Source organism: Tropheryma whipplei str. Twist (assembly GCF_000007485.1).
Classification (GTDB): domain Bacteria; phylum Actinomycetota; class Actinomycetes; order Actinomycetales; family Microbacteriaceae; genus Tropheryma; species Tropheryma whipplei.
Genome location: NC_004572.3, coordinates 692,060 through 807,402, shown reverse-complemented (window position 1 = coordinate 807,402; position 115,343 = coordinate 692,060). Strand labels below are relative to the sequence as shown.

The window sequence follows — 115,343 nt, the reverse complement described above, 5'->3', positions numbered from 1 at the left end:
ATTGGGATAATCCGGCCGGTAAAAATATTGAGATTGCGGTTGCCCGACAGCCGATTAGAGATACCACGATTGGTTACATTTTTTACAACCCAGGCGGCCCTGGCGCAGGTGTTATAGATATATTCTCGGGCGGTCATATTCCTGCCCGCCCGAAAGTTGCAGGGAAGTATTCGCTTGTAGCAGTCGACCCTAGGGGTGTTGGTGAATCATCAAAGGTTTTGTGTTACACCGGGCGAGATAAGGACAAATTCCTTTTCGGAGCCTCTAAGTTCCCCTATAAGAGTCGGGCACGAGCGCACGAGCGTGATGTGGACTTTGCGGCATTTATTGATGCGTGCAAGAGGGGCACCGGCGATCTGCTTGGTTTTGTTGATACCGTGCAGACGGCCAAGGATTTTGATGTGATCAGATCTGTTCTTGGCAGTCCAAAATTCAACTATCTTGGCGTATCGTATGGGACTTACCTGGGCGGGATATATGCCACGCTATTTCCAAAAAAGGTTGGGCGGATGGTTTTGGATTCGCCGTTTCCAAATGACCTTCCCTCAGATGTTATCACCGCAAAGCAACTTGAGGGATTTGAAAAATCTTTGCACGCCTTTATTGATGACTGCCTCACTTGGAAAGCGGTTTGTCCTTTTACTAAAACGAGAGCATTGGCAGAAAGAAAACTTATCGAGACGACCAATAGGTTAAATCTAAAGCCTATTCCTCTTGGTGATGGCCTAGTTTTTGACGGTGATGTCTTCCTTGAAGGGATTTTAGTACCCTTGTATTCCAGGAGTTCGTGGGGTATTTTGCGTACGGCTTTGAGAGAGTTTTTCAAAGGTAATGACCCAAAGCGCCTGTTCGGATTTGTGAAACAGTACTACGGTCGCAAGAAGGACGGTAGCTATGACAATAGCATGGAGGCACAGCTTGCAATTTCCTGTCTTGATAACAGGGGCGATATGAAAGTACACATACCGACTTCTGGGGAAGTAAAAAAAATAGCACCTGTTTTTTCCAATCTGTATGATCCCAGTTTTGATTCATGCCAAAAATGGCCAGTTAAGCGTACAGGCAAGGTTCTAGAATTGAATGCGCGTGCTGCTGATAACACAATTCTTGTGCTGGCTGCAAGTGGCGATAATGCAACACCCTATCAGTGGGCGAAGAGATTTGTTTCATACCTTGGAAAGGCACATATGCTCACAAGACACGGTCAGGGCCACGGATCATACAGGCGTGGAAACAAATGTATTGATTCTGCTGTTGACACATACTTCCTTGACGGAAAAATACCAACAGAGACAGACTGCCAGCCTAATAAGCAAGGGTAGGGTTTTGGTCGCTGTTAATACAAGGTATGTGCGCATAACCGGTCCTTGGCTTTCTTGGTGCCCGGCGCGCATTCCTAACTTTAAAGCGGCACCTTGTGCCCATTTGCAGGTATAAAAATCCTGTAAACTTCGTAATACACTGGGTTTGCGCCGCCCTAGCTCAGTTAGGCAGAGCGATTCACTCGTAATGAATAGGTCAGGGGTTCGACTCCCCTGGGCGGCTCGGTATTATGTCGGATCCGGTTGCGCCCTAGCTGTCTAACAGTGTATGTGAGGCATAAAATAGTCGAAAAATAATTACTTCCCGCATTAAAATGAGACTCACTTTTGTATCATGAATTTATAATGCCCTCCCGACATGCCACGGCAGTTAATAACCGGCCAACCTCAGCCCTTCTGGTTGTTGATATACAAAAGGATTTCTGTGAGGATGGAGCATTAGCGGTCCTTGGAGGTAATGCACTTGCCAAGCGGATATCGTGCTTTTTATCTGAGAGGCAATTAGACTATGCTTTAAAAATTGCCTCAAGGGACTGGCATGCACCAAACTCGAGTAATAACGGGCATTTTTCAGAAAACCCTGATTTCTCTAATAGCTGGCCGATTCACTGCGTTGCCAATACTCCGGGATCTGCCTATCATGATGACCTGCCTGTCGACTTGTTTGATAAGCATATTTACAAGGGCTTTGGTAGTGCTGCATACTCTGCTTTTGAGGGTTTTGACAAAAAGGGAGTGCCATTAGAAGAGATTCTGGCGGGTATTCAGCAAATTGATATAGCGGGCATCGCAACGGATTACTGTGTATATAAAACTGCAGTTGACTCCATAAAAAACGGATTTATAACCCGTGTTCTGCTTGATTTATGTGTTGAAATAAACAAAGAACGAAGCGAGGCATGTATAGTGCAGTTACAAGATCTCGGGGTGCACATTGTCAATAGTTATCACACATGACATATCACTACCCCGTGCCAGAAAACGCCCCGCAGCGACCGCAATAATGCAGATTGTTACACCGCGATGGCACTACCGAAACAACCTGACCATCCTAATGACAGCCCTTGCCGCATTGACCCCCGCATTGTAGTCACCACTTGACCTGTCAAGACCCTGCTGCTCGGTATCGATTGTCAAGACTCCGATCCCAATAGGCTTCTCCAGGGCGAGCATAACATCGGTTATACCGCTCAACACTAACCGCGCTATATGCGTATTATGATCAGTTTCTCCCCGCAAGATCACACCGAGCGCGACTGCGGCATCAAATGTTTTTAGTAGTTTTTTACACGCAAGGACAAGCTCAACACTGCCGGGCACTCTAAACAGTTCTGCATGAGATCCACTGGAAACAATTTCTCTCGTTGCACCATCTATAAGACCTCTAACTATTTTCTCATGCCACATTGCTGCAATAACAGCTATTTTAATATCCGTATCCCCAATCACACTCTGTATACTTTCTGGGGAATTTAGGCTGAGATTTCTGTCTTTACCCATTTCTACTCATTCTGCACAGAATGCTATAACTCGATTTTATGACCCATTTTGTCGCGTTTTACTTTAAGGTATTCATGATTGCATTTACCAAGCCCAACTTGCCAGGGCAGCACCCCCGTGACGCGTATCCCGGATTGTTCAAGTTGCAGCTGTTTATCTGGATTATTACTTAGAAGCCTTACTGAGCGCACACCCAGATCGTGCAGTATTTCTGCAGCAGGTCCATAATCCCTGGCATCAACAGGAAGGCCCAGCTTCACGTTTGAGTCGAATGTATCAAGGCCCTGCTCTTGCAATCTGTATGCTCGCAATTTATTCAAGATACCTATACCGCGACCTTCGTGCCCCCTCATATATATAACAAGTCCGCCTTCTGCACTGATCCGCTCAAGGGCTTTGTGCAATTGCCCATGACAATCACACTTCAGAGACATAAATACTTCTCCCGTTATACATTCTGAGTGAATTCTGAGCAAAACATCCTCACTCTTAATTTGCTTTGTAATCAGTGCGATATGCTCGTTATTTTTTATATCCCGATAGCCACGTACCCTGAGGGTTCCAAATTTTGTTGGAAGATTTGTTTCAACCTCAAATCTGCAGCTGCGAGCAGTTTCTTGTTTTTGCGAATCTAGACCCTTATCCATATTCCCCATCATACTTTTTAGCCCTCGCTCAGAGGCAGTCGCGATTTAGATTCATACTTATGTCTTTTAGATCAGACATTTTCATATATTCAATTATTTGACTTATTTCTACAAGAACTAGATTATTTTTACGAATAAACTCGTCGAGCGCGCGGCCTCTTAAAAGCTCACCCGTATCTGATACGAGTTCTGCAATTACAGCGACTGGCTCAAGTTGAGCTTGCCGCATCAATTCGATAGCCGCCTCGGTGTGTCCGCGCCGCTCAAGAAGGCCACCGTCTCTGGCTCTCAAAGGTAGTATATGCCCGGGCCTTACAAGATGTTTTGCAGAAGAGTCCCGAGCGGCAAGCGTCCTGATAGTAAGGCTTCGGTCTGCAGCAGAAATTCCGGTTGTTATTGCTGCGTCTGCGGCATCAACACTTATTGTGTATGCTGTTTTGAAACGGTCCTCATTTGCGGCTACCATACTAGGTAATTGGAGCTTATCCGCCCTCTGATTTGACAGAGGTACGCATAGGAACCCGCTTGTATGTCGGATAATCCACGCAACCCATTCTTGTGTTGCGAACTGAGCGGCCATAATAACATCCGCTTCGTTTTCTCGATTTTTATCGTCTAAGACGACAACCGGCCTGCCGGCCCTAAGGGCATTCAGGGCATCGGGGATATGTCGCACAAACTGCCTATTCTTACGAAAATACCTCAGGAAAATGAATTTACAAGCGACATGAACCTGCGCACATGTCTTGCCAGGACGTCGGTCTCAAGATTTACAAACTGGCCGACTTGCAAACCTCCGAGAGTCGTCCTCTCAAGAGTCTCTGGGATCAAGTTTATTTCAAACCACGAATTTGCGCAATTCTGCTTTCCGTGGTTGCCCGATACATTGGCTGTGCTCGGCAATTGTTCGGAGACATTTACAACGGTTAACGAAACGCCATCAACGGCTATCGAGCCACTCTTTACAACCAGCAAAGATAAACTGTCAGGTATTTTTATTCGTAAGCAATTGTCGATTATTTGCTCTATCATGCCAACCCCATCAACATGCCCTTGGACTATATGTCCCCCAATTGGGTCGGATGGAGTAAGCGGCATTTCAATATTGACAAATTGACCCACATCCCATACGTTTATTGTTGTAGCATCGGCTGTTACCTGACTGATATCGAACACAAAGACATCTTCGTGCCCCTCACGAACGGTAAGGCACACACCATTCACACTGACTGAATCTCCTACTTTGGGTTGTTGCACTAAATGCTGGCGAGGTATTGCAACCCCTATCTTTCTGACGCTGTCGGTTTCAGTAATTTGCCCTGCAATGTCATTCTTATGCGCACCCATGCTTTTTTGCCCGCGGATGCGCACAATGTCTTTTACTACGCCTCTGTTCTTTATAAGACCCGTGAACACAATTCAGTCCTGGAGATGTTTTTTAGTACGATATGTGCGAGTATCAGGGTTGCATTGAATAGGTTTAATCGCCCTTATTAAAAGGTTGTTATCACCAAAACGCGTAACGCTGTTCAATTGAAAGGCAAAGCTGTCTGAAATTGATTCAACCCCGATATTAATATCTCCGTAACCTCCTCCAAGAAGCTTAGGCGCGGTGTATATATAAAACTCATCGACAAGATCTTCCCTAACAAAGGAACTTAGAAGTGTCGGACCGCCTTCAAGCAATAGAGATCGTACTCCTAATTCATATAGCCTGCGCATATCTTTTTTCAAATCTTTTCCAGACAGGATGGTTGGGTCACGCGCAAAAACTTCATGCCCTCTAACGCATCTACCGAGTTCGCACGACCCACGGCCGGCCGTATTTGACCTACGAGGCCTGCCAGAAAAAATTACCACCTTGGGTTGTTTTGCATACAAATGGCCAGCCGGGTGGAATGCGCGTAGAGACGGATTATCACAACACAAGGTATTTGAACCGATTGCAATTGCATCAACTTGCGAGCGTATGACATGCGCGTGACCCCTCGCGTACGGGCCTGTTATCCACTTACTTGACCCATCTGGCGCGGACATCCTTCCATCAAGACCTTGTGCTCGTTTGGCAATTACCCATGGAGTTTTTCTTACTTTTGGCAGTATGTGTTTCGCACATAACCCCCATACCTCGCGCTCAAGCACCCCGTATGTAATTTTCACCCCCGCTTCGGATAGGACTTTTGCCCCACTTGATTCCGGGTCATGTACACCAAATACCACATGCTTAACACCTGCATCAAGCAATGCCCTAACGCATGGACCTGTCTGTCCTGCGCTGCTACATGGTTCAAGGGTAATAACGGCAGTATATGGCTCGCTCAAAATAGATTTCGCACCACGAAGGGCCATTATCTCAGCATGCTCGCTACCAGATCCCATATGCCATCCTTGGGAGATTAGTTGATAATCTCTATCCAAAATCACACAACCAACCTGTGGATTCCTATCAAATACGGGGCCATGCTGAGCAATAGTGATGGCTCTATGCATCGCCAACACAAAGAGGTCAGTACACGCCGAGCTTCTCATATACACGATCTATTGTTTTTTGCGCAACTCCTCTTGCCTGCTCGGAAGCCGTTACGAGAATCTTCCTTATGTAGTTTTTATCATCGAGAAGTTCATTTGTTCTGGTTGCGATAGTCGTGCACACCTCGACCAGAATATCCGATAGATCCTTTTTCAGGACGCTATATTTTTTCCCAGAGTATATGTTAACCGTTTGCTCAATTGTACAATCAGTCAAGCAAGAGTACATCACTACAAGATTGCTAACACCCGGCTTGGTTTCCCTGTCGTATCCGATAACATCCTCACTGTCAGTTACAGAGCGCATTATCTTTTTCACGATTTTATCCGGGCTATCTAAAAGAAAAATTGTTCCACTTTCGGTTGCTGAGGATTTTGACATTTTTACAGCAGGATCTTGCAGATCGTATATTCTAATCGAGCACTCAAATGGCTGTGGCACAAGGAAGGTCTGACCATATTGTGCATTGAACCGTCTTGCCAGGGTGCGTGTAAGCTCCAGATGCTGCTTCTGGTCAGCTCCAACAGGGACAAACGCTGAGTCATACAGCAGTATGTCAGATGCCATCAGGATTGGGTAGGTAAAAAGGCCGGTAGAGATATTGCCTTGCTTTCCGCTTTTATCTTTGAACTGTGTCATCCGAGCCGCCTCGCCGAATATGCACACATTGCCCAGAACCCATGCGAGTTGATTGTGCTGATACACATCGGATTGTAAGAACACAATGCTCTTGGCTGGGTCAATACCGGCTGCAATACACTGAGCCGCAATTCTAATTGTATTCTCCCGCAAGACCTCTGGGTTTTGTGGGAATGTCATTGAGTGTAGATTTGCAAGCATAAAGTAGGTTGTGTAATCATCTTGCATACGCCCGAAGCTCTTCAGCGCCCCGAGATAGTTTCCAAGGTGCAACATCCCAGAGGATGGCTGTATCCCACTCAGTACAACCGGTTTCTTGTTAATCCGTATTGCGCTAGAAGTCATATTTCACAACAACGGGTGCGTGATCAGTCCACCTTTGTGCATAACTTTTCTGCCTGTCAATAGCCACCCAAAGAGCTTTAAGTCTCTGCGTGGCGAACTGGTAGTCTATGCGCCATCCAGTGTCATTATCAAAAGCGTTGCCACGCATGGACCACCATGTATAGGGTCCATCGATCCCCCCTTTTATCTTTCTGACAACATCAATCCACCCTTGCCCTGCGCCAGCATTGTATTCTTTATCAGACTCGTTACCAACCAGAGCATCCAGATACGCTCTTTCTTCCGGTAAGAACCCAGACTTATCAAGATTTCCGCGCCAATTCTTTATATCCAGGGTTGTATGTCCAACATTGAAATCCCCGGTTACAAGAGCGAACTCCTCTTTTACAAGGGATTTCATCCGCTTTTCCACAGCTTGCAGAAAAGCCATTTTTTCCTCCTGTTTTATTGTTCTCGCCTCGCCAGCATAAACATAACAGCTCACCACGGTAACAAGTTTTCCGGCGATATCATAATCAGCTTCAATCCACCTACCACTCGTATTGAGCGGCTCTTCGCTGGCAGTTTCCGGGTTCAGGATCTTATTTGCCCGGAGCTTTGTCCTCACAGCTATTGGGGGAAATTTGCTCGCTATCGCAACGCCTGCCCTACCGGGGATTGAACATGGATCAAAGGATATATTCCAATTGGGCAGGATGCCACGTAGATCCGATTCCTGCGCCCTTACTTCCTGGATTGTTAGGATGTCGGGATTTCTCTCCTTGAGCCACAAGTCCATTCCCTTACGGTGCGCCGCCCTTATCCCATTTACATTTACTGAGGCGACTTCTAGCATGTCTCGATTTTACACAAAACACCATTTCTTTGAGATTCTTACCAATCTGCAGCTTTACTCAGAACTAAAGCAAGAAACCCACAAATTTATCCCCCGTGACGCGTATTAGGTGACATATCATTTCTCTTCGTCAAATACAAACAATCAGGTGACACCTACGTTAGGCCAGGGGCGAATGTAAGGACTAAAGAATCAAATCTATGGGTGCTGTTGGTGCCCGATCTGGCAGAGCTGGCAGTAGTTTATTGACCGCCACAGCAAGGAGCGCTGCGGCGACCGCCCCCGCGCCGCTTAAGATAAATCCCCATGCAGCACCATTGCTGTCTATTATGCCCCCAGCAAGGGCGGAGAATGCAGATCCCCCCAAGAGCTGTCCGCTCGCTATCCACCCAAAAGCCTCGGGTGACTCCGCAGAGTTCGTTACAGATGCCACGTATGAATATGACGCCGACACAACCGGTGCAAGCCCTAGGCCACAGACAAAAAGCCAAATTGCAATCCAAAAGACATTATTTGATAACGAAGCCACAACAACGCCCACAAAAAATGGCAGCATCCGGAGGGGGATAGACCACCTACCTATGGGTTTGTGACCAAAGGCAAGCCCACCGAGCATTGACCCCAAGGACCAGATGGCGATTACAACGCCTGTTAGGTGAGCAACGCTAGTATGACCCCCTTCACCACCGCGGAAGGTTGCAACAACCGCAAGTTCAATCGCAGTGCATGAACCCATAAACAGAATTGACACAACGGTTATTGCGCTGACAACAGGTTTTTTCAAAACCTTTCCAAAAACATTTCTAGCAGGTGGTATTTTTAGGTTTTTAATTTCCTTGCAAAAGGCAAGCCAAATAGATGAGAATAGCAGAACTACTCCAAGAAAAATCATGCTGACTTCGGGTGAAAGCGACACCGCAACTGACGTGACAAAAATAGGCCCTACAACCCAAATCAACTCTTGTAAAAGAGTGTCCACACTAAAGAGTGCACTTCTAAGCCTGAGCGGCACCAGGTGCCTGTACAACGTCCTCATAATGGACTGGGTCGGCGGCATAACGACACCGCACAATGCAAACATAATCGTCATGAGCCAAAACGGAACCTTTAGGACACTAACCGATATAGCAATCCCAGAAAAGATACATGCGCAAGTGATAAGAACATTACCGTGAGGCCAAATGGTGGTAAATCGTGCAATAACCGGTGAAAAAACCGCCTGCGCTAAACTGAATACCGCCAGAACAATTCCCGCACTAAAAATTGAATGGCCAACCTTTTGGACGAACAGCAACAGTGCTATCGGGAAAATAACTATCGGGAAGCGTGCGAAGAGTTGCACAACAACAACTTTTGTAACACTTTTCCAGCGAAATAGCTCTACATAACCTGCCACATCACCATGGTACATTACCGGTTTTTGCGCAGTAAAACACTATATATCGTGTTTTGTTTGCTATTTAAACACGATATATAGTAGTATCTATTCCGCTTAGCAAAGTGTTTCTCAGAGAGGGATAATAGATGTCACTTACAGTTGTAAAACGTGATGGTCGAAAACAGCAGTATGATTCTAGGAAGGTCTGCGCAGCCATAGAGGAGGCACTCTCAGGGTCGAGTGATGCAATAACCGAGCAGCTTTCATCAGAACTTGAGTTGACCCTGTTTGACGGAATAACAACAAGTCAGCTGGACGAATCACTGATCCAAGTTGCTCTGCAAAACGTAAAAGATGATCCAGTGTACGACAGAGTGGCAACACGCCTCTTGCTAAAGAGCATATACAGAAGTGTCCTCGGGGAGTACAAAAATTGCTGCCAGTTGCGCGATCTGCATGTGAAACACTTTCGTGGATTTATTGAAAAAGGGGTGGAGGAAGGAATCCTTGACAGGCGCCTTGATGGGCGTTTTGACTATGATCGACTTTCTCGTGCGCTTGATCCACAGAGGGATACCCTGTTCAAATACATTGGCCTCGTAACTCTGAATAATCGATATGGAATAAGAGCACGTTCGGGAAAGAATCTTGAAGTTCCACAGTATCTATGGATGAGAATTAGCATGGGCCTTTCTGTGCTCGAGAAAGACCCCACAGGGTCAGCCTTAAAGTTCTATGAAAAAATGAGCAAACTCGAGTATTTGGCTGCGGGTTCAACTCTTGTGAATGCCGGTACCTGCACACCTCAGTTGTCAAACTGTTTTGTCATGGAAATGCAAGATGACATAGAACATATTGCGAAGACCACTCGAGATGTTATGTTGCTTACAAAGGGCACGGGCGGAATAGGCCTTAGTGTAACTAAGCTAAGAGCGCAGGGATCCCCAATAAGAAGCAATAACACTCGCTCAACTGGACCTATACCGTTTATGCATACAATTGATTCTGTTCTCCGCGCAGTTTCTCGTGGTGGTAAAAAATTCGGCGCATTGTGCTTTTATATGGAGAACTGGCATATGGATTTTCCCGAATTCATTGACCTAAGGCAAAATTCGGGTGATCCATACAGAAGAACCCGTACAGCAAATACGGCCGTTTGGATAAGCGATGAGTTTATGAAGCGGGTTATAAACGATCGGGAATGGTATTTGTTTGACCCCCTTGAGACGCCAGATCTCAACGAGCTGTACGGGGCGGAGTTTAGTAAAAGATATGAATATTACGTGAATCAGGCAGAAGCTGGCAGGCTAAGTATGTTCAAGAAACTTGGTGCTAGAGAGCAGTTTCGCGCAATACTTATGAGTCTACAGACAACAAGTCATCCCTGGATTACATTCAAGGACACGATTAACTTGAGGGCACTCAATAACAACACCGGCACAATACACCTCTCCAACTTATGTACCGAAATATGTCTCCCGCAAGATAGGGAGAATGTGTCAGTTTGCAATCTCGCCTCGATAAATCTATCGCGCCATTTGATCGACGGGGAAATTGATTGGCAGTTGCTTGAAGAGAGTACAAGGCTTGCCGTGAGACAGCTTGACAATCTTATTGATATAACTTGCTCATCCGTAAAAGAGTCTGATAATTCCAACAACCTAAACAGAGCTATTGGTCTGGGAATTATGGGGTTCACCAATCTTATTGAGCGCTTGGGGTACAGCTATGAATCCGAACAGGCGTTTGACCTGATAGATAGACTAATGGAACAAATTTCCTTTGTGGCGATTGATGAGTCTTGTAATTTAGCTGAAGAGAGGGGGCCTTACAAAAATTTTCATGGCTCCCGATGGTCAAAAGGAATGCTTCCGATAGATTCTATAAAGATTGTGTCGCAGAATAGGGGCGTGCCGGTTTCAGTAAATACATCATATAGGCTCGACTGGGATTCCCTCCGTAAACGGGTTAGGAATGGTATAAGAAACGCAACCCTTTTGGCTATTGCACCAACGGCATCCATAGGCCTTGTTGCAGGTACAACTCCAGGATTAGACCCGCAGTTTTCGCAGATATTCAGTCGTAGCACTTCTTTTGGTAAATTTCTGGAAGTAAATGAGAATCTAGTTCTCGACTTGAAGCGTAGGGGTCTCTGGGAGAGGGTTAGAGAGGATATTCTGCGCAGCCAGGGGAATATCCAGCAGATAGATGCTATACCCGGCGAAATAAAGGCAAATTACAAAACGAGTTTTCAGCTTTCTCCGTACGCGTTTGTGCAAGTTGCTGCCCGGGCGCAAAAATGGGTAGATCAGGCAATTAGTAGAAATATGTACCTTGAAAGCAGAGATATAAGCGACATGGTGTCAGTCTATACAACAGCTTGGGAAATGGGCCTAAAAACAACCTATTATTTGCACATGAAGCCAAGACATCAGGCAGAACAGTCAACGGTTAAGGTGAACAAGAGAACTGAGGGTGGTAACAGAAGAGGGTTTGCTGGATTTTCAAAGAATAAAGATGTGTAGTAACACATTTGCATGGGTGATTTTACGCACATAAACTGCGTGGCTGAACAGAATAAAGATCTCTATACGTAAATTAAACAGATGGAAGGTTAGGAATGGGAATTTTAGGAACTGGTATACAAGATGGCTTACTTCTAAAGCCAGTGCGGTACCAATGGGCTATGGATTTGTACGAACAGGCTGTCGCCAACACATGGTTTCCAAACGAAATACAGCTTGGGGAAGATATAGCAGATTTTAAGAAAATGACACATGAGGAAAAGCACGCGGTCACCTTCCTGATGAGTTACTTTAATCCGAACGAGCTTCTGGTAAATAAAGCTCTAGCATTTGGTGTATATCCGTACATAAACGCCCCAGAATGTCATTTATACCTTGCAAAACAAATGTGGGAAGAGGCAAATCATTGCATGAGCTTTGAATATGTCCTTGAAACGTTTCCGATTGATCGGGAAGAGGCATATTCATCGCATATTGAAGTTCCATCAATGGCTCGCAAAGAAGAATTTGAAGTTGAATATATAAGAAGGATGACCGAAGAGACTTTGGATATAACAACAACTGAGGGTAAAAGAGATTTTATCCGTAACCTTGTTGCGTACAACGTAGTTCTGGAGGGCATATGGTTCTACTCCGGGTTTATGGCTGCTCTGTACTTTAGACAAAGAAATCTTCTTCGTAATTTTGGATCACTCATAGACTGGATTGTTCGCGACGAATCTCTTCATCTTAAATTCGGCATAAACTTGATTCTTACCGTACTGGAGGAGAACCCAGATTTACAGACCTCCGACTTTGCTGATGAAATAAGAGGAATGATTATTGCTGGTGTAGAGATGGAAGAGGAGTATAACCATGACCTTCTTCCAAACGGAATCCTTGGGCTGAATAGTGGTTACATCAATCAGTATGTCAAGTATCTAGCTGATAGACGCCTGGAGGAGCTTGGTTTTGATCCCGAATATAATGTCACAAACCCCGCAAAGTGGATGGCAACTGCAAATGACACGTTTGAGCTTGTAAATTTCTTTGAAGCGATCAATACTTCTTATGAATCCAACGCTCGCTCATTAAGCTAGAGATTAATTCGTGCGCCACGGTATCGTTCTTGAGGATTTTCGCGCGGCCGCGAAAGTAATGCACAGCAAGTTCGTTGTGCATACTCCGGTCATACAGTCTGTTATGCTGTCAGACCTTGTCGGGTCTCCCGTTTATTTTAAGTGTGAAAACCTGCAAATAACAGGATCCTACAAGATAAGAGGGGTGTTCAATTATCTTCACAACCTCAAAAAAAGATCGACTGCTGTCGTTGCCGCAAGCGCTGGGAATCATGCACAGAGCGTGGCCTATGCTGCAAAACAAATAGGTATCAAGGCAGTTATTTTTATGCCAAGCAGTGTTAGTCTGCCAAAGTACAACGCAACCAAAAAATACGGTGCGGAAATTATTCTAGATCAGGGTGATATTCAAACCCTCATACTCAAGGCAAGACGGTATGCAAAAAAACATAAGTTCGTTTTTATCCCGCCATTTGATCACCGCGATATTGTTGTCGGCCAGGGCACAATTGCCCTCGAACTGTTAGAGCAGGTTCCTGATCTAAGAACGGTAGTTGTGCCAACTGGCGGCGGAGGACTCGTGGCTGGTATTGCCTCTGCCGTTACCCTGGCGCAGAATCCCAGCGGAACGATCTTCACAAAAAGTGGCTTAGAACAGCCGGCCAAGTCTGGCATACGGGTGGTTGGCGTTCAAGCAAAAACATCGGCGTCTTTTATAGAATCGATGGTTGCAGGAAAGCCAGTGAAGGTAAATATAACCTCACATTTCGCAGATGGGATAGCGGTTCCAAAACCCGGAAAGATAACATTCGAACTCGCGAGATGTTTCGTTGACAGGTTTGTCGAAGTTGGTGATCACGAAATTGCAGGCGCCATACTCACCCTGCTTGAAGACTCAAAAATAATAGTTGAACCTGCCGCTGCCAGTGCTGCCGCAGCTGTTCTAAGTAAAAAAATCACAAATCTGAAAGGGTCAACAGTGATTGTTTTGAGTGGCGGTAATATCGACCCAATGACTTTGAGCCAGATAATTCTCCGGGGGCTATCACTCAGGTCTCGGAGGCTAACCTTACGGGCACAACTCAAAGATGTGCCCGGGCAGCTGGCTGAATTTTCAAGAGTTGTTGCAAAAGCCGAGGCTAATGTTGTTGCTGTCAATCATTCACGTGGTAACTACACGGATGACAATGGTCGCATCTCCTTCGGTGATGTCTTTATGGACATCGACCTTGAAACCCGTGGCCACGAGCATTCTCAGAGTATTGTCCGTGCCCTTCGAGATTCCGGGTTTGTAGTTGAAGTTCTGGGATTGTAACCCCTGAGTAATGTTTTAACAAACACCAGTACCGTATAACTTGACAATAGTTACAACTTGACAACAGTAGTGTGCAGCAAAATTACCGATTTTTACGGGATTCATATGTCATTGACCCTCATATGTCTCAACCTTCAAAATGGCTACCTTTATAAGAGCTCCTGTCGGTGACTTACATTCAATTTCAGAGCCTTCTTTTAGGCCCAATATTGCTTGCCCGATGGCACTGGATTCACTGTAGGTTGCAAGTGACGAAGTATGGGCTATTTCTCTGTTCCCCAGCAGGAACCGCCTTTCCGAGCCGCCGATTCTGGCTGTCACGACTACGCCGGGCTCAACTACCCCCCTTGCCTTCGGAGCTTGACCCACACGGGCGTGTCTCAGAAGGTCCTGTAGCTGTTGAATTCTTCCCTCAATACGAGCCTGCTCCTCTTTCGCAGCGCTATATCCCCCGTTTTCCCTTAGGTCACCTTCAGACCTTGCTTGCTCAATACGTTTTGCAATTTCCTTGCGCCCTGTTGTAACCAATTCCTCGAGTTCAACAACAAGCACACTATGCGCTTCCTTACTGAGCCATGTTTCAGAATCATTCGGCATATATCCTCCTACAGCTCTCAATTTCTGCATGATGAGCCACCTTAGTGGTTCTCAACCCCACCTCCATATGTGGCGACAGCACAGGAACAACCTTCCATCCAACGGTCGACATATCACGCCCGAGGACCCTTACGGCACAAACCGTTGGGATATGGCCGGTGAAACTAAACTCAACGATAACTTCATTATCACTTTTGACCTTAAAGGAAGTTGTGTGATAATCATTCCCAATTGGACGAGTCATCAGGCTGAAGATTGCAATCAGAAGAACGGATACACAAAGCGCCACTACGGATGCACCAATTTTTATGCCTCTTGATAGTGGCTTGCTATATCTGTTTGAAATTGTATTCACCTTTAGTGCGCACTTACACTCTGTGTTGATGTGTTACAAATTGACACGATGACGAGGATACTACGACCTCATATGTATTGTGTTTATAATCCCTGTTTCACGATTCATCCAGGGCAATTAAAAACCATGGTGAGTCTACGTTATTTATGATTCCCTGCTACAAATTACATGGTCGCAAATTGCACGGAGACATTTTGTTCTCGGTATATCAGGTAAGTTAGATAATTCTAAACTTGCTTTATTTCCCAAGGAGATACACATCTCTCATCAAGGAACGTATGTTGAGTTTAGCTCGCACTGGGTGTAAACCCGTATTTTGGTAGGATATTCTCGTTTTGATCTGTATGCATTGCGGTTTGCTGCTCGCACTGGACCCTGATATCGTCACACCGGGACCGGTCGGGTTTTTTGTAACTTTGCTGCTCGCACTGGCGCTCATTCTGTTGGGGGTTAATATGTCTCGACGCATTCGCAATCTCGTGCATAGGGCTTCATGTGCCAAATCGACCACCAGCTCGGCAGGTCCATCTGCAAAAACGGATAGCGCCTAGATCCCAGATTCACAGGGTGTCCTTGGCAAATCTGTATTTGACAAAAGTGCTCAAAGAGGCTACAATCAGCTTCGCTGAGCATTCCTTGTGTGTTTATCTAGTGTGTTTTCTGGAGGGGATTTTTGCCAACGATACAACAGTTGGTCCGGAAAGGTCGGAGGCCGAAGGTCAATAAGACAAAATCCCCTGCGTTGCGCGGTAACCCTCAGCAGAGGGGTGTTTGCTCTCGCGTTTATACGACAACTCCTAAGAAGCCGAATTCTGCACTCAGAAAGGTTGCGCGTGTAAAGCTGTCGAATGGGACCGAGGTTACGGTTTACATACCTGGTGAGGGTCATAACCTGCAAGAGCATTCGATTGTCCTGGTCCGTGGCGGTCGGGTGAAGGACTTGCCTGGCGTTAGGTACAAGGTTGTCCGCGGCGCCCTGGATGCGCAGGCCGTAAAGGACCGTAAGCAGGCACGTAGCCGTTATGGCGCGAAGATGGAAAAGAAGTAGTGCCTAGGAAGGGTCCTGTTGTAAGGCGGGAGATTCCGGAGGATCCCGTTTACTCCTCCCGTGTAGTAAGCCAGTTGATAGGTAGGGTTTTGCTTTCTGGCAAAAAATCTCTGGCGCAGAGAATTGTTTATTCGGCGCTGGACAAGGTTTCTATGAAAGCTAGTGAAGATCCTGTTTCTGTTTTGAGGAAAGCCCTCGATAATGTTCGCCCGAGCCTTGAGGTTCGGAGTCGTCGTGTTGGTGGGTCAACCTACCAAGTGCCGGTTCCCGTGCGCTCACATCGTGCCGATGCCTTAGCGATAAGGTGGCTCACGGTTTATTCTCGCGCGCGCAGAGAAAAGAGTATGGTCGACCGTTTAGCTTCTGAGATTCTCGACGCATCGAATGGTGTTGGTGCCACAGTCAAGTGTAAGGAAGATACTCACCGTATGGCCGAGTCTAACAGGGCATTTGCGCATTATCGTTGGTAGGCGCATTTGGTTTATAACGCCAGGATCGAGGTGAGATGTCACAGGAAGTTTTAGAGGATCTCGCCAAGGTCAGGAATATCGGCATTATGGCGCATATAGATGCCGGTAAAACGACGACCACAGAGCGCATTTTGTTTTACACCGGAATCACCCACAAGATTGGTGAGGTCCATGATGGTGCCGCAGCTATGGACTGGATGGCACAAGAGCAAGAGCGAGGGATAACAATTACTTCAGCTGCCACAACATGCTTTTGGGGTGGGAATCAGATAAACATTATTGATACCCCCGGGCATGTTGATTTCACCGTTGAGGTGGAGAGGTCGTTGCGTGTCCTTGATGGCGCGGTCGCCGTGTTTGACGGTAAGGAAGGTGTCGAGCCACAGTCGGAAACTGTTTGGCGGCAGGCCGATAAATACAAGGTGCCCCGGATTTGCTTTGTCAATAAGATGGACAAAATTGGCGCCGATTTTCATTTTACGGTTAAAACCGTGGTGGACCGCCTTGGCGCAACGCCACTTGTTATACAACTTCCGATTGGTAGCGAATCGACTTTTGAAGGCGTAATTGATCTTGTTGAAATGCGTGCTCTAACATGGCGCGGGGATGCAAAGGGTGATGTAAAGATGGGTGCGGAATACGCTGTCGAGCCCATCCCGGAGGATCTAAAACAACAAGCTGATGAGTTCCGGCAAAAGCTTATTGAAACAGTTGCGGAGAATGACGAGGCACTTCTCGAGAAATTCTTTTCCGGCGAAGAAATAACAGTTGCGGAGCTAAAATCGGCTATTAGAAGACTAACAGTCTCGGGTAGCCTTTATCCTATTTTATGTGGCTCTTCGTTTAAAAACCGTGGAGTTCAGCCGATGCTCGATGCGGTTGTTGATTACCTTCCGTCTCCTCTTGATGTTCCTCCGGTTACTGGTGTCGATGCCGATAACCCGCAAGAGCGCTTGGCAGACGTAAGTCAGCCATTTTCTGCACTGGCGTTCAAGGTTGCCGTGCATCCATTTTTTGGCCGTTTGACCTATATCCGTGTTTACTCAGGAACTTTGCCGGCGGGCTCGCAAATTGTTAATTCAACAAAGTCCAGAAAAGAACGCTTTGGCAAAGTTTTTCAAATGCATTCAAACAAAGAAAATCCAGTTCCGAAAATGTCTGCTGGGCATATTTATGCTGTAATAGGCCTGAAGTATACAACCACAGGAGATACGCTTTGCGATCAAGATAACCCGATAATCCTTGAGTCCATGACATTCCCGGACCCGGTTATTGAAGTTGCAATAGAGCCTAAAACGAAGGCTGATCAGGAGAAGCTTAGTCTGGCTATTCAAAGACTTGCTGAAGAAGATCCGACATTCAAAACCGAACAAAATCCCGAAACAGGTCAGACCGTAATAAAAGGTATGGGTGAGCTGCATCTAGATATTTTGGTAGATCGAATGCGCAGGGAGTTTAATGTTGAGGCGAATGTCGGAACCCCACAGGTTGCATATCGCGAGACAATTCGCCGGACGGTTGAGAAGCATGAATATACTCATAAGAAACAAACTGGTGGCGCTGGGCAGTTTGCGCGGGTTATCATAACCCTTGAACCCCTCGAGGTGACAGGTGAGAAAACATATGACTTTGTTGATACGGTAACAGGTGGCAGGATTCCAAAAGAATATATACCTTCCGTTGATGCTGGTATCAGAGATGCCATGCAGGTTGGAGTTCTGGCAGGATATCCAACTGTTGGGATTAAGGCAACTCTAGTTGATGGTGCTTATCACGATGTTGATTCTTCTGAAATGGCATTTCGTATCGCTGGATCCCAAGCCTTCAAAGAGGCTTCTAGACGTGCTGACCCCACTTTACTTGAACCGATTATGTCTGTTGAGGTCAGAACACCTGATGAGTATATGGGTGATGTTATAGGCGACCTGAATTCCCGTCGGGGGCATATACAGTCTATGCAAGACTCCTCTGGAATAAAGGTTATTCAGGCTAGGGTTCCCTTATCTGAAATGTTCGGCTATATAGGTGATTTGCGTTCGAAAACTTCTGGACGTGCTGTTTATTCTATGACATTCGATGGATACGCGGAAGCCCCGAAGTCTGTTACCGAAGAGGTTGTTCGCAAAGCCCGCGGAGAGTAACCCTGAAGAAGCGTGTGCACTAAGCGTCTGTATAGACTGTAAGATTTTTGGTCTGTATTCGGTCAGTGCGCATTTGTAGAATGACGACTCGAATAATATGTCGAGACGACTAGAGAGCTCGACGTTACAACATTATAAATGTATGACATACACCTTATGCAAGAAACATCTCTTTACACACAATACTTGTAACGCTGACTTAGCGAAAGCCTCTTGCGCAACAGGGGGCTTTCGCTAAGTCAGCGCAGTCACGCGTTTAAGACCGCGCCTAATGTGCCGTTTCGCGCCAGCGAAGCAGATTGACTAGCGAGGCCGCCTCATAACCAACAAGCGCTATGACCCAAATCACGGAAGTAAAGTATGACGTAAAAGGGTTGCCATAAAAATGCCATAACACGGGGTTCAGCCCAAGAAAAAGAACAACAGGAAGCCCCAAAAACATTAAGAACATACGACACTGCCGGTTAAGGGATGGCGGCAAATGACCCTTAACAGCAAAGAATTTAGAGAAACCAAGAAGTCTTAGAATAAGCGAGAAAATGAGCATACCGACAGAGCCCGCGACAATACTCGAGAAAATGAGATTGTAGGTTGCCCAATCAAAACCACGCAAAATCGGCAAAAGCGACATGAAAGGGAACGACAGCATGAAAAGTATGATAAGCCGCCTTTGTAATCTAGACGGCATCTTTATTTCAAAGGTCGACATAAGCCTATCCGAATAGCTTTCCTACAAAGTCACCAACGGCGTTAAATCCAGCATTAAACCCATTGACAAGATCATCAACAAGCCTGCCGCCCAAAACACAACCACTCACTGCGCCGCCGACAAAGCCTGTCAAACCTCCGGCAACAGATACAGCAGCAGGTCTTTTCATTTTTACTTACCCCTTCAGATATCAAGGCAATGCATAAACATATCTCATTATATCTCACTGTATCCGTGCCCGTAAAAGGAATATGCGTGAGTGGGGTTTATATTTTGCCGGAGTTTTGTGTAATACGATACGGATTTGTGTCGTATCTCTGGATTATCGTGATTATCCTGGGTGTATCACAGTTAAATGCTCAGGCGCAATCGGCCCTTGAACAGGCTTTGCGATATATTACCTGTCAAGTCGATAATCCATATCTACCCTTGTGGAGGCAGGTTAATGGGTGAAATGCTTATACATCTTTGTTAATGTCGCTGCCAGTAAACCGTTTACTGGGTGGCAATTAGCTCACATGAACAACGGGCCTGCATTCACTATTGCGTTCGGCCTCACGTAGCACTTCGCGCGTAATTGCGGCGATCTCACCACCTCCTGTTATTAGGTATCTAAGAGTGTTCATTACCGGATTGCGTTCGGTCCAATGGAAATACACATCCGGTGTAACACCGGTTATATCGCGTATTTCTAACAAAATCGCCGCAATAGCGCTTGGTATGTTACAGCTGCTTGTCCGCAAAACGCGGTGTCCTCCGACTATTTTCCCTTCGACAATCAGGTCTTCCTCAAAATCGCTTGAGTCTGACTGCAATACTTCAATGAAAATTACGGGCGAGCCGGGCAAAAGCCTATTGTGCAGTGTCTCATCCTGAACTCTGTTATGATATTCAGATTTTGTAATTGGCTTATCTGGTTTTTTTGCAAGAATATGTATTACCCCATAGTCATCTGCATCCTGACTGACAAATGCTTTTGCGGAATCGTTGAACGTAATAGATGTTGCCCTTATATTGAATGACCTAACCAGCCTGGACAGTATCGAAATCAATATTGTGCCAAGAATAAAGGTCATTGCAATCTGCATGCCGTTCGGGCGCTCAGTAATTATTAAAATCGTTGTGTAAATAAAGACAATACTAACCACCGCAAGACCGGTTGCAGCAAATTTTTGTTTTTTACGCAAAGCAGACAGGGTGACAGCAACAGACGCCGAGGTTATAAGAACCATAACCCCAGTGGCATACGCCGCACCCTGTTTGTGCACATTTGCGTCAAAAGCTATCAGAACTGAAAGTGAGATTGCGGTTATAACAATAATCAGGGGTTTTGCATGTTTTATCCACGCGGGGGCCATGCCATATCTTGTTAGATACCTGGGTATTATGTTGAGCATGCCTGCCATGGCACTTGCACCAGCGAACCATAGAATCGCTATTGTACTCATGTCATAGACTGTTGCAAAATCGCTCCCCAGATACTTCTCACTTAAATACGCAAGCGCGCGACCGCTGGCCATTCCACCATCCTCAAACTCCCGTGAGGGAATAAGCAGTGTGACTACCAAATTGGAGAATACGAGAAATGTACTCATTATTAATGCTGCCGCAGCCAATAGCCGCCGCGCGCCCTTGATTCTCTCAGAATAGTTAGGAACTTGACCGCATTTCACGCATCCATTGCAGGTATTTTTCTGTCTTGAGTTGCGGATATGCGGCATAACGGTTACACCTGTTTCAAACCCGCTGAGCCCTAATGCGAGGCTTGGAAACAAAATTAGAGCAGCAACAATAACCATAAATGGGTCCCCGCCAGCCCCGGCAAGCAACTTACTTCCCCAGTCAGAAAACGAAGATGGCTCCAAATGAGTCATGGCAACAGAGATTAAGATTGCATTAAGTCCAAGAAACACAAAAACACATACAACCGCAACATGCGTCACTTCGTTGAATCCAAGCAAAAACACACCGCCAAGAAGAGATATGAGAATAATCGGAATTACAAGCGGGTTAATGTCTCTAAAAAATGGGATATACGGACTGTGCACAGCATGCTCACCCGCATCAGACGCAGATAGGGTGATTGTAATAATAAAATCGGTTGCGATAAACCCAAGTAGAATCAGTACAAGCAGTTTGCCTCCCCACCAGGGAATCAGCCTCTCAAGCATTGCAACAGACCCAGACCCTAATGGGCTTTCTCTTGCAACTCTTCGATAAATAGGCAAGGCACAAAAAAGTGTTACAAGCACCAAAAAGAAAGTCGCAACCGGCGCAACTGCACCAGCCGCCGCAACAGCGATTGCCGGTTGATACGCAAGGGTAGAAAAATAGTCAACCCCCGAAAGGCACATAATCTGCCACCAAGGGTGCCTTCCACAGTCTACGTGCCCATAAGGACCTTTAAATCCACCACGTCTAACAGAAGGCTTGTTATAAAGCAGCCAATTCTTCAGCTTTTCGACAACTTTTCGCCGAGTCAACAACTGGTTACACTTTCTCACTGCTTGTGGTGCCACGCTACACAAGATAAGCGAAGCTCAATATATCACACCGTCAGGCGTAATTCGCGCAGCACTTTGTAAGCACACTTCAGGTGCGCCATTGCAAATGTACATTTTATAAATGTACATTTTGTATAGGTATATAACACCACGCAGATTTAGGTAAATAGGAAAGTGATTTTTACAATCTGGAAAAATAGTGCGGAAGCATTTACCGAACACAAGATGGGTAGGGTCTAAAATTGGCTTGTGCATACTGACGGCATCCTCACCCTAAACGGCTTTTTGGAAGGAAAAATTGCGTCACTCGGTGGCATAAATCCGCTTCTGCACTACCATGACTCTGGTCTTAGCGGAATAGAATTATCAAAAGCCCATCCCGGCGGTATACCCCAATTCGTAACAGGTAAAACGGTTTTACTTTCTCATCTCGTGAGAGACGAAATTGCCCTCAAAGAGGCTCGGCAGGCCGCATCAAATCTTGTTGCAAAGGGTAATAATTTACTCAGTTTTCGTGGTATTCACTCCATACATCTCGCAATTGGTTTGACGAAGTGGACATTCAAGTCAGTTGGCTACTGTGCACCTGTTCTTCTGCAGCCCGTGGCTATGCGAGTTTACAGAAATGATTTTCAGATGAAACTAATGGGATATCCTGTTTTCAATGCAGAACTGTCGGTGGCGCTGTTAGAACAGTATGGCATTTCGCTTGACCCTGAGAGCTTCGTAACGCTTGCAACAGAGTCAGGAAATTTTAAACCACAGCCTGTTATTGAGCATCTGCGTTTGATGACATCCAGCATTGATGATTTCAAGGTTTTCCCACGTCTTGTCGTATCCTGTTTCTTTCATCCGGCTAGATCTATGCTTATTGATTTTCAGAAGGTAACTGACAATCCATTCGTCTCTGCGCTAATCGGTCGGCGCGAAGAGTTAGACCTGATAAGGACAGACAAATCACTCAAACTACCAGATGCAAGTAACCAACTTCTGTTAGAGGCAGATGACGAGCAAAAACTAGTTGTTTCTGCAATCTTAGAAGGAAGATCTCTTGCTATTCGTACAACTCCTGGGGCACAGGTAACACAAGCGGTCGTAAACGTGATTGGTGGAATGCTGGCTAACAACAAAAGAGTGTTGGTTGTTTCTGCGCGGCAAGCCCACTTTAATGACATACGTAACCATCTGAGACGTCTTGGCCTTGCCGGTCTTGGGGTCTCTATCCCCAGGATAAGGCATGACCTTATTGATTCCATAAGGCGTAATGAAGGCGCAAGGCCTCTGCACATGCTTGAGGTAAACGATGCCCTGGTGAGGCTACGTAGAGTTCTGCTTGATTATCGCAGAGCTTTACATGGTAAAGACGATGCTATTGGTGTTTCTCCGCTTGACGCTATTGAAAAGCTTGCATATTTGTCTCTTCTAGAACACCCGCCATCAAGTGCCGTTCGCTTTGATAAAGGTAGCTTAGAGAAGCTATCCCGCCGCAAGGGGGAGGCTGCTGATCTTTTGAGAAAAACAGCCGAATTAGGCGAGTTTGAATGTGGGCCTGGTGATTCACTCTGGTATGGCATAAGCTTTGCAACCAACGAAGATGCACTTGCTGCTCATAACCTTGCAAAACACTTATTCGCAATCGGTCTGCCAATTTTGTTTGATAAATCGGATGCTTTGATTTCCCAAACAAACATGCGTAGCTTTAAGACACTGGATGAACTAAGGGCAATCCTAGAGTGCTTTCAAGACAGCAGAGATATATTGGAGATTTTCCGCCCGGAAATATTCGGCTTGTCACTCGAAGAGTTAATTGAAGCAACTTCCCCAAGGCGCAGGTCGCCTGGGTTATCCTCAGGTAAAAGGCGACAACTTAAGAAACTCGTTAGGGAATACCTCCTGCCCGGAGTGAGGGTACAAGGGTTGCACGACAATCTCGTAAAGATACGTCAATTACGGCTTCTGTGGGATCGCTACTCTCCGGCCGGTACAACACCCAAGATTCCCGTTGGCGTGGCAGATGTAAAGGTCATGTTCGAAAAAGTTAAGAGCGATATCGCGTCATTGAATAAACTGTTTGCAAACCTACACTTAATGAACGTGCCACGCATCGAACTGATGAAAATATTCGAAAGCCTGGCTGCCGACTCCGAATCTATAAAACATATAAAACAACGCACTGATATTAGGGATCAGCTGCGCGAAATAGGTATCGGGGATCTACTTGAAGATCTGTCAATCCGTCATGTGCCACCATCTCGTGTATCTGACGAACTTGATTTGGCGTGGTGGCAGTCAGTGCTTGAGTTTTTTCTCAAAAACCGGTCCGCCCTTCTCGGTGGTAATACGTCTGTTATAGAGCGACTTGAGCAAGATTTCAAATTAGTTTACAGGGCAAGTATGGCTGCCGCGGGCACTCTTCTGGCTTGGAATATGGCCGAAAGTTGGAAAGTTGCCCTGGTTGATTATCCCGATGAAGCCATTGAACTAAAGGATCTTTTGCTCAAAGGGCATTTGGTGCCGGAGAAATTATTTGGCAAGGCTCCTAACCTTGCAAAGGTTCTGTCACCGGTTTGGTTTGCTTCCCCGTACTCTGTACATCAGCTGAGTTGTGATTTTGATACGGTTATAGTCTTAGGTGCCGGCGAGCTGTCTATCGCTGAAAGTCTCGGCATCGTGTCAAGGGGCAAGCAAATTGTTGCCTTCGGAGACCCGATTACTGAATTTCCGGAGCATTTTGATATAGCTAGTTTTGGAGCTAATGAAGAGATCTACCCGAGAAAAACTTCGTACTTTACCTCGCGTGATACTCAGGAAGAATCTTTATTCTCTAAACTATCTGAGATTCTGCCAAGCTTGGAGATGAATAATAGTCATCGCCCTTATGGGCTAATTGGTATTGCTAACTCCGGATTCTATAAGAACAAGATAACCGGCCTTCCGTGGGCGGGTAATTTTCTTGGTCAGCAAAGTGTAACTTTCCACTATGTACCCGACGGAACAGGGTTGCCTGATCGTGTCACAAGTCTTGTAGAGGCGGTTGATGCCGAGGTTAATTTTGTCACAAGTCTTGTCGCTAAGCATATTGCAGATGAGTCTTGTATGGTAGTTACACCCAGCCTTAAAATGGCAACGCGTATCCGTCAAGAGCTAAAAAAATATGACGATCAGCTGCTTGCCAAAAAGTCTTCTGAACCGTTTATCGTTGTCGATCCCAGGCAGGCACTTTCGTACACTCGCGATCGTGTTATCTTTACCTTGGGGTATGGTCTAACTCCTATAGGTGGAGTCATGTCGGGTTTTGGCCCTCTTGACGGTGACGATGGTGAAAAGCTCATTGCTATTGCCCTTACCCGTGCCAGAAGATGTCTTGACATAGTTGGATGTTTTCAACCTGAGAAGATCGACACCAAGCGCCTAAAAAAGGGTCCAGCTTTGCTTATGAAGCTCTTATCAAGCTACAATCCCCTCAATACAGATTCATCATTTGAAACTGCCGGGTCTATGCTTGATGATTTGGCAAGGAGACTTGAGCTGGTTGGGATCAAGGTGAGAGTGAACTACTGCGCCGTGTTACCACTTGCCGCCGGTTACGCCAACCGTGCAGTTGCTGTTGATATTGATAACACATTTGATGATCTACATGATGCGTTGTCGTTACGCCCGAGAACTCTTGAGGAGCTGGGTTGGATTTATATGAAAGTACATAGTTTTGAGCTTTTCACCTCTCCCGACGAGGTTGCTGGGCGCATAAAACACGCCCTTGGCGTTTGATATCGCCGGTTACGCCAACCGAGGATGCAACACTTATTTTGCTTTATGTTTTGCTTTGCACAACGGTATGTATTGCAGAACTGACAATGTTCAACACAGGTGTATTGCACAATACTATTCGTGAGCGCTATGCGGTTTCGGCACAAACATCGCGGATCCAAAACATATTGTTATCCGCGATAAAGGGGCAGACTTTTTTTACTTTGAGCGTGTGCGAACCTGAGGTTTATGTGTCCTAGAAAAATACAATATCCTTTTTTCTGTAACAACACCTGTTAGTTTCTTGTCCCAATCGTTTATTGGTATTTCGTCGAATATCTCGTTGTCAAAAACAACGGCAAATACTGGAATGCTGCGTTTCACCCTAGCAAGATATCTGTCATAATATCCCTTCCCCCAGCCCAATCGATACCCTCTTTTATCAACCGCAGCGGCTGGAATCAGCATAACGTCCGTCTTGTCAAGGAAATGCTTACTCAGATTTTTACCAGCTGGATGGAATGTGCCAAATGGCCCTTGATGCTCCTTTGCATTACGCCATATTCTCCAATACAGCTGACGGTCAATAATGACGGGCAACAGCACTTTGAGGTGTTTATTGCTTGTCATAAAGTATCTCGTGTCCGGTTCGCCTTTTATCGGTAAATAACAGGTAATACATTTTGCCTTTTCTGTCACGATCTGTAAATTTCTTGCCAGGGTCAGACTTCGCCCTAAATGTTCCTTATTGCAGATATAACTGTTTTGTAAATTTACGCGAGAAATCCGCCGGGCACGAATAAGTTGTCTTATAGCGTGTTTTGTGAACATAGAGAAATGCTACCGGACACGCGCTCCTGAATTCCAGGAAAGGCTGCATTTTAGCCTAGGCTATGAGTATGCATATGGAAGCCTGGGGCGGGGGACTTATTGTTGTTTTTGCGGTATTGCTGTGGATTGCATATTTTGTCCCGTGGGCTCCCCGAAGGAATGATGTTTTTTCATCTCCCTCCTTTATAGAACGAGATGTTGCCCCGATTAATGTGAGAGCGGCGAAGAATGAATTAAAGCTTTTGCGCGCGAGGGAAAAAGAAGCTTATAGGAAGTTTGTTAATTGCAGAGCTGAGTTTTCCGGACATCAGTTTACCGGCCAACTTAATTCAAAAAAATTCTTTTTTCGGCGGGCTGTGTTTATAACCTTGTGTTTCTCATGCTTGCCCATTGTGCTTGGTATAGCAATGGGAAACTGGGTTTTATTCACTACATTTTTGTTTGTACTATTAGTATCAACTCTGCTGGCTTTGCGAATCGTATATATTGCCGCGAAAGCCAGAATGCGCTCTGCGCAACAGAAGCCGGAACGCCCCACCCGGGCGCTGCCGATTTCCTCTGAAGAACCATCTTTCCAAAAGGCCTGGCGGCCATCTAAGCTGCCAAAGCCAATTTATTTGCTTGGGAAAACAACGACTACCTATCGTGAGTATCAACAACACCGCATTGATGAGATAAAGAAACAAATGCAGGATGAGTTTTCTGAGCGTATACGGAATGCCGCAATTTCTAATGGGATGAGCAGTCTGCACATTGCAAGTTCTTCAGATCTTGAAGGCCTTGCAGGAAGGAAAAAGATTGATCCCCATGCTGTTTTCAGGGACCGCTGCGCAACACGCGTGTCTTGATCGGCGCTATCTGGATTCTTTACGCGGCCTACATACACGCCAGGGCAACGGCAGGATGGAGGGGAACTCGTTCCTCTGTGCTCTCCTTGATAGGATTTACAACGATTATATTCAACTTTACAATCGTGAATGTGTTCTTCTCTGGATTACACAGCTACTCTGGCCTATGAAGCAGCCTTGAGACTCTCCTTGAACTTACGTATCATATCTTCCAGAGACTCTGTTGCATAGGAGTTAACAGGAGCTGGATGGGTAACCCAGGTAGGTGTCCAGTCACCCGGTGACCATTTCTTGGTTGGACTACATGGAGCAGCAGCTTCCCTCTTAGGACGCTTATTCTTACCTGTAACATGCAGGTTATATACAGCACCAGCAACGGGGAACTGATACTGACCCTGGGCAACATAGGGATACACAGAACCAACCAGCGCACCATTGGTAGGATTCATGAATAAATAGGCAGGCACTCGATTAGTTCCAGGCTTTGTTGCATAAGACACATATGTTGGAAATGAATAGGTTCCGGTAGGAAGAGGACTAAGACTTACAGTTTGACCACGCGATACTGTCCTATTTATGGTATATGGGGTGTAAAACACACCAACCAGTTCACCTGTTGGTCCGTCATAAGTGGCATACAGATCAGCTGTTGTAAATGGCACATGCCAGGTTGGGTCATAGGCAGGAGCGGCCCATGCAGCTGCGATAGTTCCCTTACTGATTTCAGAGGAAGCAGTAAGGTATGCAGTCATGAGCGGAACAACTGTCGATAATCCTCCAGAGGAGAGATGCACAAATACATTCGTCTGAATACCATTGGTAAGAGGCACTGTAACAGTTATATCCCCAGAGTTAGAGGCATAGAAGGTTGTATCGGTCGTAAAGGATGCCGATAGAGATGAATATGCATTCAGAAGATCACGAAATGTTGCTGAGGACCCGTCAAATATGGCATACATACCACCTGTTGTAAATGGCACATGCCAGGTTGGGTCATAGGCAGGAAGGACCCAGGCAATCCGTATGGTTCCCTTGCTTGGGGTTGTTGTAAAGAATGCACCGATGGTGGGGAAGGTATAGGTGAATGTGCCAGATACAAGATATACAAATACATCCGTCTGAATACCATTGGTAAGAGGCACATTAAGGTCAATGGAAGACAAAGGTGCTGTTATCCAAACCGTAGTGGAGAACCCAACTGTCTTGGATGATGTTGGGAAGTATGCACCACCACGCAGGAGAGGTTTTGTGTCAAAGGTTTTTCCTGTTATAGCACTAAAGGATTTCTTTGTTGGACTCTCTAACTGTGACTTAAACTTACGTATCATATCTTCCAGAGACTCTGTTGCGTAGGAGTCAACAGGAGTTGGATGGGTAACCCAGGTAGGTGTCCAGTCACCCGGTGACCATTTCTTGGTTGGACCACATGGAGAGGGAGGAATGGGTGCTGTGGTGTCAGGAGGAACAGACCAGGTGTATGAGGATGATATATAAGAGGAAGCCTTCCAGCTTGGATTTGTCACACGAATGGCCATATCCTCTAGAGATTCTGTTGCATAGGTAGGGGAATAGGTCTGAGCAGCACAGACACCAGTATTAGTCACAGGTGTCACATCTCTCTTGCGGGGCTTCTTAGGAGGATCAAGATGAATTTGTCTATATTGTGTATCTATTGCATAGGTGATATGGGTGGTTGTGTCTCTGTTTATGGCTATGGCTGTTATGGGAGATGTTGGTAGGGATGAGAGATGTATCTGTCCGGTGTATCTATCTATGGTTATGTCTTTGTTTGGGTGTGTTAGAGAGAAGGTGTATCTGGAGTTTCTGAGTGATGGTATGTCTGAGAGATATGTGTTATCTATCTGTTTGTGTATGGGAACAGTTATCTTTGGTTTCTCTGTTACATGTATGTCAAAGAAGAAGATGTTACGGGTTGTTAGGAGAGCTATGAGATTGGTTGTTGTCTTTGTTATGGAGATTACTTTCTCATCTCCGTATGGGGTTGCTATGTCTGTATGAGGGAAGGTTAGGAAAGATGATGGATCTGCTTTCTTATCTGTGTAATAGAGAGATATATGTGTGTTGGTTATATATGGGACATATAGGTATGAGGATGTATCTGTGTATGGGACATATATATGTGTCTGTGGTTGGGGTAAGAGAGATGGGGTGCAGGACAGGGTTTGTTTTGTACTGCTTGTAACAGGATCTATTAGGAGAGATACATTTGTGTTAGTTGTTACACATACTTCTTGTGTATTTGTATTACTTACTCTTGTGTATTTGGTATTAGATGAAACAGATGTAGATGAAACAGATGATAGGAGGGATAGAGCAGGAGGTGTCTGTCTGGCAAAGGCTGTTTCATATTGTAGGGATGATAGGAGGAGAAGAAGGGCCACGCGGGCCAAAACGCGACAAGGTGTCACCGAGCCTAGTATCTTTCCATTCATCAATTTAACTAATCACCCCATTCCCTCTTAAATAACCGGTGACAAGCATAGCAAACCTCATTGCATGACGCAATCCATAAATACTAGAACACCAGTGTTACCCGTGTCTTGTCCTCAACAGAGTTCTATTGCTCACAATCATTGACATGATACTCGTTACAGTGTATGTGAGAACGAACACTGATCCCATAACCAAGACAATCACCGATCCCGGTGGTAAGTCAAATGTGTAGCTTATGTAAACACCAGCTACAGAAGTTGTAACAGCCATGACGGGAGATATGATAAACATTCTTGATATTTTTCTGCTAAGCAGACTTGCCGAGACGCCCGGTATGACCAACATAGCAACAACAAGAACCACACCGACTTGCTGTACCGAGACAACAATTGTGAACGCTAGGGTTATAAGAAATATATTGTGAAGTGATCTGGTGGATATACCAATGACATTCGCGTGTCCGGGGTCGAATGCGTACAGGGTAAAATCCCTTCGCCTATAAGTTAGGATCGATATCCCAAGCACACCAAGGATTATTACCTGATACAGATCCAGATATGTAACACTTAGCAAGTTGCCGAACAATATATGCATAAGATGACCTTTGCCTGGAATAAAGAAAACTAAGATTAGGCCAAGCGAGAACATGGTTATGAACACAACACCCATCGCAGCATCCTCTTTGATCCTAGGGTTACTTCTCAGGTGGCCGATTAGATACACTGCCACAAGGCCGGATACAAAAGCGCCAATGGCAAATGGCACGCCAAGGAGGAAGCTTAGGACAACTCCGGGAAATATCGCGTGTGAAATTGCCTCACCGAGCATCGACCAGCCAAGAAGAACCACCCAACACGATATGAGGCCGCACAGGGTTGCTGACACAATGACAACAATAAAGGCACGCAGCATGAACCCGTACTCGAAAGGAGCAAGTAGATAATCAATCACAGATACCCCGCCGAAAGGTCAGAGAGACACGGGACGGGCATATCGCACGCAACAGGGTCACAACAGCGCAACACATCCCGTCAGTTGCTACCATCCGCGACTCCATTTGCGCTCGTTGCGGATATAAACGTATTTAAATCGTTGTTATTCTTACTTGTTCCATAACCCGGATCTAGTCCAAACGCCATGGCGAGATTATTCGGACGCAAAACAACCTCACACGTGTTGTGCATCAAGATACGGTTTTTAACAAGAATCGCCTCATTGCACAGCCCGTGAAGAGTGTTTAGATCATGGGTTGAAACAAGAACACAGCACCCCTTCTCACAGAGCTGGCGAATAAGCTGCACAATCATTCCCTCGCTCTTTTTATCAACTCCGGCAAATGGCTCGTCAAGGAGAAGCAGCTTGGCGCCCTGTGCTATTGCCCTCGCGACAAATGCCCTTTTCTTCTGCCCTCCAGAGAGTTGCCCAATTTGCCTATCTGCAAGCTCCACAAGTTCAGTCATTTCGAGGGCCTGTGTGACCTTATCGCGATCAGTTTGACTCGCCCTTCGGGACAATGACATAAAACCATATCGCCCCATCATAACCACCTCACGCACACTTATCGGAAAGTTCCAGTCAATTGATTCGCGTTGTGGGGCATAAGCTACCATCCCCCGTTTCATTGCGGCAACGGGGGAAAGACCAAATATCGAGATGCTACCACGTGCTGGCCTTACGTTGCCAACAATCGAGTTGAATAGGCTCGACTTACCCGAGCCGTTCATCCCTATGATGCCACAAACAACCCCTGAAGCAACCTCAAATGTTGCATCCCTCATAGCAACAACGTCGCCATAAACCACTGACAAGTCACTGACAGACAGGACGGAGCCTCTCAGCACATCACAACCTTGCCGGTTCACCAGCGAAAACCGTTCACTACTCTATCTGCTTGACCCAAGGGTTTCAGAAATCACCTTTATATTCTGCTCTATGGCTTGCTCGTACGTAATGGCGTGACCATCTTTGTCAACCAACCCGTCTACGTAAAACAGGCCACCCAATTTTGCGATGCCGCCAGAATCATGAATTACCTGCTCGATAAATTTCGTATTTACTCCGTATTCGCAGAACACATACGGAAGCTTGCGCCCCTTCACAAAGTCAACAAGCTCGCCAACTTTTTTGGATGTCTCGGCATTTTCGCTATTGACGGGCCATAGATACCTTTCCTCCAGACCTCCCGCCTGCGCCACGTAACTAAAAGCCCCCTCGCAGGTGACTAGAGCCCTGTACGCGGCAGGAATCTTTGCAATGGATTTCTCAAATTCTTCTGACAGACTCTGCAACCTCTTTTCCAACGCCCCGCCATGTTCTTGGTAATAGGCCTTATTCTTCGGGTCAAGCTCACTCAGGAACTCTGTTATGTTTTTTGCGTATATCGCACCATCCTTTGGAGAGACCCATGCATGCGGATTGGGGGTACCGGAAGATCTGTCTTCGGCGATTAGAATTAGCGCAATACCCTTCGAGGCAGTGACCTTTACGCCCTTGAAGTCAACCAGGACCTTATCGAGCCACTCATCCTCCAGATGAAGGCCATTTACGATTAACATCTTTGCGTTTGCAAGATCTTTTACATCAATTGGCTTTGGCTCATATTCGTGCACAGACCCGCCCTGTGGCACTATGCTGCGCACCGTCAGTTTATCGCCGGCAATACTCTTGGTTATGCTTTCCAATACCCCGAACGAGGTGTACACGACTGGCTTAACTGTTTTATCCTCGCTTTTGGCAAGACAGGCAGTAGTAAACAGAGACACAGACACGAATGCAGCAGCCCAAAAGACCAGACGCCGTAAAACCGATCGCCGGACCAGACTTCCGGATGAAGAGGCGCCTTCGTTTGACAAAACCCCTCCGGTAATAGACTCACACAACCCAGCCGAACGATTGCTCAAGAACTGCACGATTAAACCCCCTACAGACACATAAACCTCCTACAGGCACACCCACCCAAGGGATGTATGCGCCCAGCAAAAACCCCCGGCCTTGCGGCATCTGGGCCACACCAAATCGCCGTGACGCTCCTAGGTATACCATACGCAAATCGCCCTGTCAAGAGCGTCTTATTTAGGGTACATTTCTTGGAATAACGCGCCTTGGAATAACGCGCTTAGAGTCCTCTTTCGGAATGGTCTTTACTCTTCTTATTATCCATTTCGCCCATCAGGAGTAACAGATCACGAATCTCCATCAACAGTTTTGTTACCGTATCACCCTCGAGGGAACCCGAGGGTCGCGTATCACTCAACTCTTCCGAGCCCGTGCCATCATTACCAACCTTAGTTTCTGCGGACGATTGACCATCAGCTAGTTCGTCTTTATCAGGATCCTCATCTTTTGTGTTTTTACCCCCAGATATAATCGCCGATAATGCCCCCAAAGGCCCTGGCAAACTGTTTCCGAGGGTCCGCCTGATGTCTTTGAGGTGGTTCAGAGGCAGGATTATCACAAAGTACACAACCGCTGAAACAAGAACAAATTTTATTAGCGCTAGAAGAACAGTGCCGAACTTCAGTTGTACATGTCCGTGGGATAGGGTTGGTATTGTCAGCACGAGACTGTTTTCGATTTTGCTAGAGCTTAGTGCTGCGCTTATAAGGGGACTGAAGATGTCATCCACAATTGCGTTTATAACAGCGGTTGAAGCTGCACCGATTACAACCGCAGCCGAGAGATCGACAACGTTCCTGCGTGCTATAAAATCACGGAATCCAGCAAACATACAAGCGCCCAAACATTACTGTCTGCACCGGTGCAACCCGGTGACAGGTACAGGTAAATACAAAAGGATACACACAACTGTACAATCCAGAACCAACAATCACCAGAACCAACAATCAAGGCACCGAACCGCGATAATCGCCTCACGGCCTAACGCACACTCGAAGCGGCTGTTTTACTTTGGCGCCCGGGGTTACGCGATCCGGCAGGGGAATTCTATCATTGCTGTATATTAGTCTTTGTCGCCCGTGTCCCGCGTGCGAGCCTTCTTTGAAAATCTCGGTTCTCCGTGGGGCCTGTAGCTCAGCTGGAAGAGCATCGGACTTTTAATCCGCTGGTCGTGGGTTCGAGCCCCACCGGGCCCACTCTGACCCTACAGGGTTACAACCCTGTATTCTCCCGGTGCGATATTTGTTTGCTCAACACCTAAGGCGCTGAGTGTTGATGCTATAAGCGGCGCATGGGTACAGATCAAGATACATTCCCCCGGATATTCCCTTATATTCTCCAAGATATTGTCACCGCTCTCACCGCCAAGTGCTGGATCGTTGAGTACATCTATTCCTGTTTTGGATAGCGGATGGACGGTCTGTATGCATCTCTGTTTTGGTGAGCAGTATATTTTTTCCGGCGCCCAGGGCGATAGTTCAACGGGAAGTGTTTGTGAACGCTGCATGCCTAACGGTGACAGAGCATCCTCTCCGTGTGTGTGTGCATGCCTCAGAAGAATAACAGTTTTTCCATGAAACAGCTCTGCTCTTCTTTTGTATAGATCAAGAAATTTATTTGCGATTTCCATATCGCTCTTGTGTAGCTGAGCCCTTTTAATATCCGAAGCTTTTATCCAGTGTATTTTCTGAACTTCGTCATTTGATAAAAATTTCTCTATAACCCTTGGCTTTGCGGCCCAGTAATGAACCTGTTTCTTGATTAGCTGTTTTCTGCCCTGCCTGGTATTTGCATTCCTCATGGCGTGACCACTTCTATTTGGATAGTCTGCAGAACCTAAAAATGAGTAGGAGCTTTCCCCAATAAACTGCCCCAACCTAACTGTTACATTCGTCTCTTCCAGAGTTTCCCGAAACGCTGTCAAATGGAGACTTTCGCCTGGCTCTCTCTTTCCTTTTGGAAAGGATACGCCGCCGTATCCGCGACGACTTATGGTCAGAATTTCCACTTCTGCATCATCTCGCTGTCGCCAACATATGGTGCCAGCAGCAATTTGTATCACCCACTTGTCGTTTGGGATTGATCCATTTTGCGCCTCGCTCATCTACACAACCCTAACTATTTGTGAGAATTCTTCACAGACCTTCTGCTTCATCTTCCTCCCCGTACATTGAACAAAATGTCTCTTTCAACTTCTGCGAAATTAAATTTTCTATAGAGGTTTATTGCTTTTTTGTTTGTCTCATCGACATATAAAAAAATGAGTTCAACACCCCTTCTGTACATTATGTCAAGCGCTCGCTCCAATAATTTGCTACCCAATCCACCACCGGTGCTTCCCAGAGAGTAAATTTCCCCTTTACGGCTGTGCTTATTGAGTTTTATCCAAACATAACCCGCAACCTTCCCATTCTTTATCGCAAGTATGAATCTTTTCCTGCTAAACCAAGGTTGCGAGTAGCAAAGCCTGAGGTCATTTATCGTCAGCTTCCCATACTCCGGATGATCTTTAAAAATTTCTGCATTGAGGGCTAGCCATTCAATCTCATCACGAGTTGCTTTCGTGCCCCTACCTGTCCTAAAACACCTATAGGTAACTGACTCTACCGCTCCTCTGCGTGATAAGAACGCCACTTTTTGCAAAACTCGCTTTGCATATTCAATCCACCGCATTCGACTAAGGGATTGCAACAAGGATTTTACTCGCGCTCTGGGGTTTTTGAGATGCATTATGCACACAACACGTTCCTCTGTAGCCCCATATCTTTTTGCAAGGGCCAGCGCGGCTGGATGGGCTCCGTGTGCCCAGAATTTTACATCGCCCGGGATACGCTTACGTATTTCATTGAGGAAGTATGTCCCGTAACCGTTTTTCCTGTGCCCTGGAATTATCACCATTTCTGCCTCATTGCCGTTTACGAGGGCTATACCTAATGTAATTTGCCACTCTATATCAAGGGGATTTGGACAGAAAAAATCACTTCCAGTCGAGTTATGCAGGGTTTTGTCAGACATAAGACATAATACGCTTGGCTTGCCCAAAAGCGTATAGTCAGAAAAAGGAGGGTGTGAGTCAAATTGCTGGCAGACAGCGGCAACTTTCCGCAATCGACTTTCGTCGAATGGCACCTCTCTGACAAGCAGTTTTTCAGACAATGACATTTAACATCAATGGTATTCGATATTGTTCCGTGTTTAGAGTCTCGTATTAGAATCATCTGGTAGGCGATCTTGGTTGGGGGTTGCACTGCAGAAGGGTGCCGTTAGGTTCATCGCGATTACAGCTTGTGGGATAGTAGGTGTCGCCCTTAGCTTACTCGTCACGCTTGAAAAGATAGCTGTTCTGGGCGATCCCCACCATGTGCCCGCCTGTTCTTTGAGCAAGCTCGTCAATTGTCTTTCCGTTTTGGATTCTCCCGAGGCTTCCTTATTCTTCGGTATTCCGAATTCACTAATTGGACTTATTGGCTTTTCTGTTGTTACCAGTTTTGGCGTTTTTGGGATCGCATTTGGCACCTTTCCCCAATGGCTCTGGACTTGCTTCACCGTTGGTATGCTTTCCGCGACGTTGTTCTGCATTTTCTTATCGTATGTTTCGTCATTTCTGATTGGAGCTGTGTGTTTGTATTGTGTTGGCGTGTGGGTTGTCAGCAGCCTGGGTTTTGCACTTGGCCTTTCGCCGACTTTACACAATACAAGGTTCGCGATTCTTTGCGGTTATGGACCATTGGCCTTTGGTAGTTGCATTATTTACTTTGCATCTGTTCTGATCTTCGGCGTCTTTCTATAACAATTGTTGTCGAATTATTCCGTACTGTTGTGGTGGACTGGCTTGACCAATCAATGCTTTGCATTTGGTGTACATTAGACCGTGTGAACGGCATGTCGCTTGTATCCCTTGAAATGCTGTGTGTGGGCATCCTGGTACTTATTACTCTTGCCATTGCATATGCTGCCATTTCTGTCTTGGTAAGACTCTTTAGGTAAAAGGTCGATGTTTAGCTGACTCTTGATGTTCTTGAATCTGGATACAGCAGTTCCGTTTCGGATTGCACGGAGAGTATTGGCTGTTACCCTTGTTGCAACGGTGGAGCAGTAGTATCGTGGGTAAATCGAAAATGGTTGAAAAAGATCACTACGGGTCCATTTTTCACGAGCAACGTGATTTGTATGCCGGTAAGTCTGTTGTTCCGCTTGACCCTGCGCGAGTGCTTCGCCTCTTTGGCGAGGACAGGTTTAAAATCCTCCACGCAATCAGCACTCAGGACTATACCCAACCCATGATTTCGACCGAAACACTTTTTTTGAACTCTCAGGGCAGGGTTATCAATAGAGCCTGCGTTGTAGCTGCCCAAGAATGCGCGTGGCTGTTTTGTGATTCTGGCAAGCTCGCGGGACAGCTTGCCGAATACCTTCTTAGCATGCGGTTTACACTGAAATTTGATATTGAACCGGTAAAGGAGCTTTTTTTCTATGCCGGGTTTTGCGATCCACCAGAGCGTCTTGCTGAATGGCAGGATCCATGGCCCAATATCTGCCCGGGCGGTTATTCGTACGCCCCCACAGATCTTGAGCAACCCCCGTGGGGGATTAAGTTTTTTCTGTGCAGAACACAACTTTCGGGGCCTTTTTCGGGCACTCACGCACTACTGGCAGGTTTGATTGCCGCAGGCCGCCCCAGCATGCGAGAAGTTGATGAGTTAAGCCTGCCTCACGAGCTCGGTTGGTTGCGCACTGCGGTTCATCTGACTAAAGGCTGTTACCGGGGTCAGGAACTTGTCGCTAAGCTGCACAATCTCGGTCGCCCGCCACGCCGTATGGTGCGGCTTATGCTGGATGGCCAGCTTCCCATGCCCGATGCGGTAATACTGTGTGATGGTAAACGGGTTGGCCGTGTTACATCTGTTGCTAATCATTGGGAGCTTGGCCCAATCGCTCTTGGGGTTGTAAAACGCTCTGTTCCTGAGGGCAAGGTATTGCTTGTTGACTCTGAACAGGGCCCAATCTCTGCTCTGGTTGAGACCTTGGTGTCTCCAGATTCCGGGTCTGTTGCATCTGTGCCGCGCATGAAAAGGCTAACATAACTTGTGTGACCCGAGTAAGCAAATTGTCACTAGACTTGGTGGGGTATGGATAATCTAGTTTTGCTACGTCACGGGAATAGCCTATGGAATCAAGAGAATCTTTTTACTGGCTGGGTTGATGTTCGCCTGAGTGAACTTGGCGAGAAAGAGGCGAAAACTGCCGGGCAACTCTTGCGTGAAGCCAACAGATACCCTGATGTCTTGTTCACCTCTCTGCTAACCCGTTCTATTCAAACGGCTCATATAGCACTCATGGAGATCGATCGTGTTTGGCTGCCAACTTTTCGTAGTTGGCGATTGAACGAGAGACATTACGGAAGCTTACAGGGTAAAAATAAAGCCCAGGTACTGGAGGAGTTTGGTGAAGAGCAGTTCAATTCCTGGCGCCGTGGTTACGATACACCCCCGCCACCGCTGCACAGCCAAGCTGATGACCCCCGCTATGAGGAGCCACCACCCCTTTCAGAGTCACTGAAGGACGTACAGAATAGACTTCTGCCTTATTGGCAGGGTGTGATTCTTCCGCATCTTGTTGCCGGAAAGGTTGTTCTTGTGGTTGCTCACGGAAATTCTTTGCGTGCCCTTGTGAAACACCTCGAGTGCATATCGGATACAGACGTGTGTCAGCTCAATATTCCGACTGGCATACCCCTTGTGTATTCTATTGACCCTTCGGGTTGTGCAACACATCCCGGTAGATATTTGCCCTAGCAGTCTCCGCCCCCTTGGGCAGGGTTTCTGATGTATATAATTTTTTGCTAGGCTTTTTGTCGCTGGTGCGCAAGTGGGTGTGCTGTTTGTATTTGCGCTTGGTCTGCGCGCCACGCGTGTGTTATTCGGGGGTTCTATGGTGTATCCGGTTGTAGAGGCCGAGAGCAGGGTTGGTTTTGGTAAAGGGTTTGCGCGCCGTGCACGCGCCGCCGGCAAGATACCTGCTGTTGCGTATGGCCTTAAAAGGGCACCTGAGCATGTTTTGCTGCCGGCAGCGCAGATGTCTCTCATTATGCGTAGAGCCAATGCCCTTCTGCAACTCAAGATTGATGCCCGCGAATCTTTGGTTCTTATAAAGCAGGTTCAGAGAGATCGCATCAGGAACATCATTGAGCATTTGGATATGCTGTTTGTAAATGAAGATGATGCAGTGACCATTCGTGTTCCGCTGCGCTTTGTTGGTCAAAGCTATGCGGGCACCGTGACTTCTGTCGAGAATTATTCGGTTGCTGTAACCCTGCAGGTGTCTCAAATCCCCGAAGCTCTTGTTGTTGATGTGTCAGGCTTGCAGGCCGGCAGGCGTATTTTTGCATCTGATATTGCGCTTCCTGATGGTGCTTTACTTGTCAGCCCGCCACGCTTGCTCATTGCAAAGGTCGACCCTGTCCGCCGTGCCACCCAGGAATCTCCCCCAGACTAACCCAAACACAATCATGTATATCACCTAATACACCACAGTGATATACACCCATCTAACCCCCATGTTATAATCAACCCATAACAGGTCAAAGGAGATAAAATGCCTAAGACAAACATGAAGTTCCTAATAACAACCCTCTCTGTAATCTTCTCTCTAATATTCATAGCAACACCCACATACGCAACAACATCTGTAACAACAGATAAAGCAGTAGCAACAACCACAGAACCAAAAGCCAACCAAATAATCAAAGAACTAGAACAAGCAGGATTCACCAAACAAGTAACAGGTAACAAGAGACAAGAAACAATAACCCTAACCAAGGATGGTGTAACTGTAACCCTTACACATGTAACACAACAGACCCGCAACAGCACAGACAGATGGGTCATAGGTGTTACTGATCTCTACTATGGAACTGATGCCTGGGGCTTCTACCTTAAGGCCGGCTGGTCGTTACAAGCTGCGTTGGTTGCGGTAACCTCGGTTGTGCCTAGTGGTGTTCCACTGAAGGCTGCCCTGAGGGTCATTCTTCCCGCCCTCCTCAAAGGGGCTGTGAAATTTGCAGGCTCACTTGACGGTGTGGTTAAGGATGTAAACGACATGCTGTCTTGGCCCTGCCCTCCCTTCCAACCCCGCTACATCCGCTTTGATCCCTTCAGAACCAAGTGTGGCTAATCTGTAACAGATAAGGAGATAAAGTGCCTAAGACAACAACATCTGTAACACAACCCAGACAATCATCCTTCTTTCCCCTCCTAACAGGTTTCTTCACCTATCTCTTTCTCCTTACAAGACCACATAAGAGAAGACTGTTCATGGCAGGATTAGTTAGGAAATACAATAATCCGCCGTGGGGTGTTCATTTCGTCTCGTATGTGCTTACCGCCATACCTGTGATTTTATTTATCATGTCTCTTACATACCTCTTCTCGTTACTTGGTGTGGATCGGGGCTATTACATGACAAGCGGTTCAAGCGGCGGCTCGTTCTTTTTCTTAATTTTCGTGCTCTTTTTCTATCAGTTAGTAGTCTTTCCATACCTGGATCGCACAAAACGATCCTTCTTCCTCCGCTACTCCTATTACTCACAAACCCCCTCTTTCCAAAACCCAACCAAACGCAGACAAATCCTCCTGCTTGACGTGCAACAAAAAGGCACTCGCTGGACCTCTGATGATGTTTTGAATTTTATTGCCTCGCTTGCTGTGTTTCTATTTATCTGGCTATTGCTCTTGCCGGACTCTCCTGGACTGCCGCTCTTTTATACCCAGAGCCTGCTCCTCTTAGCCTCTATCGCCGCTGTCTACTACCTTTGGCTATTTAGTTACAATTCTCCCCCTATCCGCAAACTCCTCTATAACCTACATATAAGAAGACATGGACCAATACCAAAGGAACTAACAGATATAGTTACCCAAGCCTATGAGATATACCCAGAACAGATAAAGGGTAATAAATAAAACAAGGACATATGCCGCTCTAGGGTATTGGCCGCCGCCGTGATTGTTGTTTTGCACTCTGTTTGCGCCTCGTAGACGCTGACAGTTTATGGACGGATCTCTTCCGTTAACTGTGCTTGGCAGGGCGTACCCCTTATAAGGTAGCAAGTTACCCTGTTCGCTACAGTACGTTGCCGATGCTCGGCAGTTACAGGCCGAGGTTTAGGTTTGTGGCGCTGCATATGTAATGCTTGTGTGTGTACATAGTGGCTGGCCTTGGTAACCCTGGCCCTTCGTATGACAAGACGCGGCACAATGTTGGCCAGATGGTTCTTGATATCTTGTCAGGAGGTGCGCGTTTCAGGCGTCACAAAACGAATAATTTTTATCTTTCACTCGGTGATATCTTGCTCGTCAAACCGGATGCGTATATGAATTTATCGGGTCCCGTTATTGCGAGCCTGATGAAATTTCATTCTGTATCAGACCTACTTGTTCTGCATGACGATATTGACCTTCCTCTCGGCACGCTTCGATTCAAGCAAGGCGGGGGTACTGCCGGCCATAGAGGTCTTAGAAGTATAAGTGATTGCCTTGGTTCTGATTACGCAAGATTAAGGGTTGGTATAGGCAGGCCAGAAAATAACCAAAGCATCGAAGACTTTGTCTTGTCAAACTTCTCTCCTGTTCAGACAGACATTATCAGCAGAACAATACAGCTGGCCGCAGAGGCCGTTTTGCATCTGAGAGACAATGGCTTTGTTGGCGTAAAACAATTCATAGCCCAAACCAAATTGCCCTCTCGGACTTAAATAACGTAACCACCGGTCTTTATTTGCGCACTGTACACTCGAGGGGTCTTGCCAAAAGGAGCCCACTGTACAGTATAACTGCACGGTCACACTGCACGGTCACACTGTCGGCGTGTTTACAAACGTGTTTATAATACTCCCACGCAGTATAAAATTTGTACCATAAAATTTGCGCTTTTGACTTTACCTGAAACGCATGACGGATGCCTCATGCATTAATTTATGGGATTGCTGCATTAATTCATGTCGTTGCACAGTTTTATTTTTCGATAGACTGTTCCTGCTGGATTTTCTGCGTGCGGCATACTTTCACAGCACTTCATGCCAGGTTTTTCGTAATGGTTCGATTTTACGTAGTTTCCCATGGAGGTTGTTTTGGGATTTGTAAGGACGATAAAGGGTGACGTTTCGCCCGATTTACTTGGGTGTGTTAATTGCCACGATCATTTGATTCGTACCGGCGCCGGTGAGGTGTATTTAGACAAGGATCATTTGCTGGACAGTGTCGACAAGGCAGTTGAAGAGGCGAGTTATTTCGTTCAGGCTAGTAAGCGTTGGTCTCAGACGGCAACAATTATTGATATGTGTCCCGCCGATTGTGGGCGTGATGTCCTAAAACTTGTCGAGGTAAACAATCGGATTCCGGGACTTCATATAGTTGTAGCAACAGGCTTCCACCGCGAACACGTTTATCTAGAAACAAAATGCCACTGGGTGAGTCGCTATTCTGTGAACCAGATAGCTGATCTTCTTATAGCTGATATTGAAGAGGGAGTGGATGCCCATGACTATTCTGGACCAATTGTAGAAAGAACCCCTTATAAGGCTGGGGTTATAAAGTTTGCTTCTGCTTATGGCCAGATTACTGAATGGGAGAAAAAGACCCAGGAAGCTGTGGCGATAGCTGCGAAGGTTACCGGTGCACCGATCAACACACATACAACTTTTGGCACAGCCGGTCTTGAACAGGCAAAGCGGTTTATTGAATTGGGTGTTGATCCAGATCAGGTTGCTATAGGCCATATACAGCGAAATGCTGATGTGTACTATCTAGCACAGATACTAAAACTTGGCGTTTATCTCGAGCTTGATGGGACGTATAGGATCAAATATCTCCCTGATAGTGCACGGGTAACGCTTGTGCGTGAACTTGGCAAGCAGGGTTTTGGCAAGCGACTCTTGCTCGGTACCGATTCTGGAAAGCGGAGTTATCAAAAGGCTTACGGTGCGGTGAGTGGCATTGATTACGATCCTTCAGTATTCGCCCCTCGACTGCTGGATGAAGGTTTTGATCCTGATTATGTTGATGATCTGCTTATGTACAATGCACAAACTTTCTTTCAGGTCAGGCGGTAATGACTCGCGCTGTTATAGAACATCCCTCGCGGCCGCTTCTTCAGGTTGCACTCGATACATTTGACCTTTCAAGCGCCCTGGGGCCTCTGCAAAAATCTATTGAGCATGTCGATGTGATAGAGGTTGGCACCATTCTGTGTTTATCAGAAGGGATGTCTGCCGTGCGCGCAATAAGTGCACTTTACCCGCGAAAGCCCGTTTTGGCTGATGTAAGAATTGTTGAGGCTGGGAAGATAATTGCGAGTTTGGCATTCGAATCGGGCGCAGGCTTGGTTTCTGTTGTTTCTGGTGCCAGTGATACGACTGTCAAACAGGTATGTACGGTGGCGCAAAGATTTGGTGGGCAGGTTCAGGTTGAGATAGGGCAGTATTATTCAGATGAGCGCGCGAAAGTTTGGCATGATCTTGGTGTTTCCCACGTTATAGTCAAGCGCTCAAGAGATGCGGAAGGAACATCGGGTGACTCTGCCTGGACGGAAGATAGCTTTGAGCAAATAAAGTATCTGGCTGATCTTGGTTTTATGGTCACAGTCACGGGGGGAATACGTGTTGATACCCTTGCTCAGTTTTCAGGCCTTCCGGTTTCGATATTTATTGCGGGGCGTGCCATCATTGGCGCAGACTGTCCGTCTTCTGCTGCAAGCAGTTTTCAAAAAGAGATAGGCGAATTGTGGCGCTGAACAGAGGGGTACTCCGGATTCTGCCGTGTCAATAGAGATTGGTATATACGAGAAGGCGATTAGACGGCGTGAGACCTGGAGTGAGTTTTTTGCAGCCGCTGCTGCTGCAGGATTTGCGTTTGTTGATCTGTCTGTCGACGAAAGTGATGAAAGAATAGAGCGCCTCACTTGGCCTGATACCAGAAGATGCGAACTTAGGGCCGCTGCTAACCGTGAAGGTATTGCCCTCGGCGGTATATGCCTTTCTGTTCACAGGAAGATTGCCCCGGCCAGCCAAGACGCTGCCGTGCGCGATAGGGCCCGCCTGTTTCTCCGTCAAGGTGTTGATTTGTGCTCTAGTCTTGGTATCCCGATTCTGCAGTTGGCTGGTTACTATGATTACTATGGGATGCCGCATCCCGATTCGCGAAAGCTGTTTATAGATTTTTTACACTATTCTGCTGCCTATGCGTCTTTGAACGGGGTCGTTCTTGGTGTTGAGAATGTGGATACAAATGGGATAACCTCGATTATTTCAGGCAGGGAGGCTGTTGAACAGGTGGGATCTCCTTGGCTTAAGCTGTATCCTGATATAGGTAATTTGACCGAGCGACAATTGAGTACTCGGCAGGAACTTGCAGCTGGTAGAGGATTTATGTTTGCTTTACATGCTAAGGATACTCGTCCCGGTGAACCTCGTCGTGTCCCGATGGGTTGTGGGCATGTTCCGTGGAAAGAGGCCTTTGATGAGCTGCATCGTCAAAACTGGTCCGGACGAATGATGATAGAGATGTGGAATGATGACAGTCCTGACTCTGAGCGCATTGCCTCGCGCGCTCGGGAGTTCATAACTGCACGGCTCGGTGAGTCTGGTATCGCTGTTGTCTCTAAGGCATGTTAGAGGATTTGAGGGCTCGCGTTTGCGAGGGTAACCTGCGCCTTCCCAGAGAGGGCTTGGTTACTTGGACCTCCGGTAACTTGTCTGCGAGAGATCCTGATACTGGGCTTGTTGTTATAAAACCTTCTGGGGTCCTGTATGAGAATATGACTCCGGAGGATATGGTTGTTGTTTCCCTCGACGGTGAAATTGTTGAAGGTTCTATGCCGCCTTCGTCCGATACCGCGTCCCATTTGGGCGTGTACCGCAAGCGGGATGATGTTGTCAGTATTGTGCACACTCATTCTAGGTATGCTACTGCATTTGCTGCGGTTGGAAAAGAGATTCCATGCTGTATAACTGCAGTCGCTGATGAATTTGGTGGTCCAATTCCTTGTGGGGATTATGCGGTCATTGGCGGCGAAGAGATTGGCGAAGAGATTGTCAGAAAGATTGGTCACTCTCCGGCTATACTCATGAAACAGCATGGAGTTTTTACCGTTGGCGCGACCATACACGATGCGCTCAAAGCTGCGGTTATGGTCGAGGATGTCGCAAGAACAATCTTTGCTGCGATGCAGATAGGCGATATTGAGCCTTTGCCTGAGGTCGAAATCAGGCGAAATTATGAGAGATATAAAAATAGATACGGGACTATGTCCGCGAGTGATGGGGTAAAAAGTGCCTAGATACGATGTTGTTTCTTTGGGCGAGGGTCAGATACGTCTCACCGTTCCACGTGGAGAGAATCTTCTTACGGCAAAGCAGCTTTACTTGACTGCAGCCGGTTCGGAGGCAAATGTAACAGGGCTTCTGTCTCAGCTGGGTCATTCTTGTGCGTGGGCATCTGTAATACCGAAAGGTGAGCTTGGTGATCGCATAGTCAGAGAGTACAGAGCCGTTGGTACGGATGTGTCTCATATCGTACGGACGGACACGGGACGCGTGGCTCTTTATTTCTTACAGCCAGGCGCGGACCCAATGCCCGCCGAGGTTGTGTATGACAGGCTACACACGCCGTTTAGGGAGATAGAACCCGAGATATTTGATTGGGGATCCTTACTTGATACGCGCATTCTTTTTATAACTGGCATAACCATGGCTTTAACAGAAAAAACAAGACGGGTGATTGAGTATGGTGTTGCCTGCGCGTCAGAACGGGGTGTCGATATTGTCCTCGATGTGAATCACAGGGCCCGTCTCTGGAGTGGCAAGGAGGCAAGAGGTGTCATCGTTCCGCTCCTGGATAAGGTGAAGATTCTCTTCTGCAGTCGTGGTGATGCAGATAGGGTGTTTGGTATAACAGGTGAGCCGGATGATGTTGCGCGTACCCTGCGCGCCCGTTATGGTGTACCTACGGTTGTGTCCACTGCTGGCACACAGGGTGTTTACCTGTCTAGTGCCACTGGAGAGGAAAGTTTTCCTGTAACCCCGGTGCGGGTTATTGACCGCCCCGGTGCGGGTGATGCTTTCGTCGGCGGTAGTCTTCATGGTCATCTATCGGGTGATTTGCGCATGGGTATAAAAACCGGGATGCTCGCTGCCCAACATGCCCTCAGTCACTATGGTGATTTGGTGTCAACCAGTGCCTTTGGTGAGTATACGAGCACGGATATCCTTCGTTAGTTCCTTGTTCGTGATCTTCTTGCCCTTGTCTCAATCGATGAGATAGGTTGCGCTTCTTGGGACTCTCACGCTGTACAGTCACACTGTAGCCCGTTTGAGATGTAGTTCTGAGGTTCATATGTCTTTGGCCTATGGTCCGTGGATTAGCCGTGGGGTTATCGTACATGCATAGATTATTTTTTGTGAATGCCGCAGGTTGTTGACGGTGGATTTATGTGATACCCTTTGAGGGTTCGGTCTTTCGACTGCGTTCTGGACTTGGTCAGTGTCGACTTTGTTCTTCTTTCTGTCTTGACTTGGGGGTTCTATGGCACGCCGGGCTACGTGTTATCGATACTGGGTTCTTATAGTTCTGTCATTGGTAACGTTTACAAACTATCTTGATAGAGCAACGGTGTCTGTTGCGGTTGATGAAATCAAAGCCGAATTTAATATGAACGATATTCAGATGGGCTTTCTTCTGTCTCAATTCGTTTGGGGGATCGTGATAGTCATTCCTCTCATTGCCTATTTGCTCCAGAGGTTTGGCGCGCGTTCCGTCGGCGGGTACGGCGTGTTGGGATTCTCGCTTATGACGCTTTTCACGCCATTTTCGACAGGGTTTTATAGCTTCGCGTTTTTCCGCCTTGGTCTCGGTGCTTTTGAAGCACCAACATTCCCCGTGAATTCATTTTTTGCAAGAAAATGGTTTCCGCGGCGCGATCGCGCAAAAGCTGTTAGTGCCTATATGGCAGCCTCTTTTGCCGGCCTTGCCTTTGCCGTTCCGGTTCTTACGTGGATACTCGGAGTGTTTGCTACATGGCGCGCTGTGTTTGTGTTTGGCGGTATTGTCGGTATTGTTGTGTCAATTATCTGGTTTCTGTCGATTCGCTCCGATGATCCATCCAAGTCTCGTTTTGTTTCTAAGGAAGAGCTTGAGTATATACAGAGTGATTCTCCTGACGCAAAGGACAATAAGGTAAAGGCGCGCGCCAGCTTTAGAGATTGGGTTGCCGTCCTGACACACCGCAGGCTTGTCGGACTTTATATAGGTGCGTTTTCTACATCGACAATTGTTTTCTTCTTTATAAGTTGGTTTCCAAATTACCTGAAGAGCAATCTTGGCTTTGATCTTAAGAGTGGAGCGTTATACCTTTCTTCAGCACCGTACATCGCCGGGATATTTGGTATGTTGTTCGCTGGATGGTTGTCCGATCGCCTAGTAAAGGCCGGTTTTACCCCGGGAAATGCCCGTAAGGTAACTGTAACTGTCGGCCTGACCGGATCAATTCCCCTTCTCTTTATTCCTATTATGGGTGGTGCCCCGCGGTGGGTCCTTTTCTCTCTGGTGATTGTTGTTTTCTTTTTCGCGGGTATGGCAAATACCGCCTGGCTTCTGGCTTCAGAGATTGCAACTCCGCGGCTTCTCGGCCTTACAACCGGTGTTTACGGGTTCTGGGTTAATCTGTTTGGTGCCTCATCTCCGCTGGTTGTTGGGTTTATACTGCAGTTCACCGGGCACAACTATGGTGCCGTCTTCACATATCTCGGTATTGCTGCACTTATTGGTGTTATAGCCTATGTGTTTGTGATAGACAAGGTTGAGTCAATTCCTGATCGCGTAAAGACAAAGACAAATCCTGCCTGACGGGTGTGTCTTTAGCGCAATTTGCTTACTGCCGTTAGGCTTCGGATTCCTTGAGCGAGGCGTCTTCTGGATTTGTGGTGTCACCGTAGTTAAGCCTTTTCATGGCGTCTTGCAGTACCTCTTCGCAATAACCCACAAGAAGTCTTCCCTCTTCCCAGAGCTTTAGAGACGCTTCAAGACTTTGAGACGGCTCTTGCAGTTTGCGTAGTATTTCCTGAAGTCTATCACGGGCCTCCTCGTAGGATGCACAGTTTCCACCCGTTACTGCGCTAACCTCTCCATTAGTATGCACAGGTTTATTATTGGTTTGTGTATTGTTGGAATGCACACTTTCCTCATTTACCCCATCACCTACATTGTCATTATTTTCCAGATACACAATTCCTCCCAGTGCAAACACTATACTGCCCTATAACAGCACCTAAACAACTTGTCGAAATATACAGTCTCACTGGGTAATTTCCGCCCTAACAAGACCGTCATGAAGCCTGAGGGTAACAGTATCTCCAGCACTCAGTTTATCTGCGCTACTTATTATCCGACCAGTTTCATCCTCGATCATTGCATATCCTCTCACAAGGGTATTTTGAGGGGATATGGCTAGAAGGTGCTTTTTTATGGCAGCGATCTCAGTTTCTGTCTTAGAAAAATTTGCCCATACAACCGTCAGCATCTGCTGATAGAACAAATCTATTTCTCGCCGTCTTGGCGCAATAAAAGTCTCGAATGGGTTACTGAAAGCCTGCGACCAACTTAACGTATCACACTTGATTTTGTCAATTACAGGCTCATAACTCTTTTTAAGGAAAGACATTGCGCTCTTAATGAGGCGTTTCTCGTCAGCAATATCTGGCACAACCCTTTTTGCCGCATCTGTTGGGGTTGATGCTCTAAGATCTGCAACCTCATCCAATATTGGTCTGTCAGCTTCATGTCCTATTGCAGATATTAGAGGTGTTTTTATTGCAAAAACCGCCCTGATCATTTGCTCGTCGCTAAACCCTATTAGGTCGTGAAAACTACCACCACCTCTGGCAACAATTATTACGTCGACATCATTATTAGCGTCCAGTTTCTGTATTGCAGAAATGGTTTCACTAACACATGATGCGCCTTGCATGCTTGCATATATTGTGCAGAATTTTGCTGCCGGCCACCGGAGAAGCACATTCGTTACAACATCTTTTTCTGCATCTGAATTCTGGCCGGTTACAAGTCCTATTAGTTTTGGAATAAAGGGAAGAGGTCTTTTATGCTCATAAAGCCCTTCAAGGGCAAGTTGCACACGAAGACGGGCTATACGTTCAATCAGTTCACCTATTCCAACCGACTGGATCTCAAAACCCTTTACCTTGATCTGCCCACTGGTTGCCCAGAACTCCAATTTTCCGTGTATTTTTACCCTGTTGCCAACCTCTACCTCGTCTTTAAATGCGTCAAACGGGAGAAAAAATTCGAGGTGCTTTGATTCGTTCATATCTTTTAGGGTTAGAAAAACACCTATTCTCCTCGGGCTTAACTGGGTTACCTCACCCTCTATCCACGTCGCCGGTAGCTCGCCGAGCAATGATGATAACCTGCCCGTGATATGGGAGACTTGCCTTGGATTACCGCACGAGCCTAGCGGATCTTGTCTATACATCTCGTCGGCTTGCATATCCATCTAACTCTTTCCAGTCAAATATAATAAACTGCCAGTGTACGTGTTTGCTATATGTTTGTGCTCTGGGTCCTATCTTAATCGGGTTGTATTGTTTAGCTGCTTGACTTGTTTCTGTGCATCATACAGGTTTGGGTTCCGGCGTGGCTAAGCGGGTTTTGCTTGCCTCCCCCAGGGGTTACTGCGCTGGCGTTGACAGGGCGGTTATAGCTGTTGAAAAAGCCCTTGAGCGGCATGGCCCTCCGGTTTACGTGCGCAAGCAGATTGTTCACAACGTGCACGTTGTGGGAAGTCTTGAAAAAAGAGGTGCGATTTTTGTTGATCAGGTGGATCAGATTCCCCCCGGTGCAGTGACAATCTTTAGTGCGCATGGCGTTAGTCCTGCTGTTGTTCATTCTGCAAATGAGCGGGGGCTACAAGTTATTGATGCGACGTGCCCGCTTGTAACAAAGGTTCATCGTGAAGTTATTCGTTTTTCAAAGGCCGGTTATTTCATCCTGCTCATAGGTCATTCTGGTCACGAGGAGGTTGAAGGCACAAGCGGACATGCCCCAGATAGAGTGTTGATTGTAAATTCCCCAGATGAGGCAGATACAATCGACGTTCCGCACACGGATAAGTTGGTTTGGCTGAGTCAAACAACCCTATCTGTTGACGAAACCTTAGAGACAGTTAAGCGCTTGCGCCTACGCTTCCCTCACATACAAGACCCACCGAGTGATGATATATGCTATGCAACACAGAATAGGCAAGCGGCTGTCAAAAAAATAGCACCGCTGTCTGACTTGGTGATTGTTGTTGGTTCTGCTAACTCGTCAAACTCAGTTAGACTTGTTGAGGTGGCGCTCGAAAATGGCGCCAAGGCTGCTGTCCGCCTTGATTATGCCGACGAGCTTGATCCGGCTTTGCTGGATAAGGTTGATGTTGTTGGTGTCACTAGTGGCGCGTCCGTGCCGGAGATTTTGGTTAGGGATTTGCTAGAAGTCCTGGCACGCGCAGGATATACGAAGGTAGAGTCTGTACAGACAGCGGTCGAGGATTTGGTCTTTTCCCTACCCAAGGGTCTTAGAGAAAGTAGAAAATGAGCAAAGCCGATCTTAAGAAAGCTCCGAAATATGGTGAATACGCGACTTTTGAGCAGCAGCAGGCGCTTATACAGACTTCAACGGAGTTACCGAAGAAAAGTCCTGAAGTAGCACCTCCTCCACCCAGAAGTGGTGGGGTTATAACAGTTGCTCTGATTGTTTATATTGTTGTGAGCAACCTTATTGCCTTTTCTGATCACCCGGCACAGCGCATTCTCGAAAGATTGTCCTACGCGCTGAAGAGCAGTGGGTACAAGCCACTTGATGTTAACACGGTTGACTATAGGGCGTTGGATTACTGGCTGAGCTTTGGGACACTTGTTATAGTTGTTGGCATCATAGTGTTATCGTATTTCCGCATAAAGCAACGTAAGAGCAGTTTTTGGGTGCCTCTTCTGGGGCTTTTGTCAATTTTTGCATATCAGCTTTTTGTTGTCCTGGTGTTCGTGAACAGGATATTTACGTAGCTGCTTTATATCCTGCGGTTTAACTCGATTTACCGGTCTTGTATTCCCGGTATCTTACTACCCCATTGTAGCTATATCAAGCTTGCGGGGCTTTCTTCTGCACCTAAGCTCATTCGTTGTGCTACGTATGGCTTTTGCTCAGTGTATTTATGGGCATCGTTTTTACGGGCATCGTTTTTACGGGCATCGTTTTTACGGGCATCGTTTTTAGCATCCAGTTTCGCAAATTGCCGCACAGCCTCAAATTTGCAATCTTGTAACTCAATCTCATTACCGAGCGTGTTTATCTTACCCAGTGTGCGGATTAAATTATTTTCAACAGCACCAACAGTTCTATTGAAATACATGATTGATTTATCTAGACTCTTTCCAAGTTCGGAAATATGCTGTGCAATACTTTTCACATTCGCTATTAGGCTTTCTCCGAGTCTCACTATCTCTTTTGCCGAGTGCGCGAGATTCTGCTGCGTACAGAGATATGTAATGGTCTGCACAACTGCCCAGAGATTGACCGGTGAAACAATCGCTATATTGCTTTTAAATGCGTATGAGAGAAGATCACTATCCTCTTCAACAGCGCTGCGCAAAAGCCCCTCTGTTGGTAAGAATAATAGTGTAAATTTTGGCCCGTCAATTTTGTTATGGTAGGCACGTTTGCCCAATTCTGCAATATGTTTCCTAACGGACTGCGCGTGCTTTTTTAAAAGCTTTTGGGTCTCAGATGTTGACTCGCAGTCAACAGAGGCCAAAAACGCATCAAGCGGCGCTTTTGCGTCGATTACTATCTCCAGTCCGCCCGGTGCATGTATTATGGCGTCGGGACGGTACCTGCTGTCGTCAAGAATTGGTTGTAGGTCATAATCCCTTCCGCGAATCATCCCAGAGTTTTGTAAAAGTTCTCTCAATCTTTGTTCACCCCATATTCCGGCATGTTTTGTGCCTCGCAGAGTTTCTGTTAGGGCCCGTGTGTCGACGCTGAGTTCCCGTGTTATCTTTCTATTGTCATCTAGTTCAGTGCGAGTTTCTTTTATCTGACTTTCCAGGCGAACCATGGTTTGTGTTTGTTCCTTTTTCAAAAGATCGAGGGTTTGAGTAAGTTGCTTCACACTTTCTTTTACAGGTGCCAGCTGGGTCTTTATTAGGCTTTCTTCTTCATTTTTTTGATTTTGAAGGTGCACAGTTTTGCTCAACTCTTTTAGGAGGTACTCTTTGTCTTTTTCAAGCTGGATCCCGTGCGCCCTCGCGGCAAGCAGCTCGGTTTTGAGCTGTATTACTTGATCTGATAACTCCTGATTCTTTTTACTCAAAAGACGGTTGCAGGACGACGTTTTACGTTCTGAAATTAAGACTGCGCCAATTAACGCGACGAGTAAGACGGTTAAGATAAACAGCCAAATATCCACAAAGGTATTTTTCCAGAAGGTTTCATGAAAGGTTGTATTACCGCTCTTTCGTTCTAGTATTTTACTGATGGGTCTTACTGTTGGAATTGTGGGTCTGCCTAATGTTGGCAAGTCCACCCTATTTAACGCACTAACGCGCGGAAAGGCTCTTGCAGCAAACTATCCTTTTGCAACGATAGAGCCAAATGTTGGAATTGCCCCCCTTGCAGATGCCCGGCTGGAAAAATTATCAACGATATTTGCTTCGGAAAAGATAATTTTTGCAACAGTTAGTTTCGTTGATATTGCAGGACTTGTTGAGGGCGCGAGTAGGGGTGAAGGTCTTGGAAGTAAGTTTTTGGCGAATATACGTGAAGTAGACGCTATAGCACATGTCGTGAGAGTGTTTTCTGATTCACAAGTTGTGCGTGCACAAGACACACTCGGTCCGGCTGCGGATGTTGACATAGTGAATACAGAACTTGCCTTGGCTGATATGCAGACCCTTGAGAAAGTACTTGCAAAAAAACATCCACAGCCAACTTCCTCGCAGCCTGACCGAGTGCAGCTACAAAAGGCTTATGATGCACTAGCGTCAAATCTTGTACCAGAGAAAATAAGCGGGTTAAATCTTTTGAGGGCAAAACCTGTTATTTATGTGATAAACGCTGATCAGGAAGTTCTGTCGGATACTGCAGCCCGTGCGCAGATTGAGTCTGCCTTTAGTCCATGCGTGTTTCTTGATGCTAAATTTGAATCTGACCTAGCGGAGCTTGATGACAAAACCGCACTTGAGTTGCGCGAACTTTCAGGTAACGAGTCATGTCTTGATACATTTGTTGCGGCGAGTTTTTCTGCCCTGCAACTTCAGACCTTTTTTACCGCTGGACCGAAGGAAGCAAGGGCATGGACCATAAAACAGCTAACAAAGGCCCCTCAGGCTGCGGGTGTTATACACAGTGATTTTGAAAAGAAGTTTATTAGGGCAGAAATTATTTCATGCACCGACCTGTTTGAATGCGGTTCAATGAATGCTGCGCGTGCCCTCGGCAAGGTCAGGCTTGAAGGAAGAGATTACGTCATGCATGATGGTGATGTTGTTGAGTTCCGTCACGCCGCGTGATTTGTGTGAAATTCTAAGTATTTGACTGCTTTTGCATTAACTGTCTGTCTGCCTAGCATTTTTGTTGCACAAAACACTGTCTAAAACACTATTTATACGCCAAGTAAACACGGTGACCCGTCCTCGCTTTGAACCTACTCTCAGTGTTTATTTTTCTCAGTGCTTAATTTTTCTTAATGGTTAATTCTTACTCTTCAATCTCACGATACTCTTCAGTCTCACACTTGCACCCCAGTCTATCCGTATCTTTCAGGAGTTCAACAGACATGTAGTACCCTAGTCAAGGATGGCCATGACTAGGGTATCTCCGCTTGATAACGAGCATAAAGCGCTTGGCGCGATTTTCACCTGTTTCGCGGGCTATAAGTTGCCAGTGCGGTACAAGTCTGATATTGCGGAACACACTGCTGTTCGCCAGGGTTGTGGAATATTTGATCTGTCACATATGGCAGAAATATTTGTTTCAGGTGTGAACGCAGGCCTGGAATTGGATATTGCTCTCACAGGGCACTTCTCTGATATGACTTGTGGGCGCGCAAAATACACGCTTATTTTGAATGAACAGGGCGGCATAGAGGATGATCTGATTGTCTACCGAATTGATGATAAAAATTACATGGTTGTTGCAAATGGGATAAATCGCAAGAAGGTGTTTTCTCTCTTGCGAGATAGAGTGCATACATCAGATATCAAGGATGAGACTGATTCGATATCTCTTGTAGCTGTGCAGGGCCCGGAATCTGAGAGTCTAATAAGAGATCTATTTCATGAATCCGGTAATTTACGCTATTTCTCCCACCGGTGTTATCCACACGGCGGAACGGATCGTTCCGAGAAATTAAGTTGTTCAATTGTTGCCCGAACGGGATACACAGGGGAAGATGGCTTTGAAATCTTTACCCCAAACGATAGCGTGGTATCTATTTGGCGAGCCCTCATAGAGCGAGGTGCGACTCCTTGCGGACTCGCTGCTCGCAATACCCTTCGAATAGAGGCGGGTATGCCTTTGTACGGCCACGAACTTCGGGCGGATTTAAATCCAGTGCAGGCAGGACTCGAGAGATTTATTTCGCCTCCGTGTATCGGTTGTGACAGAATAAATCATTCAGGTGATTTTCCCTTACTCGTTGGCTTATCTATCGACGGGCGCCGTGCTGCCCGTGAGGGATATACCATTTACAGCAGCTCTAATATCCCCGTTGGGACTGTTACAAGTGGATGTTTCTCTCCAACCTTGGGCTGCTCAATCGCTATGGCTTATGTTAAAGCTAAAGCGCGCAGTGCGCAACTTTATATTGATATTAGAGGCTCCATGACGCCATGTAAAGTTGTTCCCATGCCGTTTTATAGACGTTGAAGGTAAAGTACTAGTTCGAGTGTAATTTAGAGACGGCGGGATTTTTGGAGGCAGAGTGTTCGATGAAAGTGACCTGGTCTACAGCAAGGAACATGAGTGGGTTTTTATCGATGATGATATTGCCTGGGTTGGTATTACAAAATATGCCGTGAAAAAACTTGGCGATATTGTCTACATTGACCTTCCATCGCAAGATGCTCTTATAGTTCAGGGTGAGTGTGTTGGGGAAATTGAGTCAACTAAATCCGTCAGCGAAATATACTCGCCTGTTTCCGGAAGGGTTATAGCAGTTAATGAGGATGTTATTTCGTCCCCCGGATTATTGAACTCAGATTCCTCTGTGTGGCTTTTCAAAGCTGAGTGTGAAAATATTCCAGAATTGATGGACTGGGGCCAGTACAGCGAATACACGAAAGAATAGCCCCCTCCAGTCTCGGCTGGGCACTTGAAGATGTCAGATTTGCTGGATGCTTTTCACCTCTTTCTGATACATCGTTAGCCCAACCCCCTCAACCTGTAACACATGGAGTTATGGGGGGGTAACCCAAACCAGGCCATACAAACCCAACGCGGGGGCACTGTCACACTGTACTGTCACACTAACTATTACTGTCTATAAAAACTCATCATCATCTACCCAACGGACATGGACTGTAGTAACAGGGTAACCTGTAACGCATGGCGAGTTACAGGTTACCCGTCACCCACACAACCTGTAACCCCCGGTGTGCCACCTGTAACCCTTACATACAAGCCATACAGTACATCTTTTACTTATACTCTCACCCTTGCCATACGCATCCCATAACCTAACACAGATGCTGACGCTGTGTCATGGATAATACTGTGCCATGGATAACACTGTGCTGTGAATTACACTGTGACACAGATCAGTACCACAGCATCACTGATGTGTAGGTAACAATACCCAATGCACTAAGGATGACGTACACATTTACCGGGTTATACATAACATGTAACATCTGCACAACTTGGTTTACCTAACTACAGTTTCCAACTGGCCCAGCACGATACACTGAACTACCGTAATGAGAATTATTGCGGGGTTTGCAAAATCGATTAAGCTTGAGGCGCCAACCCGTGGAATACGCCCTACAACCGAGAGGGTGCGAGAGTCACTTATGTCAAGCCTTCAGGCAAGAATGCTGCTTGAAGACGCGGTTGTTATTGATTGCTTCGCTGGAACTGGTGCCCTTGGTTTAGAAGCCGTAAGCCGTGGCGCACGCGTTTTACACTTAATTGACAAATCCGCAAAAGCCTTCAAGGCTTGCAAGAAAAACGCCGATCGTGTCAAGGCATTTTGTGAGCATGCACAAATACATGTACACAAAGCAAATGTCACCACATTTCTCAAATCATCTCTGCAGCACACTACCCGCGCAAGTTTGGTGTTTTTGGACCCTCCGTATGACTATCCACCACACAAATTGGAAGAGGTGTTTATTCATCTCTTGCATTGGATTAACGAGGATACAGTTGTAATACTCGAGACTGATCGGGCAAATGGCACACCACCTGTCGGAGATGCTCTAAAGGTAACCGAACAAAAACAATACGGCCACAGCGTTGTCTGGTGGATGTCACAGCCCTGAGGCTTGATCACTTATTACAAAAGCTCACAAAACATGTGTGTAACTTCATAGCGGATGTAATAAACTTGCAAGGTGAATCACGGGGTGTATCAGAATCTTTTCATCGATTCTTTGGATTCTGTTGATCCACAAATCGCCGAAGTGCTTGATCTCGAACTCAGGCGACAGAGGGATTTTCTGGAGATGATCGCGAGTGAAAATTTTGTTCCACGCGCAATTCTGCAGGCACAGGGCTCTGTTCTAACTAATAAATACGCTGAAGGATATCCGCAAAACCGCTATTATGGGGGATGCGAATGCGTTGACCTTGCTGAGGATCTGGCAATCAGTCGCGTGCGCGACCTATTTGGTTCTGAGTTTGCAAATGTCCAGCCACACTCTGGATCTACGGCAAATGCTGCCGCACTGATGGCCCTTACAGAAGTTGGTAGCACGATTATGGGTCTTGAATTGGATCATGGGGGCCATTTAACCCATGGCATGCCTTTGAGCTTCTCCGGTAAACACTACAAGGCCGTGACTTATAGGCTTGACCCAAAAACATGTTTAATCGATATGGACTCAGTCCGCGACCTTGCCCTGAGGCATAGGCCCAGTGTTATTATCGCCGGATGGTCAGCCTATGTACGTCATCTTGATTTTGAAGCTTTCAGAAGCATAGCTGATGAAGTTGGTGCCAGGCTGTGGGTTGATATGGCACACTTTGCTGGCCTTGTAGCGGCAGGACTTTATCCTTCCCCCATACCGTGGGCGGATGTTGTTACCAGTACTACACACAAAACCCTTGCCGGCCCCCGAGGTGGCTTTATACTCGCCAAAAAAGAGTTTGGTAAAGCGATCAACACGGCTGTTTTTCCGGGGCAGCAAGGTGGGCCATTAATGCATGTTATCGCAGCAAAGGCAGTTGCCTTCAAGGTTGCCGCATCAGAAGGATTTCGTGAGAGACAAAGGATTACTATTGAAGCTGCTCGAACCGTAGCCAAGCGAATAGGGGAGGATTACAGGCTACGAGATAGAGGTATCGATATTTTGACAGGAGGAACTGATGTCCATATGGTCCTTGTTGACATGAGAAAGTCTGACATGGATGGCCTGACAGGACAAAACCTTCTTCACGAGGTTGGTGTAACGGTTAATCGGAATTCGATGCCTTATGACAAAAGGCCACCAAGAATAACCAGTGGTATTAGGATAGGAACACCCGCCCTTGTAACACGTGGGCTTTCCCTGGATGAATTCGATGAGGTTGCCGATATTATCTCTAATGCTTTGCTCACGATTGATCTTCCGAAGCAAAAACAGAGGGCGCTCAGGATAGCTCGGACACATCCCGTTTACGAAGGCCTAAGGCAATATTGACTTCTGATTTTCTTTACACACCTGCAGTGTTTTGCTTCTGCCTCGCATGTCTCATGCACTGATGATAAAAATGCGCACCCTAGACTTGCATTATCCCGTAGCATTATCTCTTTATCTGTAGGCCTTGCTGTTCAGCCAACTTGACAATCCCAACACGATACACTGAAATACAGTGGTAGCAAAAGTGCTTGATGGACTCGCAGTGTCGGCCGGTATATTTGAGCGGCTACACAGAGCGTGTTGCGAGCTGGAGAATAATGGGGTTTGTCCAAAACTTGCAACTGTCTTGGTTGGCAATAACCCGGCATCACGCTCATATGTGCTCAGTAAGCATAGGGATTGTAAAAATATAGGAATCCAATCAACACTCATTGAGCTTCCTGCAAATACGTCTGAAAAGGAACTTATATCAAAAGTAGAAATTTTAAACGCATCAAGCGATGTATCAGGGATAATAGTCCAACTGCCCCTGCCGGAGAGTATAGATCAAAATAAAGTCATAGAAGCAATTAATCCCGATAAGGATGCTGACGGGTTACATCCACTCAATTTGGGGTATCTTGTTACAGGCAAACAGGGTATTGTGCCCTGCACTCCTGCGGGTATTGTAAAACTACTCGAAGCTCACAGAATAACCCTTGAGGGAAAAACAATTGCTGTTATAGGACGGGGAACAACCGTCGGTAGGCCACTTGGCATTTTACTTTCAGGAAAAGGGGTAAATGCAACAGTTATAAATATCCATTCCCGCAGCAGGAATATTTCGGGTTTATCAAGGATTGCCGATGTGGTGGTCGCTTGTGCAGGGGTCAAGCATATTGTCGAACCATCATGGATAAAACCCGGTGCGGTGGTTGTGGATGTTGGAATAAATCAGTCAGGAGTGAGCAGCTCGGGGAAAATGATACTAACCGGCGACGTCCATCCGCTCACAAAGAATATTGCAAGCTATATCTCACCCGTAGTAGGTGGGGTTGGGCCAATGACCCGTGCAATGCTTATGTCAAATGTTATAAACCTCTCAGAGAGAGATTTCAGAAAAAGGTTGTATGCTTCATAGGTGAGTAAGATAAAGCTTGTAACCGCGATACCCGGCCCTGAATCAGAGAGGCTACACAGGATGAGGCAGGCCACTGTTGCAAGGGGTGTGTCGTCCACTTTCCCGATATATATCAAGGAGTCACACGGCTCAATCCTCATTGATGAAGACGGAAATCACCTGATAGATATGGGATGTGGGATTGGTGTAACCACGCTGGGTCACAGCCATCCCGCCGTTGTGGATGCCGCGCGTGCTCAAATAAATAGTGTCTGGCACACTCTGTTTTCTATCACGCCTTACGAGTCGTATGTAGAGGTTTGTAAATTACTTGCTAAAAACACCCCGGGTGATTTCCCAAAAAAGAGTTTGCTGTTGAATTCGGGAGCTGAGGCGGTGGAAAATGCTGTCAAAATTTCCAGGGCATACACAGGTCGTCCAACCGTTGCTGTCTTGGATAGATCATTTCATGGTCGGACTAATCTAACTTCGTCAATGACTTATAGAGGCTCTCTGTATTCATCTGACTTTGGCCCTACAGCGAGCAATATAGTAAGCGCCCCGAATTCGTACCCGTTGCATGACAGGCTTTCAGGAAAAGAGGCCGCCGCAAGGACCATTTCATATCTGGAAACACGGGTTGCCGCAAGGAATATTGCTTGCTTATTCTACGAGCCGATACAGGGTGAAGGTGGGGTTATCGTCCCGGCTGATGGATTCTTACCAGCGCTACAGGATTGGTGCCGCGAAAACGATATTGTATTTGTCGCTGACGAGATCCAGTCGGGTTTTGGCAGAACGGGTTGTTTTTTTGCATCAGAGACGGACGGACTTGAACCAGATATTGTGTGTTCGGCTAAGGGTATTGCAAACGGCCTGCCTCTTTCGGCTGTGACGGGACGCAGTGATATCGTTGATGCCGCGCGCCCCGGTACTCTTGGGGGTACTTTCACAGGAAATCATGTGTCATGCGCTGCTGCACTAGAGGTTTTTGAGCAATATAAGGACAATGCACCTCTGGATTCTGCTTCGCGTCTTGGTGACATCCTAAAGGAGCTTTTATTGAATCTTCAGTCAAAGCACCCTCAAATTGCCGAGGTAAGAGGTCGTGGCGCCATGTTTGGTGCCGAGTTTTCGGGAAACCACGCTGGGGAAATGGTCTCACGTGTTATAACTCGTGCTGCGGAGCTTGGCGTAATTTTTTTATCCTCCGGCGTCGAGGGGAATGTTGTGAGGTTTCTTCCTAATGTTTTTATGGATAAAGAAACGATTGAAGAGGCGATCGGTGTCCTTGATTCAGCAATCTCAAGTGTTGTTTAGTGCTCCGAAGTATAAGTACTCCAATTAGATATATCCCTGGCAAGACTTTCGTGTTTGCTATGAAAAAGAACGCTTCCGGTAACACGCGCCGAAGAATGCGCGGTACCCTCTGTGTCACGGTACCCTCTGTGTTATGAGATAGCTATCACCCAGCTACTCCAATGCCCTGTGTGGCATACTCATCTTATGTACATACTTTCCACCAAAGCGGCCTGTGTATGTACCAGTGGTGTGGCATGGCCCGAGCACGCCTGGCCCAAATGGCAATGAAACACTACCAATAGCACATGTGTTAGGTAACACATACACGGTCATAATATGCCTATGCTCGGTAATATGCTTATGCCCAGGGTATCGTCACATTCTTATATCCAATATGCGTACCAAGCGACATGACGGCAAGTGACACCACCAAGCTTTAATGCTGTGACTATAAATGCCAGCGCTCTTGACACACCCAACCGATGTACTAATGATGTATGATGCGCGCGGCGTGACTCAGGTTATACCCCACACGTAACATCTGCGCAACTTTGCTTACCCACGCAGTAAGGATCATATTCAACTGCCTCAACACGATACACTGAGGTGTATGCCACTTCCTGATAATTTGTCCAAGGAGTGCAAGCTAGGTAAGCTCGAGGCTGAGTGGATAGGTCTTATCCTGAACGAGGGTAATCTCCTTGCCGGCCTTGCAAATTCTGATGTGATCTTTTGGCTCTACAAACCTAATGGTCAATTTATTTCAGTCGAGCATATAAGACCTCAGGGTGTATTTACCTTATTTCACAGAGATTTCGTCGGAAAAACCTGTCCAGAGACATGGGCAGGTGCCCTGAAGAAAGCCTATAGTTCTTGCAAAATGATTGATCTTGTTGAAAGCACAGACTATGGCCCTGTAAAAATTGTTGTTACCCCTGTAAAAATGAATTACTTAGGCAGAGAAAAAAAGATAGTTCCCTTTGTGGTGACAAGCCATGGTGTTATAAGTGATTTTAATCAGAGTATTCAGTATGTTTACACGGAATGTGCACAGGAATTGTTTGGAATGCTTACCCGCGGCGATTTTCCCAGATCAGACTTTCCGATCGGTTCTCACTTTGGCCTTCCAAGGCCCAATGACGGGCTTATACGACTCAATCAGGATGGCGATGTTATACACGCCAGCCCTAAGGCTGTGTCGGTCTTCAAAACACTTGGCATTCTGAATGAGATTGAAGGTGAGAATCTATCAAAGTTGGTTCTGAGTCTTGTTGAGGATAATTTCAAAACAGATGAGGCGCTTCCACTTGTTGTTTCAGGAAGAGCAGATTGGATTTCTGAGATCCAGGTAAGTGGAGCAAATGTTGTTTTCCGGTCAGTGCCAATCCGTGATGGAAATCGAAGAAATGGCGCAATTGTCCTTTGTAGAGATGTAACCGCTCAGAGGTTTCAGCACACCCAATTGATGACCCGCGATGCCACAATCCGCGAAATTCATCACAGAATCAAAAACAGCCTCCAAACAGTTGCTTCAATCCTTCGCTTACAATCCAGGCGGAGTGATTCAGAAATTGTCCGTGCCGAATTTGCCGATGCGGTACGCAGGATCCTCGGCGTTTCTGAAGTACATGATGCTCTTTCAAGGGATCTTAGTGAGAATCTAAATTTTGACGATTTTTTCCCGAAGCTTGTCAAGCTAATAATAAGCCTGGCAGAACTAGACAAAAATGGTATAGACCTCAGAATAAAAGGGAGGTTCGGCTTTCTTGACAGCAAGTATGCTGTTCCACTTATGCTTGTCCTGACGGAATTGGTGGCAAACGCTGTAGAGCACGGCTTTTCTGGCACACATGATCAGCTCGTTATCTACGGGCAGCGGACAGATGATGCTATGCATGTGCTTGTGTCAGATAATGGGGTTGGAATAGATCTATCCCGTCTCGGTAAGGGCCTGGGGACTAGAATTGTAAATTCCATAGTTGATGCTGAATTTTCTGGGCGGATCTCATGGCATAGAAATCCGTACACTTCTGATATACCTGAGGTGTCTGATTTACTGCCAGCTCGAGGAACAACGGTCACCCTGAGCATCCCATTTGGGCAATTGACGAGAAGTACAATCTAATGCTGCCGAGTGCCCTGACCCCTTCAGTTGGTTTGCAGATTACCCTGAATACTGGCGTGGCACTAACTGTCTGTCAGTCAAGCATGCAACCAGTGCTGTAACGCAGTCTGGCCCAGATTGCAAAGGTCGACCCTGTCCGTCGTGCCACCCAGGAATCTCCCCCAGACTAACTCAAACACAATCATGTATATCACCTAATACACCACAGTGATATACACCCATCTAACCCCCGTGTTACAATCAACCCGTAACAGGTCAAAGGAGATAACAATGACTGAGGATGCAATCAAACAGTCAACCCCACCTGTCTTTACCCTTTTCACCTATCTCTTTCTCCTTACAAGACCACATAAGAGAAGACTGTTCATGGCAGGATTAGTTAGGAAGCACAATAATCCACCCAGAGCCGTCTATGCAGCTGTATTTTGCGTCGCTTCTGCGGCAGTATTTTTATTGTTTATACTCTTGTTTTCTATATTTTTCCTATTTGGCGTAGACCGGCGCTACTACACCATAGATGAATCGTCTGGCATCATGTTCCCCTTTTTCTTGTATTCGTCTATTTTGTCTTTCGCGATTCTATTTCCATATGCGAGTGGGTTTTATGGTGATAAACGATCCTTCCTCCTCCGCTACTCCTATTACTCACAAACCCCCTCTTTCCAAAACCCAACCAAACGCAGACAAATCCTCCTGCTTGACACTGTTACAAGATATGGAACACGGTGGACTAAAGGTGACCTACTTATGCTTGCTTTACTGCCTGTGATGTTTTTTTTACTCTGGCTTAACTCGACCTTTTTACCCGGATTCTCTACCGTCTTTTACACTCAGAGTACGGTTTTTCTATTATTAGTTATTCTTATCTACTGCCTTTGGCTATTTGGTTACAATTCTCCCCCTATCCGCAAACTCCTCTATAACCTACATATAAGAAGACATGGACCAATACCAAAGGAACTAACAGATATAGTTACCCAAGCCTATGAGATATATCCACAGGTAACTACATAAGCTTTAGTTATGTACTGCATAACTAACCGACAGGTGCACCCTTTAGGGTCTTATCAAGTAATTGATCGAACCTCTTAGCAAAATCCTCTGCATGCTCATTAGGCCATGAATGTATCGGGAGACAGGCACCCTGTGCCTGCTGAACGGTACTTCTCTCTGGTAAATACGGACTCAAAGCCAAAACACCGAACATATCTTTGAGCTCTCGGAGGCGGAATTGATGCTCAGACACCTTTGGGTAAACACGGTTGACAATAATGCCAAGAGGTTGCAACCTGGGCGAAATGCCGTATCGAAGATCGTTGATTGCCCGCAGTGCTCTGTCAACCGCTGAAATTGCAAACAACCCAGGTTCTGTTACTATGGCAATTTTGTCACTTGCGGCCCATGCAATGCGTGTCAGGGCTCCGAGTGATGGATTGCAATCAATCAGGACAAGATCATATTCCGTCTCGACAATACTCAAAGCTTCTTCAAGCACCCAGATTTGATCAACAGTTAACTGTGGCGTGTCGTAGTTTACAGACAACGGAGAGCCAACCAACACATCAAGCGTCTTTGCTCCGGCCCAGGATGTCGCGCAAATTGCATCTGTCACTTTGCGCGGCTTTTCGAGTACGTCCGTTATAGAACAGCTTCCCAGGCTAACCCCAAGACCCGTCGAAGCATCTGCCTGAGGATCGCAGTCAACAACGAGAGTTTTTATACCACGATGCAAAGCAGAGGAGGCAAGACCGAGACAAACAGTCGTCTTGCCTACCCCACCCTTCAGCGAGCTAATGCTTACAACATACACTTATACAATCCAACAACACAGATTTGGTAAAACTCCAGAATGCTTTGAGGATATCATCTAGAAGTGTTTAAAAAGATTCTCATAGCAAACCGCGGTGAAATAGCGATCCGTATCTCCAGAGCCGCATTTGAGCGGCAGATACAAACGGTTGCGATATATGCCCATGAGGATCGTAATAGTCTACACAGACTAAAAGCTGATGAAGCCTATCAAATAGGGCAAGTTGGCAGCCCTGTTGCGGCTTATCTTGATGTTCACGAGATTATTCGTGTGGCACTTATGTCAAACTCTGATGCAATTCATCCGGGATATGGATTCTTATCAGAAAGCTATCTCCTTGCCGATGAAGCCGAAAAGAACGGAATAACTTTTATAGGCCCACCAAAGGATGTCCTAAAAAGTGCAGGGGATAAGGTTCTGGCAAAACATATGGCGCAGGCAGCAGGCTTGCCAACCCTGAGATCCAGCACCGCAAGTAGCAATTATGACGAGTTACTCCGTGAGGCTGAATTATTTGAATATCCGATTTTTGTCAAGGCTGCGAGTGGCGGTGGTGGCCGTGGAATGCGCATTGTCGAGAACAGGACGGCCTTAAAGAACTCTCTTGAGAGTGCGATTCAAGAAGCGGCGGCATCATTTGGTGACCCGCGCGTTTTCCTGGAAACAGCTTTGGACAAACCCCGTCATATAGAAGTTCAGGTTTTGGCAGACAAATTCGGTAACATTGTGCACTTGTTTGAGAGGGATTGCTCGCTGCAAAGGCGACATCAAAAAGTTATTGAGATTGCTCCCGCTCCAAATATTCCAGAATTACTCAGAACCACTCTCTATCGTGATGCAATTGCATTTGCAAAAAGTGTGAAGTATGAAAATGCAGGCACAGTTGAATTTCTTGTTGACTCAAAGATGAATCATTACTTCATTGAAATGAACCCCAGGATTCAGGTTGAGCATACTGTTACCGAAGAAATAACCGATATTGATATAGTTCAGAGTCAAATTCTTATTGCCGCCGGTGCCAGCCTTGACGATATTGGACTTGTTCAAGACAAAATAGAACGAAGGGGTTTTGCACTGCAATGCAGAATTACAACAGAAGATCCCCATGCAAACTTTAGACCGGACACTGGGCGTATAACCTCTTATCAATCTCCCGGCGGCGCGGGGATTCGTCTTGATGCCAGTGCTGTAAATCCAGGGGTAGAGATAACACCTTATTTTGACTCGATGCTTGTCAAAATGACTTGCCGAGGCAATAGCTTTGCGGATGCAACAAACAGAGCTCGTAGAGGTCTTGCCGAGTTTAGAGTTGGTGGCGTTGCAACAAATATCTCCTTCTTACGCACATTGCTTGATAGCAGTAATTTTCTGAATGCAGATTTTGACACAACATTTATAGAGAAGAATGGATATTTACTACAACAATCTTTTTTGCTTGATAAGCATGATAGGTTGGTGTCTTACCTGGGACATGTAACAGTAAATAAACCGTACGGAGATCGCCCAGAGCTTGTTGACCCGTGTTCCAAAATTGCCAACTTTTTACCTGACTCATCTGAGGTCAAGAAAAGTGTGGAGGGAAGCAGAGATGTTCTTTTACGCCTTGGACCCCAAGGGTTTGCAAAATGGCTTTTATGCCGCAAGGGTTTAGCTGTAACTGATACAACATTTCGTGATGCACATCAATCCCTCCTGGCAACCCGGGTTAGAACAATAGATCTCTCCCGCGCCGCTGAGTGCACATCTGCCGCTTTGCCTGAACTGTTTTCTATGGAGGTCTGGGGTGGTGCTACATATGATGTAGCTCTTCGTTTTTTGTATGAAGATCCATGGGAGAGACTTTCAAAAATACGTGAAAAGGTCGGAAGCATATGTCTGCAGATGCTTCTTCGAGGGCGCAACACGGTTGGATATACCCCTTACCCAGACCAGGTTACTCGCGCTTTTGTAGACGAGGCATCGGACTTGGGGATTGATATATTCCGTATATTTGATGCGCTAAATGATGTAGACCAGATGCGCATAGCTATAGATGCGGTACAACAGACGAACAGCGTTGCCGAAGTGGCAATCTGTTATACAGGTGACCTCCTTGATAAGCGTGAAACAGTGTACACAATTGACTATTATCTCGAGATAGCCAAGAAAATTGTTGATGCGGGTGCGCATATTTTAGCTATAAAAGATATGGCCGGCGTCCTGCGCCCTCGCGCTGCGACACTTCTCGTAAGCGCCCTGAAAAGGGAATTTGCCCTTCCGGTTCATTTACACACACACGATACTCCTGGAGGACAGCTTGCTACCCTTTTGGCGGCTGCGGATTCGGGTGTCGATGCGGTAGATGTTGCCAGTGGCCCCATGTCTGGCACAACCAGTCAACCCTCCATGTCGTCCCTTGTTGCCGCCACAGATAATACAGAGCATGAAACAGGCCTTTCCCTGAGTCGTGTGAATGAATTGGAGCCATACTGGGAAGCGGTGCGCCGGCTGTATGTTCCTTTTGAATCTGGTTTACTATCCCCAACAGGTCGCGTATACATCCATGAAATTCCCGGAGGTCAGCTCTCTAATCTAAAACAACAGGCAATTGCACTAGGACTTTCTGATCGATTTGAGATTATTGAGGAAATGTATGCCTATGTCAACACACTCTTTGGGCGTATACCAAAAGTTACCCCCTCCTCCAAGGTCGTTGGGGATTTGGCGCTTTATTTGGCTTCTGTCAATCCCGATTTGGGTGATTTTGAAATGAATCCGAAAAAATATGATATCCCGGATTCTGTTATTTCTTTTTTAGCCGGCGAACTGGGCACTCCTCCAGCTGGTTGGCCCGATTTTAGAGACCGGGTACTGGCCGAAAGAGAAATTAGCATTGAACAACACCCACTGAGCAGTGATGATTCAAAGAATCTTGCCACCTCGGGCAAAATACGGCAGCAAACCCTAAGTAAACTACTTTTCCCAGAACCTTACCGCGCATTTGAAGCAAATAGGGCGGAATACGGCGACCTATCAATCTTGAGGAGTGAAGAGTTTTTCTATGGACTTGATTTTGGCATTGAGTACAAAATAGCCGTTTCTTCATCAGTTGGCATCCTTGTGCGTCTTGAGGCAATCGGCGGAGTTGATAGCAAGGGTGAACGATCGCTTGTACTATCAGTCAATGGTGAACTGCGCCCCATACAGGTAAGGGATGAATCTGCCAATGTCGAGGTCTCCCGCGCAGAAAAAGCCGACCCGAATAACCCGGGTCATATTGCCTCCCCTTTTGCTGGGCAGGTTACAATTAAGGTCGACGTTGGCGATGAGGTTGTTTCCGGACAGGCTGTTGCGATACTTGAAGCTATGAAGATGACCACTGTGGTCAATGCGCCAGTCTCCGGGCAGGTTATTCGCATTTCAATTCCACCGGGTCGTCAGGTGGATATTGGCGATCTGATTATGGAAATAAGGGTCTGAAACATTGGAAGAATACGATCTAATCGTTGTTGGTGCTGGCAGTGGTAACAGTATTCTTGATCAGCGTTTTGATTCCCTTAAAATCGCCCTTCTCGATGATGGTGCGCATTTTGGAGGGACATGCCTAAATTACGGGTGTATTCCGACAAAAATGCTTCTCCGTCCTGCTACCCTGGCGTATCAGGCTAAGCATGCTTCAAAACTTGGGGTTCATTTTTCAGATCCGCGAATTGATTGGCAAAAAATCCGCTCTAGGACTTTTTCAACAACTGACGATATTAGCGCAGCGGGTCTCGAATATCGCCTTGGGTGTAGCAATATAGATGTTTATCGAGAATCCTATTTTTTTATTGATCAAAGAACGTTGCAAAGTTCCTCTGGACATAGGATTAGTGGGGAGAAAATTGTAATCGCAGCGGGCTCAAGGCCTAGGCTGTTTGGAATAGAACCTGATAACCGACTGATCTATACTTCGGCGGAGATTATGCGAATTGAGCAATTGCCGGAGTCACTTGTTATTCTTGGCGGCGGAGTTGTTGCGGTCGAAATGGCAACCTTCTTTTCTGGATATGGTGTTGATACTACAACTGTTAATCGCTCTGAGTTTTTGTTATCTAGCTTCGATACAGAAGTTGCAAAAAGCCTTACAGCGCAGGTTCCGTGGAAGCATATAGGACAGGAGAGGGTGCAAAATGTTAGCAAAAAAGATAGTTCTGTTGAGATAGAACTTTCATCGGGCACGCGTCTTTTGGCTCAAGCACTTCTGCTGGCACAGGGCAGGGTGTCCAATGCCGACAAATTGCGTTGCCGTGATGTTGGATTTGATATTCACAGTGATGGGCGCCTGAAAACTGATAAGTACCAGAGGGTTCTGGCCGACAATCGCCCGCTTGATAATGTTTTTGCACTAGGTGATGTCTCTGACCCCAATCAGCTAAAGCATATTGCAAACCACCAAGCTCGCATTGTTGGGCATAATTTGCTGAATGGAGACATGTTGGCATCTGATCTTGTGCCACCTGCTGCTGCTGTTTTCAGCGAACCGCAGGTGGCATGGGTTGGTACTTTTCCAAATAATTCAATAGTTGTTAGGGGGAATTATTCAGATACAGCATATGGATGGGCATTCGGTTTAAGGCCAGATGACGCATTTGTGAAGCTTTTTATTGATAAATCGGGTGTGCTGAATGGTGCTTTTGTAATCGGCCCAGAGGCAAGTATCATTATCCAGCCGCTTATTCAGGCGGTTAGCCTGAATTTGAAGGTTCAGGGGCTTGCCCGGTCACAGTATTGGCCCCATCCGGCCGGGACTGAAGTTGTTGAAAATGCTCTACTCAAAGCTGAAGAATTCCTCCGTGCATAAAAAGGGGTATTGGTTGTATTTTTTCATATGCTTGAGTATCCGTATATATGTGCATCCCACGAAATAATGAGATTGGCTTTGAGGTACTGATGCATTGCGGTTTACGTTCTAAGCGCTTCAGAATTGGATTGTTGTTTTTATTTTTGAGCTGCACCCTCGCTGGGCTTTTAGGGCTGGCTCCAAGCGGTATGTTAATAGAGCAACCAGGACCCATTCTGCCACTGGTCGGCTTTGGTGATAAAGATGTTGTAAAGAACAAAAATCTAAAAACAAAAACAGGTAAGCTAATCGGTCTCTCCGTGTTATTGGTTGGCACTCCTGAGGCACGGCTGCCCGTTGCTTATGTGGCACTTAGCATGTTTGATAGACACCTGAATATAGTTCCATTAGATGAGGTATATCCCCCCGGAACAAGCGCAGAACATTTTGGGCAGGTACAGGGATATCTGATGCACACTTCTCGTGATACAGCTGTTCTGACTGCTATGCAGAGACTTGGCATTCCCGTTCTAAAGAGAGTTGTTATTCGCCGCGTTTGGAAAGGTATGGCGTCTGAAGGCAAGTTATTTATGGGAGACGAGATTCTATCAGTTGATAACAAGCCAGTTCCGTCGCTTGAAGTGCTAAGGGGTGCCATTCAGAATAGACCTCTCAAGCTCGAGATCCTGCGTTCCGGACGTGTTGTGCTCATCGAGCTTATTCCAAGGGTTGACGGAGATAGGGCACTTCTCGGGATTGATGTTTTTGAGAAGCCTGTTTCTAAAACTAGTATTGAGTTTGTAGATGGTGATGTTGGTGGACAAAGTGCTGGATTGATGTTTGCCATTGCTTCGTATGAATTACTCTCAGGTCAAGGAATAACTGATGGTTTGTACATTTCCGGTACAGGCGCTTTGCATCCTGATGGGCGCGTGTTAGAAATAGCCGGTTCTGTGCAAAAAATGTGGGCAGCTTACCGTGCAGGTTCTCGGATTATGCTTTTGCCAAGAGAAAATTGTCCAGAGATCCGCTCTGTGGCACCGCACGATATGTTTGCTTATTCTGTTAGTAGTTTTGACGAGGCCATCAGTACTATAAAAAATTTGAAGGTCGGTAAAAAGGAATTGAAGAATCGCTGCGCGTAACTTGCGCATGCGGTATACAGCATACGAGGTGATATGAACATTAAACTGCGTTTCCCGCGCTCGAGTCTCGCAATAGCGATTCTGTCGGTGGTTGCTTTTCTGGTGCTTATTGCGCTTACTGCCTTCTTCTTGGTTCACTTCTATTCGGAATATCTCTGGTACGATCAGCTCGGATTTACCGGGGTAATCGTTACCCAATGGGCTGCTATTTTTGTTGTATTTTGCCTGGCATTCGTGTTCGTATCCATTTTTTTGTGGCTTTGTATGTTCTCTGCACACAAGTTTCGCCCACGCTATACAAGCCTTAGTTCGGTACTTAGTCATTATCAGAAGGTAATAGACCCTATTAGAAAAATTGTTGTTTTGCTTGTAAGCCTTGGGCTTGGTGCCGTTGCCGGAATATTTGCTGCCTCGCGTTGGGATATTGTTTTGGCGTGGCTCAACAAGGTGCCAACCGGGAAATCAGATCCTATTTTTCATAATGATATTTCTTTTTACTTTTTTGATCTTCCCTTTTATAGACGTTTGTTGTTTTTTCTGCTTGTCACTTTTGTTCTGGGTGGCATTTTGTCAATTCTTATATCGGTTGTTTACGGTGCGCTTCGTGTTGACGGAAAAGAAATATGGCTCTCAAAAGGTGCTAGAGTTCAGTACGCTGTTCTTGCCGCAGGGATTTTTGTATTACTCGGGTTGGAATTCTGGCTAAATAGATTTGATACCCTTTTGTCCGATAGGTCGGGCCTTATAACCGGTGCTGCTTATGTTGAGGTAAATGCCCTGATTCCGGGCTTTGCAGTTTTGGCACTTGTGGCGCTGGGTGTGGCTTTGCTTTTCTGCATAACAGCCTTTACTTCGAGGTGGCGATTGCCCATTATCGGCGTTGCGCTTGCCGTTGTTTCAGCCCTTGTTGTTATAACAGCCCTACCCTGGGGTGTTCAGCGTTTTCATGTTGACCCGAATGCCCGCGTTCTTGAATCTGAATATATAAAACGCAATATTGAGAGCACTCGGTTTGCCTATGGCATAGATAAAACACATGAAGTGTTGTACTCTGCAAAAACAGATGTAAAACCCGGTCAGTTACGTAATGACGCGCATACAACAGCTAGCATACGTATTCTTGATCCGGGACTTGTTAGCAGAGCCTTTGGGCAGCTTCAGCAATTCAGGCAGTACTATACATTCGGTGACGACCTCTCAGTTGATCGCTATCACCTGGGCGGTGAGACACGGGATGCGGTTGTTGCGCTAAGAGAACTCAGCCTCAGCGGCCTTGGGTCGGGTAATACCTGGGTTAACCAGGCTTTGGTATATACACACGGATACGGCCTTGTTGCAGCCTATGGTAATGACCGTACCCCAGATGGGGAGCCAAAGTTTTTTGAGTCAGGTATCCCAACAACCGGGACTTTTGGGAAAATACGAACCAAGAATATATTTCGGCCGAAAGTCTCCACCTTATTCCATTGTTGGTGCCCCGTCTGGCGCCGCGCCTTTTGAATTCGATTATCCTTCAAGTTCTGGCGGTGAGTCGTATACGACTTTCAAAGGTAGCGGTGGACCTAAGCTTGATAGCTTTTTGAAAAGGCTTATTTATGCCATGAAATTTGGCTCAGAACAGATTCTTTTATCAAGCCAGGTTGGTGATTATTCCCAGATACTTTATGACCGTGATCCGATAAAAAGGGTTGGAAAGGTCGCACCGTGGCTCCGTCTTGACAGAAATCCGTATCCGTCTGTAGTTGATGGCAGAATTGTATGGATAGTTGACGGGTATACAACTTCAGATCAATTTCCGTACTCGGATTTGAATTCCTTTACAACCCTCAGTCAAGACAGCCAGAGTCTTCCTGCCCTTGTCAATGGGTCTGACAGTATAAATTACATTCGCAATTCTGTTAAGGCAACTGTTGATGCATATAGTGGTCAGGTGAAACTATACGCCTGGGATCCAAATGACCCAATTTTGAAAGTGTGGGAAAAAGTATTTCCCGGCACCCTGCACCCCATAAAAGAAATATCTGGGGATTTAATGAGTCATGTTCGTTATCCTCTTGAGTTATTCAATATTCAAAGACAGATTCTTGCTCGTTACCATGTAACAGATCCCGGTGTTTTTTTTAGCCACGAAGATGCGTGGGGGATTCCAATTGATCCTCAGAAGTCAGAGCCTGTTATGCAGTCAACAGGGCAAAGGAGGTCTAGAACAGTTTTTTCTGTCGCCCAGCCGCCATACTATCTGACAATGAGAATGCCCGGGCAAAATCTTGCTGCTTATTCTATTTACTCTGTTTTTATCCCAAAAAGCACCGGTGAGAATTCTCGCAGTGTTTTGACAGGATATCTTTCGGCTAATTCTGATGCTGGCAATATCCCAGGGCAGATTTCCCCAGATTATGGCAAGTTGACTCTTTTGCGTTTATCAAAAGATCAAACAGTTCCTGGTCCTGGCCAGATACAGAACGCGTTTGACTCTGACCCAAAGGTCGGTAATCAGCTGAATATTTTGCGACAGGGTGGCCAAACCAGAGTTTTGCCGGGCAATCTTCTTACCCTGCCCGTTGGTGGCGGCTTTCTGTATGTCCAGCCTGTTTATGTTCAGTCCACAGGTTCAACAAGCTATACACTTTTGCAAAAAGTTCTTGCTGCGTTTGGGAACAAGATTGCATTTGAAAGCACGTTAAACCAGGCTCTTGATTCACTTTTTGCGGGAAATTCTGGCGCTTCGAATTCCGGCACTTCCGATATATCAATACACCCTCCGCCACATTCTGATTTGATCGCCCAAATTAAGGCGGCGCTGCGCGAAAAAGTCGATGCGCTAACAAATAAGGATCTTGTAAAGTATGCTCAGGCAGATAGCAAGTTAAATGAGCTTCTTTCTAGGTATCTTGATGCGAATCGCGGGTAATTTTTGAATTAGGGCTTTTGCTATACTTTACTTGTTTGCCGCGGGGTGGAGCAGTTCGGTAGCTCGCTGGGCTCATAACCCAGAGGTCGCAGGTTCAAATCCTGCCCCCGCAACTTTCGCGGCGTTTTTGGAACTTCCTTTCGGGGTTCTCTGTGTTGTTTTTCATTTTTTCCGTATGGCTTTTACAGCCTTCTGTGAGCTTTTTACTGTAAAAGTGTCCTTGTAAGATACAAATACTGGCGAGGTTAATATGGGCGATGAACTTGAAAATGTGACGGGCAGCGATGCAACAGACGAGGTATTGGCGACCGCCAGGCGCATTGCAGTAAGCTCAGGCAAGGGTAATTTTAAGGTACCTAAGCTGCGCCAGAAGCTCAAGCTTGTGGCCAAAAAGATGAAACCTAAGTGTATTCTGCACAAATATGTTTGGTTTGCACTTGTGATTGTTGCGGTGGCTTTCCTTTCGGGTTTCACCTCTTCTGTTGTAACCTATCGGTTGCTGTCTTCCGACCAGCAAAAGGAATCACCGCTGTTGCCGCTTACACCCCCCATTTACTCCAGTGGCACAAAAGAACTGGACTTGCCATCTGCCACCGCAAAAAGGGTCATCTCCAGCGTTGTCACCATCCAGGTATCTGCGGGTAATGGCATGTCCGGATCGGGATCCGGCGTTGTCTTCAATGACAATGGTGACATAGTTACAAATGCTCATGTTGTTACGCTGGACGGAAGGGTTGACAAGCCAGATCTGCGTGTTCTTGCCCGCGACGGTAGGCGTTACAAAGCTGTTCTTGTCGGCGTCGATCGAATGCTTGATATTGCTGTTGTGAGAATAAAACCACGTGCTTTACCAGCGATTACATTTGGTGATTCCTCTGCTGTAACTGTGGGATCATCGGTTATAGCTGTGGGTGCACCCTTGGGCTATGATTTTAGTGTTACTCGGGGGATTATTAGTTCAGTCCTGCGGTCAATTAATTTAACTTCCTTTGGCCTTGCCGGTCAGGTTAACGCTGTTCCTGTTATACAGACTGATGCCGCCATAAACCCCGGGAATTCGGGTGGTCCTCTTGTTGATCTTAACGGCAGGTTAATAGGTATCAATGTCGCAATTGCCTCTGCGGGGTTATTTTCTTCCGGAAATGTTGGCGTTGGGTTTGCTATTCCGTCCAATTTGGTCCACCGTGTTGCCACCGCCCTCGCAGCCAATCGCCCTGTCTCTCATGGATATCTTGGTGTATCTGTTTCTGATGGCAGTGATCGGGACGAATCCTATGAGGGTGCTGTTGTAAAGAGTGTAACCCCGGGCAGTCCAGCTGATACTGCCGGACTAAAACCGGGAGATCTGCTTCTCTCTATCGGGGGTAACAAGATATCAAATATGATTGATCTAGTTGCCTTTGTTCGCAGTCGCCCAGGTGGTACCCCGGTGCCTATCCGGGTTGAGCGTAACGGCAAAGAAATATCTCTTACGGTAACCCTCTCCAGTCTTGAGGAGATCAAGGGAACATAAATACTAACCACAAATGTGTTACAATCGGCACAGGTGCGTGTATGCAGACGCATGTATAGTGAGGTACTATGAGTATTATGAAGTGCAAACTGGTCCCTAATAGGGTAACCCCCCAAAACAGAAAACAAAACAGAAGGGGGGGGGATTGCCAACATCGCCTAACCCTCTCTCTTACCTCACCAAAGCCTTTACCTTACTATTAACCCTTCTCCTCCTATCATCCCTACAATATGAAACAGCCTTTGCCAGACAGACACCTCCTGCTCTATCCCTCCTATCATCTGTTTCATCTACATCTGTTTCATCTAATACCAAATACACAAGAGTAAGTAATACAAATACACAAGAAGTATGTGTAACAACTAACACAAATGTATCTCTCCTAATAGATCCTGTTACAAGCAGTACAAAACAAACCCTGTCCTGCACCCCATCTCTCTTACCCCAACCACAGACACACATATATGTCCCATACACAGATACATCCTCATACCTATATGTCCCATATATAACCAACACACATATATCTCTCTATTACACAGATAAGAAAGCAGATCCATCATCTTTCCTAACCTTCCCTCATACAGACATAGCAACCCCATACGGAGATGAGAAAGTAATCTCCATAACAAAGACAACAACCAATCTCATAGCTCTCCTAACAACCCGTAACATCTTCTTCTTTGACATACATGTAACAGAGAAACCAAAGATAACTGTTCCCATACACAAACAGATAGATAACACATATCTCTCAGACATACCATCACTCAGAAACTCCAGATACACCTTCTCTCTAACACACCCAAACAAAGACATAACCATAGATAGATACACCGGACAGATACATCTCTCATCCCTACCAACATCTCCCATAACAGCCATAGCCATAAACAGAGACACAACCACCCATATCACCTATGCATTGGCTGATGAACCCCGTGTTCGCACGAAGCGCTCACATGTAAGTGTCGGAGGACCTTTACCCGTCTATCCCAGTGACCCACACTTCTCCGGCGCATGGGTTCCCTTTCCCAGTTATCCCGGTCGACCCAACCCTCAAAAACCTCAATATCCAACTCGACACACTGATGCGGCTAATTACTGCAATCTTGGCTTCCCTGTTGGCTTTCCCTGCTATGCCCCAACCCGCGCTCCGTTGTTCTATGGAACCCAGTTATTAACTCCCACCCTGTCTAACGTAACAACCACTGTTTCACAGGGTCAGAAAATATCCATTTCCCCAACATGGTCAACGCCCAAGCGCTTTTTCAAGACAAGCTTTTTCCCAGGCAGGCGCGTAAACCTAACACACGTCATCGTCTTGAATGAATATTTCACTCCTACTGACTTCTTTATTAATGAGTACTTCACCGCCACTGACTGGAACACTGACTGGGTCTCGCTATACAAAAGTGTGCCCCCACCGACTAATATGCTCCCAGGGAATCTAACCCTTAATGCAACCAATGGTGCCATAACAGGGTCTATAGATAGCAGCGTCACCCCCGGTCTATACAAACTTACTGTAACGGTGAGACTAAAAACCACTGTAAGATTTGGTGGAATGCATACGTTTACCATAAGCACAACGAATGGCTATAAGGCCACATATCAGGTCCAGTTCCTTGTAACCTCAAGAACTTCCAGTTCCACCTCTACCACTGTTACACAGGGTCAGACAGTATCTGTTTCACTACCTACCACCCTATCCTCCTACACATTGACCCCTGTAGGTTCTACTGGTACATTACCCTCAGGACTGTCCTTTGCCAATGGAACCATAACAGGAACCCCAACCACCTCAGGCACATATACATACACAGTTACATATGGAACTACCACAAAAACCACAGGACTTAGATCAAATGGTGTCTATACAGGTGACTATCTATCCGGTACATGTCGTGCCTGTTTAGGACCACAGGCAATTGCCTATGTGGTAAATTCTCCCACCCCCGTCTACACCACGACAACTGCTGTGGCAACCCCTATTGCTGCAACATATACCTATGTCTTTACTGTTTCTCCTTCTCAGTCAAGTAGCACCGGTAAGGTACACAAGCGCCGTGACCTTTCTAATCAACCCACCACCCATAATCAATCCACTCAACTATCAGCACAACCATCAGCCCCATGGTGGTTAGTGATGATCACTGGATTATCAGGTCTATTACTAGGATCTGGACTGGCTGCCCTCCCCTTCCTCTTATAAAGAGAGATACAGTTGTGGCTCCGACCGGTATCGATCCGGTGACCTTTCGATTTTCAGTCGAACGCTCTACCAACTGAGCTACAGAGCCATGAGCGACCCTGACGGGACTCGAACCCGCGACCTCCGCCGTGAAAGGGCGGGGTCCTAGGCCTCTAGACGATGGCCTTGCACACTATGCCAGGAGATCCGCTCGGTATTTATTTTGCCCTCAAGGTTGAATACTTCTTCTGGGATTTGATTGATAACCGATTTGTGATACGCCCTTATTTCATTTGTTGAGTTTATTGCAACTCTTTTTCCGTGCCTTATATGTTCACTCGTAATCTGTAATACATTCGTGTCATAGGTTGTCACTGGGGGATTATCGGGATCAAATACGAGGACTTGCTCTTTGATAATCTTCTTGTTTTTGTCAAGAACTCTTTGGACATTTTTTTGCCCGCCGGTGCTAACTTTGTTTTTTGATTTTTTCGAAAGCATTCTCCATCTGTTTTTTTCTCTGCATGCCACCGGTTTATGAACGAAGCCTGCAGATGGAAATCCTCCCGCAGTTACCAGAGATGTTCCAACCCCGAGTGCATCAACCGGTGCGGTGCTTACGAGCCTAATTGAGGCCTCATCAAGGTCGCCTGTGAGAATGATCTTTGTCTCAGTTGCACCCGCGAGGTCGAGCTTTCTGCGTACATCGTGCACCACTTCTGGTAGGTTTCCCGAATCTATTCTTACAGCTGCAAGATTTTTGCCTGCGACAGTTACCGCACTGTCAATTGCTTCCTGGATATCGTATGTATCAATCAAGAGGGTTATATTGTTTCCCCCACCCTGTTTGAGCTGTGCATAAAAAGCTTCACTCTCCGTTTTATGAGCAAGTATAAATGCATGACCCATAGTTCCAACGGTTGGTATATCCCAAATCTTCCCAGCTGCCAGATTGCTTGTTGCGGCAAACCCAGCAATGTACGCAGCCCGCGCCGCTGCTACAGCGGCCTGTTCATTTGTTCTTCTGGAGCCCATTTCATAAACTGGTTTGTTTTTTGCGCGATACACAAGTTGTGCCGCCGCTGACGCAATAGCGCTATCAAAATTTATGCAACTTAGGATCAGGGTTTCGAGAACTACTGCTTCTGCAAATGGTGCTCTAACAGTTAGAACGGGTGTATTGGGGAAAAAGATTTCCCCCTCTTTGTGGCCAGAAATTGACCCAGAAAAGCTATACCCCCGGAGCCAGTCAAGTGTCTCATTATCAACGATATTCTTTTCTCTAAGCCATGTAATTTCGTCATCTGCAAAGGAGAAATTTTCGATTTTTTCCAGCAGCCTCTCAAGGCCTGCAAACACACCAAATGGCCTGCCAGGTGGCAATGCGCGAGAATAAACCTCAAAAACACATTCTTTAGCAGCTATCCCTGATATTCGTGCTGCGTTGACCATCGACAACTCGTATTGGTCTGTTAGGAGACCTGCACCGCCCACATGATAAGTGTATATGGAGTTACGTGTCTGTCACCTCGCTGGCGGTGTATATGCTGTTTTGTTGTATTATTTGCTCTGTGTTGAGGAAGAATTCTAGGGCACATGACGAAATTCGACCCGTAAAAATTATCCGCGGGTGGAATATTTATGCAGAGGGATCAGCCCTAATTGCTTTTGGCAATACCAGGGTTCTTTGTAATGCAACCTTTCAGCGCGGAGTTCCGCCGTTTTTACGCGGACAGAGATCTGGATGGATAACGGCAGAATATGCTATGCTCCCGCGATCTGGTACCGAGCGATCTGACCGTGAATCTGTTAAGGGGAAAATTAGCGGTCGCAGTCATGAAATCAGTCGCCTCATAGGCCGAAGTATGCGTGCAATTTTGGATCGGTATGCTCTGGAGGAGAATACCATTATCCTAGATTGTGATGTCCTACAGGCCGACGGCGGGACGCGCACCGCCGCTATAACCGGTTCGTATATTGCGCTTTACGATGCCCTTGTCTGGGCTAAAAATCAAAAGATACTTTCAAAGCATCCTCTGACTGATTCTGTATCCGCTGTGTCTGTTGGGCTAGTCGGCGACCAGATTTTTCTAGACCTGGATTATTCGGAGGACTCAAATGCACAGGCTGACATTAATCTTGTTTTTACTGGAAGCGGTAAATTAGTAGAGATTCAGGGTACTGCAGAAAAATCACCCTTTTCGTATGGACAGTTTGAGCAGATGATGGAACTTGCCAAAACAGGTTGCCAAGCCCTAAAGGAGATACAGGCCGCTTCATTGGATTAAAAATAATCTGGATTGACTCTATTAAATGGAAATTGTATTCGTTTCAGAAAATGAGAATAAGATTGCCGAGGCTCGCGAAATCCTGTTGCCACTCGGGTTTCAGTCAATTTTTTGCGGGGTGACGTGCCGTGAAACCGGTTTGACTTTCACAGAGAATGCGGTACTAAAAGCACAGGCCGCGGTTGGCTCAGTAAAGGACGTCCCAATTATGGCCGATGATTCGGGGATTTGCGTTGATGCTCTAAACGGAATGCCCGGTGTGTTATCGAGTCGGTGGTCGCAAGATGGAAGAAATATTGATTTACTATTGTGGCAGATGCGGGATGTGCCGGATGTACACCGCACTGCACATTTCGTGTGTTCCATCGCGTGTGTTATGCCAAATACCGAGGTGCGAACCGTATCTTCTGTTTGGCACGGCCGGATTCTTCATGCTCCGGACGGCACAGGGGGCTTTGGATATGATCCTGTTTTTCTGCCGGACGGATACAGTGTCTCTGCCGCAGGCCTTGGGTCTGACTTAAAGAACAGGATAAGTCACAGGTACAAGGCGCTTCGGCTTATGTCCTCTCTTCTGAAGAGGACTTATTTTTCTTGCCACGCGTGACATAATGTAATACAGCTGACAGTATAACGAGACCGACAGCTAGCAGGATTGCTATTTCAATATTGTCTCGGACAATAGGTATTCCTGCCAGGAAGAACCCGAGCAGGGTTACACCAGTACCCCAGATAACTGCTCCGAGCAGGTTGCAAATGCTGTAAACCGAGTACCGCATTTTTGATATACCCGCTGCAACTGGGGCAAATGTGCGAATAATCGGAAAAAAGCGCGCGATCGTAACAGTCAGTACACCGTATTTTCTAAAAAACTCGCTGGTTCGTTCAGCGCTTTTCTTCGCAAAGGATCTGCTGTCCTTCTCGAATAACTTTGGACCTGCCAGGCGGCCTATAAAATACCCAACATCCCCTCCAATATATGCTGCTGCCGAGACCAGGCAACATGTCAGCCAAATCGGAACCCCGATAGACCCTGCGCTTGTCAGCAGACCAATTGTGATTAGTAAAGTATCCCCAGGTAAAAAGAAACCTATAAGAAGCCCAGTTTCGGCAAAGATCATCCCGCACGCAACAAGAAGAGTCCATGGCCCAAAAGTATTGGCCAAACTCTCTACATCAAACCAACCGAGTGGTAACAGAAACCCGACTTGCACGCTCCGCAAAACACACCCCAATGATTGACCGTGGATAAAACCATTCGAATGCTACCATGCTACCGCCATCCGCGCCTGTGAATATCCATCATTCTGCACGGCCATCTGCTCTTGCCACACCTGCTCCTGCAGTACCTGCACCCGCTGCTCCATCAGCACAACCACCTGCAAAACCTACCGCTAAACCTTCTGCACCTACCCAGACAACCCAGCCTGCACAGGCCATTTTGCATTGGGTTGCAAGTATCGGGATAAAGCGTTTAACTCACCTACATCTACCGCAGGCACAGCAGTTCCTGCAACCATACTGTTCTTTGGATACAGCCAACAGTAAGCCTAAGTGGGAGAATATGACATTCTCCGTACCTGCTGCAGTTCCATCGGCAACCGCCAAACCTGCCGCATGACCCCCAGGTAATCCTTGTGTGTGCTATGCATCTCTGTGTAAAAGTGTCTCCGCATGGTTTGGAGCACAGTATGGTTAGCACAGTATGGTTAGCACAGTATGGTTAGCACAGTATGGTTAGCACAGTATGGTTAGCACAGTATGGTTAGCACAGTATGGTTAGCACAGTATGGTTTGGAGCGCAGTGCCTTTACCCAAGACTGCGCTAGATATTTAGTGTTTTGTTCATAATCAGTATTTCACGCGTAAACAGGCCGTATGCATACGGCCTGCATGCATACGGTGTGCGGAAGGGGGGACTTGAACCCCCACGCCAAAGGCACAGGAACCTAAATCCTGCGTGTCTGCCAATTTCACCACTCCCGCTTCAGTTAAACATTCCGTTAAATATTCCGTCATGCAAAGCCAAGAATAAGGCTAGTTTAGCCAGGTATGTTTACTATTTCATCCACCTAATGTATTCGTTCACCCACCTAATATATTCGGGGTAACACATTTCATTAACACATTTCATTCCATAAAAACTCATTCCACAAAAACAAGCCCAGGATCCTTACAAAGTGATAGATGGTTCTGGTAACAGATGATTCGATGTGTCAAAAACCAAGACAAATAGGCAATCCGCAGCAACCAATCATCCATTTCAGGCACCTCTTGAGCATGTGCCAAAGGATAACCCAAAGGATAACTTAGCACCCACATCAATCACACACGCGCAACCCACGCACACGCCTAACGGACCAGCAGTACGATCAGGTCACAGCACGATCAGGTCAACGTGAAGCGCGAATCTGAATTAATGAGCTTTGAAGTTAGCCCGCCGCGCCCTATTTCCTCTGCGCTTCAGTGCCCGCCGCTCTTCCTCACTGAGGCCACCCCATATACCAGAATCCTGGTTTGTCTCTAATGCAAACTGCAGACAGGAATTCGCTACAGTGCACCGAGCACAAACAGCCTTTGCCCTCTGTATCTGCTCCAACGCAGCACCGGTATTTCCGACAGGAAAAAACAATTCCGGATTAACCGTCAAGCAGGCTGCTTTGTCACGCCAGTTAATAACGTTGCCTCCAAAAATCCAACGGGAGTCACCCCAAACTACGCAGATTCTACCGTAAGCAGGCAGATATTCTGCTGCAATGACACACTTGCACTGATATCCCAGCGCAAGTATTATATCCCAGCGCAAGTGTTACTGTACCATTGGGCACGTCTGGGCCAGATATGTCTTTTGCAATGTATCTGTTGCTACTGCATCTGTTGCTACTGCACAGGGCGTCAGGAAATAATCGAAAGATTATTGTTGAAAACCCCACGCCCTGTAAAACCTATGCTCTGTAAAACCTATGCTCTGTAAAACCTATGCTCTGTCACCCTTAAAAGGCTTTTGTCTGAAACAGCATGTCACAATAGCAGCGCCCCAGCGACATGTACACAGAAATTACGCTTGCAGCATGAGTCACGCTGGTGCTATAAACGCACCACACTCCATTATTCCCAATTCATGATTATTCCCCACTCATGAATCCGACAAATTCTGCAACCCAGGGAAACTCAGACCGACAGTATAAAAGAAATATATAAATAAAAGTGTATATATACACTAAACATATAGGCTTGGTTAAAGGGCTTGCCCGAGAATCAATGCATTCCGTGATTTTCTTAGGGTTCCTTCTTCGGGGTTACTCTTCATCTTTGAGTTTTTCAGGTTTCTGTGTTACCATTCTTGTCTGCGGTGGTTGCCGCGTAGTTTTTCCGGAGATTGGAGATATTCACGTCATGAAAAATCCTCTTGGTACCCGCGGTTCCCTTGCGGGGTTGTGTGCCACCGCCGCTATCGCGTCTGGTTTGGCTTTTATTGTGCCTGGTGCTTTCGCAGATTCTACACCCGCCCCGGGTGCCCCTGGCCAGCCTGGCCCCGCCAGAACGGTTGATGTTGGTGGTGTTCTGGTTGTGTGCGGTCCGAATGGCCCGACTGTTTCCGGTCTTGTCGCTGCCGGCGGTTTCGGTGACGTGTGCGGTCCTGTTCCTGCACCCACTGTTGCGCCCAATCCCAGCTCTGTTCCAACGCATTCCCCGCATACCATCCCACCTCTGCCCGCTCCGGGTGATTATCAGGTTTCCCTATCGATTTCTGGCCCTAAGGGTGAGAAAGTCGACCTGAAGAATCTGAAGGTCGGTGAGAAGATTACTTTGTCTGCGACTGTGACCCGTGATACACCCACTGTGCCTACTATTCCGACAGTTTTTCCAACACCCACAACCGGTGGCACAACCAGTGGCACAACCGGTGGTTCTTCTAGACCTACTTCCCCTTCTACCCAGGATCCCGCTCAGCCCCTTCAGCCCTTACCTCTTCCAACAACTTCTTCCGCTTCCTGCGGTCCTACTGACCTTGTTGACCCCGAGGGTAACTGCGTGCTGACCACCACTTCTCCTGCCACGTCTGCCGGTGCGGTCGGCTCGACGACTCAGTCTGCTACATCTACCCCCACGACAACCCCGGCTAATGCTCCGTCTATCTCTACCGGGCGGCTACCGCAGGCCCTTCCTCGTGGCGGTTTCGGTGGCGCGTTTGCGCTCTCCGCGATTAAGGCTGAGCCCATTTCTGGGGGTACCGTTTCCTTCTTTATTGGCTCTGATAGTGTTGCAACTGTTTCCCTTGACGAGGGTAAGGCGTCTGCTGTCGTCACTCTCAAGAAAGAGGGGACTTTTACAGTTTCGGCTCTTTATACTGACCCGCAGGGACTTCAGTCTAAGGCTGAGCAGTCTGTGACGGTTGTTCCAAGTACCGGTAGGCTTGCTTATACAGGTCTAGACCTTGGTTGGGGTATATTTGGCCTGGGTACTTTGGCTGTTGCTGTTGGTGCCGGCGCTTATGTGTTTGCTCGTCGCAGGAATAACTCTTCCTCCGATGGCGAAGGGGTTGTCCTTTAGGCTCCTGTATTTTTCGACCGGGCTGCGGGGTTTCTCGTAGCCCGGTTTTTGTTTGTTGCAATGTTTGTTTTTCGTGATGGATCCTGTTTTTCTTTCGGAAATAACAGTCGAGCTTGTTAAGCATTCTGCCAGCGATTCCGATGTTGTATTTTCGGCAAGGGTTTCTACACTAGGCTCTTTCGTGGCAGTGACTGACTGCCTTTCGAATCGGGATATTGGGCTGATTACCTTTTTGATGCGCGAACGACACGGCTCTCCTTTTGAGCATAGTCATATGACTTTCAGAATTAGCGCTCCGATATTTGTTTTTCGTGAGTTTATGCGCCACAGGATTGCAAGTTACAACGAAGAGTCTGGGCGTTATAAAAACCTTGATCCTGTTTTTTATATCCCTGATGAAAAGCGTAAACTTGTCCAAATTGGCGCTCCAGGTGCTTATAAATTCGAAGAGGGAACTTCTGAGCAATACGGTCTTTTAATAGAGGAGATGAAAGAATTATCGCTTGCGGCATACGATACCTACAAGAGGCTTCTTGCCTGCGGTATAGCTCGCGAAGTCGCTCGCATGATTCTACCCCTGAATCTCTATTCAACAATGTACGTGACCATAAATGCCAGATCTCTGATGAATTTTCTGAGTGTTAGAACCTCGCGCGCCAATAGTGCTTTTCACTCCTATCCACAGAGGGAAATTGAATTATGTGCTGATCGAATTGAGGAAATATGGAAAGGTCTTATGCCCGAAACTCACGCAGCATTTGAAAAACAGGGCAGGGTTGCTCCTTAAATTCCTTACGTCTGATGTCATCTGTCTGTCTTGCATACATGTTAAGTCATGGTGCCTGCTTTTGCTATTATCGTACTGTCCGTTTGCTTAGCGGCTCTTCTTTGTTTGTCTAGTGTGAGAGTAAATTTCTGTGAGTAGTGTTTTGCGGTTAATGCCCCTTGGTGGACTAGGTGAAGTCGGTCGTAATATGACTGTTTTTGAATTAGACGGTCGTATTTTGCTGGTTGACTGTGGTGTTCTTTTCCCAGATCTCCAACAACCGGGTGTTGATCTTATTCTCCCAGACTTTGCGCCAATACGCGATAGGCTCGATAAGGTAGAGGCTCTGGTTTTGACTCATGGGCATGAGGATCATATCGGCGCAGTTCCGTACCTGTTGCGCCTCAGAAGCGATATCCCGCTAATCGGCTCACCTCTTACTTTGGCTTTTGTTGAAGAGAAGTGCAAGGAGCAGAGACTTTCTCCGAACTTGCGCCGTGTGGCCCCATTAGACCGCTTGAAGGTTGGTGACTTTGACCTTGAGTTTGTGTCTGTGAATCACTCGATTCCGGATGCAATGGCTGTTTTTATTCGCACTTCTGCGGGGAATATTTTTCATACTGGGGACTTTAAACTTGATCAGTGGCCTCTTGATAGCAGATTGACCGATCTGCCTTCGTTTGCTCGCTTTGGCGCCGAAGGTGTCGATTTATTCATGTGCGACTCGACCAACGCAGATATTGCTGGGTATATTCCCTATGAGCGGGATATTGGTCCGGTTCTGGATTCTCTTATTGCAAAAACAGAGGGTCGCGCGATAGTTGCCTGCTTTTCAAGTCATGTCGCCAGGGTGCAGCAGGTGCTTAATGCCGCCGCTGCCAATAACAGGCAGGTGGCATTGCTAGGTCGTTCCATGATCCGCAATATGTCAATCGCGGCACAATTGGGCTTTTTGCAGGTTCCGGATGGTGTTTTGATAGATGCTGCTATCGCCGAGACTTTACCGTACGATCGTGTGGTGTATGTCTGCACGGGCTCCCAGGGCGAACCTCTTGCCGTTCTAAGTCGTATGGCTGACGGGACTTTCCAAATTGTTCCCGGTCCTGGGGATAGGGTTATATTTGCATCTAGTTTAATTCCGGGTAATGAGTCATCTGTTTATAAACTGATGGACAAGCTCTACGACCTTGGTGCTGAGGTTTCACACAAGGGTAACGCATTTGTTCATGTTTCTGGGCACTGTGCATCGGGTGAACTGCTGTACTGCTATAACATCCTAAAGCCAAAATTTGCGATGCCAATCCACGGTGAGCGCCGGCATTTGGTTGCTAATAAACGGGTTGCTGAAAAAAGCGGCATGTCTTCTGATTCTGTTATTTTGGCAAGTAATGGAACTGTTGTTCAGCTGGATGACTCGGGTGCTCGGGTTGTTGATCAGGTTGACATCGAGCTTGTTTATGTTGATGGGAACAATATTGTAACCGATCGGGAACTTAAGGACAGATTGGCCCTGTCTGAGGATGGGTTTATTTCGATTACGGTTGTCGTTAACAAAGATTCGGGGGAAATTGTCTCAACTCCGCATATTTATACGAGGGGTTTTGCCGAGGGGTATGAGGTATTTGAGGATGTTGTAAATGAGGTAGTTAGTGAATTGAAACACGCAATCGGATCTGGGGTTTTGGATGAACATGATCTCACACGGATTGTTAGGCGTGTTGTTGGTTCATGGGCTGGCCGTAAGATACGAAGGCATCCGGTTATCGTTCCTCTGGTTGTTACTGTTTGAGTGCAAAGAAGTCGTATCTGAAAGTATGGCGCGGCCTTGCCGGGGCAGCAGGGTCTTGTGCCAGAGTGTTTTCAAAGAAATCACTTGCCCGTAGGGATCGAAGGGATCAGTTGCCCTTTGCCCTGTTTTTATTCGGCTTAGTCGGTGCTGTCTTTCAGTGGTTTTTGTATGGTAACTGGCTTTCTGGCATTGTTTCTGAATATACCGTTGCTGCATTTTTTGGCGGCTTTTCAATCGTTCTTCCGATTTTGCTAATCGGGTTTTCAATTTGGCTTTTTCGTAATCCGCAAAAAACGCATGACAATATCCGTGTATCTATTGGTCTATTTATGTTTTCAAGCTTTTCGGCAGCATTTTTACATTTTTCTGCTGGATTTCCTTATCCATCTTCTGGAATCCGGATTTTATCTACCGCGGGTGGGATTATTGGGTGGCTTGTAGGTTTACCACTTACTACATTGCCTAGCTACCTAGCTAAGACTGTCTGCATTATATTTATTGTTCTCTCAGTGTCTGTTATTAGCAAAACACCAATATCAAAGATAGTGCGAGTTATTTTTAGATATGCAAAATGGCTTTTCAATTCCGACAGTGTAAAAACTTCCCCAAATAGCTCAGTCAGTTCATCGAGTGAGCACCAAGAATTAACTGGCAGGGATATGCCTGATACCGCAGGCGACAATAGGCATGATGAAACAGTAACCGTGTTGAGCGGAACCTCATTGACCGGCTCACCCGTATCTGAATATCATGGTGAATCTTCAGATTATGCGCTTCCGAGTTTGGATATCCTCAATTCCTATCCTCCGGCCAAGCATGATGATGCAGAAAATGAGAAGGTGATTACGGCACTATCCGGCGTTCTTAGGCAATTTAGCGTCAACGCGCGATTCTCGGGGTTTTCGAGGGGCCCGACAGTTACGCAGTACGAATTAGAACTCGGTGAAGGTGTAAAAGTTGAACGGATTATTGCCCTTACAAAAAACATATCCTATGCTGTTGCATCAGACAAGGTAAGTATTCTTTCCCCTATTCCAGGAAAAAGTGCAATTGGCATTGAAATACCTAATAAAAAGAGAGAACTTGTTGCCCTGGGTTCTGTTTTGCAGTCTATTCATCCAGATGCACATCCAATGACGGTTGGGCTTGGAAAAGATTCAAGCGGAGGTTTTGTTCTAACCAACCTCACCACTATGCCACACCTACTTGTTGCCGGTGCGACCGGTTCTGGGAAATCTAGTTTTGTTAACTCCATGATCACGAGCATTCTGCTTCGGGCCCATCCAAGTCAAGTGCGTTTGGTATTAATTGATCCAAAACGCGTCGAGCTTGCGATTTATTCTGGTGTTCCGCATCTTATAACTCCGATTGTCACAGACCCGAAAAAGGCGTCTGAGGTTTTGCAATGGGTTGTAAAGGAAATGGAAAGGCGATACGATGACCTGGCAAGTTTCGGTTTTAGGCATATAGATGACTTTAATCTTGCAGTGCGTGCCAAAAAGATTGCATCCGACTCGAGAGAGCTAACGCCTTATCCGTATCTTCTGGTAATAGTTGATGAGCTGGCCGACCTTATGCTGGTTGCCGCAAAGGATGTCGAAGAATCGATAGTACGTATTACCCAGCTTGCGCGTGCCAGTGGAATTCATATTGTTTTGGCAACACAGAGACCAAGTGTAAATGTTGTAACAGGCCTTATAAAGGCAAATGTCCCGAGTCGCTTAGCATTTGCCGTATCAAGTTTGGTGGATTCGCGAGTTATACTCGACCGTCCGGGTGCTGAAAAACTGGTTGGTCAGGGTGATGGCTTATTTTTACCAATTAGCGCCGGTAAGCCTATTAGAATCCAGTCATCCTGGGTAACGGAAAATGAGATTTTAAGGGTAGTTGAATACGTAAAATCGCAGGCTCACCCCGACTATTATGTGCTTGAGGTGCAGAATCAGGGCAATATAGACTCGCATATAGGTGATGATATGCCTTTGTTATTGAAGGCTACAGAGCTGGTTATAAACTCACAGCTCGGGTCAACATCAATGTTGCAAAGAAAGCTTCGAGTCGGATTTGCTAAGGCTGGCAGGCTAATGGACCTTATGGAGAGTATGGGAATCGTTGGTCCGGGTCAGGGCTCGAAGGCCCGGGAAGTTTTGGTTACCCCTCAGGATCTTGATTCGACATTGGCGAGAATATCAGCTTCTGTAAGTGACTCTAAACTCGATTAGAGTGCAAGGCATTTCCTGTTTGCATTTCCTGTTTTACTGAATGCGCTGAGTTACAACTTGACCTGTGGACTTATTACGCTCCTGCCAAGCCTGCGGCCCCTGCACCTACTGAGGCTGCTGCACCATCGGCACCCAAACCCGCTGCAGCCAAGCCTGCAGCACCTTCTAAGCCTGCTCCTGCCAGGCCTGCTGCTCCATCAGCAAAACCACCTGCACCTACTGCGGCCCCTGCACCACCCGCACCTGCTAAACCCGCCGCAGCTAAGCCTTCATCCACTGTTGCAAATACTCAGGCAACCAAGCTTGCTCCTGGTAAACCTGGTAAGCCTACTGAGGCAACCCACGCTCCTGCCAAACCTACTCAGGCAAACCAGCCTACACAACCACCTTCTGCACCTGCCCTGAATGGCCTTCCTTGCCAATGCTTTCTTGCCGGTGTTGTGGCTTTTGATTATTGACCACCTACCGCAAAAAGCAACACATTCAGTCGCGAACATGAAAAATCGCATTTTGATACACTGCAACATGTGCTGCCAAACGTTATAACCTGTACAAGAATTGCTTTTGCTTTTCCGCTTTTTTTTCTATGTCTTGATAAGGATTTTCGCTGGCTCACACTTTGCCTCTTCCTTATTGGGATGCTAACGGACGGGCTTGATGGATTTATTGCACGTAAATACAATTCTGTCAGCAAATTTGGTGCTTTGCTAGACCCAATTGCTGACAAGATTCTTGTTGCTTCAGTTGTTCTCCCGCTTTGCATTCTTGGTGAGATACCGTGGTGGGTATTTGTAGTTATTTTCTTGCGGGAAGTATCAGTAACCATTTTTCGTCTGATTGTCGCAAAGAGGAAAGTAATTTCTGCAAACACGTGGGGCAAGGCTAAGACAGTAGTGCAGACACTTGCTTTTTCCGTTGCCCTCTTGCCGATTTTTGCAGCACCGGATCAGATGTATTCTTCAAACCCGTCACTCAGCGATTATGTTGGTGGATTAGGCGATTCGGTGATTTTTTTTCCGCCCATTTCCACGGGGCTTTCTTTTGTGAGGACCGGACTTATTTTTGCTGCAGTTTTTATAACTGCCTGTACGGGTATTGTGTATTGTGTTGCAGCTTGTAGGCTCAAACACTAAGCTTGATGCCTGAAAATTGTAATCCCTTCTGTGAAATACTCTTTTATGATTATTCACCTCAACGTATCGCCCGGGTGTGAGGTTTTGTTATCCTTGTGGACGTTAACTTATGCACAAGATGGTGTTTTTGCTAGTTTTTTACCCGGTATTCATGTATTTTTCTTGTGTACGGAAACGGGAGGTTTGGAATAACGGTGTCATCTAACGATCAGATAAATCGCACGCGCGCGCTAGAGCTTGCTTTAGCAAATATAGATCGCCAATATGGCAAAGGCGCTGTTATGCGCATGAACGATGCCCAGAAAGCGTATATAGACGTTATACCAACTGGTTCCATTGCACTTGATTATGCACTTGGGGTTGGAGGTCTGCCTCGCGGCCGGATTGTTGAGATATACGGTCCTGAATCAAGCGGTAAAACCACTTTGACTCTACACGCAATAGCAAGTGTCCAGCGCGCTGGTGGCATTGCTGCGTTCATAGATGCCGAGCATGCACTTGATCCGGAGTATGCAAAAAAACTTGGGGTTGATATTGATGCGCTTCTTGTCAGCCAACCTGATAGCGGCGAGCAGGCATTGGAGATATCGGATATGTTAATTCGCTCAACAGCAATTGACCTGATTGTCATAGATTCCGTTGCTGCGCTTGTCCCGCGAGCTGAACTTGAGGGTGATATGGGGGATATGCATGTTGGCCTCCAGGCACGGCTCATGTCTCAGGCTCTGAGAAAGATAACATCCGGGCTGAATCAGACCGGAACGACCGCTATATTTATCAATCAACTTCGTGAAAAGGTTGGTGTTTTTTTTGGCAGTCCAGAAACAACTCCCGGCGGCCGTGCTCTAAAGTTTTATGCTTCAGTTAGGCTTGATATTCGTCGAGTCGAAACCATCAAGCAGGGCACAGAGGCTGTTGGAAACCGTACGCGCGTTAAGGTGGTGAAAAACAAAGTTGCACCGCCCTTCAAACAGGCCGAGTTCGACGTTCTGTACGGGGTTGGTATTTCCCGAGAAAGCGGCTTGATCGATTTTGCAGTTGATAGGGGAATCATTAAAAAATCAGGATCGTGGTACGTCTATGGCGATGATCAGTTGGGGCAGGGTAAGGAGAATGCTCGTCGGTTTCTCTTAGAGAATAAGAGCGTCGCGGATGAGATCGAGAATAAAATAATCAGCCTTTTAGGTTTCAGGTCGAACGAGTTCGGTGATTTGCCAGATCATGATGCCGCTGTGCGCACTAGTCCTGACACAAATTCCCGTAAAGTGAGTGGAACTGGCGCCGTACACACAACATCCGGTAGCCCGTCCGCCGGCAAAGGTACTGCCTCCGGTGCTGTAAACAATTCACGCGACTCTACTGGTGGCGATACACCGGCTGGCCAGGGCCCTTTAAACTTATCTGTAAATCGTGACGTATCGACTGATACTGTTTCGTCTAAGATAAGTGATGCTACACATAATCAAAAGCCCGCGGGTAATGGAAAAAGTGTTAAGAGAAAGGGTTAGTTATCCCAAAACCGTTGACCTATACCGTTAGAACGTATGGATGTCAAATGAACGTCCATGACTCAGAGCGTATTGCTGGGGTCCTGGAGGATGAGGGTTATGTAAAATCCGGTAGTGACGATGCGGATGTTGTTGTTCTTAATACCTGTGCGGTCAGAGAGAATGCTGATAACAGATTTTATGGCAATTTGGGGCAGCTTCTTCAAAAAAAGAATAACGGTCGGATCAGGCAGATAGCAGTTGGTGGGTGTTTGGCCCAGAAAGATCGGCATAAGATTTTTGAAAAAGCCCCGTGGGTTGATGTTGTATTCGGAACCCACAATTTGGGCTCTCTTCCTGCCCTGTTGCGCAGGTCGCGACACAATAAAACTGCAGAAATAGAAATAAAGGATTTTCTTGAGACTTTCCCATCCTCTTTACCGGTAAGACGTGAATCCAATTATTCAGCATGGGTGTCTATCTCGGTTGGATGCAACAACACGTGCACTTTTTGTATTGTTCCAAGCTTGCGCGGCAAAGAGCGCGACAGGCGCCCGGGTGACATCCTAGCGGAAATAAGTGCTCTAGTCTCTGAAGGTGTTCTCGAGGTTACCCTGCTTGGACAGAATGTCAATACATATGGAGTTGAATTTGGTGATAGGAGCGCTTTTGCATCCCTTCTCAGGAAAGCTGGAGCTATAGAGGGTCTTGAGCGACTCAAGTTTACAAGCCCGCATCCAGCTGCTTTTACGAGTGACGTTATAGATGCGATGCACGATACCCAGGCTGTTCTGCCGCAATTGCATATGCCTCTTCAATCCGGTTCGGATCGCATTTTACGCGCGATGCGCCGTTCGTATAGAGCAGGCAAGTTCTTGAAAATAATCTCTGAGGCCCGCAACAAGATACCCAATATCGCAATTACAACAGATATCATTGTTGGCTTCCCGGGCGAAACAGAAGAGGATTTTCAGGACACCCTCAACCTTGTAGCCGAGGTACGCTTCGCATCGGCGTTTACCTTTCAGTACTCTCCTCGCCCAGGAACCCCTGCTGCATCTATGCCTAACCAAATACCAGGTGATATTGTCCAAGAACGGTATGAACGTTTACTGGACTTGCAAAATAGAATAGCCCTTGAGGAGAATCGGAAGCTGATTGGAAAGGAGGTGGAGCTTCTTGTTACTGTTGGTGGCAGGAAAGATTCTATGCTGGATAATCGGTATACAGGTAGAACACCCTGTGGTAGGCTCGTCCACTTTTCGTGCCTACACCAACTGCGCCCGGGCGATTTTGCAACCGTAAAAATTATTTACGCCGCGCCGTACCACCTGATCGGGGATAATGCGCTTACGGTACGCAGAACACCAGCGGGCGATGTCTGGATTCAGAAGAACGACACGCGATCAGCGCAGCTTGTGTCGTTGGGTATGCCAAGAATTCGATAACATAGATTATTCGATACCGTGAATTCGGTATTACCAGCGCTATATGGATTTGTTTCCTGGTTTTCTATTTCATAAGTGTTAGCTGTAGCTTTTGTAGGCGCAACCGGTACGGGAAAGAGTTTGTTATCACTTGATGCAGCCCGTGACTTCAACGGGCACATAGTGAATGCTGACTCAATGCAGCTTTACCGTGATATGGATATTGGGACCGCAAAATTGTCTCACAGCGCCCGACAAGGCATACCACACCATCAGATAGACGTGATTGACCCAAGTAGTGAAGCCAGTGTGGCCCGCTATAAGCTCTCTGCCCAGACTTGCATTAAGCACATTCACGCCCTCAATAGTATTCCGTTTCTTGTTGGAGGGTCGGGTTTATATGTCTCATCTGTAGTCCACAATTTGCAATTTCCTCCAACAGATGGCAGAGTCAGAAAGTTACTTGAGGACGAGGCTGATAAGAGCGGCATTGGCGTACTACATGACAGGCTGCTAAAGCTCCATCCCGGATTTACAGTTTCCAGGGGCAACCGAAGGCGGATTATCAGGGCCCTTGAAGTGGCATATATAACGGGCCGTTCCCCCAACCCCGTTCTTCCGTTACAAAATCGAGCAAATAATTTTATTGTCATAAATCTTATTTGTGATAAAGGAACTTTGGATATCCGTCTTCAAAAACGCGTTGAGTCATTCTATGACAATGGCCTGATTGATGAGGTAAGACTGCTGCAGGAGAAATACGTCCTTGGCAGAACAGCCGCTAAGGCAATTGGGTACAAGCAGGCAATTATGTATTTGGCGGGTGAAATCAGCTGCGCGGATGCAAAGGATAGCACCCTTCAGGAGACTATTAGGCTCGCGAATAAGCAGATCAAGTGGTTTAGACGATATTCCGGACAACACATTGTCGACACAACGGATATGTCTGTTGCATATGAACAGATTCGTTCTATTCTCAATAAATCTTTTCGTATATCATGACTTTATATTCTGCGTGTGCGTGCAAATGCCTGCTTCTTATTCAAAACTTATGTCACATCCAAAATTTGTCGCTAAAGTGTCATTCATTATTTATCACACACTAAGCAGTAAAATATGCTAGAATTGCCACACACTGATAGATCTTACAGACGTGGGTTGTTATGAGTGCGAGGGGTGTAATTATGGTTAAGGTGGTAGCTAGATGCATGTGTGCGCTGTTTCAAACCCCCCAAAACAGAAAACAAAACAGAAGGGGGGGGGGATTGCCAACATCGCCTAACCCTCTCTCTTACCTCACCAAAGCCTTTACCTTACTATTAACCCTTCTCCTCCTATCATCCCTACAATATGAAACAGCCTTTGCCAGACAGACACCTCCTGCTCTATCCCTCCTATCATCTGTTTCATCTACATCTGTTTCATCTAATACCAAATACACAAGAGTAAGTAATACAAATACACAAGAAGTATGTGTAACAACTAACACAAATGTATCTCTCCTAATAGATCCTGTTACAAGCAGTACAAAACAAACCCTGTCCTGCACCCCATCTCTCTTACCCCAACCACAGACACATATATATGTCCCATACACAGATACATCCTCATACCTATATGTCCCATATATAACCAACACACATATATCTCTCTATTACACAGATAAGAAAGCAGATCCATCATCTTTCCTAACCTTCCCTCATACAGACATAGCAACCCCATACGGAGATGAGAAAGTAATCTCCATAACAAAGACAACAACCAATCTCATAGCTCTCCTAACAACCCGTAACATCTTCTTCTTTGACATACATGTAACAGAGAAACCAAAGATAACTGTTCCCATACACAAACAGATAGATAACACATATCTCTCAGACATACCATCACTCAGAAACTCCAGATACACCTTCTCTCTAACACACCCAAACAAAGACATAACCATAGATAGATACACCGGACAGATACATCTCTCATCCCTACCAACATCTCCCATAACAGCCATAGCCATAAACAGAGACACAACCACCCATATCACCTATGCAATAGATACACACAACCCAACAACCTCTCACAGATCTAAGAGAGCTGCCACCATACGATCACCCAGGAGGCATCTTTGGCAGCATAATCGATGGCCTAAGCGGAGTTGCAGGCGGACTCTCAAACTCCATCCTGGGCTCCAGTACTACACCATCTCTATCTAACCAAGCCACAGGTGTATCTATAGGTCAGAGTACTATAACTATTACACCCAAGTCAAAAGGTGCCCCTTTATCCGGTTATATAGCTACACCTACAGGTGTTACATCTGGTGGAACTAATGCTACAGGTCTACCTAAAGGACTAACCCTTAATTCCTCTGGAACCATAACAGGAAGTATAGATACAGGTGTTAGCCAAGGTATATATACAGTAGTAGTAACTGCCACTGCATCAAAAACATCAATTGTTAGTGCAACATATACCCTTCTTGTTACCAGTACTACACCATCTCTATCTGGCACAACCATAACCATATACACAACAACACCTGTCAGCTTATCTGTAACAGGTTTTATAACCAGTTACGCAATAAACCCAACCACCCCAACAGACACATCCAGTCAAAAAACAGACACCGTAACCATCAATATTGATACCAGTAACCCTTGATAAAACCAATGGCAATATAACAATCACCCCAAGTATTGTGCCTGGAACATATACAGTAACTATTACTGCAACTGCACCTTCCTATACTTCCTCTGCTACAACCCTTACTAGTACAACTGTTACTGCTGTATATACCCTTGTGCTAAGTAGTATGAAATTCTTCCAAAGGGTCAAATACTATATAACCAAGCCATTCAAAGCCATATACAGTTGGTTCTCTCACACTTGCACCCCAGTCCACCACACAACAACCCAAGGCATCCTTGCAGGTCTTGCCACCGCCCTCCTACCTGCCGCAGTAACAACACTGGTTGATGCCTACAATGCTTTTTACTCTGCAGCACATAATTCAGATGCATGTTATGACTGGAAAAGCTATGCCTATCCAGCAGCATCTCTATATGGGCAAGTTGGCATTAAGGCCTTGTATAGAAAGATATCTGCCCATTTACCTAGTTTTTCTGGCTGGGGTGGTAAGTTTTTCCGAGCTTTTATGTCTGCTGTTTCTGTTGGAGGTGTTTATTTCTTGCCGTTTTATCTTTATGGTAAATTAGTTAAAAAGCCAGCTTCATCATCCGGTTCGGGATCTAATTCAAATAATTCAAGTTTGTCAGGTATTATTCGTAATTATTTCACTGGTAATTGGCGAACGCTTTTGCCAGGGTTGTTTGCCCTAGCTTTGACTTTGTTAACTTTATGGTTCTAGGGTGTTTTATTATGAATTTAGATTTTTCCGTGCGGTTTTAATGTGAAACCGCACGGAAAAATTTTTTTTAGGGTTTCCATTTATCTAGCTCGGTAAGTGGAATGCTTCTGTTAGCAGAATAAATCCGGAAATTCGTCTATTTTTGGTTATGTGTGAAGCTCTGTTCGCTTACAATAAAGAAATTACAAAAATCTGAACAACCAAGATGATACACTGAAGTTCCATGTGTGGGATCATTGGTTATTCTGGCCCGCGCCCTGCGGCAGAGGTTCTGTTAAAAGGCTTAGAGCGCCTTGAATACAGGGGCTACGATTCTGCAGGTATCGCGGTTGTAACAGATAAAGCTTATATTGAGAGCGTAAAGAAATCCGGAAAGCTTAATGTCCTAAAAACATGCCTTGAAAGGCGCACAACACCCATTGTTGGGTCTACAGGAATTGGTCATACGCGATGGGCAACCCACGGCGAACCCAGTGATAGAAATGCGCATCCACATATGGATACAGAACAGAGCTTAGCAATAGTTCACAACGGGATCATAGAAAACAGCGATGTTTTAAAAAGGGAACTACTTGCGTCGGGAAAAAGCTTCACAAGTGAAACAGACACAGAGGTCGTTGCGCATTTACTGTCTGACGCTTTTAAGAAAACACAAGATCTGGTTCAAGCATTTGTAGAAGTTACGCAGCGACTCGAAGGTGCGTTTGCAGTTGTTGCAATTCACAAAGATCAGCCGAATACCATTGTTGCTGCCAAAAATAATTCACCGCTGCTATTAGGATTTGGTCAGGGTGAGAATTTCCTGGCCAGTGATATTGCTGCATTTGCAGAATATACACAGCGTGTGGCAAATATTGATCAAGAGCGAATAGTCGCTCTATCAGGTGATTCTGTTTACATAACTGATTTTGCTGGGCACCCTGTCGATTATGAAGTACATACCGTAAGCTGGCATCCGGCATCTGTTGATAGTTCCGGCTGGTCATCTTTTATGCTTAAAGAGATCTTTGAAGAACCACAAGCTGTTGAGAATACCCTGAAAGGGCGCACGGAGGATGGCACAGTCATCCTGCCAGAATGTGATCACATCCGGGATGACCTGCTTGCAATAGATAGGGTAGTGCTTGTGGGCTGCGGAACGGCCGCCTACGCGGCAATGACTGCTAGTTACTCTATCGAAGCCTGGGCAGGTTTACCAGTGTCTGTTGAGTTAAGCCACGAATTTAGATACCGCGAACCGGTTCTTAATTCAAAAACTTTAGCTGTATTTATAAGTCAGTCCGGGGAAACCATGGACAGCCTGATGGCCGTTCGGTATGCGCGGCAGGCTGGGGTCAAAACCATTTCTGTTTGTAATGTAATGGACAGTTCTATTCCAAAAGAAAGTCATGCTGTGATATATACCAAAGCCGGCCCCGAAGTAGCTGTTGCGAGTACAAAGTCTTTTGTCTGTCAAATTGTTGTTTTGTACTTGTTGGCACTATACCTTGGACAGTTGCGTGGCTTTCGGTCGATTTTTCCAAGACAGAAAGCGGTTTGCGAGTTAAATCGCTTGCCGGTAAAACTGAAACAGGTTCTGGAGATTTATGAAAGTGTTCGTCAGCTTGCGCATTGGATGAGCGATTCTCGCTCAATTCTGTTTTTAGGTCGACATGCAGGCTATCCGATTGCACTAGAAGCAGCACTGAAGCTAAAAGAGCTCGCGTATATACATGCTGAGGGATTTGCTGCCGGTGAGCTGAAACACGGCCCGATTGCCTTGATTGAGCCGGGACAGCCAGTTTTTGTAATAGTTCCATCACCGGTTGGTTCGCCAATTTTGCACGCGAAGGTTATTTCGAATATTCGAGAAATAAAATCCCGTGGTGCTAGGATCATTGCTATTGCCGCAGAGGGCGACTCGGCTGTTTTACCACACACTGATAGCGTTTTGAGGATACCGCTTACGCGTTACAGTTTTGAGCCACTTTTATCTATAGTACCCCTGCAGATCTTTGCCCTTGAGCTAGCCGCTGATAAGGGGTTTGATGTCGATCGCCCCAGAAATCTGGCCAAAAGCGTTACAGTTGAGTGAACCTTGCCCCTATTCGAGAAATAAAATCCCCATCATTGCTATTGCTGCAGAGGGCGACTCGGCTGTTTTACCACGCGCTGATAGCCTTATCCCCTGATGTTACTGTTGCCGCCATCCTTATTACCCTGCCAGTCACCCTTGCCGGTCTTGCAGGCACCGTCCTACCCGCCGCAGTAACAACACTGCCCCCGCTAGTGTTACAAGACCTTTGCTGACCTTACCCCTGTTATGGGTATCCGCGCCGCTGTGTATATCTGTGTCACAGTGTATATCACACTGCAGTAACCATACCAAGTGCCACAATTAGCACTGTTACCTCCACTGTCACTGATAGCGTTTTGAGGATACCGCTTACGCGTTACAGTTTTGAGCCACTTTTATCTATAGTACCCCTGCAGATCTTTGCCCTTGAGCTAGCCGCTGATAAGGGGTTTGATGTCGATCGCCCCAGAAATCTGGCCAAAAGCGTTACAGTTGAGTGAACCTTGCCCCTATTCGAGAAATAAAATCCCCATCATTGCTATTGCTGCAGAGGGCGACTCGGCTGTTTTACCACGCGCTGATAGCCTTATCCCCTGATGTTACTGTTGCCGACACCCTTATCACCCTTACCAGTCACATTTGCAAACGCCCTCCTACCTGCCGCAGTAACAACACTGCCCCCGCTAGTGTTACAAGACCTTTGCTGACCTTACCCCTGTTATGGGTATCCGCGCCGCTGTGTATATCTGTGTCACAGTGTATATCACACTGCAGTAACCATACCAAGTGCCACAATTAGCACTGTTACCTCCACTGTCACTGATAGCGTTTTGAGGATACCGCTTACGCGTTACAGTTTTGAGCCACTTTTATCTATAGTACCCCTGCAGATCTTTGCCCTTGAGCTAGCCGCTGATAAGGGGTTCGGACACCTTCTGTGTGTGCGCCTGTACGTGCGGGTCATTCGTGTTTGTGAATGTATGAGCCGCCAGGGTTGCACTGCCCCCAGACAATCATCCGGAAGCTTCTTGGGCGGCATTACCAATGCCCTAAGCAGTATCGCAGGCTCCATCCTGGATCAACATACGACACAACTAATCCCACAGAGTTACATGTAACCTCTGCCAGCGTTACTGGTTACCTATATTGTGTTACAGGTTACTCCACACCCGCGAACCGGTAACCCCTGTTGCGTGACATGTCACCTCTGTTGTGTTACGTGTAACTCATACCAGCGCGACTGGTAATACGATCACCCAGAGACCCACTCAGTGACCTAGGCAATACCCTAGCCGGGACTCACAGGCTCCATCCTGGGTGGATCTGCATCTCTATCTGCCACAGCCCAATCCATCGCATAGCAAGGCACCGCACTCAAGTCCAAACAAGCCAAGGTTTCCTTGGTCTTGTTGCAGGCACCGTCCTACCTACCGCAGTAACCGACGTGTAAACTAACTCTATAAACCAACGTGGTTATAAGGTAAATCATCCGGAAGCTTCTTTGGCGGCATACTCGGTAGCATAGGCGGATTCTTGGGTTTATCACCATCTCTATCTGCCACAGCCACAGGTGTATCTATAGGTCAGAGTACTATAACTATTACACCCAACGCAAGAGGTTCTCCAACCAGTTATATAGCTACACCCATAAATGTTATATATGGCAGATGCTACATCTGGTGGAACTAATGCCACAGGTCTACCTAAAGGACTAGGTATTGATAAAACCAATGGCAATATAACAATCACCCCAAGTATTGTGCCTGGAACATATACAGTAACTATTACTGCAACTGCACCTTCCTATACTTCCTCTGCTACAACCCTTACTAGTACAAGTGTTAGTGCAACATATACATTTCTTGTTACCAGTACAGCACCATCTCTATCTGGTACAACCATAACCATATACACAACAACACCTGTCAGCTTATCTGTAACAGGTTTTATAACCGGTTACACAATAAGCCCAACCACCCTAACCACATCCAGTCAAAAAACCCACACCGTAACCATCAATATTGATACCAGTAACCCTTGATAGAACCAATGGAACCACAACAACATATATCCAGACAGGTAACGACATAACCCTACCTATGGGCGCTGCAGTGTATGTTATGGAATTGTTTATTGTTGAATTGCACAGTTACGTATATTGGCTACACCATACAACCAAAGGAACCATACAAGGAAGCATACAAGGAAGCATAGATACAGGTGTTAGTACGGGCACAGAAGTATCCAGCATACCCAGTTTCTAAACTTTTACCGATAAACACGTAAGGAGAAACACGAAGCGCTCCGCCTCTAGGATTCGAACCTAGACCAACAGCTCCAAAGGCTGCTGTGCTGCCGTTACACCAAAGCGGATTATTACGTCTGCCAGTATATACTCGAATACGCCGGAGATGATACTGCTTTGCAGATAACACCCGTGTCTTTCAGGATACTGCATGCCCTATTAGCCGCCTCTGCGTCTTCTGCCAACAGGGCAAGGGTCGGTCCGGATCCGCTTATGATTGCTCGCAGAATCCCAGGGCATCTTTCTGCTGCTTTGATCCGCTCTGCAATTTCTGGCATAAGCATCTTTGCGGCGCTTGTAAGATCATTATGCAAAAGAGCTGCTAGCGCTTCTGGCCCTCTTTTTATTGCCTTTTTTAGCATTTCTGCACACTCTGCTGGGTTGGAAAAAACAGGGTGATGATTGCATCCGGCACCACTGCGCTGTCGATCGAGCTCTTGAAATACCTTGCGAGTGGATAGAGGATGCTTTGAAAAGCATAAAACCCAGTACAGAGTTTGTGTTTCAAAAAAAGTCACACATGAACCGGTTCCGCTTCCATAGGCAGCCCCACCCCAGATTAAAAAGGGTACATCTGCACCGAGTGCACCTGCCTTTCCTAGCAAATCACATCTAGAATAATTTGTTTGCCATGCACTGTTTATCCCAAGCAAGACCGCTGCAGCGTCAGCTGAACCCCCCGCCAGACCAGCGGCAACCGGAATATTCTTCTCAATCGAAATACGCGTACTGGGTAAAATATGTGTATTTTGAAGATCTATATCCTTAGATAGTAAAAGGGCTGCACGCATCGCGAGATCATCCATTGGATTCAAGACGGGATTTCGGCCGTTTGCGTATTCTATTTGTATCGGGAATTGCTCTGTATTTGATACATTCAGCGGTAAAACATTACGCATAGCATGGTTTGACACGTCCGTAAAACATTGTGTGTGAGGGTTTTTTACGCATGGGTCTTGTGTGCACCCCAGTCCACCTCGCAGCATTTTGCACGCCTGGGCAATATCCACACACCCCGTACAATCTGACCCAATAGCAGCGATATTTGACTGTGTGCAAATGCAGTGTATTTTGGGACATGGATGCACAACAGGATGGCCATATCTGTTAGTATTCAGCCTGCTAGTGTTCATACAGGGATTATCCTGACCAGAATGTTCTGTCAATTCATTTAGATAGAATTCAGATTGATCCGCATGCACTGAATATTCAGAATGACTAAAAGGTTCCCCCATAGTATTTGCAGTATTTAATGGCTTGCTATGGCTGGCGCGCCAGGTATTACCACCATCGGTTTTCATCTCGCGGGACCTATTGTAAGAATCATCAAGCGTAATGTTTATGTGCTCATAAAGCGATATCCCAAGATATACGGTAAAAAGCCCATGATACCCATCTGGTCGCTTTGGTCCAACCAATAAGATTGGGTTTATTTTTCCTGGGACGCTTACTCTGGTTATTTTTTTTATCATCATGCTTTTATGAATCGGATTGTAAGTGATTTGTTATTGATAATTTCTGCATATTTTATTTTGTTGAATATTTTCACGTCTAATTTTGCTGAAAACTATCAACAAAAACAAGCTGCCCCCAACGATCACCCAGAGGCATCTGGGGCGGCCTACTAGGTGGCATAGCCGGTGGCCTAAGCGGTATCGTAGGTTCCGCAGTAACAAGTCTGGTTAGTAGGGGAGTACTATAACTAGTACACCCAAGACAAGAGGTGCCCCTTTATCCAGTTATATAGCTACACCTACAGATGTTACACCTGTAGGTGTGCCAAGTATTAATGCATACCTGAGCAAGACTTACAACCTCTCACAGATCTAAGAGAGCTGCCCCCAGACAATCATCCGGAGGCTTCTTGGGCAGCCTACTCGGACTCGTAGGCTCCCTCTTTGGTACATCTGCATCTCTATATGGCACAGCGCAACCTGTAACCCCTGCCCGCATTACTGGTAACGCTGTGGTGCGCGACCTGTAACTCGTGTGTTGTGTTACGTGGTTACCTATGTTGTGTTACAGGCTACTCCACACCCGTAAGCGGTCACCTGTTACATCTGTTGCAAACACTAATAAGCCCAACCACCCTAACCACAGACAGTAACACCGTAACCATCAGTATTGATACCAGTAACCCTTGATACAACCAATGGAACCATAACAGGAAGTATAGATACAGGTGTTACACCTGGAGAGTATAAAGTAAGCTTTTATGCTTTTGCTGCACCTGTTGAAGCCCGTGTTACTGCTTACCGGCTTTGCCATCGCAGTAGTAATTACTGTGTAATACACATCCCACACATGACTGTTATCTATACCACTGGCAAGAAGCAATCCTTACCCACAGGCCTTATCCTAAACACAGGTACAACACCAGAGATACACTGACTTCACCACAGAGTGACATGTAACCCCTGCCTGTGTGCAACCGGTTACCCCACACCCGCGACCTGTAACACACACAGAGTTATATGTAACCCCATGCTGTGCCACCTGTAACCACCACAAACATATATTTAAAGGTGAGGGCACAACACATCACACGGCTACCCTGACATATACCGCATATCGTACATTCTTTACTTCTTATACCCGTACTATATATCTACCTGCACCAACCCATGTGCTGTGTAACCGGTAACCAATAACCCAACAACCCCATACACCTAACACAGGCTCTGGCAAGGGTGGTGTGTCAAGTATCAGGGAAGTGCCTGTGCCTTTGCCAGGTGGCAGAGAGACATTCACAGCCACAGTATCAGTGACACGCCTGACCCAAATGACACATGCTGCCAAGTGTTACTGCTGTGCCTTCGACTTTGTCAAATGACAGTAACACTGTGCTGGCACAAACACTGTGCCGTGGATCAGTGACACAGCATCAGCGCAACACGTAACATAGTCAGCAACACATAACACATTCACTCATTACCCTGTGGAACTACACATCTGATGGCAGAAACACTGCGCTATGGATTTATGGGGTGCCAAGTATCAGTGCCACGCCTGACCCAGGTGGCAAATTCACTGCCAGGTGTTACTGCTGTGCCAAGTGTTAATGCTGTATGTATGGATCAGGGTCAGATGGCAGTGTCACAGACACAGCCCCACAAGTGTACTAACCCCACCAATGCACTCACCAAGGGCGGATCAGGTTATGCATCAAACCCAACATCTGCAAATTATTGTGCCAGCGGGGTATATCTGCAAAACTTAGACTGTTACGAAACGGAGATATTACATTAAAACATGAAAGATAACCATGACAGGGAAAGAAAAAAGTGGCGCCGGTATCTACGCAGAGAAATAACCGAGGCGCGCATATACGAAATACTCGCAACCCGTTTTAAACAAAAGCAGATCTTTCTCGATCTTGCCAAGGCAGAAAAGCGCCACGCACAACACTGGCGTAACTTGCTCGGCAACGAGCCGGACCCAAAACCAAAGGATTTCTTGCTGCGCCTAATGGCAAAATACGGTAGCAAGGTAATTGTATTATCCTTTCTGCAAAGAGCCGAAGCAAAGGCACCCTATTTCAGGGATGTAAATGCCGTTCATATGGCAGCAGATGAAACAATACACAAAGAGGTAATTCGCGCTGTTGCTGCCCCAAACAGACAAAGTATATCCGGGCCCTTCCGTGCGGCCGTTTTTGGTATAAATGATGGCCTCGTCTCGAATACAGCTTTGATAGTAACAATGGCAGTTTTTACAGACAATATAACCCTCCTGCTCCTCACTGGATTTGGCGGTCTCTTGTCGGGCAGTCTATCAATGGCTGCTGGTGAATATGTCTCTGTCACAAGTCAAAAAGAACTCATAAACTCCAACACACCTGACCCTGAAAGTTACAAAGCCCTTAGCAACCTATCAATAGATGCAAACGAACTGTCTCTTGTATACCGTGCAAGGGGCATGACTCCTGCCCAAGCTCAGCATCGCGCCAACCGTGTCCTTGAAATAGTGCGCCACACAGACAATCTCCGCCTTCACGTGCCCGATCCAATCACATCCAACCTGAACCAACATCACTCCAATACTACAGGTCTACCAAACGATCATAACCAGGCCCTTGGCAACCCATGGACCGCTGCCATTACAAGTTTTATCCTGTTTGCTACAGGCGCCCTTATCCCTCTCTTGCCATTCCTAATTCCAATTCCCATTCATCTTGCTTTACCAACCTCACTGACCCTCTTTACTCTCTGTCTTTTAATAACAGGTGCAGTAATTGCCCTTTTATCAGGATCAAACATAATCATCAAAGCCTTACGACAACTAATAATAGGTGCCTTAGCAACCATTCTGACATCTATCCTCACACTCTTTTTTGGTCACCACTAAGCTTTAACATGTGTTCATAACACGTGACACAATTACGTGCTAACTGTGTTATGTTCACTTATGATTCAAACACTCAAGAGTGTTATATCCAGGAACCCCAACCACCTCAGGCACATATACATACACAGTTACATATGGAACCACCACAGCGTTACATGTAACTCACACCTGTGTAACCCGTAACCGTGCAACCCGTAACAGGTTTTCTGTAATGCAACATATAACCCCGCCGTGTTACATGTAACGCACACTGCGCAATCTGTAACCACATACACAGTTACATATGGAACTACCACAAAAACCACAGGACTTAGATCAAATGGTGTCTATACAGGTGACTATCTATCCGGTACATGTCGTGCCTGTTTAGGACCACAGGCAATTGCCTATGTGGTAAATTCTCCCACCCCCGTCTACACCACGACAACTGCTGTGGCAACCCCTATTGCTGCAACATATACCTATGTCTTTACTGTTTCTCCTTCTCAGTCAAGTAGCACCGGTAAGGTACGCAAGCGCCGTGACCTTTCTAATCAACCCACCACCCATAATCAATCCACTCAACTATCAGCACAACCATCAGCCCCATGGTGGTTAGTGATGATCACTGGATTATCAGGTCTATTACTAGGATCTGGACTGGCTGCCCTCCCCTTCCTCTTATAAAGAGAGATACAGTTGTGGCTCCGACCGGTATCGATCCGGTGACCTTTCGATTTTCAGTCGAACGCTCTACCAACTGAGCTACAGAGCCATGAGCGACCCTGACGGGACTCGAACCCGCGACCTCCGCCGTGACAGGGCGGCGCGCTAACCAACTGCGCCACAGGGCCAAAGAATAAGGGTGACCCCAACGGGATTTGAACCCGTGCTACCGCCGTGAAAGGGCGGGGTCCTAGGCCTCTAGACGATGGGGCCAGAAAGATGGAAATCATACAGAATGAACCTTCCTACGTTCTATTACTATATACGTATCTATATCAGAGAACCGATGTATCTGTGATATATACGACACAACTAATCCCACAGAGTTACCTGTAACCCCCGGTGTGTAACCTGTTACATCTGTTGCAAACACTAATAAACCCAACCACCCTAACCTGCTGCAGCAAAACCTGCTCCTGCTAAACTTGCGCAACCCGCTGCTACTGAGCTGCCCCCACACAATCATCCGGAGGCCTCTTTGACGGCCTACTCAGTGGCATAGGCTCCCTCTTTGGTACATCTCTATCTATCACAGCGCAACCTGTAACCCCTGCTATGTAACCTGTAACCTATACTGTGCAACCCATTACATGTAACACATAGGCATTGGCACAACCATAACCATATACACAACAACACCTGTCAGCTTATCTGTAACAGGTTTTATAACCAGTTACACAATAAGCCCAACCACCCTAACCACAGACAGTAACACCGTAACCATCAATATTGATACCAGTAACCCTTGACAGAACCAATGGAACCATAACAGGAAGTATAGATACAGGTGTTAGGACAGATTACTGTTAACACGGATTACACTGCGCTGGCAAAAACACTGTGTCATGGATCAGTGACAAGCATAAGTGCCACAGAGGGCCCAAATACCAACCTCACATACCCCACTCACCTAACACAGGGCGGATCAGGTTATTCGTCAAACCCAACATCTGCACCAATGACTGTTATCTATACCACTGGCAGAGGGGAGCCCTTACCCTCCCACCTGTTACCTCCACTGTCACTGCCGGCCTTGTCCCGCTGATGCTGCTGTTGCCGACACCCTTATCACCCTTACCAGTCACATTTGCAAACGCCATCCTACCTGCCGCAGTAACAACACTGGTTAGTATCCACCCCCCACACAATCATCCGGAGGCCTCTTTGACGGCCTACTCAGTGGCATAGGCTCATTCTTTGGTGGATCCGCATTTCTATATGGCACAGCGCAACCTGTAACCCCTGCCCGCGCAACCCCCGGCGACACCAGCCCACATGTAACACAGTATTACTGTGTCATGTGTGTGGTTACCTATATATACATAATCTGAATTATCAAGACTAAGATGCATGTCTGTGTGAATGAACAAATGTTCTCAGGTAAGTATTTCAGGCAGATGTTCCTTGTTCTTTACCTACGATCGTTATAATTGTGTTCCGTCGTTTCTGTAAATATGCCAACATCGCCTAACCCTCTCTCTTACCTCACCAAAGCCTTTACCTTACTATTAACCCTTCTCCTCCTATCATCCCTACAATATGAAACAGCCTTTGCCAGACAGACACCTCCTGCTCTATCCCTCCTATCATCTGTTTCATCTACATCTGTTTCATCTAATACCAAATACACAAGAGTAAGTAATACAAATACACAAGAAGTATGTGTAACAACTAACACAAATGTATCTCTCCTAATAGATCCTGTTACAAGCAGTACAAAACAAACCCTGTCCTGCACCCCATCTCTCTTACCCCAACCACAGACACATATATATGTCCCATACACAGATACATCCTCATACCTATATGTCCCATATATAACCAACACACATATATCTCTCTATTACACAGATAAGAAAGCAGATCCATCATCTTTCCTAACCTTCCCTCATACAGACATAGCAACCCCATACGGAGATGAGAAAGTAATCTCCATAACAAAGACAACAACCAATCTCATAGCTCTCCTAACAACCCGTAACATCTTCTTCTTTGACATACATGTAACAGAGAAACCAAAGATAACTGTTCCCATACACAAACAGATAGATAACACATATCTCTCAGACATACCATCACTCAGAAACTCCAGATACACCTTCTCTCTAACACACCCAAACAAAGACATAACCATAGATAGATACACCGGACAGATACATCTCTCATCCCTACCAACATCTCCCATAACAGCCATAGCCATAAACAGAGACACAACCACCCATATCACCTATGCAATAGATACACACAACCCAACAACCTCTCACAGATCTAAGAGAGAGATGCAAGATAGGCAGATAAAAAATCCCCACGTGAATAGATCGCCCCTCAAGGTGCAGGATCGAGCTCTTATCAATACCTCTTTGGACAAATGGTGTTCTGAACTCACTATATGTAATGGCGGAAACGAACCTATTATCAGGTATTACGGTTACCTTATGCTAACACCCAATATAAGCAATATCACAACTACTGTTTCTGTAAATCAATCAACCATAACCATTTCACCATCCTGGTCTATACCAGGAAAAATAATTCGCACATCTACCGATAGTCATGGATGGCTTCATGGCACTGGTTTTGCCAAGTCATATGCCACCCCAACATCATTTCTTATAAACACAAGTAATGTAATCACAAATGGAATGAACTCTATGTTCTCCTTGCCCTCAGGACTAACCCTTAATACAAGCAACGGAGAGATAACAGGGTCTATAGATAAGAGCGTCACCCCCGGTCTATATCAATTTGTCGTAACTGCATTTTTTGGAAAAACACTGAGCTATGTTAATCCATTTTTTGGGAAAAATTGGACCTATACATTTACGCTGTCTGACTCGTATACCACTGCCACATATCAGATCTATGTGACGTACAGGGAAAGCAATAGCCTGTATATAACCCTTATTCAGGGACAGAATCTTAGTCTAACCGCACCATTTCCATCACGCTATGCAATGACATTGTTGCATACAGCCGGCAGTCTGCCATCCGGGTTAAATCTTGTAAGCCGTTCTATAACAGGAATCGTTGCAGGTCCGCCCGGAGTGTATGAATATGTTGTAACCTACGCGAGAACAGCAACAATCGGGCAGTATTCAAAACACGGGACAAGTAGTACGAATGTATTTCTGAAGGGTATATGCAATACCTGTTCGCGCAAAACCGCTATTTTTGAGCACATGCCAAAGGATGTTTATACAACATTATCCACTGTTATAACTCCTGAGCTCGCCGTTGTTACATATATCTTTACCGTTTTGGGGCAACTCAAGACAAATACTGTGCATACTTATGCATCTTTGGGGGCAAAGAGAGTGTCGATCTCTCTTCCTGTCCCACCATTCTTTCTGTTGTTTTCTCAGTATACGTACACTACCCTGACATCACCCGGATCTGGCCTACCCAAAGGCCTTACTCTTGATCGATACAGAAAATATATAACGGGATCTATAAATCCCAGTATTACCCAAGGGGTGTATATTGCGTATATAACAGCTCTTGCTGTTTTTACAATTGCTGTGGATGCGGTGTATATAACCGTATACAACACCGATATATCTACAACGAGTATCAAGACGAGTGTATTAATTGGACAGAGTAGCGTCTATATTCCACTTCCATCATCCAGCTTTTACACATTGTCTGTTACAGAAACAGATAGAACCGAACCTGGGGTCGGTTTACCTTCTGGCCTTTTTATTGACACAGCCGTTGGGGTTGTAAGAGGGCAGGTGAATCGTAATGTCCGCCCTGGGCTATATACGGTAAATATTTCTCTTGATGTATTTAAAATTAGGAAAAAAGATACGCTTTTTATATACGTTTTGCCCTATACCCCTCTGTGATTTTTGACCGAGAAGGGTCACGCGTGTAATGCGTTAACAACTGCGTGCCGGTCTAACCTTGAGGGGGTTGTGCTTGCTCTATGGAACCTGTAACTCACAGTAACCTGTAATACACACAGCCCATACGCCTACATAAGTGCTGGAAACACTGTGCCGTAGATCAGTGACACAGCATCAGTGTCAAGTATCAGTGGCACACCTGACCCAAATGGCACAAACACTGTGTCAAGTATTGATTCACTGCCAAGTATTTATCCTGCGACTTCGACCGTAGGTGGCACATGCATATACCTTTACAACCCATAACAGATCTAAGAGAGCTGCCCGCACACGATCACCCAGATACTTCTGGGGCGACATAGGCAATGCCCTAGCCGGTGGCATAGCCGGACTCGTAAGCGGTATCGCAGGCTCCTTCCTGGATCTGCATACGACACAACTAATCTCTCAGATCTAACCTGTTACCCTCGGTGTGTAACTTGCAACCCACACCTGCGCGACTGGTAACATCTGGTGCCGTGTTACGTAGTTACCTATGTTGTGTTACGTGTAACGATCACCCAGATACTTCTTGGACAGCCTAGGCAGTGCCATAGCCGGATTCCTGGGCTCCGGTACTACACCATCTCTATCTGCCACACCCCAGTCCACCACACAACAACCCAAGGTTTCCTTGGTGCTGTTGCCGGCGCCGTCCTACCCACTCAAGTAACCAGTCTGGTTAGTAGAGCCACCCCACACAATCACCCAGAAACCTCGTGGGCGCCCTAGGCAGTGCCATAGCCGGTGCCCTAACCGGTATCGTAAGCTCCCTCCTGGATCAACATACGACACAACTAATTCCACAGAGTAACCTGTAACCCCCGGTGTGTTACGTGTAAGCTGTAACACGCACCTGCGCGACTGGTAACATCTGGTGCCGTGTTACGTAGTTACCTATGTTGTGTTACGTGTTACTCCACACCCGTAAGCAGTAACCTGTGTTGCGCAACCTGTAACTGTGTAACTGGTAACACAATCACCCAGAGGCTTCTTGGACAGCCTAAGCAGTGTCCTAGGCAGTGGCCTAGGCGGATTCGCAAACTCCCTCCTGGATCTGCATACGCCACAGGGTTACCTGTAACCTCTGCCAGCGCGACTGGTTACTCGTGTGTTGTGTTACGTAGTTACCTATGTTGTGTTACGTGTTACTCCACACCCGTAAGCAGTAACCTGTGTTGCGCAACCTGTAACTGTGTAACTGGTAACACAATCACCCAGAGGCTTCTTGGACAGCCTAAGCAGTGTCCTAGGCAGTGGCCTAGGCGGATTCGCAAACTCCCTCCTGGATCTGCATACGCCACAGGGTTACCTGTAACCTCTGCCAGCGCGACTGGTTACTCGTGTGTTGTGTTACGTAGTTACCTATGTTGTGTTACGTGTTACTCCACACCCGTAAGCAGTAACCTGTTACCTCCACTGTCACTGCCGCTGATAGTCTTACCCTCTACTGTTACCCTTACCAGTCACACTTGCAAACGCTGTCCTACCCACTCAAGTAACCAGTCTGGTTAGTAGGGGAGTACTGTAACTATTACACCCAAGTCAAAAGGTGCCCCTTTATCCGGTTATATAGCTACATCCATCAATGTTATATATGGCAGATGCTACATCTGGTGGAACTAATGCCACAGGTCTACCTAAAGGACTAACCCTTAATTCCTCTGGAACCATAACAGGAAGTATAGATACAGGTGTTAGCCAAGGTATATATACAGTAGTAGTAACTGCCACTGCATCAAAAACATCAATTGTTAGTGCAACATATACCCTTCTTGTTACCAGTACTACACCATCTCTATCTGGTACAACCATGGACTGTCTAACAGTAGGTGCAGGTAAGTGTATAGACGCACACAGCACACCAAACAGACAGCACCAACTGCAGTTACAGCGCAACCTGTAACCGTGTAACCTGTTACCCCACACACCCGTGAACCAGTTACCCCTGTTGTGTGACAGGTTACACACACAGATCTAAGAGAGCTGCCCCCATACGATCACCCAGAGGCTTCTGGGATAGCATTACCAATGGCCTAGGCTCCATCTTTGGTGGATCTCTATATGGCACAGCGCAACCTGTAACCTCTGCCCGCATTACTGGTAACCCGTAACCGTGTTACCTGTAACCCCCGGGGTGTTACCTGTAACCCTTACCAGCAAGACTTGTAATACAGCCCGTAACCACAACCATATACCAAGGCAGGTGCTGGCAAAAACAAGGTGCCAAGCATCAGTGGACAGCTTGTAGGTGTCACATACACACCCTTACACAATAAAAACAACCACCCCAACAGACACAGACAGTAACACCGTAACCATCAATATTGATAAAACCAATGGCAATATAACAATCACCCCAAGTATTGTGCCTGGAACATATACAGTAACTATTACTGCAACTGCACCTTCCTATACTTCCTCTGCTACAACCCTTACTAGCACAATTGTTACTGCTGTATTTGGTTTCCGAGTAATTCCAGATAATGCATGTTGTTCAGTAATTTCTTGTGAGTGCCCTGCGCAACAACCCCGCCATTGTCCAGCACTATTATGTGGTCAGCTATGCGGATTGATGCCAGGCGATGTGCGATAACTATGGTGGTTCGCCCTCCGCGGAGTCTGCGAACATTGGCTGCGATATTCGCCTCAAGCAGTGGATCTATATTTGCCAGCGGCTCATCAAGGATTAGCATATCTGGATTACGCAGAAATGCCCTGGCAATTCCAATACGCTGACGTTCACCGCCCGATAGGGTTGTACCACGGTCACCAACCGGTGCATCTAGGCCACCAAGTGATTCAACCAATGTAGCAATATCAGCTAGCTTTAGCGCCTCCCAGATTGCATCATCACTGACCCCATCTTTTGCCAATTCTAGATTTTGTCTGATTGTCCCCGCAAAGATATGACAATCTTGCGGCACAAGAGACAAGCGTTGCCGATAAACATCAGGGTTGTAGCCGTGTAAATTTAGCCCATCAAACCTCATTTCACCATCATCGGGATCAAGGAATCGCATTGCCAAATTGGCAAGTGTGCTCTTACCTGCGCCGGAATGCCCAACAATGGCGACCGATCTTGACGGACTGACTGTTAAATTAACGCCGGATAATACAGGTTGAGAATCATACGAAAACCCTATATCATCCGCCACGAGGGTATTATCCTCATTATGATGCTTTTCTAAGCCGCGCCTAGGTTCAGTTGGAATGGGATCTTTAGCTTTCAGTATCTTGTTTATTCGCATTGCACATGCACCAAAGTCTCCCATTCTTCCCATTGCGTCAGCAAGAATATAACTCGGTATTACACTTAGCCCCGCTAAAAGTATTGCAACCGGTAGAATCCGCCCATCAAGTTGCCCATTTAACACCCTGTCGGTCAAGATTATTAGCAGGATTATTGACCCAGCAGCTGTGACTAATGAAGAAAAGGCAAGCTCTAAAGCCTTTCGCAGGTTATGTGCATTCTTGATTTTCTGAACCCGCTCTGTTGCTGCAATAACTACTTCATGCTGTTTCTTCACCATTCCCAGAGATCGCAATTCGCGCTGTCCCTGAACGGCATTCAGAACCGCTGCGCGCAGGTCAACTAGGGTTTCCCGCGATGCAACACCTTGACGTCTCTGTATGGGCACTAGCACAAATGGAAATATAATTGTCAGGATCATTGGGATAATCATAAATAGCCCAATTGGACCGATTAACCAAGTTAATATGGTGGTAAAAATAATCGAGTTCACTATCGTAAATATTGCGGACGGAAGTATTTGTGTGTAAAACCATTCCAACTCACTGGTATCGCTCAATGCAGCTGATGCAATATCAGCCGTTCGTTTGTTTTGTAAACCTAATGGAGCAATACGGTTTATAGCTGAATATGTGCTGACTCGAAGGATATGCAGGATCCTGTTCGCAACATCATGTGCCAACCATATATCCAATAGATTAAACACGGAATAAACCACAACCAGTGAGAATAACAAGATGAAAAGCCCTTGTAGTTCAGCCTGAGTATCTGAAAAGAATGCCGAACTTATAAATAAGGACACAACCGCAATCCCGGTCTCAGCCAGATTCCATATAATCAGGACAAGTGTTGCAAGGGTAAATAGCCCCAGGCATTTGCGTAACTTGCCAGCTAGGATCAAGAGATCTTTTAGCATTTTTCTTGTTACACCCTTACTCAATCTCGTGTTATTCAATGCGCTCGACATTTACATCACCTAACTGTGCTTTTACCAGTTTTGACCAGACAGAGTCTTTATCCCGCGCAAGCAATTGCGGAGCACCGGCACAGGTAACACTGCCATTGGCCATAACAACCACCTGGTCAGCTTTAGCTGCTGTGTCAATTCGGTGCGTAACAATCAACAGTGTTAAATCTGGCCGTGCGGTTCTGATAGCCTTTAGTAAAGCACTTTCCGTCATGGTGTCAAGCGCGGATGTTGACTCGTCTAATACTAGAATCGGCGTATTCCTGATAAGCGCCCTTGCAATGGCCAATCGTTGTTTTTGACCCCCTGAAAGGTTCTTTCCGTGTTCGAATATACAGACGTCGAGTATATCCAGTTCGTCATGTTCTGTTTCAAGATGCAGAGTTGTTGCTTGCGCATAGCGTAGAGCCTCAATCATTTCTGCCTCTGTTGCTTTTCGGTTTGCACTAGCGAGTATTTCACGGATTGTTCCGGGGAAAATAACAGGATCCTGCGGCACAAGTGTCATTACCTTGGTTGTATCAATACTGACTGGGTCATTTCCAAAAACCCTGATTTGCCCAGAATTGGGTCTATCAAACCCCATCAGCAAGCCCAGCGCAGTTGACTTACCTGATCCAGATAAGCCAACAATTGCTGTTGTCTTGTTGGATGGAATTGAAAATGTAGTGTGCGTTAGGGCGGATTTATCAGCACCGATATATGTATATGAAACCCTATCAAAGCCTGTTAGTCCAGTTAGCGAGGGAGTCTCATGATTATTATGTGCAACACTGTGAGATCTCTCTTCAAGTATCTCATTTATACTAGAGACAGCTGCAATCCCGAAAAACGCCCCATAATACAAAATAACTAGGGTGTTGAGTGGGCGGAATAATTCTATTGACAACTTGATAACCAAGAACAGCTGACCAATCTCCATATGACCGGCGCGGATTTGAAAAATGGCAATTACCAAGCCGAGTGCAGGCCCCAATGCACGCATTAGCGATCTGAGTCCATTTTCACCCAATGATATTCTTAGCCGTCTGCGCGTAGAAGAAAGGAGCCTGTTTGATTGCTCCTCCAGTTTTTTGCCATATCGTTCGGCTGCCCCGAAAGATTTCAAAGTTGACATGCCCATCATTGCGTCGATGAAATCTGCGTTCATGTTTTCATAAGCAACCCAGTGCTCTTGCCCCTTTTTCCCTAGTGCTTTATCCCAAAGCCTTGGGATGCCAACCATTCCAATGGCGCAAAACAACAACACAACGGCAATAATCCAATTGATTTGCCAAATGATAATGACTATTACAATTCCAGAAACAACTGTTGTTATAAAATGCACAAAATACTTAACAAAATACAAATCAATAGATTCAATGCCATCACTGATTAGGGCTTGTATTTTGCCCGATCGCCAAAACCCCACGCGCATTGGGCCGCGCCTATCTAGCTCAGTTAATAGAGCTTGTCTAAGATTCTGTTTGACTCTTGTACCAGCACGGGTTTCAAGAACAGCTTCACCCACACTAATAAGTGGACGAGCAATTAGTGTCAGGGCAATACCACCAATAAGAATAGTAATTTCAAACAACCTGCGCTGCGAGAGAAGTTCGGTAAAAAGGAGGGCATTAAAAACTCCGGCAACAATATACGCTCCGAAAGACAGCAGATTCATTAAAACGGGTGGCAGCAATAACCGGATGGTTATTTTACCGGCACGCATAACACGTAATTTTTCGCTTAACACTAAAGAATCACAACTCCTATAGTTTGACCCCAAGAGGTCCAGGCGACTGTTTGGCGGTCGCTTTCCGTAGCATACTCTCAACCTCACCAACAGACGTGTCAAGAATGAGATGGGCTCCATCTGCGCATGTCAAGAGGGCGCGTCCGCAAGATAGTGGCCTTAGCTCCACACAAATATACAGCGACATTATCGGCAATAGCGCACGATAATACTCGTATCTCTGCGATTTAAGCCCAGGTAAAACCTTTCTGCGGCCCAGAATAATGATGATGGTGAAAACACGGAACTGCAGTACGATCACTGTCTAGTGTGGCAACTTCGATGATCTCAAGATTTCTCATTTTTCTCCTAATCGATATCACAAGACTCCTTCTGTTCTGAGGAGTACACTGGTAACAGTATTTCGTCCATTGTAATACATTTAATGTCAAATGTTTGTTACGAGAGGACTCCCCTTTCCAGAGCCCACAACAATAGCCATTTACAGCAGAATATGTCTGGACAGGTGGTGGCAGAATGCATGGCCACCCTAACCACCCCCACACGATCATCCAGATACTCACCCAGAAGCATCTTTGGCAACCTACTCGGTAG

Annotated in this window: 96 protein-coding genes, 10 tRNA genes and 2 pseudogenes (1 of these 108 cut by a window edge); 69 read left to right on the top strand and 39 right to left on the bottom strand. The window is 46.4% G+C overall.

Annotated elements, in window-relative coordinates; genetic code table 11:
• From TWT_RS03905 to TWT_RS03895, 3 genes are all read left to right on the top strand, one after another.
• Positions 1-1,322: the 3' portion of an alpha/beta hydrolase gene (locus tag TWT_RS03905; protein WP_011096649.1), read on the top strand. It extends 217 nt beyond the left edge of the window; the window shows 1,322 of its 1,539 coding nt (coding positions 218-1,539); the start codon falls outside the window, past its left edge; its stop codon occupies positions 1,320-1,322.
• A gap of 149 nt (positions 1,323-1,471) precedes the next feature.
• Positions 1,472-1,545 (top strand) — tRNA-Thr (locus TWT_RS03900).
• 122 nt (positions 1,546-1,667) lie between these two features.
• Entirely contained in the window at positions 1,668-2,279 is a 612-nt protein-coding gene (locus TWT_RS03895) for a nicotinamidase (RefSeq protein ID WP_011096648.1), read from the top strand.
• Positions 2,280-2,351: 72 nt separating this feature from the next.
• On the opposite strand, the gene ribH is transcribed toward TWT_RS03895, so the two are convergent.
• The 8 genes from ribH to TWT_RS03855 form a co-directional block, all read right to left on the bottom strand.
• Entirely contained in the window at positions 2,352-2,822 is a 471-nt protein-coding gene (ribH, locus tag TWT_RS03890) for a 6,7-dimethyl-8-ribityllumazine synthase (RefSeq protein WP_011096647.1), read from the bottom strand.
• A gap of 23 nt (positions 2,823-2,845) precedes the next feature.
• Entirely contained in the window at positions 2,846-3,469 is a 624-nt protein-coding gene (ribA, locus tag TWT_RS03885; protein WP_230440500.1) for a GTP cyclohydrolase II, read from the bottom strand.
• 28 nt (positions 3,470-3,497) lie between these two features.
• Positions 3,498-4,145, bottom strand: coding sequence for a 3,4-dihydroxy-2-butanone-4-phosphate synthase (gene ribB / locus TWT_RS03880; RefSeq protein ID WP_011096645.1), 648 nt, complete (start codon positions 4,143-4,145; stop codon positions 3,498-3,500).
• Between the two features lie 26 nt (positions 4,146-4,171).
• Complete coding sequence (locus TWT_RS03875) at positions 4,172-4,885, bottom strand: riboflavin synthase (protein ID WP_011102731.1); 714 nt, start codon at positions 4,883-4,885, stop codon at positions 4,172-4,174.
• 3 nt (positions 4,886-4,888) lie between these two features.
• Positions 4,889-5,959 (bottom strand): bifunctional diaminohydroxyphosphoribosylaminopyrimidine deaminase/5-amino-6-(5-phosphoribosylamino)uracil reductase RibD, encoded by a 1,071-nt coding sequence (gene ribD, locus TWT_RS03870; protein WP_230453648.1) that lies wholly within the window; start codon positions 5,957-5,959, stop codon positions 4,889-4,891.
• 16 nt (positions 5,960-5,975) lie between these two features.
• Complete coding sequence (gene trpS, locus TWT_RS03865; protein WP_011102729.1) at positions 5,976-6,983, bottom strand: tryptophan--tRNA ligase; 1,008 nt, start codon at positions 6,981-6,983, stop codon at positions 5,976-5,978.
• Positions 6,973-7,818 carry an exodeoxyribonuclease III gene (locus TWT_RS03860; RefSeq protein ID WP_011096641.1) on the bottom strand — a complete coding sequence of 282 codons (846 nt, stop codon included), beginning with the start codon at positions 7,816-7,818 and terminating at the stop codon, positions 6,973-6,975. The genes trpS and TWT_RS03860 overlap by 11 nt, the downstream gene beginning before the upstream one ends.
• A 184-nt stretch (positions 7,819-8,002) precedes the next feature.
• Positions 8,003-9,214, bottom strand: coding sequence for an MFS transporter (locus tag TWT_RS03855; RefSeq protein WP_230453647.1), 1,212 nt, complete (start codon positions 9,212-9,214; stop codon positions 8,003-8,005).
• 128 nt (positions 9,215-9,342) lie between these two features.
• Here TWT_RS03855 and TWT_RS03850 point away from each other — a divergent pair, with 128 nt between their 5' ends.
• The 3 genes from TWT_RS03850 to ilvA all read left to right on the top strand — a co-directional run bounded on the left by TWT_RS03850 (position 9,343) and on the right by ilvA (position 14,094).
• Positions 9,343-11,721 (top strand): ribonucleoside-diphosphate reductase subunit alpha, encoded by a 2,379-nt coding sequence (locus tag TWT_RS03850; RefSeq protein WP_011096639.1) that lies wholly within the window; start codon positions 9,343-9,345, stop codon positions 11,719-11,721.
• A gap of 95 nt (positions 11,722-11,816) precedes the next feature.
• Positions 11,817-12,800 (top strand): ribonucleotide-diphosphate reductase subunit beta, encoded by a 984-nt coding sequence (locus tag TWT_RS03845; RefSeq protein WP_011096638.1) that lies wholly within the window; start codon positions 11,817-11,819, stop codon positions 12,798-12,800.
• 10 nt (positions 12,801-12,810) lie between these two features.
• Positions 12,811-14,094: a threonine ammonia-lyase gene (ilvA, locus tag TWT_RS03840; RefSeq protein ID WP_011102728.1), complete on the top strand. Its 1,284-nt coding sequence runs from the start codon at positions 12,811-12,813 to the stop codon at positions 14,092-14,094.
• 108 nt (positions 14,095-14,202) lie between these two features.
• Here the strand turns inward: ilvA and TWT_RS03835 are convergent, their stop codons facing one another.
• Positions 14,203-14,691, bottom strand: coding sequence for a GreA/GreB family elongation factor (locus tag TWT_RS03835; RefSeq protein WP_011096636.1), 489 nt, complete (start codon positions 14,689-14,691; stop codon positions 14,203-14,205).
• Entirely contained in the window at positions 14,681-15,046 is a 366-nt protein-coding gene (locus TWT_RS03830; protein WP_011096635.1) for a DUF4307 domain-containing protein, read from the bottom strand. Before TWT_RS03830 ends, TWT_RS03835 begins: the two co-directional genes overlap by 11 nt.
• Before the next feature lie 673 nt (positions 15,047-15,719).
• Here TWT_RS03830 and rpsL point away from each other — a divergent pair.
• Genes rpsL through fusA form a run of 3 tightly spaced genes read left to right on the top strand, consistent with a single transcriptional unit; the run spans position 15,720 to position 18,705 of the window.
• Positions 15,720-16,094, top strand: a complete 375-nt coding sequence (gene rpsL, locus TWT_RS03820; protein WP_011096633.1) for a 30S ribosomal protein S12 — start codon at positions 15,720-15,722, stop codon at positions 16,092-16,094.
• Positions 16,094-16,564 (top strand): 30S ribosomal protein S7, encoded by a 471-nt coding sequence (rpsG, locus tag TWT_RS03815; RefSeq protein WP_011096632.1) that lies wholly within the window; start codon positions 16,094-16,096, stop codon positions 16,562-16,564. Before rpsL ends, rpsG begins: the two co-directional genes overlap by 1 nt.
• Positions 16,565-16,599: 35 nt before the next feature.
• Positions 16,600-18,705, top strand: coding sequence for an elongation factor G (gene fusA / locus TWT_RS03810; protein WP_011102725.1), 2,106 nt, complete (start codon positions 16,600-16,602; stop codon positions 18,703-18,705).
• A 268-nt stretch (positions 18,706-18,973) separates the two neighbouring features.
• Here fusA and TWT_RS03805 read toward each other — a convergent pair whose 3' ends face one another.
• Positions 18,974-19,414: a hypothetical protein gene (locus TWT_RS03805; RefSeq protein WP_011096630.1), complete on the bottom strand. Its 441-nt coding sequence runs from the start codon at positions 19,412-19,414 to the stop codon at positions 18,974-18,976.
• Positions 19,415-19,418: 4 nt separating this feature from the next.
• A complete protein-coding gene (locus TWT_RS04920) occupies positions 19,419-19,583 on the bottom strand; it encodes a hypothetical protein (protein WP_011102724.1) in 165 nt (54 codons plus the stop codon).
• Positions 19,584-19,669: 86 nt separating this feature from the next.
• Here TWT_RS04920 and TWT_RS03800 point away from each other — a divergent pair, with 86 nt between their 5' ends.
• A complete protein-coding gene (locus tag TWT_RS03800; RefSeq protein WP_033800024.1) occupies positions 19,670-19,867 on the top strand; it encodes a hypothetical protein in 198 nt (65 codons plus the stop codon).
• Between the two features lie 56 nt (positions 19,868-19,923).
• Here the strand turns inward: TWT_RS03800 and TWT_RS03795 are convergent, their stop codons facing one another.
• Positions 19,924-21,942: an APC family permease gene (locus TWT_RS03795; protein WP_011096629.1), complete on the bottom strand. Its 2,019-nt coding sequence runs from the start codon at positions 21,940-21,942 to the stop codon at positions 19,924-19,926.
• Between the two features lie 225 nt (positions 21,943-22,167).
• Here TWT_RS03795 and TWT_RS03790 point away from each other — a divergent pair, with 225 nt between their 5' ends.
• Positions 22,168-25,686: a DEAD/DEAH box helicase gene (locus TWT_RS03790; RefSeq protein ID WP_011102721.1), complete on the top strand. Its 3,519-nt coding sequence runs from the start codon at positions 22,168-22,170 to the stop codon at positions 25,684-25,686.
• Between the two features lie 198 nt (positions 25,687-25,884).
• Here TWT_RS03790 and TWT_RS03785 read toward each other — a convergent pair whose 3' ends face one another.
• Positions 25,885-26,496: a 5-formyltetrahydrofolate cyclo-ligase gene (locus TWT_RS03785; RefSeq protein ID WP_011096627.1), complete on the bottom strand. Its 612-nt coding sequence runs from the start codon at positions 26,494-26,496 to the stop codon at positions 25,885-25,887.
• Between the two features lie 74 nt (positions 26,497-26,570).
• On the opposite strand from TWT_RS03785, the gene TWT_RS03780 reads away from it, so the two are divergent.
• The gene (locus tag TWT_RS03780; RefSeq protein ID WP_230440496.1) at positions 26,571-27,344 is read left to right on the top strand and encodes a hypothetical protein; all 774 of its coding nucleotides are present in this window, start codon (positions 26,571-26,573) and stop codon (positions 27,342-27,344) included.
• Positions 27,345-27,352: 8 nt separating this feature from the next.
• Positions 27,353-27,514: pseudogene (gene ccsA, locus TWT_RS04695) on the top strand (cytochrome c biogenesis protein CcsA); the annotation flags it as partial.
• On the opposite strand, the gene TWT_RS04690 reads toward ccsA, so the two are convergent.
• From TWT_RS04690 to TWT_RS03755, 5 genes are all read right to left on the bottom strand, one after another.
• Positions 27,509-29,797, bottom strand: a complete 2,289-nt coding sequence (locus TWT_RS04690; protein WP_080502106.1) for a WND domain-containing WiSP protein — start codon at positions 29,795-29,797, stop codon at positions 27,509-27,511. The pseudogene ccsA and the gene TWT_RS04690 overlap by 6 nt on opposite strands.
• Before the next feature lie 97 nt (positions 29,798-29,894).
• A complete protein-coding gene (locus tag TWT_RS03770; protein ID WP_011096624.1) occupies positions 29,895-30,749 on the bottom strand; it encodes a metal ABC transporter permease in 855 nt (284 codons plus the stop codon).
• A gap of 80 nt (positions 30,750-30,829) precedes the next feature.
• Positions 30,830-31,660, bottom strand: coding sequence for an ABC transporter ATP-binding protein (locus TWT_RS03765; RefSeq protein WP_011102718.1), 831 nt, complete (start codon positions 31,658-31,660; stop codon positions 30,830-30,832).
• A 21-nt stretch (positions 31,661-31,681) separates the two neighbouring features.
• The gene (locus TWT_RS03760; RefSeq protein WP_011102717.1) at positions 31,682-32,728 is read right to left on the bottom strand and encodes a metal ABC transporter substrate-binding protein; all 1,047 of its coding nucleotides are present in this window, start codon (positions 32,726-32,728) and stop codon (positions 31,682-31,684) included.
• Between the two features lie 185 nt (positions 32,729-32,913).
• Positions 32,914-33,525, bottom strand: a complete 612-nt coding sequence (locus TWT_RS03755) for an MscL family protein (protein ID WP_011096621.1) — start codon at positions 33,523-33,525, stop codon at positions 32,914-32,916.
• Between the two features lie 291 nt (positions 33,526-33,816).
• On the opposite strand from TWT_RS03755, the gene TWT_RS03750 reads away from it, so the two are divergent.
• Positions 33,817-33,889, top strand: a tRNA-Lys gene (locus tag TWT_RS03750).
• A gap of 8 nt (positions 33,890-33,897) precedes the next feature.
• Here TWT_RS03750 and TWT_RS03745 read toward each other — a convergent pair.
• Positions 33,898-34,797: an NUDIX hydrolase gene (locus TWT_RS03745; RefSeq protein WP_011096620.1), complete on the bottom strand. Its 900-nt coding sequence runs from the start codon at positions 34,795-34,797 to the stop codon at positions 33,898-33,900.
• Positions 34,798-34,844: 47 nt separating this feature from the next.
• Positions 34,845-35,855 carry a GNAT family N-acetyltransferase gene (locus TWT_RS03740; RefSeq protein ID WP_011102715.1) on the bottom strand — a complete coding sequence of 337 codons (1,011 nt, stop codon included), beginning with the start codon at positions 35,853-35,855 and terminating at the stop codon, positions 34,845-34,847.
• A gap of 73 nt (positions 35,856-35,928) precedes the next feature.
• Here TWT_RS03740 and TWT_RS03735 point away from each other — a divergent pair, with 73 nt between their 5' ends.
• The 14 genes from TWT_RS03735 (at position 35,929) to TWT_RS03675 (ending at position 47,587) form a co-directional block, all read left to right on the top strand.
• On the top strand, positions 35,929-36,483 hold the full coding sequence (locus tag TWT_RS03735) for a vitamin K epoxide reductase family protein (protein WP_011096618.1): 555 nt from the start codon (positions 35,929-35,931) through the stop codon (positions 36,481-36,483).
• Between the two features lie 313 nt (positions 36,484-36,796).
• The gene (locus TWT_RS03730; RefSeq protein WP_148224279.1) at positions 36,797-37,777 is read left to right on the top strand and encodes a YgfZ/GcvT domain-containing protein; all 981 of its coding nucleotides are present in this window, start codon (positions 36,797-36,799) and stop codon (positions 37,775-37,777) included.
• Positions 37,778-37,822: 45 nt separating this feature from the next.
• The gene (locus TWT_RS03725) at positions 37,823-38,488 is read left to right on the top strand and encodes a 2,3-bisphosphoglycerate-dependent phosphoglycerate mutase (RefSeq protein WP_011096615.1); all 666 of its coding nucleotides are present in this window, start codon (positions 37,823-37,825) and stop codon (positions 38,486-38,488) included.
• Between the two features lie 73 nt (positions 38,489-38,561).
• Positions 38,562-39,188: a 50S ribosomal protein L25/general stress protein Ctc gene (locus tag TWT_RS03720; RefSeq protein ID WP_237696841.1), complete on the top strand. Its 627-nt coding sequence runs from the start codon at positions 38,562-38,564 to the stop codon at positions 39,186-39,188.
• Positions 39,189-39,287: 99 nt separating this feature from the next.
• Positions 39,288-39,866: a hypothetical protein gene (locus TWT_RS03715; protein ID WP_011102711.1), complete on the top strand. Its 579-nt coding sequence runs from the start codon at positions 39,288-39,290 to the stop codon at positions 39,864-39,866.
• Between the two features lie 23 nt (positions 39,867-39,889).
• Positions 39,890-40,651, top strand: a complete 762-nt coding sequence (locus TWT_RS03710; protein ID WP_044143946.1) for a hypothetical protein — start codon at positions 39,890-39,892, stop codon at positions 40,649-40,651.
• Between the two features lie 245 nt (positions 40,652-40,896).
• Positions 40,897-41,442 carry an aminoacyl-tRNA hydrolase gene (gene pth, locus TWT_RS03705; protein WP_237696840.1) on the top strand — a complete coding sequence of 182 codons (546 nt, stop codon included), beginning with the start codon at positions 40,897-40,899 and terminating at the stop codon, positions 41,440-41,442.
• A 363-nt stretch (positions 41,443-41,805) separates the two neighbouring features.
• Positions 41,806-42,798 (top strand): phosphotriesterase family protein, encoded by a 993-nt coding sequence (locus TWT_RS03700; RefSeq protein ID WP_011102708.1) that lies wholly within the window; start codon positions 41,806-41,808, stop codon positions 42,796-42,798.
• Positions 42,798-43,478 carry a 3-keto-L-gulonate-6-phosphate decarboxylase UlaD gene (locus tag TWT_RS03695; RefSeq protein WP_011096608.1) on the top strand — a complete coding sequence of 227 codons (681 nt, stop codon included), beginning with the start codon at positions 42,798-42,800 and terminating at the stop codon, positions 43,476-43,478. The genes TWT_RS03700 and TWT_RS03695 overlap by 1 nt, the downstream gene beginning before the upstream one ends.
• 25 nt (positions 43,479-43,503) lie before the next feature.
• Positions 43,504-44,358: an L-ribulose-5-phosphate 3-epimerase gene (locus TWT_RS03690; RefSeq protein ID WP_011096607.1), complete on the top strand. Its 855-nt coding sequence runs from the start codon at positions 43,504-43,506 to the stop codon at positions 44,356-44,358.
• On the top strand, positions 44,352-45,023 hold the full coding sequence (locus tag TWT_RS03685; protein WP_011102707.1) for an L-ribulose-5-phosphate 4-epimerase: 672 nt from the start codon (positions 44,352-44,354) through the stop codon (positions 45,021-45,023). The genes TWT_RS03690 and TWT_RS03685 overlap by 7 nt, the downstream gene beginning before the upstream one ends.
• Complete coding sequence (locus tag TWT_RS03680) at positions 45,016-45,960, top strand: sugar kinase (protein WP_011096605.1); 945 nt, start codon at positions 45,016-45,018, stop codon at positions 45,958-45,960. Before TWT_RS03685 ends, TWT_RS03680 begins: the two co-directional genes overlap by 8 nt.
• A gap of 215 nt (positions 45,961-46,175) precedes the next feature.
• Positions 46,176-46,310 carry a hypothetical protein gene (locus TWT_RS05175; RefSeq protein WP_272940634.1) on the top strand — a complete coding sequence of 45 codons (135 nt, stop codon included), beginning with the start codon at positions 46,176-46,178 and terminating at the stop codon, positions 46,308-46,310.
• Positions 46,268-47,587 carry an MFS transporter gene (locus TWT_RS03675; protein ID WP_011102706.1) on the top strand — a complete coding sequence of 440 codons (1,320 nt, stop codon included), beginning with the start codon at positions 46,268-46,270 and terminating at the stop codon, positions 47,585-47,587. Before TWT_RS05175 ends, TWT_RS03675 begins: the two co-directional genes overlap by 43 nt.
• Before the next feature lie 34 nt (positions 47,588-47,621).
• Here the strand turns inward: TWT_RS03675 and xseB are convergent, their stop codons facing one another.
• Positions 47,622-47,987, bottom strand: coding sequence for an exodeoxyribonuclease VII small subunit (gene xseB / locus TWT_RS03670; RefSeq protein WP_011102705.1), 366 nt, complete (start codon positions 47,985-47,987; stop codon positions 47,622-47,624).
• Between the two features lie 48 nt (positions 47,988-48,035).
• Positions 48,036-49,250: an exodeoxyribonuclease VII large subunit gene (gene xseA, locus TWT_RS03665; RefSeq protein ID WP_011096602.1), complete on the bottom strand. Its 1,215-nt coding sequence runs from the start codon at positions 49,248-49,250 to the stop codon at positions 48,036-48,038.
• A 113-nt stretch (positions 49,251-49,363) separates the two neighbouring features.
• On the opposite strand from xseA, the gene TWT_RS03660 reads away from it, so the two are divergent.
• Both TWT_RS03660 and TWT_RS03655 read left to right on the top strand, forming a co-directional pair.
• Complete coding sequence (locus tag TWT_RS03660) at positions 49,364-50,332, top strand: 4-hydroxy-3-methylbut-2-enyl diphosphate reductase (protein ID WP_011102704.1); 969 nt, start codon at positions 49,364-49,366, stop codon at positions 50,330-50,332.
• Positions 50,329-50,799 carry a hypothetical protein gene (locus TWT_RS03655; protein WP_011102703.1) on the top strand — a complete coding sequence of 157 codons (471 nt, stop codon included), beginning with the start codon at positions 50,329-50,331 and terminating at the stop codon, positions 50,797-50,799. The genes TWT_RS03660 and TWT_RS03655 overlap by 4 nt, the downstream gene beginning before the upstream one ends.
• Before the next feature lie 71 nt (positions 50,800-50,870).
• On the opposite strand, the gene TWT_RS03650 is transcribed toward TWT_RS03655, so the two are convergent.
• A complete protein-coding gene (locus TWT_RS03650) occupies positions 50,871-52,202 on the bottom strand; it encodes a DNA recombination protein RmuC (protein ID WP_155105150.1) in 1,332 nt (443 codons plus the stop codon).
• A gap of 67 nt (positions 52,203-52,269) precedes the next feature.
• Between TWT_RS03650 and ychF the strand changes: the two genes are divergently transcribed.
• The 9 genes from ychF to TWT_RS03605 all read left to right on the top strand — a co-directional run bounded on the left by ychF (position 52,270) and on the right by TWT_RS03605 (position 63,113).
• Positions 52,270-53,304: a redox-regulated ATPase YchF gene (ychF, locus tag TWT_RS03645; protein WP_011096598.1), complete on the top strand. Its 1,035-nt coding sequence runs from the start codon at positions 52,270-52,272 to the stop codon at positions 53,302-53,304.
• A 292-nt stretch (positions 53,305-53,596) separates the two neighbouring features.
• Positions 53,597-54,661, top strand: coding sequence for a glycine cleavage system aminomethyltransferase GcvT (gene gcvT / locus TWT_RS03640; RefSeq protein WP_237696839.1), 1,065 nt, complete (start codon positions 53,597-53,599; stop codon positions 54,659-54,661).
• A 55-nt stretch (positions 54,662-54,716) separates the two neighbouring features.
• The gene (locus TWT_RS03635; protein WP_011096596.1) at positions 54,717-55,082 is read left to right on the top strand and encodes a glycine cleavage system protein H; all 366 of its coding nucleotides are present in this window, start codon (positions 54,717-54,719) and stop codon (positions 55,080-55,082) included.
• A 628-nt stretch (positions 55,083-55,710) separates the two neighbouring features.
• A complete protein-coding gene (rsmD, locus tag TWT_RS03630; RefSeq protein WP_011096595.1) occupies positions 55,711-56,274 on the top strand; it encodes a 16S rRNA (guanine(966)-N(2))-methyltransferase RsmD in 564 nt (187 codons plus the stop codon).
• Between the two features lie 72 nt (positions 56,275-56,346).
• Complete coding sequence (gene glyA, locus TWT_RS03625) at positions 56,347-57,633, top strand: serine hydroxymethyltransferase (RefSeq protein ID WP_011102700.1); 1,287 nt, start codon at positions 56,347-56,349, stop codon at positions 57,631-57,633.
• 172 nt (positions 57,634-57,805) lie between these two features.
• Positions 57,806-58,693, top strand: a complete 888-nt coding sequence (locus TWT_RS03620; protein WP_011102699.1) for a bifunctional 5,10-methylenetetrahydrofolate dehydrogenase/5,10-methenyltetrahydrofolate cyclohydrolase — start codon at positions 57,806-57,808, stop codon at positions 58,691-58,693.
• On the top strand, positions 58,694-59,992 hold the full coding sequence (locus TWT_RS03615; protein ID WP_011102698.1) for an aminotransferase class III-fold pyridoxal phosphate-dependent enzyme: 1,299 nt from the start codon (positions 58,694-58,696) through the stop codon (positions 59,990-59,992).
• A gap of 592 nt (positions 59,993-60,584) precedes the next feature.
• Entirely contained in the window at positions 60,585-62,099 is a 1,515-nt protein-coding gene (locus TWT_RS03610; RefSeq protein ID WP_011102697.1) for a histidine kinase N-terminal domain-containing protein, read from the top strand.
• 270 nt (positions 62,100-62,369) lie between these two features.
• On the top strand, positions 62,370-63,113 hold the full coding sequence (locus tag TWT_RS03605) for a hypothetical protein (RefSeq protein WP_044143945.1): 744 nt from the start codon (positions 62,370-62,372) through the stop codon (positions 63,111-63,113).
• Positions 63,114-63,135: 22 nt separating this feature from the next.
• On the opposite strand, the gene TWT_RS03600 is transcribed toward TWT_RS03605, so the two are convergent.
• Positions 63,136-63,909: a ParA family protein gene (locus TWT_RS03600; RefSeq protein WP_011096589.1), complete on the bottom strand. Its 774-nt coding sequence runs from the start codon at positions 63,907-63,909 to the stop codon at positions 63,136-63,138.
• Positions 63,910-63,972: 63 nt separating this feature from the next.
• Here TWT_RS03600 and TWT_RS03595 point away from each other — a divergent pair, with 63 nt between their 5' ends.
• The 7 genes and pseudogenes from TWT_RS03595 to TWT_RS04685 all read left to right on the top strand — a co-directional run bounded on the left by TWT_RS03595 (position 63,973) and on the right by TWT_RS04685 (position 76,494).
• The gene (locus TWT_RS03595; protein ID WP_011102696.1) at positions 63,973-67,368 is read left to right on the top strand and encodes a pyruvate carboxylase; all 3,396 of its coding nucleotides are present in this window, start codon (positions 63,973-63,975) and stop codon (positions 67,366-67,368) included.
• 4 nt (positions 67,369-67,372) lie between these two features.
• Complete coding sequence (locus TWT_RS03590) at positions 67,373-68,731, top strand: mycothione reductase (protein WP_011096587.1); 1,359 nt, start codon at positions 67,373-67,375, stop codon at positions 68,729-68,731.
• Positions 68,732-68,820: 89 nt separating this feature from the next.
• Positions 68,821-69,855, top strand: a complete 1,035-nt coding sequence (locus tag TWT_RS03585) for a S16 family serine protease (protein ID WP_011096586.1) — start codon at positions 68,821-68,823, stop codon at positions 69,853-69,855.
• A gap of 33 nt (positions 69,856-69,888) precedes the next feature.
• Positions 69,889-72,766: pseudogene (locus TWT_RS05220) on the top strand (UPF0182 family protein).
• Between the two features lie 39 nt (positions 72,767-72,805).
• Positions 72,806-72,879, top strand: a tRNA-Met gene (locus TWT_RS03575).
• Positions 72,880-73,016: 137 nt separating this feature from the next.
• Positions 73,017-74,279: a S1C family serine protease gene (locus TWT_RS03570; RefSeq protein WP_011102692.1), complete on the top strand. Its 1,263-nt coding sequence runs from the start codon at positions 73,017-73,019 to the stop codon at positions 74,277-74,279.
• A gap of 145 nt (positions 74,280-74,424) precedes the next feature.
• The gene (locus TWT_RS04685; protein WP_011102691.1) at positions 74,425-76,494 is read left to right on the top strand and encodes a WND domain-containing WiSP protein; all 2,070 of its coding nucleotides are present in this window, start codon (positions 74,425-74,427) and stop codon (positions 76,492-76,494) included.
• 15 nt (positions 76,495-76,509) lie between these two features.
• On the opposite strand, the gene TWT_RS03550 is transcribed toward TWT_RS04685, so the two are convergent.
• The 3 genes from TWT_RS03550 to TWT_RS04680 all read right to left on the bottom strand — a co-directional run bounded on the left by TWT_RS03550 (position 76,510) and on the right by TWT_RS04680 (position 77,967).
• Positions 76,510-76,582, bottom strand: a tRNA-Phe gene (locus tag TWT_RS03550).
• 5 nt (positions 76,583-76,587) lie between these two features.
• Positions 76,588-76,659: transfer RNA gene (locus TWT_RS03545), tRNA-Glu, on the bottom strand.
• Entirely contained in the window at positions 76,639-77,967 is a 1,329-nt protein-coding gene (locus tag TWT_RS04680) for a nicotinate phosphoribosyltransferase (protein ID WP_011102690.1), read from the bottom strand. Before TWT_RS04680 ends, TWT_RS03545 begins: the two co-directional genes overlap by 21 nt.
• A 50-nt stretch (positions 77,968-78,017) precedes the next feature.
• Here TWT_RS04680 and rph point away from each other — a divergent pair, with 50 nt between their 5' ends.
• Both rph and rdgB read left to right on the top strand, forming a co-directional pair.
• Positions 78,018-78,761 carry a ribonuclease PH gene (rph, locus tag TWT_RS03530; protein WP_033800110.1) on the top strand — a complete coding sequence of 248 codons (744 nt, stop codon included), beginning with the start codon at positions 78,018-78,020 and terminating at the stop codon, positions 78,759-78,761.
• Between the two features lie 25 nt (positions 78,762-78,786).
• Positions 78,787-79,368: an RdgB/HAM1 family non-canonical purine NTP pyrophosphatase gene (rdgB, locus tag TWT_RS03525; RefSeq protein ID WP_011102689.1), complete on the top strand. Its 582-nt coding sequence runs from the start codon at positions 78,787-78,789 to the stop codon at positions 79,366-79,368.
• Here the strand turns inward: rdgB and TWT_RS03520 are convergent.
• The 3 genes from TWT_RS03520 to TWT_RS03505 form a co-directional block, all read right to left on the bottom strand.
• Positions 79,322-79,975: a DedA family protein gene (locus TWT_RS03520; RefSeq protein WP_038106073.1), complete on the bottom strand. Its 654-nt coding sequence runs from the start codon at positions 79,973-79,975 to the stop codon at positions 79,322-79,324. The genes rdgB and TWT_RS03520 overlap by 47 nt on opposite strands.
• A gap of 691 nt (positions 79,976-80,666) precedes the next feature.
• Positions 80,667-80,747: transfer RNA gene (locus TWT_RS03510), tRNA-Leu, on the bottom strand.
• Between the two features lie 430 nt (positions 80,748-81,177).
• Positions 81,178-81,438 carry a WhiB family transcriptional regulator gene (locus TWT_RS03505; RefSeq protein ID WP_033800108.1) on the bottom strand — a complete coding sequence of 87 codons (261 nt, stop codon included), beginning with the start codon at positions 81,436-81,438 and terminating at the stop codon, positions 81,178-81,180.
• Positions 81,439-81,995: 557 nt separating this feature from the next.
• On the opposite strand from TWT_RS03505, the gene TWT_RS03500 reads away from it, so the two are divergent.
• The 4 genes from TWT_RS03500 (at position 81,996) to TWT_RS03485 (ending at position 88,092) form a co-directional block, all read left to right on the top strand.
• Positions 81,996-83,315, top strand: coding sequence for a hypothetical protein (locus TWT_RS03500; RefSeq protein ID WP_155105149.1), 1,320 nt, complete (start codon positions 81,996-81,998; stop codon positions 83,313-83,315).
• Positions 83,316-83,391: 76 nt separating this feature from the next.
• Positions 83,392-84,102, top strand: a complete 711-nt coding sequence (gene thyX / locus TWT_RS03495; protein WP_033800107.1) for an FAD-dependent thymidylate synthase — start codon at positions 83,392-83,394, stop codon at positions 84,100-84,102.
• A 151-nt stretch (positions 84,103-84,253) separates the two neighbouring features.
• Positions 84,254-85,870 carry a ribonuclease J gene (locus TWT_RS03490; RefSeq protein ID WP_042491238.1) on the top strand — a complete coding sequence of 539 codons (1,617 nt, stop codon included), beginning with the start codon at positions 84,254-84,256 and terminating at the stop codon, positions 85,868-85,870.
• Positions 85,867-88,092, top strand: coding sequence for a DNA translocase FtsK (locus tag TWT_RS03485; protein ID WP_011102683.1), 2,226 nt, complete (start codon positions 85,867-85,869; stop codon positions 88,090-88,092). Before TWT_RS03490 ends, TWT_RS03485 begins: the two co-directional genes overlap by 4 nt.
• A gap of 73 nt (positions 88,093-88,165) precedes the next feature.
• Here TWT_RS03485 and TWT_RS04915 read toward each other — a convergent pair whose 3' ends face one another.
• Positions 88,166-88,369 (bottom strand): hypothetical protein, encoded by a 204-nt coding sequence (locus TWT_RS04915; protein ID WP_033800008.1) that lies wholly within the window; start codon positions 88,367-88,369, stop codon positions 88,166-88,168.
• 250 nt (positions 88,370-88,619) lie between these two features.
• On the opposite strand from TWT_RS04915, the gene pgsA reads away from it, so the two are divergent.
• From pgsA to TWT_RS05005, 13 genes are all read left to right on the top strand, one after another.
• Positions 88,620-89,225: a CDP-diacylglycerol--glycerol-3-phosphate 3-phosphatidyltransferase gene (pgsA, locus tag TWT_RS03475; protein ID WP_011096571.1), complete on the top strand. Its 606-nt coding sequence runs from the start codon at positions 88,620-88,622 to the stop codon at positions 89,223-89,225.
• A gap of 194 nt (positions 89,226-89,419) precedes the next feature.
• Positions 89,420-90,733, top strand: a complete 1,314-nt coding sequence (gene recA, locus TWT_RS03470) for a recombinase RecA (protein ID WP_011096570.1) — start codon at positions 89,420-89,422, stop codon at positions 90,731-90,733.
• Between the two features lie 14 nt (positions 90,734-90,747).
• A complete protein-coding gene (miaB, locus tag TWT_RS03465) occupies positions 90,748-92,160 on the top strand; it encodes a tRNA (N6-isopentenyl adenosine(37)-C2)-methylthiotransferase MiaB (RefSeq protein ID WP_011102681.1) in 1,413 nt (470 codons plus the stop codon).
• 75 nt (positions 92,161-92,235) lie between these two features.
• Complete coding sequence (gene miaA / locus TWT_RS03460) at positions 92,236-93,141, top strand: tRNA (adenosine(37)-N6)-dimethylallyltransferase MiaA (RefSeq protein WP_011102680.1); 906 nt, start codon at positions 92,236-92,238, stop codon at positions 93,139-93,141.
• Between the two features lie 263 nt (positions 93,142-93,404).
• The gene (locus tag TWT_RS05215) at positions 93,405-94,346 is read left to right on the top strand and encodes a WND domain-containing WiSP protein (RefSeq protein WP_237696837.1); all 942 of its coding nucleotides are present in this window, start codon (positions 93,405-93,407) and stop codon (positions 94,344-94,346) included.
• Positions 94,228-94,794, top strand: coding sequence for a putative Ig domain-containing protein (locus TWT_RS05210; protein WP_411353942.1), 567 nt, complete (start codon positions 94,228-94,230; stop codon positions 94,792-94,794). Before TWT_RS05215 ends, TWT_RS05210 begins: the two co-directional genes overlap by 119 nt.
• The gene (locus TWT_RS05205) at positions 94,775-95,500 is read left to right on the top strand and encodes a putative Ig domain-containing protein (protein ID WP_044143938.1); all 726 of its coding nucleotides are present in this window, start codon (positions 94,775-94,777) and stop codon (positions 95,498-95,500) included. The genes TWT_RS05210 and TWT_RS05205 overlap by 20 nt, the downstream gene beginning before the upstream one ends.
• A 223-nt stretch (positions 95,501-95,723) precedes the next feature.
• Positions 95,724-97,574 (top strand): glutamine--fructose-6-phosphate transaminase (isomerizing), encoded by a 1,851-nt coding sequence (gene glmS / locus TWT_RS03435; RefSeq protein ID WP_011102677.1) that lies wholly within the window; start codon positions 95,724-95,726, stop codon positions 97,572-97,574.
• On the top strand, positions 97,571-97,789 hold the full coding sequence (locus TWT_RS05105) for a hypothetical protein (protein WP_044143937.1): 219 nt from the start codon (positions 97,571-97,573) through the stop codon (positions 97,787-97,789). Before glmS ends, TWT_RS05105 begins: the two co-directional genes overlap by 4 nt.
• A 123-nt stretch (positions 97,790-97,912) precedes the next feature.
• Complete coding sequence (locus TWT_RS04910) at positions 97,913-98,056, top strand: hypothetical protein (RefSeq protein WP_155105148.1); 144 nt, start codon at positions 97,913-97,915, stop codon at positions 98,054-98,056.
• 330 nt (positions 98,057-98,386) lie between these two features.
• Positions 98,387-98,674 (top strand): hypothetical protein, encoded by a 288-nt coding sequence (locus TWT_RS05010; protein ID WP_166806560.1) that lies wholly within the window; start codon positions 98,387-98,389, stop codon positions 98,672-98,674.
• 542 nt (positions 98,675-99,216) lie between these two features.
• Positions 99,217-99,597: a putative Ig domain-containing protein gene (locus TWT_RS03425; protein ID WP_166806559.1), complete on the top strand. Its 381-nt coding sequence runs from the start codon at positions 99,217-99,219 to the stop codon at positions 99,595-99,597.
• The gene (locus TWT_RS05005; protein WP_166806558.1) at positions 99,578-99,820 is read left to right on the top strand and encodes a hypothetical protein; all 243 of its coding nucleotides are present in this window, start codon (positions 99,578-99,580) and stop codon (positions 99,818-99,820) included. The genes TWT_RS03425 and TWT_RS05005 overlap by 20 nt, the downstream gene beginning before the upstream one ends.
• Positions 99,821-99,858: 38 nt before the next feature.
• Here TWT_RS05005 and TWT_RS03420 read toward each other — a convergent pair.
• Positions 99,859-99,929: transfer RNA gene (locus TWT_RS03420), tRNA-Gln, on the bottom strand.
• A gap of 3 nt (positions 99,930-99,932) precedes the next feature.
• Positions 99,933-101,336, bottom strand: a complete 1,404-nt coding sequence (locus TWT_RS03415) for a 4-(cytidine 5'-diphospho)-2-C-methyl-D-erythritol kinase (RefSeq protein ID WP_011102676.1) — start codon at positions 101,334-101,336, stop codon at positions 99,933-99,935.
• Positions 101,337-101,985: 649 nt separating this feature from the next.
• Here TWT_RS03415 and TWT_RS03410 point away from each other — a divergent pair.
• Both TWT_RS03410 and TWT_RS03395 read left to right on the top strand, forming a co-directional pair.
• The gene (locus TWT_RS03410; protein ID WP_044143935.1) at positions 101,986-102,252 is read left to right on the top strand and encodes a putative Ig domain-containing protein; all 267 of its coding nucleotides are present in this window, start codon (positions 101,986-101,988) and stop codon (positions 102,250-102,252) included.
• An 861-nt stretch (positions 102,253-103,113) separates the two neighbouring features.
• Positions 103,114-104,208 carry a VIT1/CCC1 transporter family protein gene (locus TWT_RS03395; protein WP_011102674.1) on the top strand — a complete coding sequence of 365 codons (1,095 nt, stop codon included), beginning with the start codon at positions 103,114-103,116 and terminating at the stop codon, positions 104,206-104,208.
• A 681-nt stretch (positions 104,209-104,889) separates the two neighbouring features.
• Here the strand turns inward: TWT_RS03395 and TWT_RS03390 are convergent.
• From TWT_RS03390 to TWT_RS03380, 3 genes are all read right to left on the bottom strand, one after another.
• Positions 104,890-104,962 (bottom strand) — tRNA-Phe (locus TWT_RS03390).
• A gap of 5 nt (positions 104,963-104,967) precedes the next feature.
• Positions 104,968-105,041: transfer RNA gene (locus tag TWT_RS03385), tRNA-Asp, on the bottom strand.
• A gap of 12 nt (positions 105,042-105,053) precedes the next feature.
• Positions 105,054-105,126: transfer RNA gene (locus tag TWT_RS03380), tRNA-Glu, on the bottom strand.
• 1,241 nt (positions 105,127-106,367) lie between these two features.
• Here TWT_RS03380 and TWT_RS03370 point away from each other — a divergent pair.
• Entirely contained in the window at positions 106,368-108,758 is a 2,391-nt protein-coding gene (locus tag TWT_RS03370) for a WND domain-containing WiSP protein (RefSeq protein ID WP_044143930.1), read from the top strand.
• 1,636 nt (positions 108,759-110,394) lie between these two features.
• The gene (locus tag TWT_RS04655) at positions 110,395-110,703 is read left to right on the top strand and encodes an Ig domain-containing protein (RefSeq protein ID WP_166806557.1); all 309 of its coding nucleotides are present in this window, start codon (positions 110,395-110,397) and stop codon (positions 110,701-110,703) included.
• 544 nt (positions 110,704-111,247) lie between these two features.
• Here TWT_RS04655 and TWT_RS03360 read toward each other — a convergent pair.
• Both TWT_RS03360 and TWT_RS03355 read right to left on the bottom strand, forming a co-directional pair.
• The gene (locus tag TWT_RS03360; RefSeq protein WP_011102672.1) at positions 111,248-113,017 is read right to left on the bottom strand and encodes an ABC transporter ATP-binding protein; all 1,770 of its coding nucleotides are present in this window, start codon (positions 113,015-113,017) and stop codon (positions 111,248-111,250) included.
• Positions 112,998-114,725, bottom strand: a complete 1,728-nt coding sequence (locus tag TWT_RS03355) for an ABC transporter ATP-binding protein/permease (RefSeq protein ID WP_230624337.1) — start codon at positions 114,723-114,725, stop codon at positions 112,998-113,000. Before TWT_RS03355 ends, TWT_RS03360 begins: the two co-directional genes overlap by 20 nt.
• Positions 114,726-115,343: the final 618 nt, after the last annotated feature.

Coding starts and splice junctions, on each gene's coding strand:
- TWT_RS03745 (WP_011096620.1), bottom strand. CDS start 34,797: ATGAGCGAGGCGCAAAATGGATCAATCCCAAACGACAAGTGGGTGATA.
- TWT_RS03785 (WP_011096627.1), bottom strand. CDS start 26,496: ATGTTCACAAAACACGCTATAAGACAACTTATTCGTGCCCGGCGGATT.
- TWT_RS03585 (WP_011096586.1), top strand. CDS start 68,821: ATGCATTGCGGTTTACGTTCTAAGCGCTTCAGAATTGGATTGTTGTTT.
- TWT_RS03850 (WP_011096639.1), top strand. CDS start 9,343: ATGTCACTTACAGTTGTAAAACGTGATGGTCGAAAACAGCAGTATGAT.
- TWT_RS03860 (WP_011096641.1), bottom strand. CDS start 7,818: ATGCTAGAAGTCGCCTCAGTAAATGTAAATGGGATAAGGGCGGCGCAC.
- TWT_RS03700 (WP_011102708.1), top strand. CDS start 41,806: ATGGAGGTTGTTTTGGGATTTGTAAGGACGATAAAGGGTGACGTTTCG.
- gcvT (WP_237696839.1), top strand. CDS start 53,597: ATGACTAGGGTATCTCCGCTTGATAACGAGCATAAAGCGCTTGGCGCG.
- TWT_RS03570 (WP_011102692.1), top strand. CDS start 73,017: ATGGGCGATGAACTTGAAAATGTGACGGGCAGCGATGCAACAGACGAG.
- ribH (WP_011096647.1), bottom strand. CDS start 2,822: ATGGGTAAAGACAGAAATCTCAGCCTAAATTCCCCAGAAAGTATACAG.
- ribA (WP_230440500.1), bottom strand. CDS start 3,469: ATGGATAAGGGTCTAGATTCGCAAAAACAAGAAACTGCTCGCAGCTGC.
- TWT_RS03715 (WP_011102711.1), top strand. CDS start 39,288: ATGCCTAAGACAAACATGAAGTTCCTAATAACAACCCTCTCTGTAATC.
- TWT_RS03805 (WP_011096630.1), bottom strand. CDS start 19,414: ATGTCGACCTTTGAAATAAAGATGCCGTCTAGATTACAAAGGCGGCTT.
- TWT_RS03835 (WP_011096636.1), bottom strand. CDS start 14,691: ATGCCGAATGATTCTGAAACATGGCTCAGTAAGGAAGCGCATAGTGTG.
- TWT_RS03695 (WP_011096608.1), top strand. CDS start 42,798: ATGACTCGCGCTGTTATAGAACATCCCTCGCGGCCGCTTCTTCAGGTT.
- TWT_RS04655 (WP_166806557.1), top strand. CDS start 110,395: ATGGCAGATGCTACATCTGGTGGAACTAATGCCACAGGTCTACCTAAA.
- TWT_RS03655 (WP_011102703.1), top strand. CDS start 50,329: ATGAGCAAAGCCGATCTTAAGAAAGCTCCGAAATATGGTGAATACGCG.
- ychF (WP_011096598.1), top strand. CDS start 52,270: ATGGGTCTTACTGTTGGAATTGTGGGTCTGCCTAATGTTGGCAAGTCC.
- TWT_RS04920 (WP_011102724.1), bottom strand. CDS start 19,583: ATGAAAAGACCTGCTGCTGTATCTGTTGCCGGAGGTTTGACAGGCTTT.
- TWT_RS03780 (WP_230440496.1), top strand. CDS start 26,571: ATGGAAGCCTGGGGCGGGGGACTTATTGTTGTTTTTGCGGTATTGCTG.
- trpS (WP_011102729.1), bottom strand. CDS start 6,983: ATGACTTCTAGCGCAATACGGATTAACAAGAAACCGGTTGTACTGAGT.
- ribD (WP_230453648.1), bottom strand. CDS start 5,959: ATGCATAGAGCCATCACTATTGCTCAGCATGGCCCCGTATTTGATAGG.
- TWT_RS03425 (WP_166806559.1), top strand. CDS start 99,217: ATGGCAGATGCTACATCTGGTGGAACTAATGCCACAGGTCTACCTAAA.
- TWT_RS03845 (WP_011096638.1), top strand. CDS start 11,817: ATGGGAATTTTAGGAACTGGTATACAAGATGGCTTACTTCTAAAGCCA.
- TWT_RS03490 (WP_042491238.1), top strand. CDS start 84,254: ATGCCCCTTGGTGGACTAGGTGAAGTCGGTCGTAATATGACTGTTTTT.
- TWT_RS03675 (WP_011102706.1), top strand. CDS start 46,268: ATGGCACGCCGGGCTACGTGTTATCGATACTGGGTTCTTATAGTTCTG.
- TWT_RS03740 (WP_011102715.1), bottom strand. CDS start 35,855: ATGTCATTGTCTGAAAAACTGCTTGTCAGAGAGGTGCCATTCGACGAA.
- thyX (WP_033800107.1), top strand. CDS start 83,392: ATGGATCCTGTTTTTCTTTCGGAAATAACAGTCGAGCTTGTTAAGCAT.
- TWT_RS03685 (WP_011102707.1), top strand. CDS start 44,352: ATGTTAGAGGATTTGAGGGCTCGCGTTTGCGAGGGTAACCTGCGCCTT.
- rdgB (WP_011102689.1), top strand. CDS start 78,787: ATGGAAATTGTATTCGTTTCAGAAAATGAGAATAAGATTGCCGAGGCT.
- rph (WP_033800110.1), top strand. CDS start 78,018: ATGCTGTTTTGTTGTATTATTTGCTCTGTGTTGAGGAAGAATTCTAGG.
- TWT_RS03355 (WP_230624337.1), bottom strand. CDS start 114,725: ATGCGTGCCGGTAAAATAACCATCCGGTTATTGCTGCCACCCGTTTTA.
- rsmD (WP_011096595.1), top strand. CDS start 55,711: ATGAGAATTATTGCGGGGTTTGCAAAATCGATTAAGCTTGAGGCGCCA.
- fusA (WP_011102725.1), top strand. CDS start 16,600: ATGTCACAGGAAGTTTTAGAGGATCTCGCCAAGGTCAGGAATATCGGC.
- TWT_RS03360 (WP_011102672.1), bottom strand. CDS start 113,017: ATGTCGAGCGCATTGAATAACACGAGATTGAGTAAGGGTGTAACAAGA.
- TWT_RS03755 (WP_011096621.1), bottom strand. CDS start 33,525: ATGTTTGCTGGATTCCGTGATTTTATAGCACGCAGGAACGTTGTCGAT.
- TWT_RS04690 (WP_080502106.1), bottom strand. CDS start 29,797: ATGAATGGAAAGATACTAGGCTCGGTGACACCTTGTCGCGTTTTGGCC.
- TWT_RS03895 (WP_011096648.1), top strand. CDS start 1,668: ATGCCCTCCCGACATGCCACGGCAGTTAATAACCGGCCAACCTCAGCC.
- TWT_RS03610 (WP_011102697.1), top strand. CDS start 60,585: ATGCCACTTCCTGATAATTTGTCCAAGGAGTGCAAGCTAGGTAAGCTC.
- TWT_RS03395 (WP_011102674.1), top strand. CDS start 103,114: ATGAAAGATAACCATGACAGGGAAAGAAAAAAGTGGCGCCGGTATCTA.
- TWT_RS03725 (WP_011096615.1), top strand. CDS start 37,823: ATGGATAATCTAGTTTTGCTACGTCACGGGAATAGCCTATGGAATCAA.
- glmS (WP_011102677.1), top strand. CDS start 95,724: ATGTGTGGGATCATTGGTTATTCTGGCCCGCGCCCTGCGGCAGAGGTT.
- xseA (WP_011096602.1), bottom strand. CDS start 49,250: ATGGATATGCAAGCCGACGAGATGTATAGACAAGATCCGCTAGGCTCG.
- TWT_RS03370 (WP_044143930.1), top strand. CDS start 106,368: ATGCCAACATCGCCTAACCCTCTCTCTTACCTCACCAAAGCCTTTACC.
- TWT_RS03605 (WP_044143945.1), top strand. CDS start 62,370: ATGACTGAGGATGCAATCAAACAGTCAACCCCACCTGTCTTTACCCTT.
- TWT_RS03415 (WP_011102676.1), bottom strand. CDS start 101,336: ATGATGATAAAAAAAATAACCAGAGTAAGCGTCCCAGGAAAAATAAAC.